The sequence below is a fragment of the Rhodococcus sp. BH5 genome (genome assembly GCF_027583855.1).
GTDB classification, from domain to species: domain Bacteria; phylum Actinomycetota; class Actinomycetes; order Mycobacteriales; family Mycobacteriaceae; genus Rhodococcus_F; species Rhodococcus_F qingshengii.
On record NZ_JAJHVW010000005.1, the window covers coordinates 402,115 to 493,548 of the forward strand.

Annotated in this window: 76 protein-coding genes (1 of these 76 only partly in view); 48 read left to right on the forward strand and 28 right to left on the reverse strand. The window is 62.4% G+C overall.

The genetic code is table 11. From position 1 onward, the window contains the following. The 5 genes from RhoBH5_RS15965 to RhoBH5_RS15985 form a co-directional block, all read right to left on the reverse strand. Window positions 1–111, reverse strand: partial view of a hydroxymethylglutaryl-CoA lyase gene (locus RhoBH5_RS15965; protein ID WP_270008504.1) — the 5' portion only. The gene continues 858 nt to the left of window position 1, outside the view; only the first 111 of its 969 coding nucleotides appear in the window; it begins with the start codon at window positions 109–111; its stop codon lies off the left edge, out of view. Window positions 112–116: 5 nt separating this feature from the next. Next, on the reverse strand, window positions 117–1,400 hold the full coding sequence (locus tag RhoBH5_RS15970) for a hydroxymethylglutaryl-CoA reductase, degradative (RefSeq protein WP_042450131.1): 1,284 nt from the start codon (window positions 1,398–1,400) through the stop codon (window positions 117–119). A 112-nt stretch (window positions 1,401–1,512) separates the two neighbouring features. After that, window positions 1,513–3,483, reverse strand: a complete 1,971-nt coding sequence (locus tag RhoBH5_RS15975) for a helix-turn-helix domain-containing protein (protein WP_270008505.1) — start codon at window positions 3,481–3,483, stop codon at window positions 1,513–1,515. A gap of 10 nt (window positions 3,484–3,493) precedes the next feature. Then, entirely contained in the window at window positions 3,494–4,009 is a 516-nt protein-coding gene (locus tag RhoBH5_RS15980; protein WP_030537101.1) for a tail fiber domain-containing protein, read from the reverse strand. Continuing rightward, on the reverse strand, window positions 3,993–4,121 hold the full coding sequence (locus RhoBH5_RS15985) for a hypothetical protein (RefSeq protein ID WP_003941742.1): 129 nt from the start codon (window positions 4,119–4,121) through the stop codon (window positions 3,993–3,995). The genes RhoBH5_RS15980 and RhoBH5_RS15985 overlap by 17 nt, the downstream gene beginning before the upstream one ends. Before the next feature lie 288 nt (window positions 4,122–4,409). On the opposite strand from RhoBH5_RS15985, the gene RhoBH5_RS15990 reads away from it, so the two are divergent. Continuing rightward, complete coding sequence (locus RhoBH5_RS15990) at window positions 4,410–4,574, forward strand: hypothetical protein (protein WP_180279628.1); 165 nt, start codon at window positions 4,410–4,412, stop codon at window positions 4,572–4,574. Between the two features lie 5 nt (window positions 4,575–4,579). On the opposite strand, the gene RhoBH5_RS15995 is transcribed toward RhoBH5_RS15990, so the two are convergent. The 3 genes from RhoBH5_RS15995 to RhoBH5_RS16005 all read right to left on the reverse strand — a co-directional run bounded on the left by RhoBH5_RS15995 (window position 4,580) and on the right by RhoBH5_RS16005 (window position 6,071). Beyond that, the gene (locus RhoBH5_RS15995; protein ID WP_030537100.1) at window positions 4,580–4,954 is read right to left on the reverse strand and encodes a VOC family protein; all 375 of its coding nucleotides are present in this window, start codon (window positions 4,952–4,954) and stop codon (window positions 4,580–4,582) included. Window positions 4,955–4,983: 29 nt separating this feature from the next. Then, window positions 4,984–5,397: a VOC family protein gene (locus RhoBH5_RS16000; RefSeq protein WP_007733099.1), complete on the reverse strand. Its 414-nt coding sequence runs from the start codon at window positions 5,395–5,397 to the stop codon at window positions 4,984–4,986. Window positions 5,398–5,498: 101 nt separating this feature from the next. Next, window positions 5,499–6,071, reverse strand: coding sequence for a helix-turn-helix domain-containing protein (locus tag RhoBH5_RS16005; protein WP_030537098.1), 573 nt, complete (start codon window positions 6,069–6,071; stop codon window positions 5,499–5,501). Between the two features lie 106 nt (window positions 6,072–6,177). Between RhoBH5_RS16005 and RhoBH5_RS16010 the strand changes: the two genes are divergently transcribed. After that, window positions 6,178–6,849 carry an AzlC family ABC transporter permease gene (locus RhoBH5_RS16010; protein ID WP_270008506.1) on the forward strand — a complete coding sequence of 224 codons (672 nt, stop codon included), beginning with the start codon at window positions 6,178–6,180 and terminating at the stop codon, window positions 6,847–6,849. After that, entirely contained in the window at window positions 6,846–7,166 is a 321-nt protein-coding gene (locus RhoBH5_RS16015; RefSeq protein ID WP_007733089.1) for an AzlD domain-containing protein, read from the forward strand. Before RhoBH5_RS16010 ends, RhoBH5_RS16015 begins: the two co-directional genes overlap by 4 nt. On the opposite strand, the gene RhoBH5_RS16020 is transcribed toward RhoBH5_RS16015, so the two are convergent. Next, window positions 7,152–7,808, reverse strand: a complete 657-nt coding sequence (locus RhoBH5_RS16020) for a TetR/AcrR family transcriptional regulator C-terminal domain-containing protein (RefSeq protein ID WP_007733086.1) — start codon at window positions 7,806–7,808, stop codon at window positions 7,152–7,154. The genes RhoBH5_RS16015 and RhoBH5_RS16020 overlap by 15 nt on opposite strands. A gap of 164 nt (window positions 7,809–7,972) precedes the next feature. Here RhoBH5_RS16020 and bioB point away from each other — a divergent pair, with 164 nt between their 5' ends. The 3 genes from bioB to RhoBH5_RS16035 are packed head-to-tail and all read left to right on the forward strand — an operon-like array spanning window position 7,973 to window position 9,809. After that, window positions 7,973–8,986 carry a biotin synthase BioB gene (gene bioB / locus RhoBH5_RS16025; RefSeq protein ID WP_270008531.1) on the forward strand — a complete coding sequence of 338 codons (1,014 nt, stop codon included), beginning with the start codon at window positions 7,973–7,975 and terminating at the stop codon, window positions 8,984–8,986. Beyond that, a complete protein-coding gene (gene bsaP / locus RhoBH5_RS16030; RefSeq protein ID WP_003941741.1) occupies window positions 8,983–9,207 on the forward strand; it encodes a biotin synthase auxiliary protein BsaP in 225 nt (74 codons plus the stop codon). The genes bioB and bsaP overlap by 4 nt, the downstream gene beginning before the upstream one ends. Before the next feature lie 11 nt (window positions 9,208–9,218). After that, entirely contained in the window at window positions 9,219–9,809 is a 591-nt protein-coding gene (locus RhoBH5_RS16035) for a DUF2567 domain-containing protein (RefSeq protein WP_058226961.1), read from the forward strand. A gap of 11 nt (window positions 9,810–9,820) precedes the next feature. Here the strand turns inward: RhoBH5_RS16035 and RhoBH5_RS16040 are convergent, their stop codons facing one another. Next, the gene (locus RhoBH5_RS16040; RefSeq protein ID WP_270008507.1) at window positions 9,821–10,651 is read right to left on the reverse strand and encodes an SDR family NAD(P)-dependent oxidoreductase; all 831 of its coding nucleotides are present in this window, start codon (window positions 10,649–10,651) and stop codon (window positions 9,821–9,823) included. Between the two features lie 83 nt (window positions 10,652–10,734). On the opposite strand from RhoBH5_RS16040, the gene RhoBH5_RS16045 reads away from it, so the two are divergent. Next, on the forward strand, window positions 10,735–11,337 hold the full coding sequence (locus RhoBH5_RS16045; protein WP_007733070.1) for a TetR/AcrR family transcriptional regulator: 603 nt from the start codon (window positions 10,735–10,737) through the stop codon (window positions 11,335–11,337). A 109-nt stretch (window positions 11,338–11,446) separates the two neighbouring features. Continuing rightward, a complete protein-coding gene (locus RhoBH5_RS16050) occupies window positions 11,447–11,779 on the forward strand; it encodes a hypothetical protein (protein WP_003941794.1) in 333 nt (110 codons plus the stop codon). 14 nt (window positions 11,780–11,793) lie between these two features. On the opposite strand, the gene RhoBH5_RS16055 is transcribed toward RhoBH5_RS16050, so the two are convergent. Beyond that, window positions 11,794–12,522 (reverse strand): NUDIX hydrolase, encoded by a 729-nt coding sequence (locus RhoBH5_RS16055; RefSeq protein WP_007733069.1) that lies wholly within the window; start codon window positions 12,520–12,522, stop codon window positions 11,794–11,796. A gap of 102 nt (window positions 12,523–12,624) precedes the next feature. On the opposite strand from RhoBH5_RS16055, the gene nadA reads away from it, so the two are divergent. Genes nadA through nadC form a run of 3 tightly spaced genes read left to right on the forward strand, consistent with a single transcriptional unit; the run spans window position 12,625 to window position 16,102 of the window. Beyond that, a complete protein-coding gene (gene nadA, locus RhoBH5_RS16060) occupies window positions 12,625–13,662 on the forward strand; it encodes a quinolinate synthase NadA (RefSeq protein WP_003941702.1) in 1,038 nt (345 codons plus the stop codon). Then, window positions 13,659–15,230 carry an L-aspartate oxidase gene (locus tag RhoBH5_RS16065; protein ID WP_270008508.1) on the forward strand — a complete coding sequence of 524 codons (1,572 nt, stop codon included), beginning with the start codon at window positions 13,659–13,661 and terminating at the stop codon, window positions 15,228–15,230. The genes nadA and RhoBH5_RS16065 overlap by 4 nt, the downstream gene beginning before the upstream one ends. After that, window positions 15,230–16,102, forward strand: coding sequence for a carboxylating nicotinate-nucleotide diphosphorylase (gene nadC, locus RhoBH5_RS16070; RefSeq protein WP_003941805.1), 873 nt, complete (start codon window positions 15,230–15,232; stop codon window positions 16,100–16,102). Before RhoBH5_RS16065 ends, nadC begins: the two co-directional genes overlap by 1 nt. Window positions 16,103–16,108: 6 nt before the next feature. Here nadC and RhoBH5_RS16075 read toward each other — a convergent pair whose 3' ends face one another. Next, the gene (locus RhoBH5_RS16075; RefSeq protein WP_070160579.1) at window positions 16,109–17,017 is read right to left on the reverse strand and encodes a LysR substrate-binding domain-containing protein; all 909 of its coding nucleotides are present in this window, start codon (window positions 17,015–17,017) and stop codon (window positions 16,109–16,111) included. Between the two features lie 71 nt (window positions 17,018–17,088). On the opposite strand from RhoBH5_RS16075, the gene RhoBH5_RS16080 reads away from it, so the two are divergent. The 6 genes from RhoBH5_RS16080 (at window position 17,089) to RhoBH5_RS16105 (ending at window position 23,921) form a co-directional block, all read left to right on the forward strand. Then, window positions 17,089–17,982, forward strand: coding sequence for a dihydrodipicolinate synthase family protein (locus tag RhoBH5_RS16080; protein ID WP_193595235.1), 894 nt, complete (start codon window positions 17,089–17,091; stop codon window positions 17,980–17,982). Between the two features lie 48 nt (window positions 17,983–18,030). Further along, complete coding sequence (locus RhoBH5_RS16085; RefSeq protein ID WP_270008509.1) at window positions 18,031–19,344, forward strand: HNH endonuclease signature motif containing protein; 1,314 nt, start codon at window positions 18,031–18,033, stop codon at window positions 19,342–19,344. A gap of 123 nt (window positions 19,345–19,467) precedes the next feature. Further along, the gene (locus tag RhoBH5_RS16090) at window positions 19,468–19,980 is read left to right on the forward strand and encodes a GNAT family N-acetyltransferase (RefSeq protein WP_054801584.1); all 513 of its coding nucleotides are present in this window, start codon (window positions 19,468–19,470) and stop codon (window positions 19,978–19,980) included. A gap of 93 nt (window positions 19,981–20,073) precedes the next feature. Further along, window positions 20,074–22,065 (forward strand): glycosyltransferase family 39 protein, encoded by a 1,992-nt coding sequence (locus tag RhoBH5_RS16095; protein WP_270008510.1) that lies wholly within the window; start codon window positions 20,074–20,076, stop codon window positions 22,063–22,065. A 34-nt stretch (window positions 22,066–22,099) separates the two neighbouring features. Continuing rightward, entirely contained in the window at window positions 22,100–23,356 is a 1,257-nt protein-coding gene (locus tag RhoBH5_RS16100) for a hypothetical protein (protein ID WP_270008511.1), read from the forward strand. 61 nt (window positions 23,357–23,417) lie between these two features. Continuing rightward, window positions 23,418–23,921, forward strand: a complete 504-nt coding sequence (locus RhoBH5_RS16105; RefSeq protein ID WP_003942377.1) for a GbsR/MarR family transcriptional regulator — start codon at window positions 23,418–23,420, stop codon at window positions 23,919–23,921. 36 nt (window positions 23,922–23,957) lie between these two features. Here the strand turns inward: RhoBH5_RS16105 and RhoBH5_RS16110 are convergent, their stop codons facing one another. Next, window positions 23,958–24,989: an iron-siderophore ABC transporter substrate-binding protein gene (locus tag RhoBH5_RS16110; protein WP_270008512.1), complete on the reverse strand. Its 1,032-nt coding sequence runs from the start codon at window positions 24,987–24,989 to the stop codon at window positions 23,958–23,960. 182 nt (window positions 24,990–25,171) lie between these two features. Then, window positions 25,172–27,031: a DUF4012 domain-containing protein gene (locus RhoBH5_RS16115; protein ID WP_054187178.1), complete on the reverse strand. Its 1,860-nt coding sequence runs from the start codon at window positions 27,029–27,031 to the stop codon at window positions 25,172–25,174. A gap of 192 nt (window positions 27,032–27,223) precedes the next feature. Between RhoBH5_RS16115 and RhoBH5_RS16120 the strand changes: the two genes are divergently transcribed. After that, the gene (locus RhoBH5_RS16120) at window positions 27,224–43,405 is read left to right on the forward strand and encodes a non-ribosomal peptide synthetase (RefSeq protein ID WP_270008513.1); all 16,182 of its coding nucleotides are present in this window, start codon (window positions 27,224–27,226) and stop codon (window positions 43,403–43,405) included. 347 nt (window positions 43,406–43,752) lie between these two features. On the opposite strand, the gene RhoBH5_RS16125 is transcribed toward RhoBH5_RS16120, so the two are convergent. Both RhoBH5_RS16125 and RhoBH5_RS16130 read right to left on the reverse strand, forming a co-directional pair. After that, the gene (locus RhoBH5_RS16125) at window positions 43,753–44,322 is read right to left on the reverse strand and encodes a DUF5655 domain-containing protein (RefSeq protein ID WP_054827764.1); all 570 of its coding nucleotides are present in this window, start codon (window positions 44,320–44,322) and stop codon (window positions 43,753–43,755) included. Between the two features lie 77 nt (window positions 44,323–44,399). Further along, entirely contained in the window at window positions 44,400–45,053 is a 654-nt protein-coding gene (locus RhoBH5_RS16130) for a GNAT family N-acetyltransferase (RefSeq protein WP_180279627.1), read from the reverse strand. 124 nt (window positions 45,054–45,177) lie between these two features. Here RhoBH5_RS16130 and RhoBH5_RS16135 point away from each other — a divergent pair, with 124 nt between their 5' ends. The 5 genes from RhoBH5_RS16135 to RhoBH5_RS16155 all read left to right on the forward strand — a co-directional run bounded on the left by RhoBH5_RS16135 (window position 45,178) and on the right by RhoBH5_RS16155 (window position 51,653). Continuing rightward, window positions 45,178–46,569, forward strand: coding sequence for an MFS transporter (locus tag RhoBH5_RS16135; protein WP_178377342.1), 1,392 nt, complete (start codon window positions 45,178–45,180; stop codon window positions 46,567–46,569). 3 nt (window positions 46,570–46,572) lie between these two features. Beyond that, on the forward strand, window positions 46,573–48,129 hold the full coding sequence (locus RhoBH5_RS16140; RefSeq protein ID WP_007732275.1) for a pyridoxal phosphate-dependent decarboxylase family protein: 1,557 nt from the start codon (window positions 46,573–46,575) through the stop codon (window positions 48,127–48,129). 127 nt (window positions 48,130–48,256) lie between these two features. After that, complete coding sequence (locus tag RhoBH5_RS16145; protein ID WP_270008514.1) at window positions 48,257–49,588, forward strand: SAM-dependent methyltransferase; 1,332 nt, start codon at window positions 48,257–48,259, stop codon at window positions 49,586–49,588. A gap of 20 nt (window positions 49,589–49,608) precedes the next feature. Beyond that, complete coding sequence (locus RhoBH5_RS16150; protein WP_063316113.1) at window positions 49,609–50,928, forward strand: lipase family protein; 1,320 nt, start codon at window positions 49,609–49,611, stop codon at window positions 50,926–50,928. A gap of 53 nt (window positions 50,929–50,981) precedes the next feature. Beyond that, complete coding sequence (locus RhoBH5_RS16155) at window positions 50,982–51,653, forward strand: DUF1345 domain-containing protein (RefSeq protein ID WP_030537075.1); 672 nt, start codon at window positions 50,982–50,984, stop codon at window positions 51,651–51,653. A 21-nt stretch (window positions 51,654–51,674) separates the two neighbouring features. Here the strand turns inward: RhoBH5_RS16155 and RhoBH5_RS16160 are convergent, their stop codons facing one another. Then, the gene (locus tag RhoBH5_RS16160) at window positions 51,675–52,304 is read right to left on the reverse strand and encodes a LysE family transporter (RefSeq protein ID WP_037130153.1); all 630 of its coding nucleotides are present in this window, start codon (window positions 52,302–52,304) and stop codon (window positions 51,675–51,677) included. 110 nt (window positions 52,305–52,414) lie between these two features. Between RhoBH5_RS16160 and RhoBH5_RS16165 the strand changes: the two genes are divergently transcribed. Further along, window positions 52,415–53,071: a nitroreductase family protein gene (locus tag RhoBH5_RS16165; RefSeq protein ID WP_003942413.1), complete on the forward strand. Its 657-nt coding sequence runs from the start codon at window positions 52,415–52,417 to the stop codon at window positions 53,069–53,071. Continuing rightward, window positions 53,065–53,670, forward strand: a complete 606-nt coding sequence (locus RhoBH5_RS16170; protein WP_030537073.1) for a dihydrofolate reductase family protein — start codon at window positions 53,065–53,067, stop codon at window positions 53,668–53,670. Before RhoBH5_RS16165 ends, RhoBH5_RS16170 begins: the two co-directional genes overlap by 7 nt. Here the strand turns inward: RhoBH5_RS16170 and RhoBH5_RS16175 are convergent. Then, window positions 53,667–54,470, reverse strand: coding sequence for a sulfite exporter TauE/SafE family protein (locus tag RhoBH5_RS16175; RefSeq protein WP_230358757.1), 804 nt, complete (start codon window positions 54,468–54,470; stop codon window positions 53,667–53,669). The two genes, RhoBH5_RS16170 and RhoBH5_RS16175, sit on opposite strands and share 4 nt — an antisense overlap. A 92-nt stretch (window positions 54,471–54,562) precedes the next feature. On the opposite strand from RhoBH5_RS16175, the gene RhoBH5_RS16180 reads away from it, so the two are divergent. After that, window positions 54,563–55,366 (forward strand): AraC family transcriptional regulator, encoded by an 804-nt coding sequence (locus RhoBH5_RS16180; RefSeq protein ID WP_270008515.1) that lies wholly within the window; start codon window positions 54,563–54,565, stop codon window positions 55,364–55,366. On the opposite strand, the gene RhoBH5_RS16185 is transcribed toward RhoBH5_RS16180, so the two are convergent. The 3 genes from RhoBH5_RS16185 to RhoBH5_RS16195 form a co-directional block, all read right to left on the reverse strand. Further along, on the reverse strand, window positions 55,344–55,793 hold the full coding sequence (locus tag RhoBH5_RS16185; protein WP_003942394.1) for a hypothetical protein: 450 nt from the start codon (window positions 55,791–55,793) through the stop codon (window positions 55,344–55,346). The two genes, RhoBH5_RS16180 and RhoBH5_RS16185, sit on opposite strands and share 23 nt — an antisense overlap. Before the next feature lie 46 nt (window positions 55,794–55,839). Continuing rightward, window positions 55,840–57,093: a glycoside hydrolase family 1 protein gene (locus tag RhoBH5_RS16190; protein WP_082920640.1), complete on the reverse strand. Its 1,254-nt coding sequence runs from the start codon at window positions 57,091–57,093 to the stop codon at window positions 55,840–55,842. Between the two features lie 140 nt (window positions 57,094–57,233). After that, window positions 57,234–60,503, reverse strand: coding sequence for an arabinosyltransferase domain-containing protein (locus tag RhoBH5_RS16195; RefSeq protein WP_442972461.1), 3,270 nt, complete (start codon window positions 60,501–60,503; stop codon window positions 57,234–57,236). Between the two features lie 119 nt (window positions 60,504–60,622). Between RhoBH5_RS16195 and RhoBH5_RS16200 the strand changes: the two genes are divergently transcribed. The 11 genes from RhoBH5_RS16200 (at window position 60,623) to hisF (ending at window position 68,927) form a co-directional block, all read left to right on the forward strand. After that, window positions 60,623–61,105, forward strand: coding sequence for a hypothetical protein (locus RhoBH5_RS16200; protein WP_231917356.1), 483 nt, complete (start codon window positions 60,623–60,625; stop codon window positions 61,103–61,105). A 153-nt stretch (window positions 61,106–61,258) separates the two neighbouring features. Next, entirely contained in the window at window positions 61,259–62,581 is a 1,323-nt protein-coding gene (gene hisD / locus RhoBH5_RS16205) for a histidinol dehydrogenase (protein WP_270008516.1), read from the forward strand. Next, window positions 62,578–63,720: a histidinol-phosphate transaminase gene (locus tag RhoBH5_RS16210; protein WP_042449556.1), complete on the forward strand. Its 1,143-nt coding sequence runs from the start codon at window positions 62,578–62,580 to the stop codon at window positions 63,718–63,720. The genes hisD and RhoBH5_RS16210 overlap by 4 nt, the downstream gene beginning before the upstream one ends. Then, complete coding sequence (gene hisB / locus RhoBH5_RS16215) at window positions 63,717–64,331, forward strand: imidazoleglycerol-phosphate dehydratase HisB (RefSeq protein ID WP_003942383.1); 615 nt, start codon at window positions 63,717–63,719, stop codon at window positions 64,329–64,331. The genes RhoBH5_RS16210 and hisB overlap by 4 nt, the downstream gene beginning before the upstream one ends. After that, the gene (locus RhoBH5_RS16220) at window positions 64,328–64,477 is read left to right on the forward strand and encodes a hypothetical protein (protein ID WP_007732248.1); all 150 of its coding nucleotides are present in this window, start codon (window positions 64,328–64,330) and stop codon (window positions 64,475–64,477) included. Before hisB ends, RhoBH5_RS16220 begins: the two co-directional genes overlap by 4 nt. Window positions 64,478–64,545: 68 nt before the next feature. After that, the gene (locus RhoBH5_RS16225; protein WP_065352539.1) at window positions 64,546–65,667 is read left to right on the forward strand and encodes an MFS transporter; all 1,122 of its coding nucleotides are present in this window, start codon (window positions 64,546–64,548) and stop codon (window positions 65,665–65,667) included. Window positions 65,668–65,676: 9 nt separating this feature from the next. Then, window positions 65,677–66,312, forward strand: a complete 636-nt coding sequence (hisH, locus tag RhoBH5_RS16230; RefSeq protein ID WP_003942389.1) for an imidazole glycerol phosphate synthase subunit HisH — start codon at window positions 65,677–65,679, stop codon at window positions 66,310–66,312. Beyond that, complete coding sequence (locus tag RhoBH5_RS16235) at window positions 66,309–66,560, forward strand: hypothetical protein (RefSeq protein WP_030537065.1); 252 nt, start codon at window positions 66,309–66,311, stop codon at window positions 66,558–66,560. Before hisH ends, RhoBH5_RS16235 begins: the two co-directional genes overlap by 4 nt. Window positions 66,561–66,579: 19 nt before the next feature. Continuing rightward, the gene (gene priA, locus RhoBH5_RS16240) at window positions 66,580–67,314 is read left to right on the forward strand and encodes a bifunctional 1-(5-phosphoribosyl)-5-((5-phosphoribosylamino)methylideneamino)imidazole-4-carboxamide isomerase/phosphoribosylanthranilate isomerase PriA (RefSeq protein WP_003942371.1); all 735 of its coding nucleotides are present in this window, start codon (window positions 66,580–66,582) and stop codon (window positions 67,312–67,314) included. Between the two features lie 9 nt (window positions 67,315–67,323). Then, entirely contained in the window at window positions 67,324–68,157 is an 834-nt protein-coding gene (locus tag RhoBH5_RS16245) for an inositol monophosphatase family protein (RefSeq protein ID WP_003942414.1), read from the forward strand. Further along, window positions 68,154–68,927, forward strand: a complete 774-nt coding sequence (gene hisF / locus RhoBH5_RS16250) for an imidazole glycerol phosphate synthase subunit HisF (RefSeq protein WP_003942380.1) — start codon at window positions 68,154–68,156, stop codon at window positions 68,925–68,927. The genes RhoBH5_RS16245 and hisF overlap by 4 nt, the downstream gene beginning before the upstream one ends. Here the strand turns inward: hisF and RhoBH5_RS16255 are convergent. Next, a complete protein-coding gene (locus RhoBH5_RS16255; protein ID WP_030537064.1) occupies window positions 68,924–69,541 on the reverse strand; it encodes a TetR/AcrR family transcriptional regulator in 618 nt (205 codons plus the stop codon). The two genes, hisF and RhoBH5_RS16255, sit on opposite strands and share 4 nt — an antisense overlap. 104 nt (window positions 69,542–69,645) lie before the next feature. Between RhoBH5_RS16255 and RhoBH5_RS16260 the strand changes: the two genes are divergently transcribed. Continuing rightward, the gene (locus RhoBH5_RS16260) at window positions 69,646–71,127 is read left to right on the forward strand and encodes a flavin-containing monooxygenase (protein ID WP_270008517.1); all 1,482 of its coding nucleotides are present in this window, start codon (window positions 69,646–69,648) and stop codon (window positions 71,125–71,127) included. Window positions 71,128–71,148: 21 nt separating this feature from the next. Here RhoBH5_RS16260 and RhoBH5_RS16265 read toward each other — a convergent pair whose 3' ends face one another. Then, window positions 71,149–71,670, reverse strand: a complete 522-nt coding sequence (locus RhoBH5_RS16265) for a universal stress protein (RefSeq protein WP_270008518.1) — start codon at window positions 71,668–71,670, stop codon at window positions 71,149–71,151. Between the two features lie 100 nt (window positions 71,671–71,770). Here RhoBH5_RS16265 and hisI point away from each other — a divergent pair, with 100 nt between their 5' ends. The 4 genes from hisI to RhoBH5_RS16285 all read left to right on the forward strand — a co-directional run bounded on the left by hisI (window position 71,771) and on the right by RhoBH5_RS16285 (window position 73,531). After that, window positions 71,771–72,118 carry a phosphoribosyl-AMP cyclohydrolase gene (gene hisI, locus RhoBH5_RS16270; protein ID WP_003942390.1) on the forward strand — a complete coding sequence of 116 codons (348 nt, stop codon included), beginning with the start codon at window positions 71,771–71,773 and terminating at the stop codon, window positions 72,116–72,118. Window positions 72,119–72,124: 6 nt separating this feature from the next. Further along, window positions 72,125–72,418: a DUF1905 domain-containing protein gene (locus tag RhoBH5_RS16275; RefSeq protein WP_042449548.1), complete on the forward strand. Its 294-nt coding sequence runs from the start codon at window positions 72,125–72,127 to the stop codon at window positions 72,416–72,418. A gap of 26 nt (window positions 72,419–72,444) precedes the next feature. Then, window positions 72,445–73,071 (forward strand): SRPBCC family protein, encoded by a 627-nt coding sequence (locus RhoBH5_RS16280; protein WP_270008519.1) that lies wholly within the window; start codon window positions 72,445–72,447, stop codon window positions 73,069–73,071. A 73-nt stretch (window positions 73,072–73,144) separates the two neighbouring features. Further along, window positions 73,145–73,531, forward strand: coding sequence for a DUF2784 domain-containing protein (locus RhoBH5_RS16285; RefSeq protein ID WP_003942402.1), 387 nt, complete (start codon window positions 73,145–73,147; stop codon window positions 73,529–73,531). A 60-nt stretch (window positions 73,532–73,591) separates the two neighbouring features. On the opposite strand, the gene RhoBH5_RS16290 is transcribed toward RhoBH5_RS16285, so the two are convergent. Then, window positions 73,592–74,017 carry a nitroreductase/quinone reductase family protein gene (locus tag RhoBH5_RS16290; RefSeq protein ID WP_029255500.1) on the reverse strand — a complete coding sequence of 142 codons (426 nt, stop codon included), beginning with the start codon at window positions 74,015–74,017 and terminating at the stop codon, window positions 73,592–73,594. Between the two features lie 109 nt (window positions 74,018–74,126). Between RhoBH5_RS16290 and RhoBH5_RS16295 the strand changes: the two genes are divergently transcribed. Both RhoBH5_RS16295 and RhoBH5_RS16300 read left to right on the forward strand, forming a co-directional pair. Further along, window positions 74,127–74,549 carry an ArsR/SmtB family transcription factor gene (locus RhoBH5_RS16295; protein WP_003942406.1) on the forward strand — a complete coding sequence of 141 codons (423 nt, stop codon included), beginning with the start codon at window positions 74,127–74,129 and terminating at the stop codon, window positions 74,547–74,549. After that, a complete protein-coding gene (locus RhoBH5_RS16300; protein ID WP_270008520.1) occupies window positions 74,546–75,559 on the forward strand; it encodes a cation diffusion facilitator family transporter in 1,014 nt (337 codons plus the stop codon). Before RhoBH5_RS16295 ends, RhoBH5_RS16300 begins: the two co-directional genes overlap by 4 nt. 34 nt (window positions 75,560–75,593) lie before the next feature. On the opposite strand, the gene RhoBH5_RS16305 is transcribed toward RhoBH5_RS16300, so the two are convergent. After that, window positions 75,594–76,205: a hypothetical protein gene (locus RhoBH5_RS16305; RefSeq protein WP_007732226.1), complete on the reverse strand. Its 612-nt coding sequence runs from the start codon at window positions 76,203–76,205 to the stop codon at window positions 75,594–75,596. A gap of 317 nt (window positions 76,206–76,522) precedes the next feature. On the opposite strand from RhoBH5_RS16305, the gene RhoBH5_RS16310 reads away from it, so the two are divergent. Both RhoBH5_RS16310 and RhoBH5_RS16315 read left to right on the forward strand, forming a co-directional pair. Further along, entirely contained in the window at window positions 76,523–79,627 is a 3,105-nt protein-coding gene (locus tag RhoBH5_RS16310; RefSeq protein ID WP_270008533.1) for a multicopper oxidase family protein, read from the forward strand. A 117-nt stretch (window positions 79,628–79,744) separates the two neighbouring features. Then, the gene (locus RhoBH5_RS16315; RefSeq protein ID WP_270008521.1) at window positions 79,745–80,983 is read left to right on the forward strand and encodes an HNH endonuclease signature motif containing protein; all 1,239 of its coding nucleotides are present in this window, start codon (window positions 79,745–79,747) and stop codon (window positions 80,981–80,983) included. Between the two features lie 85 nt (window positions 80,984–81,068). On the opposite strand, the gene RhoBH5_RS16320 is transcribed toward RhoBH5_RS16315, so the two are convergent. Genes RhoBH5_RS16320 through RhoBH5_RS16330 form a run of 3 tightly spaced genes read right to left on the reverse strand, consistent with a single transcriptional unit; the run spans window position 81,069 to window position 85,551 of the window. Further along, entirely contained in the window at window positions 81,069–82,040 is a 972-nt protein-coding gene (locus tag RhoBH5_RS16320; RefSeq protein ID WP_270008522.1) for an antibiotic biosynthesis monooxygenase, read from the reverse strand. Beyond that, window positions 82,037–84,730 carry a molybdopterin-dependent oxidoreductase gene (locus RhoBH5_RS16325; RefSeq protein WP_270008523.1) on the reverse strand — a complete coding sequence of 898 codons (2,694 nt, stop codon included), beginning with the start codon at window positions 84,728–84,730 and terminating at the stop codon, window positions 82,037–82,039. The genes RhoBH5_RS16320 and RhoBH5_RS16325 overlap by 4 nt, the downstream gene beginning before the upstream one ends. After that, window positions 84,727–85,551, reverse strand: a complete 825-nt coding sequence (locus RhoBH5_RS16330) for an FAD binding domain-containing protein (protein ID WP_047272223.1) — start codon at window positions 85,549–85,551, stop codon at window positions 84,727–84,729. The genes RhoBH5_RS16325 and RhoBH5_RS16330 overlap by 4 nt, the downstream gene beginning before the upstream one ends. 260 nt (window positions 85,552–85,811) lie before the next feature. Between RhoBH5_RS16330 and RhoBH5_RS16335 the strand changes: the two genes are divergently transcribed. Together RhoBH5_RS16335 and RhoBH5_RS16340 are read left to right on the forward strand one after the other, a co-directional pair. Further along, on the forward strand, window positions 85,812–91,184 hold the full coding sequence (locus RhoBH5_RS16335) for a non-ribosomal peptide synthetase (protein ID WP_270008524.1): 5,373 nt from the start codon (window positions 85,812–85,814) through the stop codon (window positions 91,182–91,184). Continuing rightward, window positions 91,129–91,434 (forward strand): AMP-binding protein (locus RhoBH5_RS16340; RefSeq protein ID WP_270008525.1); only part of this gene is annotated, 306 nt, incomplete at its 3' end. The genes RhoBH5_RS16335 and RhoBH5_RS16340, both read left to right, overlap by 56 nt.

Genomic DNA, 91,434 nt, shown 5'->3' on the forward strand with positions numbered 1-91,434 from the left:
TCCGTCGCGTGGCCCGACTTCGTAGATCCGGACCGAGGTCGGCAGCCCCGGTGCCGGCACTCGATGAGGCGCCGGCTTCCACACCGGTGATCCTGCAACTGTTTCGGTCATTGTCGTCAGTTTCCGCCGCGGATCTCGGCGAGGACCTTCTCGGCATGCTCGACGCGAATGCTCTTGTCCGCGATCAGGCGTGCAACCACGGCGTCGATCTCGCTCTTCTGCGCTCCGGCGGTGGCAGCGATGTTGCGGGCGTGCAGCCCCATGTGTCCGCGCTGGACACCCTCACTGGCCAGAACGCGGACCGCAGCCAGGTTCTGCGCCAGGCCGACTGCCAGGATGATGCCGGCGAGTTCCTCGGCGCTCTCGACGCCGAGCATCTTGATTGCGGCCTGCGCTACGGGGTGCACTTTGGTGGCCCCGCCGACGAGGCCGACCGGCATGGGTAGCTCGAGGGTGCCGACGATGTTTCCGTCGGCATTCTTCTCGAAATGCGAGAGCGACGAGTAGATTCCGTCGGCGTTGACTGCATGGGAGTGGCACCCGGCTTCGACTGCGCGCGTGTCATTTCCGGTCGCCAGCACCACGGCGCTGATGCCGTTCATGATGCCCTTGTTGTGCGTCGCGGCGCGGTAGGGATCCAGCTCCGCCAAGCGTGCGGCATGGATCAGGTTGTCCACAACCTCTGCGCCGCCGATCAATTCGGCGTCGAACACGGCGCGAACGCGTGTCAGCCGCAGATCGGCCTTGTTGGTGAGGATGCGCAGGACGACGTGTCCGCCGCCGATCTCGGCGACTCGATCCGCGATTGCCTCGGCCATCGTGTTGACGGCGTTGGCGCCCATGGCATCTCGTACGTCGACGTGAAGGTGAAGGACGACGTAGGTGGCCTTGTCCGAAGAAACGATGCGTACCGAAACGTCCTTCACGCCACCGCCGACGCTGACCAGTTTCGGGTCCTGTTCGTTGGCGAGTGCAATGATTTCTTCACGTGCCTCGAGGAGTCGGATACGGGCGGCTGCCGGATCCACGACGTCGACGAGTTGTATCTGGGCCTGCATGATCGGCGGGGTACTCGAGACGTGAAAGCCGCCGAGTCCGCGTGCGATGCGAGCAGCGTTGCTTGCGGCTGCGACCACCGACGGCTCCTCGGTGGCGAGCGGGATCAGGTAGTCCGTGCCGTTGACTGTGAAGTTGGTGGCCACGCCGACCGGGATGCCGATGACGCCGAGGACGTTCTCGACCATGCGATCGGCCTGGTCGATGGTGAGGCCGTCGGCGGCGTCGTAGACCGCGATGTCTGCTTCGGTCAGGTCGGTCTGGCGGACGATCTCGGCGCGTCGTGCGGCGACGTCGTAGGACCGGAAATCGGCGATGCGGCTGTTGATGGACCGGTTGTTCATAGACACGTGGGGTCGTCCTCCTGAAGTGGTTCTGTGCTCCGCTTCACAGTAGGGAGGTCGATGCCTGCCAGGCCACGTGCTCACGACACATCGATCGGTCGAAATTGTAGTGTCATGCACCATCGGTGCTGTCGGTGATGCCGCTTCCGGCCTCTTCGGTTCCCACGTCCCGAAGTTCGTCGAGCCTCGTCGCCATGGACACCCGGAAAAAGTTCTCGTCTTCGCGCCACGATTGACCGAGGAGCGTACGGATGCGGTCGAGACGCTGAACGACGGTGTTGGGGTGGTAGTTGAGTGCGCGGGCAGCCTTGGTCGGGCTGCCGTCGTTGCGTACCAGGGCACGAAGGGTCGCGGTGAGATCGGTGTCCTTGTCGCGGTCGTACGCGCGTACCGGGCCGATTACTTCGTCGATGAACTGATGAAGTGATTCCGGATTTTCGCCGAACAGAACGGTGTACGGCAGATATGACGCCGTCGTGACCGCGCCGTCGGTCTTGCCCAATGCCGTGAGTAGGCGGGCCGTGCGCAGCGCCGAGGTGAAGCGCGCCGGGAGCTCTTCGGGGCGTTCCGCCGTCGCCGGCGCAATGACTACTGCGTGCGGTCCTACCGAACCGGTGATCTGACGGTGAATGACCGTCGCCGCGGCTGCCGGGTTTCCCGAGCGCGAGACCACCGCGATCAATCCGGCATGCTGCGCCGCCAACCCCGCTACCGGCAGAGACTGCCCGATTGCGCGGAGCGCGGCGGTGCGGAGTTCCGGAGCGACCGACACCACGAGGACGGTGTCCAGTTCGCCGAGGGAGATGCCGAGGTTTCGGGTCCTACGTTCGAGATCGCGCCTGCGCTCGGGCGCAGTGCTCAGCAAGTCGGCGACCAGTTCGTCACGTGCACGCCGGTCCGCTGCTGCCGCCGCCGAGTGTTGCAACACGAGGATGGCAGTGACCTGAGCTGCCCGTTCCACGGTCCGGAGTTCGACGGGGCCGATCGGCGCGTCCGAATGATTCAGCAAGATGGCCCCGAGGAACGATTCTCCGGCGGTTACGGCGCTGACGAGTTGGATCACGGTCTCACTGTCGGCGACGAACGTGCATCGGCCGCTTCGGCGACTCTGGTCGATGGCCTCGGACACGGCGGGAGGTAGTGACATCGGCACCGTCGTGATCTGCTCGCCAGAGGATTTCACGAGTGGGCGTAGCTCACTGTCGACGACGACGGTGCTGCGCTCGAGAGAGCTGCTGAGAGTTCGTGCAACCTGGGCGTATCCGCCGCCGCGGAGAACGGCGTGGATCAGATCCTGGTGGACGACGTTCGATTTGTCCCGCGCGGACACGTGTTCGCGCAGCTCGTCGAGTGCTCGCCCGGTCTCGGCAGCGGATTCCTCGGCGCGGTCGAGTGCCCGCGCGGTTTGCAGGACCACCGAGGCGTGATCAGCCAGCGCCGAGAGCAGGGCGATCTGATCTGCGGTAAATCGTCGTTCCCGACGGTCGGCGGCAAACAGGACTCCGAGGATCTGGCCGTCGGAGAGCATCGGCACGCCGAGAATCGCCACCAGACCCTCGGCGACGATCGCGGCATCGACCACTTCGTCATGGCGCGACTGCGTGTAGTCGCTGTAGTTCTGAACCCATTGGGCTGCTCGAGATTCGGCAATCGCGCTGACCAGTCCCGCGCCGGCAGGAACTTGCAGATGCTGGAGTTCCGGCGAGACCGCGCCGGCCGTCTTTCGAACATTCAGGTCACGAGTGATCACGTCGAACTCGGACAGGTACGTGACGTCGGTGCCCATGATGTCGTGTGCGCGGTTGACCAGCCTCTGCAGCAGTGTGTCCACGTCGCGAACCTGCGCGAGCTCACGTGCACTCGAATAGAGAACCGCCAATTCGTTCTCGCGACGGCGAAGTCGCCGAAATTCCGACCGACTGGCCCGGATGCGGGCCGCGGTCTCCGCGACCTCCGTTGCGCCAAAGCCGAATTCGGCAAGTACCTGTTCGACATGTTCGTCGCCGACTGCATCGGACGTCACGTCGAACAGCGCGGCAATCACGTTGGGCGCTGAGTCGGAGTCTGAATCAGGGGCGGTCACACCGAACAAACTACAGACCGGTGGATCCACCGAATTCGTCGAGCGGTGTGGATATGTGATTGTTGTTTGTTTCCAATGCATTCCGAGTCGTGCTCGTGTCTCCCGTTTCCCGTCTCAGTCTGTTCACGTCCTTCTCGAGCGCGCTGACTTCTGTCTCGAGGGCACTGATTTTGCGGTTCAACGCTTGGATGCTCGCCATGCAGACGCCGTTCGCGTCGACGGCGGAGATCCGGCGGGCGTTGGATCCCAAGCCGAAAATCGCCGCAAAGTCTTGCGCCATCGGACCCAGGTGACGGACCGACTTGTGGTCGAATCCGTAACTCCACGTACTTATTCGGAGTGCCGTCAACCGGTCGAGCACGTCCTGCGCGCTCGTCGGAACATCTACGCCGGTATGCACGCCACGTCGATGCGCGGCCCGTGCGAACACCCACTGCGCGGGGTGTCGCATCGCGGCGTTCACCCGAATACCGACCCGAGTGCCCAAAAATTCAGTGCGCTCGCCCTCGTCAGGCGGTGAGTTCACGTCGTGCGGTTTTGACGGTCTTGTCGCTCAGCAGAATTCCCGCTCCTGCGCCGAGCAGTCCGAGGCCGATTCCGACAGCGGCGCTGCCGAGGCCCAAAGCAATTCCCAACATGATTCCTCCAAAAATTGTGCGGTGAATTGAGGGGCCAGGTGTCCGACGAAAGTGCTGCCGACCTGCTCCGCGCTCATCTTTCACATTGCTCCGCCGTGCGGGCGATGACAACCCGTCTGGACCGAATTTCTCGTGGAAAACACAGGCGTGCAACACTGGGTGAAGAACTGCTGAGTCATCGGCGTCTTGTCGGCGCCGTACGGGCGGCAGTAATTGAGTAGCCATCGACCGATCTCTAACGCAGGTTTATCTGCGCGCGGCAACGATGACCAGGCAAAAGGGTGGCATGTGAACGAATCGAGCAGTGGCTTGTTTTCCGACCTCAGCGCGTCGGAGCCCGTTGTCGACGCAAAAAGCGCCGAGCAACTGGCTGCCGAGCGTGAAACTGCGGCAGCAGAACGCTCCAACACCGACACCGCTGAACAGCGGCAGTCGCGGCTGTTCAGCGGTTAAGCGCGTCAGGACTCCTTGATCACCGACAGAACATTGCCGGCGGGATCGGTGAACCACGCGATGTCGGGGCCGTTGCCACGCATGATGCCTCGCGCATCCTGGGGGAATCCGTCGTATTTGAGAAACTCCACGCCACGTGCGGTCAGTTGGTCGACGGTTGTGTCGATGTCGTCGACGACGAAGTTGAGAATTGTGTAGGTCGCCGCTTCGTGATTCGGCTTCGGATAAACGAGGATCTCGGTTCCGCCGGCAAGATGTAGGCGAATCAGTCCCATGTCTCCGTCGGTTACCTTCAACCCGAGTGTTTCGCCGTAGAACTTCTTTGCAGAGTCGATGTCTGTCACCGAAAATCCGCTGAATGCTTTCGTGTCTGTAAGCATGACTATCTCCGTTCTCAGCGGTTGCCGGACTAGGTGGTTTGGGAATCCGTCATTCCGGATTCCATCTCGGCCCTGGCTTCCTCGCTGAACTCGATGATCTGAACGTAGTTTCCGTCGGGGTCGATCGCAGTGGCGAACAAACTGCCCCCGCGGTCTTCGAGTGGAGCGTGCCAGTTTCCGCCGAGCGTATCGATGCGCTGTGCGATCGACCGGGCGTCGTCGGTTTCGACGTTGAGGAACATGCGACCCGGCTGGGGGTTGGTCTCGCCGACGTCGTCGCGTCTGTCGAGCATCACGTAGAAACCGTTGAAGTCGAGCACGTCGTAGCCGGGTTCGCCGGGAGTCCGGTCGACCTTCGGGGCGAACGCCTCGGCGTACCAGTCGCGCAAGCGTTCGGGGTCGGTGCTCGAGAGCAAAATGCTGCTGATGCTGGATCCGGACATGGGTCCTCCTGCTGTCGGTCGTTACTGTCGTCGGCAATCGAGGCTCTGGCCACGTCACCTCCCAGATACAGACTTCCCGCAGCGGCGAAACTCATCGCGGCTCAGGTGTGTTCCGACACCAAGATCGCTGTCGTCCCTGGTTCGAGCGCCCGAAAGATGTGCTCCTCGTCGCCGGGATAAGCAAGATAATCGCCCGGTCCGAGTTCGATCGGATTTGCAGTGGGCCCGACCTCCGCCCGTCCGGTGCCGATCACGACGTGTTCGGTGGTGCCGCGTGCATGCGGAGTGGAAATACGCGGCTCGCCCGGTTCGGCGACTATCCGATACAGATCGCGTCGTGCGTTCGGTGGGCTCGGCGCCAAGAGCGTCGCGATGTACGACGCGTTTGCCGACGCAATCGCGGGACCTTCTCCGGCTCGAATCAACTGAACGGTCTGTGCCTGAGAGTCGACGAGTTGTGAGAACGGCACGCCCAATGCGTTTCCGAGTGCCCACAGTGTTTCGAGGCTCGGATTTCCGAGTCCGGATTCGAGTTGGGAGAGTGTGGACTTGGCGATATCGGCGCGCCGGGCGACCTCCGAAAGGCTCAAGCCTGCTCGGGCACGTTCGCGTTTGAGTGCGACGGCGACCAGTTTCTGAGGAGTCTCCGCTGTATCCGTTTCATTACTGGGCATCGTTCGATTCTCCGATCGATCGTTCTACTTGACGAACGGTGTCACTTCGTTCAACATAGAATACATGCGTTCTTTATAGCGAACAGTTGATCGAGACACGGTTCGGGTGAGCGTGCTGATCTGTCTCTCCGTGGCCATCGTCGGTGTGTCCTACGGTGTGACGGCGGGATCGGCTGGATTCTCGTTGTGGCAGCTTTTGGCGTTGGCTGTACTCGTTCTGGGAGCGTCTTCGGAGTTCTTGTTCATCGGAATCATCGCGGCCGGAGGCGGCGCCGTCGCTGCAGTTGTAGCCGGCTTGCTGATCAACTCCCGAAACTTCGCCTACGGATTGGCAGCGGGATCTTTTCTCGGCGAGGCTCGCCACACGGATTCAGGCTGGCGCAGGGGCTCGGGCTGGCGCAAGTTGGTCGGCGCGCACCTGGTCAACGACGAAAGCGTCGCGGTTGCCATGGCGCAGGGCTCGGTGAAGCAGAAGCGTGCGGCCTTCTGGTTCTGTGGGATCGGGATCGCGGTGTCGTGGCCGATCGGAGCTCTCCTGGGCGGGCTGCTCGGCAGAGTCGTCCGAGACCCCGGCGCGTTGGGATTGGATGCCGCGTTTCCGGTTGTCATTCTGGCCCTTGTCTTTCCTGCGCTGAAGGAGAAGGTGACGCTGCTTGCCGCCCTGATCGGTGCAGCAGTCGCGGTGGCCACGTCGCCGTTCCTGCCGCCCGGTACCGCGCCGCTCGTTGCGCTGCTGAGTATCGCGGTGACGATACCGTTCCGGGAGAAGGTTCGATGAATACCGCGTCGGTCTGGATCGGTATTGTCGTGTTCGCTTGCGGTTCTTACGCTTTGCGGGCAAGTGGCGTTCTGCTCCGCGCTCGGGTGAAGCTCTCCGGCTTCGCCGAGAAAACCCTCGATCGTGCTGTCGTGGTGCTGCTGCTCGCAGTGGTTGTGACATCGACGGTCTTCACCGGGCATGACGTTGCGGGGCCGGCGCGGATGCTCGGCGTGGTGGCCGGAGGCATCTGCGCCTGGTTCAAGGCGCCGTTGGTGGTCGTGGTGATTGTCGCTGCCGGCACTACTGCAGTACTCCGACTGTCAGGAGTGTCGTAGAGCCGATTCGATGGGCGTTGAATCGGGGATCGAATTCAGGCGAGTGCGAATGCCGTCGATGAACAGGTCCAGGCCGAACTGGAAGCGCACTGTCGGATCGCCGTCGAGGAGGTCCTCGTCGGAGCCGCCGCCGATCACCTCGGGGGAGTCGGGGGAAATGGGTGCTCGGGTAAGTGCCCCCATTTCTTCCATCTGCGCTCGGGACTGCTCGTCCACGGTATGGCCGAGTACGTAATACAGCAGGGCGTACGCCGCGAGTTGGGCGTGCTCGCGTGAGAGACCGGATTCTTGCCCGGCTTGTACGAAATGCTCGCGCACCTTGCTGTTCGTCATCCGCGAGGCGAAGGTGGCGCTGACCAACTCGGCGCCGTCGCGGTGCGCCAGTAGGGCAGACCGAAGTCTGTGTGCCAGTTCGGAATACGCTTCTTGCCACGTGTCTGCGTCGACGGGGGCGTCGAGGTCTTCGAGGATCTTGTCGACGACCGCGCCCAGCAAGGTCTGTTTGTTCGGGAAATGCCAGTAGAGAGCGCCGGGTTGGACACCTAGTGAGGTCGCGAGCCTGCGCATCGTGAGGTCGGCAAGTCCGAACTCGTCGAGTATCGCCATGGCGCCGTCCAGCACGTCGCCGCGTCGCAACTGCACTTGTTGTTCCCCTCGTTTCGTCCCGCTGTGGAGCGCTTTCGATCGAATGTCGATCGGACCCGCCTTTGACAGTATTCCACCACGTCTCTAACGTGAACACCGTTCAACTTGTACGGTGTTCAATTTTGCTGGTTTCGAAGGAGACGTCTGTGACCCCGCCCCCGATTAGCACGGCCCCTGCGACGGTCGACATCCTCGACCAGGCGCGCGAGCAAGTTCTCGATAGAGGAATTGGCCTGACCGAAAGCCAGGTGCTCGACGTACTCCGACTCGACGACGACAGGCTCGAAGACCTGCTGGCTCTCGCCCACGATGTGCGTATGAAGTGGTGTGGACCGGAGGTCGAGGTCGAGGGCATCATCAGCCTGAAGACGGGCGGCTGCCCTGAGGACTGCCATTTCTGCTCGCAGTCCGGACTCTTCCAGTCGCCGGTTCGCGCGGCGTGGTTGGACATCCCGAGCTTGGTGGAAGCTGCCAAGCAGACTGCGAAGTCGGGCGCTACCGAGTTCTGCATCGTGGCCGCCGTCCGCGGACCTGACGCCCGGTTGCTCGCTCAGGTTGCCGCAGGCATCGAGGCGATCCGCAACGAGGTCGACATCCAGATCGCCTGCTCGCTCGGCATGCTCACCCAGGAGCAGGTCGACCAACTGGCCGCCATGGGTGTGCACCGGTACAACCACAACTTGGAAACTTCGAAGTCGCATTTCCCGAACGTCGTGACCACGCACTCGTGGGAAGAGCGGTGGAACACGCTTCGGATGGTTCGCGAAGCAGGCATGGAAGTGTGCTGCGGCGGAATCCTCGGCATGGGCGAATCCCTGGAGCAGCGCGCAGAATTCGCGGCCAACCTGGCTGAACTGGAGCCGGACGAGGTCCCGCTCAACTTCCTCAACCCGCGTCCGGGTACCCCGTTCGGTGATCTGGACGTGTTGCCCGCCAGCGAGGCGCTCAAGTCCGTGGCGGCATTCCGTCTCGCGCTGCCTCGCACGATCCTGCGCTTCGCGGGTGGACGCGAGATCACTCTCGGCGACCTGGGTGCCAAGCAGGGCATCCTCGGCGGAATCAACGCCGTGATCGTCGGCAACTATCTGACGACCCTCGGACGTCCCGCCGAGAAGGATCTGGATTTGTTGGTGGATCTGCAGATGCCGATCAAAGCACTGAACGACACTCTGTGAGCACTCCGGTGACCGAGGAGCGGTACAACCCGTTCACCGGGCGTCGGATCGTCGACGGCGTCGACGATCCGACGCCGACTGCGGCGTCGATGGGGCTCGAGCCTCCTCGCTTCTGCGAGCAGTGCGGGCGCCGCATGATCGTTCAGGTCAGCCCTGACGGATGGTGGGCGAAATGCTCCCGACACGGTGTCGTCGACTCGATCGACGTCGCCCGCAGGTAGCGTCACTCTGTGTGATCTCTCTTCGGCAGACTCGTCTGCGCACCGCGATCGTGATCGCCGCAACCATTGCGGGCGTGAGCGTGCTCGTCGGTGTGCTGTGGGCGTTCTTGGCTCCGGCCGAGCACCTGTTGGTGGTGTCCGAGGGGCGCGGCGTCGCGTTGACGGGTGAGAGCCTCCATCAGTTCGACGCGAGCGCCGTGTTCATCTGGCTGGCACTGATCGTCGGTGTGCTGTCGGCGGTGGCGGCCTGGTTGGCACGCCTGAGTCGAGGTCCTTATGCCCTGGGCGGGTTGATAGTCGGTTCAGTGGCAGGTACCGGACTGATGGCACTCGTGGGTTCGGGCGTGACAAAACTGCGTTTCCCCACGGCCGACAATCCGGCGGTCGGGGAGATCATTGCGCGGGCCCCGAACGTCGGAACTTTGCTCGTGCTTCTGTTTCAGCCGCTCGCGGCCTGCGTCGTGACATTGGTTCTTGCAGTGCTCAATCCGTACGACGACCTCGGGGTGGGGGACCACCCGGAATCCGGGGATCCGGAATCTGGGGATCCGGCCACCGACACCGAACAGGCCGAAGTCGAGAGCCAGCCGAAACTTCCGTAACTGTTGCGTCGCTAGGCCGGCGAGGTCGACGAGCGCTTGGTTTCGGCTTTCATTCGCACGTCACCCAACAGTCGCCCGGAAATCAGCGCGCCCAACCGGCGGGTTGCGAAGCGAGTGCTGATCGAGGACACCCAGTTCGGCAGTCCCGATACGACGGTCGGCGGCGCGTTGCGTCGATCCAGTGCTCGGAAAGCGGTGTCCACCACCTGAGTTGCCGTCTGCATTCGCCCGACCGCTGCGTCTTCGGAGCCGACTACGTCGAAGAACTCGGTGCGCGTCGGACCGGGGCACACCACCAATACAGTCAATCCACTGCCGCGAGCTTCGGCCCAGAGTGCTTCGGTGAAGTTGAGTACAAACGCCTTGGATGCGCCGTAGACGGCCATGCCCGGTGTCGGCTGGAACGACGCTGTGCTGGCGATGTTGACCAGTGCTCCGCGGCCGGTGAGAAGGTCGGGCAGGAATGTGTGTGTCAGCTCGACCAGCGTGGCGATGTTGAGCTGAATCTCGGACGTGACGCGCTCGAGATCTTCGTCCACGAATGCCCCGTGTGTTCCGAATCCGGCGTTGTTGATCAGCGAGTCGACGGTGATGCCACGGTTTGTCAGCTCCTGGTGCAGCGATGCACCGACGCCGGGTGCGGCCAGGTCGGCGGGCAGGACTGTCACGATGATGCCGTGGGCGCCACGGAGTTCGGTGGCGAGTGCCTCGAGGCGGTCGGCCCGCCTGGCGACCAGAACCAGGTTTGCGCCGCGAGCGGCAAAGCGATGAGCGAATTCCACTCCGAGCCCAGCGCTGGCTCCGGTGATGAGGACGGTGGTTCCGGCTACGTCGATGGCCATGGTGGCTCCTTCGGTTCGGGTGATCCCAAATGTAGGCACTGACACCATAGTTGTCAATGACAACATTTTGATATGGTGCCACCATGCCCGCCCACGAACAGCCGTATCATCACGGCAGCCTGCGACAGGAACTCCTGGCGTCGGCCGAAGCAACACTCGAACGAGATGGCGTCGACAAGTTGTCGCTGAGGCAACTCGCGCGTGAGGCGGGCGTGAGCCACGCGGCTCCGGGCAAGCACTTTCGTGATCGCCAGGCTTTGCTCGATGCCTTGGCCGAAAGTGGATTCCATCGGATGACCGGTGCGCTCGAGCGGGCAGTCGCGGATGCTCCACCGACCGCGAGGGCCCGGTTCTCCTCGCTCGCCAATGCCTACGTGGATTTTGCGCTGGAGCATCCGGGCCTGCTCTCTCTGATGTACAGCAACAAGCATGCGCCGGGCGCCGCCGAAACTGTCGTCAACGCGGGGCACGCGACGATGGACCTGACCGTCCGGCTCGTGTCGGAAGCTCAGGCCGCCGGTGACATTGCCGCCGGTGATCCGGAAAGCATTGCGCTGGTTGCCTTTGCGACGTTCCACGGCGTCGCGACGCTTGCTGCGGGCGGAATGTTGGGCGACGTGCCGGTGGGCGAGGTGGTGAACGCGGCCTCGACGGTCTTCTGGGCGGGCCTTTCCAGGGCTGTCTGAGGTGGGGCGCGCAATTCCCCAGAGTTCTCACAGAACCAGCACAAGGGAAGCACAAGATTGCGGACTTACATAGGAGTCAAGAAGTTTGATTCCGAGTGGAGGTTCGGCAATGAGTGTTTCAGAGATCGCCCCCAACAGGGGAGTTGTACTTGTCACGGACATCGGATTCGAGCACGGTGCGCGCACGGCCGCCGAGTTTCTCGACGCTGGTTGGAGCGTGGCAGTCACGGCGCGGACGGTCACCGAATTGGTTCGCGTCATGGCGGGAAAACCTGCCCATCGCTTCTTTGCGATTGTCGCCGATCCGACGGATCGTTGGCAGGCCGATCGGATTCTCGATCGGGTGACGACTCGGTTCGGTGTAATCAACCGGGTCATCGATCCGGCCGGCGCCGTGACCTCGGTGTGGTTGCAACGCGGAAGTCTCGAAGCTGTTGCCTGACAGTGCGATCGGTGTCAGCTTGGCGGCCGTAGTGCGGCGAATTCGTCGGTGACCCGCAAGGTGGAGTCGGTGAAACGGTACAGGGCGGGTGGACGTCCACCCGACTTGCCGGACGGTGCGGTGTTGCCGGTGGGAGTCAGAACGCCTCGACGCCCCAGCACGCGTTGCAAGTTGGTGGCATCGACCTGGTAACCGAGGGCAGCGCAGTAGATTTCGCGCAGTGTCGACATCGCGAACTCTTCCGGGGCCAGCCCGAATGCGATGTTGGTGTACGAGAGTTTCGCGGCGAGTCGATTGCGCGCGTGCCGTACGACGGTTCCGTGGTCGAACGACATCTCCGGCAACTTCGAAACGGGGTGCCAGGCCGTGTCCGGTGGCAGTTGTGGGTCGGCGCTGAGGGGAACGAGTCCGAGGAAGGTCGACGCGATGCGGCGCGGACCCGGCACGCGCTGTGGATCACTGAAGACGGAGAGCTGTTCGAGGTGGGCGACCTTTCGTAGGTCGACCTTCTCGGCGAGGAGTCGTCGAGCGGAGGTCGTCAGGTCCTCGTCGTCGCGCAAAGTGCCCCCGGGCAGGGACCACGTGCCCTTCTGTGGGTTGAGTGCACGCTGCCACAGCAGCACGGCCAACTCTTCACGCCCTTGCGGGCAGTGATCGCCGTCACCTGCGGCGATGCTTGCGGGGAAGGTGCGAACTTGGAACACCGCTGCAAGCACTTCGTGGGTGGTGTTACTATTGGGCACGTTTTCGATCCTAAGTCGAAAACCTCGAATACGGAAATCCGGGCCAGCCCGTCCGGATTTGAACTGGGTGACGAGCCCGGGTTCACGGTGAAGGAGAACGCCATGACGACCACGACGTTATGGGAGGGATCGGCCTCGCAGATTCACGACGGCCCCGGCGGATACAACGGAGTCGAAGCGACCCCCGAGTGGGCCGCTGAGATCAAACGTCTGGCTCGCGAACGCGGCGCGACGATTCTTGCGCACAACTACCAGCTGCCTGCGATTCAGGACGTCGCCGATCATGTCGGTGACTCCCTGGCGCTGTCACGAATCGCTGCCGAGGCGCCCGAGGACACGATTGTCTTCTGCGGTGTGCACTTCATGGCCGAGACCGCGAAGATCCTGTCGCCGTCCAAGACCGTGCTGATCCCGGACGAGCGAGCCGGCTGCTCTCTGGCCGACTCGATCAATGCCGAGCAGCTTCGTGAGTGGAAGGCCGACAACCCGAACGCGCTGGTGGTGTCGTACGTGAACACAACCGCAGAGGTGAAGGGTCTCACCGACATCTGCTGCACCTCGTCCAATGCCGTCGACGTGGTCAACTCGATCGATCCCGACCGCGAGGTTCTGTTCCTGCCGGACCAGTTCCTGGGAGCTCACGTCAAGCGCGTGACGGGCCGTACCAACATGCAGATCTGGGCTGGTGAGTGCCACGTGCACGCCGGCATCAACGGTGACGAGCTGACGGCCAAGTCCAAGTCGCACCCGGACGCCGAGCTGTTCGTGCACCCTGAATGTGGTTGCGCTACTTCGGCTCTGTACCTAGCCGGTGAAGGCGCGGTCCCCGCGGACAAGGTCAAGATTCTCTCCACCGGCGGAATGCTCGACGCGGCCCGCGTCACCAAGAGCAAGCAGGTTCTGGTCGCGACCGAGATCGGGATGCTGCACCAGTTGCGCAAGGCAGCGCCCGACGTCGATTTCCAGGCCGTCAACGACCGCGCGTCGTGCCCGTACATGAAGATGATCACGCCTGCCGCGTTGCTTCGCTGCCTTCTCGAGGGCAAGGACGAGGTCCACGTCGATCTCGAGATGGCCAAGCGTGCACAGAAGTCGGTGCAGCGCATGATCGAGATCGGTAATCCGGGCGGCGGCGAGTGACCAGCCCTGCCGGGCGTTTCGCCTGGGAGGCTCATGCCGACCTGGTCGTCGTGGGAGGCGGTGTCGCGGGCCTCACCGCTGCGCGCACCGCTTCCCTGCGGGGACTGAAAGTACTCACGGTCAGCAAGGGCGGTCCGACGGACACCGCGACTCAGTACGCGCAGGGCGGCATCGCGGTCGTCGACGATCTGAATACGGATTCCGTCGAGTCGCACGTTTCGGATACGTGTGAGGCCGGCGTCGGTTTGTGCGACGACGAAGCCGTCTATTCCATCGTCGAAGCTGGTCACGACGCTGTTGCTGCGCTGGCCGCGTTGGGAGCGGTCTTCGATCGCGGGCGAGACGGCGAGGTGTCGCGCACCCGCGAGGGTGGGCACAGCACGCGTCGGATCATCCATGCCGGCGGCGACGCCACTGGCGCGGAAGTGCAGCGGGCTCTCAATGCTGCCGGGCTCCCCGTTCTGTTCGGTGCAGCGGCAGTCCAGGTGGTGACCAACCGGCGTGGGGTGTGCGGACTCATCGTCTCCTCGCCGGAAGGCCTCGGAGTGATCCATGCGCCCGCGGTGCTGCTCGCTACCGGCGGACTCGGTCAGCTGTATGCCTGCAGCACAAATCCGCCCGGAGCGACTGCCGACGGAATCGCGTTGGCACTCGAAGCCGGTGCGGCGATTGCGGACCTGGAGTTCGTTCAGTTCCATCCGACGGTGCTCTTCACTCCGGGCGGGGTAGGCCGCCGACCCCTGATCAGTGAGGCGGTCCGCGGCGAGGGCGCGATTCTTGTCGACACCAACGGTGATTCGGTCACCGCAGGTGTTCATCCGCTGGGTGATCTCGCCCCGCGTGACGTGGTCTCGAGGGCAATCGCAGCACGCCTACGCGATCTCGGCACTGATCACGTCTATCTCGACGCTCGCAAGCTCGACGGTTTCGATTCGAGATTCCCGACCATCACGGCGTCCTGCCTCGAAGCGGGCATCGATCCACGCACCCAATTAATTCCGGTCGCTCCGGCCGCGCACTATTCGTGCGGCGGAGTCGCCACCGACGTCCATGGACGAACGGGAGTGCCTGGTCTCTACGCAGCAGGCGAAGTGGCTCGCACGGGATTGCACGGCGCGAATCGTCTTGCGTCCAACAGCCTTCTCGAGGGTTTGGTAGTCGGGGAGCGTGCAGGAATCGCAGCTGCCGAGCGTCGCGAGGTTCATGCCGAAGTGGTCAACGTGGTGCGCAAGCCGATGCCGATCCTGCCGCGAGAGACCGTGCAGTCCGTCATGACGGCACACGCGTCGGTGGTTCGCGACGGAGGCGGTCTCCAGATTGCGCGAGCCGCGCTTGCCGACGCCGAACAGACAGTGGCGGTGGCTGCTCCGGACCTCGAAGACGCGGCGCTCACGTTGACCGCGACTGCATTGGTCGACGTGGCCGTGGCGCGAACCGAGAGCCGTGGCTGCCATACCCGCACCGACTATCCTGAAACAGATCCGAATCAGCGTCGCAGCACTCGGATCAAGATGGGTGCCGATGGAGCGCTCGAAATACCCGACATGTTGTTGACAGGAGTTCATTGATGACCGAGCAGAAGATCCTGCCCGCGCCGCTCGACCGTGACGAGCTGCTCACATTGGTCAGGCTCGCTCTGGACGAGGATCTGCGCTATGGACCCGACATCACTTCTACCGCAACGGTTCCCGCCGATGCGGTCGCGAAGGCGTCGGTCGTCTCACGCTCCTCGGGTACTGTCGCCGGCATCGACGTCGGACTGCTTGTTCTCGACGAGGTGATCGGCGCGGGTAACTACGAGGTCGTTGATCGGGTGGCCGACGGAACTCGGGTTGCGCCAGGTCAATCGGTGCTCACCGTTGTCGCGCCCACCCGCGGACTTCTCACGGCAGAGCGCACGATGCTCAACCTCGTCTGCCATCTCTCGGGAATCGCCACGGCGACATCACAGTGGGTCGACGCCATCGCCGGCACTCATGCCAAAGTGCGGGACAGCCGAAAGACGCTGCCCGGACTGCGTTCTCTGCAGAAATATGCAGTCCACGTGGGCGGAGGCGTCAACCACCGTATGGGATTGGGCGACGCGGCGTTGATCAAGGACAACCATGTTGCTGCTGCCGGTTCGGTGGTCGCAGCACTTCGTGCGGTCCGTGAGCTCGCCCCGGACATCGAGTGCGAAGTTGAGGTCGACAACCTCACTCAGCTCGATCAGGTGCTGGCGGAGAACGTGGAACTTGTTCTGCTGGACAACTTCCCGCTGTGGCAGACGCAGATCGCGGTCCAGCGCCGAGACGCTGTTGCTCCAGAAACCAAACTCGAGTCATCCGGTGGTCTCACCATCGACGTTGCCGCAGAGTACGCCCGAACCGGCGTCGACTACCTCGCTGTCGGTGCCTTGACGCACTCGGTGACGGTCCTCGACCTCGGGCTCGACATGTAGGTGTCGCTATTGCTCGGCGTCCAGCAGTTGCGGGACGGCCGAGCGAAGCGCGTTTGTCACGGTTGCGACCGCCGGGTGAGCGTCGGAGCCCGCTCGGTGTGCAATCTTCGTCCTTCGTCGAATGTGCATCGGCGTCAGGCGCACACCTAGCGGCGGATGGATTGCTCCGAGTTCAGGAACCAGCGAAACACCCTGTCCCGCAGCGACGAGGGCGAGAACGGTGGCGAATTCGTCGATGTGGTGTCGCACTTTCGGGGTGAATCCAGCTGCCTGGCATGCGCGAATAGTCATTGCATGACAAGCAGTTCCGGGAATTGCGGTAATCCAGGGACGTTCTACGCAGTCGGTCAGCGATGCGACAGCGTCGTGGGGATCTGACTCGATGTCACTCGATGCGAGGTACACGGCTTCGCTGCAGAGCGGCAATGTCGTCAGGCCCGGTTCGGTGGGGCGAGGGACGAAGTCGTAGTCGTGAATCAACGCCAAGTCCAGAGTCCCAGCTCGTAGGTCGTCGGCGACGTCCGCCGGGTCGATCTCCGAAACCATCGGTTCCAACCCGGGATGCTCGCGAGACAGGGCGATCAATGCCGCCGGGAGGATCGCCCGTGCCGCGGTCGGGAACGTTCCGATGCGCAGCGGCCCCGCCAGTCCACGACGTGCGTCGACCAATTCACCTGACGCCTGCTCCAGGCGTTGCAGGATGGCTTCGGCATGACGTGCGAGGTTCTCACCGGCGGGTGTCAGCCGGACGCGACGGCCTGTTCGTTCCAGCAGCGGCACGCCGGCTTCACGTTCGAGGACGGCCAACTGCTGCGACACCGCGGAGGGACTGAACGACAGCGCCTCGGCAACGGCAACGATGGTTCCGCGCAGTGCTAGTTCGCGCAAGAGCTTCAGTCGGCGAACATCGAGCATCAGCTCAGCTTACGCTCGACGATGGAAATGCGAACTAGACCTACAAGGTTTGTTCGGTGAGGCTGAGTTCTATGACTACGACTCGAGTTGACCTGGCCGGAATCCATGTTCCACTGATCACGCCCTTCGAGAGCGACGGTCGTATTGCAACCGATGCACTCGAACAGCTTGCGCACCAGGTCCTCTCCGAGGGTGCGGTCGGACTCGTTGCGCTGGGGACTACAGCGGAAGCCGCAACACTCACCGAGCAGGAGAGAGTGACCGTTCTGGATATCTGTGCGAATGTGTGCCGTGCGAGAGGCGCGACGTTGATCGTCGGCGCGGGCAGTAACGACACGGCGGCCAGTGCGCAGGCGCTCGGGAGGCTGGCTCGGTGGCCTGAGGTCTCGGCGGCGTTGGTGCCGGTTCCCTCCTTCACGAGGCCGTCGAAAGCCGGTGTGGTGGCGCATTTCGCGCATCTGCAGTCGTCGAGCCCAGTGCCGCTGATCGTCTATCACGTGCCGTACCGAACTGCGTGCGATCTGGACAGCGGCACTTTGCAGGAGGTGGGTACTTTGCCCGGGGTTGTTGGTGTGAAGTATGCCGCGGGCGGTATCGACGCAGCTGCCGTCGAACTCTTCGCGGATCTTCCAGGCGACTTCGCCGTACTGGCGGGGGATGATCTGTTTCTCGCGCCTCTTCTGGCCTTGGGTGCGGCCGGTGGCATCTTGGCGTCCGCTCATGTGTCGACCGCTGAGTTCGTCCGCTTGGTAAAAGCTTGGGACAGTGGCGATGTGGACGGCGCCCGTGACCTCGGGCGGAGTTTGTCGAAGCTGTCCGGAGCTCTGTTTTCCGAACCGAACCCGACTGTGATCAAGGGCGTATTGCATGCGTTGGGACAGATTCCGACTCCCAATGTGCGACTGCCGTTGCTACCTGCGGGTGACGAATCGGTAGCGCGGGCGCTCGAGGTCTACCACTCTTGACTCGAACGGGTGTTCGAGTATGATTTGGGGAGGGGATCGGGGGATTCAATGAGCGTCTTGTTGTCGGATGTGGTGTCTGGTTCTGCGGTGGGGTTGCGCGGACGGTTGTGGCGGTTGTCTGCTGCCGAGTTGCGTGCTGCTGCTGCTGTCGAGGCGAGTGCGGAGATTCTGCGCCTCGAGGCGGTTCGTGTGGAGGTGGTCGACGAACTTTCGTTGCGCCCGGATGATCAGGTGATTGCCAGCCGCGGAGTGGGTGCGTGGTTGGCGGCGAACACGATGCTGCAGGTTCGGGACGGGAAGAAGATCGCCGCGTTGGGTGCTGCTTTGCGGCCGTTTCCGGCGGTGGCGGCTCGGTTCGATGGCGGGGACTGCTCGTTCGATCATGCCGTGTTGATCGTGGCGTTCTGCGAGTCACCACCGAAAGGCATGCCGGAGGAGGCATTACCGAAGTGCATCGATTTGTTGCTCGCTGCTGCGTCGGGGGTGGAAGCGACGACGACGAAAGTGCGGAACGTGATCGCGACCTTGGAGCGGTTGTTCGAATCGGATGAGATCCCGCCCGCCGAAGATGTCGATCTCAACGAGTTGCGGATCGCGTCGACCTTGAACGGTCGAGTGGTGGTGCGTGGTGATTTCGACGCCCTCACCGGTGAGATGCTGCTGTCGGCGTTGTCGAATCTGACGATGCCCACCCCAGCACCGGATGGAACCCCGGATGCCCGGTCGGCGGCGAAACGCACCGCGGACGGGTTCACCGAACTGATCCGCCGTTACCTGGACTGCGCGAAAACCGGTACCGATGGTGGTCAGCGTCCGCATGTGAACGTGCACATCAATGCTCGGGATCTGGCGGAGCATCGGGATTGTGCCGCACAGTCTTCGGATTCGAGTGATGACGACTCTCTGGACCTGGCCGATCTTGATGTCGGGCACATGCCCTGGCTCGGACCACTGTCCGTGTCACAGACCAGACTCCTCGGCTGCGACTGCTTCCTCTCCACCGTCCTGCTCGACGATCACGGCGCACCGCTCGATGCGAAACCCGGAAAACGATTGGTCACCCCCGAACAGCGAGTGGCGTTGATCGCCCGAGACAGAGGCTGCGCGTTCCCGGGGTGTTCATGTGTGCCTGCCTGGACGGATGCGCACCATATCCGGCACTGGGCCAACGGCGGGCCGACGGTGATGAACAACCTGGTCCTGCTGTGCCGTTCACATCATCGGTTGATGCACCGCAAATCCGGGTTCGTCGGGAAATGGGAAATCCGAATAGGCGCCGACAACAAACCGTGGTTCATCCCACCACCCTCGATTGACCCGCAGCAGCAACCGAGGCCGGCCAACACCACATTCAAAACCTGACTGAGTGGTGACACCCGTTCAGGCGCACAACTTCACGCCGATAGGCTTCAACTCGGAGATACACCCGGGTTGGGGCCTGGAGGCCGTGTTGTTGTGAACGGCTGCAGATATGGGGGAGGTCATATGGTTGTCGACGTTGTGCAAGCGGTCGAGACCGATGGGCCGGAGATTCTGGCGCTGCGGCACGCGGCAGAAGACTGGTTGGCAGAACGCGGAATCATCCAGTGGCGCCCGCGTGAAGTGTCTGTCGAGCAGGTCGGGGAGCAGATTTCGAGAGGGGAGTTCTTTGTTGCGCGAGACCGGGAACAGTCGAGGATTGTCGGTGCCCTGCGGTTGATCTGGTCAGACCCCGTGGTCTGGCCGAATTCGAACGATCCTGCCGGCTACGTGCACGGATTGGTTATCGATCGAGAATTCTCGGGCACCTCGTTGGGCGAACGCTTACTCGTCTGGGCCCATCGACGGTCCGCGCAGGAGAACGCGCAGTACCTGCGGCTCGATTGTGTAGAAACCAACGTGCGGTTGCGCCGCTATTACCGAGACGCGGGTTTCGCCGAGGTAGGGCGTCGTGACTTCGGAGACGATGCCGACAACGGGTGGTTCAGCGTCGTGCTGTTCGAGCGCTCCCTGACCTGATCCATTCACAGCAACTTTCCAGGCGGCTCCCAGTGCCGCCAGGGTTGGAGACGCGATCGTTGGCAGGACAGTAACTCGTGAAGGGACTTCCTGATGACCGCCGTTCTGCATCCGGCCCCGCGTCAGCGGCCGACACCAACTGCCCATCGCGCGGAGCCCTCGCCGTCGTGGTTCCGCACGCGCAGTACGGGATTGGCGCTGACGATCCTGTTGGCAGCAACGGCAGTCCTGTATTTGTGGAATCTGACCGCGAGTGGCTACGCCAACACCTTCTACGCTGCAGCGGCGCAGGCCGGCTCCCAGAATTGGAAAGCGTGGTTCTTCGGGTCCCTCGATACCTCGAATTTCATCACGGTCGACAAACCGCCCGCTTCATTGTGGGTCATGGGTGTGTCCGGGCGAATCTTCGGATTTTCGAGTGCCAGCCTTCTAGTTCCGCAGGCATTGATGGGCATCGGATCGGTTGCGCTCGTATACGCGGCCGTCAAACGAGTGGCGTCGCCCGCTGCGGGTTTGGTGGCGGGAGCTGTTTTGGCAGCTACGCCCGCTGCCGCCCTGATGTTCAAGTTCGACAATCCTGATGCACTGTTGGTTCTGCTCATGACTCTCGCCGGCTACTTCGTTATTCGCGCCATGTGCACGGCGATAGGTCGTCGAGCCGCTATGTGGGTGGCGCTCGCAGGAGTAGCGCTGGGGTTTGCCTTTCTCACCAAGATGCTGCAAGGGCTGATGGTGTTGCCTGCATTTGGTGCCGCGTATTTGATCGCCGGACAGGTGCGCTTGCGGACTCGCCTGGTCCACCTGGTGATCGGTGCTGCGTCCGTTGTCATATCGGCTGGGTGGTGGGTGTTGGCAGTGTGGCTGTGGCCCGCTGATTCTCGCCCGTACATCGGCGGATCGACCAACAACAGCGTCATGGACTTGGTACTGGGATACAACGGATTGGGTCGACTTCTCGGGAGCACCGGCGGCGGTGGCGGAATGGCCGGTGGCAGTGCAGGTTCGAGCTTCGGGGGAAGTGCCGGACTCGAACGGCTGTTCGGCAGCGAGATGGGTATCCAGATTTCCTGGCTGATACCTGCGGCAATGATCGCAGTGGTGTTCGGACTGCTCGCTCGGGGACGCGCACCGCGCACAGATCTTGTCCGTGCGTCGTTGATCCTTTGGGGTGGCTGGTTTCTCGTTACCGGCCTGATCTTCAGCTACATGTCCGGCACGATCCACCCCTATTACACAGTTGCGCTGGCGCCCGCCGTCGCGGGGATGATCGGGACCGGTGGATACGCTCTGTGGTTGGTCCGTGCCCGTTGGATCGGACGTTGCGGCTTGGCTGCGACGATGCTGGCCGCAGGAATCTGGAGTTGGGTGTTGTTGCACCGCAATGCCGACTGGCTGCCGATGCTGAAGTGGATTCTGTTGGCGGGCACTGTCGTCGGCGCGATCCTGGTTCTCGTGGGAGCCAAGGATCGATTCCGCAAGCTCGCTGTCGCTGGATTGATTCTTGGATCGTTGGCAGGGATAACCGGTTCTGCGTCTTACGCGATTGCCACTGCCGCAACAGCGCACGGCGGATCCATCCCGACGGCCGGACCAACCGGCGCCGTGTCCGACTCCGGAATGGGCGGGGGAGGAGGTATGGGTGGGGGCCCAGAGCTGCAAAACGGTGACGCTCCGCCGAATTCTTCTGACGCGACTGTAAATCCGGCGTCGAACGGGCAAGAACTGAGTAGCGGCAGCGAAAGTACTTCCGAGTTGACGGCAATGCTGGTCAATGCGGGCACCACGTGGTCGGCCGCGACCAACGGCTCGCAAACCGCAGCAACCTACGAGTTGGCCAGCAATACCGCGGTGATGGCGATCGGCGGTTGGAGTTCCGATCCCGCACCGACATTGGATCAATTCATCCAGTACGTGGCAGACGGAAAAATTCACTACTACATTGCCGGTGGCCAGGGCGGAAGCCAGCGAGAGGGCCAAAGCGGGGACAGCACGTCGAGTGTCATCCAGGAATGGGTCGAAGCGAATTTCACGTCGACAACGGTGGGGAATTCCACGATCTACGACCTCAGCGGGTATGTCGGATAGCGACGTAGTTGTTGTGGTAGGCAATGATCGAGAAATGTCTGGGCGCACCGCACACGAGTCGAACCGTCGCCGCGAGCAATGGACCTGGCGTGACGGGCTGGTGATCGTCTCGATCGTCGCCTTGGGAACTGTTGTCGCGGCGGTGACGAACGAAGACACGGGCACGTCGATTCCCGGCTGCGATTCGGTGGCATCGCCGGGTCCGCCGGTGCGTATCAACTACGGTTTTGCCGGTGAGCCCGGCTATGACGACCCGGACTATCCATGGTTCTCGGGACCGAAGGCCACCGCCATGAGCGACGCACTACTCGAATCGCTGCCTTCCGATGTCGACGTTGCATTTGCGAGTCCATCGAAATCGCTCGAGTTTGCGCCGATCCAGAATTACCGGGGTGCCTCGTTTCCTGACGGGGTCGACCCGATCGAGTTCAGCGGTTCTACGTCGGCGAAGGGAACCTTGACTCGCGTCGGGCGGACTGCGGATATCTCGGTTCAGGTGCGTGCATGGGATCAGCCGGTGCCGCCGTGCTTGGAGGGTCTGGTGGATCGGCGGGAGCATCTCGAAAACGGAACAGTGCTCGACATCGCCGATTTCGAGGACAGAGCCGATTTCGAAGACACAGACGGTTCGGAAGTCGGGGGCGAGCGCGGAGTCGTCGCGTATCTCGGTGATGGATCCCGGGTTGTTGCCAGCGTCGACACGTCGACCGGAACTTCGTCGGATGTTTCCCCGCTCTTGACGATGGACGAACTGATCGCGTTAGCGACCGCGCCGGGGCTTGCGGTGACTGCGCCGGTTCCAGACTCGACGCCGCCGCCGATGGCATCCTGCTACACCGATTCTGTGAATGCCGGTCCACCTGCGTCGCGCATGGATATCGACCGACTGAATCAGTTGCTCGATGCACGTTGGAAGGATCTCGGCGCGGCAGGCGTCACTTTGGAGCGCCCGCTCGGTTCGTTGGTTCCAGATGATTACGGACAGGGAGGAGTGTGCGAGCGGATCGTCGCCTCGACAGCGGACGGCAGCAGCGATGTCGAAATATCAGTTGGTACCGCTGTGCCGGAACCGGGTGACACACTGACGTTGCCAGGCTCCACCACCGTGACTCGCCTGGTCGATCCCGATGGCTCGGGCGATGACACGGTCCGGGTTGTTCACCCCTCCGGCGAAACAGTAGTGGTGACCCAGTTCGTGACATCGGCTGGCTCCACATCGGCGTCGCCTTTGACAATCGAACAGCTCGAGTTCATCGCAACCACTCCAGGGCTGGTGATTTCGGCTCGGTGACGGTGGTGCTGGCACAATAGTGGCGAATTGTTCGTACCCAGAGACGTCGGAGGCTCAACGAATGGGCGATGCCAGCCCTGCTCGCGGTGACGATTTCTCCACCTGGTTCATCGACCAGTTCTCCGTGTACTGGCAGTCCGGCGGTGGGGCCCGCATCGAAGGACGTATTGCGGGCTATCTGTTGATCAGCGAGTCGCCAGGGGTCAGCGCCGAAGAGTTGGCGCAGGCACTCGGAGCAAGTCGCGGATCGGTGTCCACCTACATTCGTCGATTGATCGACCGGGGGTTCGTCAAGCTCACGCGCAAGCCTCGGGATCGGACTCACTACTACGTCATGGATTCCGACGTGTGGGGCGGATTCCTCGAAACCGAGCACGTATATCTCGAGAATCAACGCAAGCTTGCGACCGAGGCCCTGCAGTACGCAAACCCCAACGGTCCCGCGTACATTCGTGTGCTCAACATGCGCGATTACATGGGGTGGATCATCGACAATCGCATGCTGAGCAGTGAGTGGATGCGATTCAAAGCTGAACGCGACGGCAAGAAACCCGCGTCCGAATAGGACGCGGGTTTCTCGATCGCACGATGCTGATCTACATCACTTGTTCAGCTTCGCGATTGCCTCGTCGATCATCGGCACGTAGCGCTCGAGCGACCAGGGCACGGTCAGAGGGTTGATCATCGAGGAACCGGTGACGAAGGGCTGTTCGGTCGGAGCGATGACAGTTCCCCGAGCCACAGCGGGGATTGCCTGGTAAGCGGGCTGCGCTTCGATCTCGGCCCGGTTGGCCGGGTCCGAGTAGAAGGTGAAGAGCAGGTCGGACTTGTCGAGGAGGTTTGCGTTCTCGAGGCCGATGACGGCGGAGTCTGTTCCTTCAGATTCCGTCAAGGTGTAGACGACGGGATCCACCTGCAGGCCAAGTGCGCGGACCATGGCCACACGCTGCTCTTCGGCGAAAAAGACGCCGAGGGTTCCTGGGCCCGTGTTGTAGATGAAGGAGAAGCTGACGTCGGCGTAGTTCGGATGTGCTGCAGTCGATTCCGCGAACTGCGACTTGATCTTGTCGATTTCGGCTGTCGCCTTCTCGGATTCGCCTATGGCTTTGCCGATGACGTTGATCTGGTCTTCCCACGTGATGGTCCAGGGGCTCTCGGCGTAGGCGACGGTCGGCGCGAACGCGTTGAGTGAGTCGAACTGCTGCTGTGTGATGCCGGACCAGGGGGCGAGGATCAGGTCGGGTTCGAGAGCGATGATCGCCTCGATGTTGAGATCGGTTCCGCCGGTGAACTGCTCTGGCAGTTCGCCACCTTGCTTCGTGACCGCTTCGTGGACCCACGGCAGATACCCGGTGTCGTCGCTGCCCCATGCGTACTTTTCGACGCCGACGGGGATCGTGCCGAGCGCGATTACGGTCTCCGCCGACCCCATGCCGAGAGTCACGATTCGCTCGGGCTTTTCGGTGATGACGGCGTTTCCGAGCGCACTTTCGATGGTGACGGTTTCGAAGTCGCTACTGCTCGATTCGGTTGCGGTGTCGTTGTTACTGCATCCGCCGATTACCAGGGCGGCAATGACCAATCCACTCAGCGCCACAGTTCGGCGAAGTGAGCGCACACGGGCGTATCGCATGGGGAACCTTCCGTTGTCGATGCGCCGAGGAGTGAGACTCCGACGGATCGCAGCCGACGGCCGGTTCCAGGCGCGTCAGGAAGCATAGGCTAGCCTTCGCCAAAGTTTCAAATCTGCTGAAAGTTCACGAGTCCGACAAACGGCGACATGCCAGGGGCCTCGTCGACGTTTGCCGGACAAGCTCAGCAGCTAGGAACGTCGACGGTAATCTTCGGGTCGTCGACAAGCGGCTGGACCGGTACGCGAGCTTCGCCCTCGGCTGTGGGCTCGGTCAGATCGAACTTCAGCTCAACCGTCTGGCCTCGCGGAATGACGGCCCTGGTCATGTAGGCCGGGTGACCCTGTTCGGTTCCGTTGACGGCAAACGAAATCTGTCCACCCACGGAGACGGCATCGAGTTTGGCGCCGGCTGTCGCAAGCAGAGTGACTGCAGCCACATTGGTGCCATTGGGCAGTCGTCCGGGGTTGTCGACGATCCCGCTGACATATTCGGTCAGGTCGGCGTCGGGCGCGTTGTTGGTCAGTCGAACGGTGACCGTTGTCTTTCGGGTGTCGCCGGTGCACGTCTGGGCTGTGTAGTCGATTTCTCGTGTGAGGTAGTAGTCGAGCTTGTTGCCGGCTTGGTTGTTGATCACCACACCGGCGTACGGAGCGGCATCATCGGGAATCGTGTGCCCGAGGACGGTGTCGGCAAGAACCGATTGTTCGTCGGGGTGAGAGCTCCACACTGCGATTCTGCCCTCGCTGACACCTCTGCCCAGAGCCTCCAGTAATGCGCTCGGCGACTTGATGTTCCCGGTCATCTTCGCCACGACACGGGCCGCGATTGTCTGCAGATACTGCTTTCGTGCCTTGTTGTCGGAGGGAAAGCGTGCGTACGCGGTCGACTCGGTCAACTCAACGACGTTGTCGGCCGTTACCGACTCTCCGTCCGGCATCTCTACTGGTCCCACCGCCGCGAGGAGGTAACTCAGTGCTATCGGATCGGTCGCTATCGCGCCGTCGACCAGCTCACCCCCGGACTCCTGTGACCACAGGGACTGCCAGATCTGCGCTGCGTACGGAAAGTGCGAGCTGAGGTTGCTGTTGCGAAAATCGGTGGTCGGTCGACTGTTTCCGTACAGCTGGTTGAAGTCAGGACCAAGGTCTATCGGTTGATTGTCCAGTGTTAGTTCGGAGTTGGGGGAGAGTGTGTCCACCCGAGCGGCGCCGTTGTCGACTCGGACGATGCCGTATCCACCCAACAGGCCGCCGGTTCCTCGCGCTTCCGCATTGGTCTGGAAACCGATGAAGTAGTTGCGCGGTCCGTCGGTGCCGAGCATCGCCGGTGCGATGCGCGCCGCGGTGGCGGTGTTCGTCAGGAGGGTAGCCAGTTCGCTTGTCTGCGACTGTAATTCTGCTCTGGCATCGTTAACTCGGCCCAGGTACTTCGATTCGGGAACTTCCTGTGCCTGCGACGACAGCAATTCCGCGGCGATAGCTGTTTCGGCCAGTTTCGGTTCCGCTTCGCGTAACGGTGCGAGTGCCAAGCGCCCACCGGGCTGCACCAATTCCGTTGGTGCGAGTGAAGTTCCGGTAGTCACGGCAGGGCCGAGAACGTCACGCGTAAGCCCCTGAACGACCTCGGTCATCTGGCGCGTCGACTCGAACGGCGACCCGATGACGGGAATTGCGGCGGTGATGTTCCAGGGGAGTGAATGGGTGTTGTCGTATGCGGCCGATGCTTCGCGATCGGCTTCCGCCGCGGCAGACTCTGCGACTCCCGTATCTCCGGCCAGGAGAGCGCTCTTCGCCGACTGTGCGTGGTCGCGAGCCGCCTCCAGGTTGTCTTTCGCCTCGTATGCCGTGTACCCGAGCCATGCCACGAAACCGCCCACTACCAGCGTCGTTGCGGTGATCGCGACTGCCGTTCTACGGCTTCGGAGAAAAGCGGCCGCCCCCTTGGTTTCGCGCTCCGGGCCCCTCGGTGGGATGGTGTTGGAGCCGATCGGTTCAGCCCCGGAATCGTCGTCGGACTTTGGTCCCACCGTGTCGTTGTTCATCCGCTGAAGCTCCTGACGTTTGAGTGCGTGAAAGCTGCGTCGACATGTCTAGCAGTGTTGGCCCAGTGGTGAAAACTTAGACGAGACAGTAGGGTTCGGTTCGGCCGTTCGTGGTGTTCGCTCCCATGGATTCACGTGATCAGCCACCGAACGTTCGTGAAAAACAAGGCTGGTGAAATGTGAGGTGACGGGTTGAGTGCTTTTCCGTTGTCTCGGGCTCAGCTCGCGCTGTGGTTCGCGCAGCAATTGAGTCCGTCAACTCCGTTCGTGGTGGCTCAGTACGTGGAACTACGCGGACCGGTTGACGTCGACGCGCTGATCGAGGCAACGAATACGGCATGTCATGAATTGGAGTCGCCGTTCGTTCGCCTCGTCGCTACCGATGCCGAGCCGGCACAGGTCGTCGATCATTCGATCGTCGACGATCTCGCATACCTCGACTTACGCAGCGACCGCGACCCGGTTCAGCGCGCGAACGAGTGGATGACAGCGGAATACTCACGGCCACTTGACGTGATGTCTGACCGCCTGATCTCGGCGACCTTGCTTCACCTGGCAGATGAGCACTACTACTGGTACTCGCACGCCCATCACCTCGTGCTCGACGGACATGCGGCGATGACACTCACCGCTCGGGTGGCCGAGCGCTATTCGCATCTGGTTCATGGCAAGACGCTGACTCCTTTCGGTGGTTTCGGGGTACGTGCACTGCATGACCTCGACGTCGACTACCGATCCTCGTCGCGGTATCGATCGGACGAGCAGTACTGGACGGAGATGTCCGAAGGCCTGCCCCGCCCGGTTCGCCTCGCCGACGGCGCCGGGCTGACGTCCATGCCGCAGCGCATGATGGTTCGGACACTGAATCCAACTCTTGCAAAACAGCTTTCGGATGTCGCGACCGAGTGGACTACGTCCGAGGTGGCGGTCCTCGTCGGTGCATTCGCGTCCTATCTCGGTCGCATGACTGATTCCGATGACGTAGTCCTCAGCTTGCCGGTGTCCGGCCGCACCACGGCGACGTCGAGACGTTCAGGTGGGATGCTGTCCAACATCGTGCCTGTTCGTGCGCAACTCGAACGGGATCTGTCGCCACGAGAACTGGTGCGTCAGATCTCGGTTCAGATGACCGGTGCACTACGCCACCAGCGATTCCGCTACGAGGACATGGGCTTCCAGGAGGGGCAGGGCGGATCCCGTGAGGCGGCGGGCCCGGCCGTGAACGTCATGATGTTTCACGAAGCGATTCGGCTCGGTGACGTCGTCGGCGAATTTCACGTCCTCACATCCGGACCCACCGAAGACCTGTTCTTCAGCATCTATCCGTCGATCGCGGGGGAGAACGTTCGCCTGTCCTTCGAAGCCAATCCGCACCTCTACAGCGAACGTGACCTGGCGATGCATCATCGTCAGTTCGTTCGGCTACTCGAGGGGTTCCTCGACTCGGCTACCCGTGCGCTCGGTGACCTCCGCATCCTCTCGACGGACGAAGTGAAGGATCTGGTCCCCGCGCTGGGTCCGCGGACGGACGGATTCGCGACGCTCGATTCGGTCATCAGAGGCGGCGCAGGGCAGGGGAGTGCTGTCGCGATCCGCGAGCAAGGTGTGGACGTCACTTACGACCAGCTCGGCGCTCGCGCGGATGCACTCTGCGCCTTGCTCGTGGAGAACGGAGTCGGACGAGGCGACGTCGTCGGGATCCTCACCGAGCGCTCGACCGATTCCGTAGTTGCATTCCACGCGGTAGTGCGGGCTGGTGCTGTCCTTCTTTACGTGGATCCTCAAACACCCTCCGAGCGTGTCGCTTTCATTCTCGACGACGCCGACGTGTCGGTTGTGGTCGGTGGCGAACTCGTGGACGTGCCGGCTTGGGTGTGCGTCGTTGATCCCAGTGGCGACGAGACCGTCGAAGGGCCGGTGGATCGACGCGTGGGGGTGGGTTCATCTATCGCCGATCTGTCTCTCGACGACACCGCCTACGTGGTCTACACCTCTGGTTCTACCGGGCGACCGAAGGGTGTCGCGGTCACGCACCGAGGCATTGTGCCGTTGCTGCGTTCTCACGCACGGCGTCTGAACATCGATAGTTCCTCCCGCGTCGCGCTCCTTGCAAACACATCGTTCGACGTGGCGATCCTCGAGATTCTGCTTGCACACGGCTGCGGCGCGACCGCAGTGATCGTTCCTCCCGGATTGATCGGCGGAGTGGACCTCGAAGACTATTTGCGGCTCGAAGGTGTCACGCACCTGAACTCGACGCCATCGGTTCCGTTGACGATGGATCCTCGGGCTTTGCCGGAACTTAGAGTCCTGAACGTCGGCGGCGAGCGACCGCCGGGAGCGCTAGTGGATGCGTGGTCGAGTCACGTCGACATCGTGAATTCGTACGGGCCCAGTGAAGCAACCGTCGCGGCATTCATGAGCGAGCCGCTCGCGCCTGGTGGTGATACTCCGATCGGGCGCCCGATCGACGGCGTTTCCGCTGTGGTGTTGGATTCGTCGTTGCTGCCCACTCCGGTCGGCGCCGCGGGGGAGCTGTACGTGATGGGACACGGACTGGCGCGAGGGTACCTTTCTCCGACGCTCACCGCGGAGCGTTTTGTCGCTGCGCCCTTTGGTGCCACTGGTGCCGGCGAGCGCATGTACCGCACCGGGGATGTCGTGCGATGGAACGATGCCGGTCAACTCGAGTTCTTGGGTCGCTCTGATCAACAAGTCAAGATCCGTGGAGTACGCGTCGAACTGGGCGAGATCGAGGCTGTGCTCCTGTCGACTCCCGGCGTTGCGCAAGCAGCGGTGGTCGAGCGATCCGGGTCGCTTGCGGCGTATGTGACCGTGGCCGAAGGTGCAGCTCATCCGTTGAGCCAGACGATGGTGCTCGATCATCTGGCTTCCCGACTTCCTCGTTCCATGCTGCCGAGTTCGGTGACTATTTTGGCAGCATTGCCCGTCACGAGCCATGGAAAGACTGACCGTTCAGCGCTCCCCGAACCGGCGTCGTCCGCGCCGGCCGAGCAGCGCGCGGCGGTCAACCGTCCGATCGAGTACGACGAGGAATTGATTGCCTCGGTGATGGCCGAGGTCCTCGGCGTCGGAGTTCTCGGACCGCACTCCGACTTGTTCGCCTGGGGCGGTAGTTCACTCGACGCCGTGTATGTTGCCGCGCGAGTGAGTTCCGCTCTCGGAAGACGGGTTGGTGTCAGGGACGTGTTCGGTGCCCCGACGCCGGCGCGCCTGGCCCGGGTGATCCGTGCGGGGCGGGCGGAGTGGATGGTGGAACCCCAACGCATTTCGGACGACCTCGTCGTGGAAATCGCACCGGCGCAACAACGCCTGTGGTTACTCAACCGTCTGGATCCCCAGTCGTCGGCGTACAACATTGCGTTCGAGGTCGCGTTCAGTGGTGCTCTGGATATCGAGGCGATGAGGGCGGCGGTAGGTGACCTGACCGATCGCCATCTCGTCTTGCGTACTGTTTTCTCGTTCGACCAGAATCACGATGCGTGGCCGATCCAGGTTGCGACCGCGACTCCGGTGACTCTGATCGAGGTTGCGTCCGAGGATTACGAGGCTGCGTCAGCGGATTTGGTTGCGGCGGGTTTCGACCTGGCGACCGATGCGCCTCTTCGCTTGATCCTCGCCTCCGGCAGCGACGCCGACCACCGCATGACCGTGGTTGCCCATCACGTCGCCCTGGATGGCCTTTCGTTCGCGACGATCGTCTCGGACCTCGTCGCGGCGTATGACGCTCGCGCCGACGGACGGTCGCCGATCTGGCCTTCGCCCGCTCTCGAATACCGCGACTATTCCGCTTGGCACAGAACCATTCTCGGTGATCCCGCGGATCCACAGAGCTTGGCAGGACGCCAGCTGGAATTCTGGTCCGACACACTCGCCGGTGTTGATCCGACTCTGGCGCTTCCCGTGGACAGATCCCGCCGGCCGGACCAACCGTCGTCGGCGCGGGACGTGGCGTTCGAGTTGCCCTCACCTATCCATGCGGCGCTGAACGAGATCGCTCGCGCGCACGACTGCACAACCTTCATGGTGTTGCACGCCTGCCTTGCGATCGCACTGAGCAAGATCACCGGTGCGTCCGATGTGGTCATCGGGACCCCGACCTCCGGACGAACGCATCCTTCGTTCGACGGTGTCGTCGGTATGTTCGTCGGGACCGTCGCGCTGCGAACGCTCCTTCGCGGCGGAGACACGTTCGGTGAGTTCTTGACTCAGGTGCGCGAGGTTGATGTGGCGGCCCTGTCCAATGCCGACGTTCCGTTCGACTGGGTGGTCGACCGTGCGGTCGGTGGGGCCGTGGGCGAGAAGAATTCTTTCCTCCGAGTTGTTCTCGCTGTCGATCCGGTAGCGCCCGACTCCGAGATCGCGATGGGAACTCTGACGGCGCACGGCACTCCGCTACCCCCCGTGCACCCTCGCTTCGACCTCGAAGTGACTGTGCGCGAGGATCGTACGATTGACGGAGACGCGAGCGGTATTCGCGGTACATTCCGATATGCCGACGATTTGTTCGATGCAGGCACCGTGCAGAGCTGGGTCGAGCGGCTTCGTCGAGTGTGTGGCTCGATTACCGAGAACTCGTCAATCATGTTGCGTGACATCGATGTTCTCAGTGTTGCGGAACGCGAAGAATTGTCGGCTCGGGTGCCGGCGCCGTCGATTGTCGCGCAGTCGCTGCCTGACCTCTTCGGGGCCGTCGCAGCCCGGCATCCGAATGCAATCGCGGTGTCGAGTGGCGATACTCGTTTCACCTATGAAGAGGTGCGAGTTCGTTCGGAGGGCCTTGCCGCTGTCTTGATCGATCGAGGAATTCGAGTCGGTGATCGCGTGGCGGTCGCCCTGCCTCGATCGGTCGACCTCGTCGTAGCCATCATCGCTGTCGTTCGCGCGGGCGCGACGTACGTACCGATCGACTTGCAGTATCCCGACGCTCGTATCCACTACGTACTTGCCGATGCAGGCCCGAAAGCGATTCTGTCGACGGACGAATCTGCTGGGCGGTTCGTTGGGTACGAGCAACTTGTCATCTTCGTGGACGAGACGACTGACGCTACGGCCGACTGGCCCGTTGCACAGTCGGAGTCCGCCGCCTACGTGATCTACACTTCCGGATCAACTGGAGCTCCCAAAGGCGTAGTGGTGCCTCAGGACAACGTGTTGGCGCTGCTCGCCTCGACCCGAGAGATCTTCGACTTCAACGCCGAAGATGTGTGGACGATGTTTCATTCGTACGCATTCGACTTCTCGGTCTGGGAGATGTGGGGTTCGTTGACCACTGGCGGATCCCTCGTGATCGTGGACGGTGATGTCGCGCGCTCACCCGAAAGATTCGCGGATCTGATTGTGCGGGAACGAGTGACCGTTCTCAATCAGACCCCGGCCGCCTTCTATGCGTTGGCGGAAGTCACGCAGGAAATGCTGCTTCCGCTCCGGACGATTGTTTTCGGCGGTGATCGCCTCGACGCCGGGCGCGTGGAGGCTTGGTTCGATCGGCACCCGGACGTGCGGGGCGTCAACATGTTCGGAATCACCGAAACCACAGTCCATGTCACCAGTTTCGACCTTGTCCCCGGTGACGAGACTGTCTCGCCGATCGGGTCCCCACTACCAGGGTTGCGCAGCTACGTACTGGACGCGTCGTTGAAGCCCGTCCCTCCGGGATCTGTCGGCGAACTGTATGTTGCGGGTCCGCAGGTGGCCGAAGGCTACTTGGGTCGACCCGCGATGACGTCTTCGCGATTCGTGCCTGAACCCGGATTCGATGGATCACGGATGTACCGCAGCGGCGATCTGGTCCGTTGGCGAGCCGGCCGACTCGAATATGTTCGCCGCGCCGACGGTCAGATGGCACTGCGCGGTTACCGCATCGAACCGGGCGAGGTCGAATCCGCGCTGTTGGCTCACACGTCGGTGGAGCAGGCCGCGGTAGTGGTGAGAGAACTCGACAGCGGGCCGACTTTGGTCGGTTACATCACCCCGGGGAGCGGACACGACCTCGACGGCGTCTTGCGGACTGCTCGTTCGTTGCTGCCCGCGCACATGGTTCCGTCGGCTTTGATGGCGCTCGCGTCATTACCGGTCACGATCAACGGCAAAATCGACCGAGCATCGTTGCCGACCCCGGTGTCTCTCACGCAGCCGACTCGGCAGTCGCGAGACTTCTTCGAGCAGACAGTCGCAGCCATTCTGAGCGATTTGATGGAAGTTCCGCATGTCGATCCGGTCCGGAACCTCTTCGATCAAGGCGCCAATTCCTTGATCGCCACTCGTCTTTCGTCGCGTCTGAACTCCGCCCTGGGCTGCAACCTCGACGTCCGCGATGTGTTCGAGCACCCATCCGTCGATCAGCTCGCAGACATCGCTGCTGCGCGGATAGGTGTAGGGCGAACCGGCGCGGAGCACGCGTCTGACGTGTCCTTGGGGCCTCGTTCGGACAACACGGAAGTGCACCTGTCAGCTTCCCAGCATCGAATGTGGATTCTGAATCAGTTGGATAGAGACTCCGCCGGATACAACATCCCGATCGTGCTGCGCTTGGCAGGCGAGCTGGACGTGGTTGCGGCCGAACTGGCAATTCGTGACGTGATCAATCGCCATCGCACCCTGCGGACCGTGTACCCGGTTGTCGGCGGCGGCCCGGTTCAGACGGTGCTCGACGCCGAGGATGCGCTTCCGGCCTTTCAGCTCGAGGCACTCGACGGCGGCGACGCCGAGAATTGTGTAGCAGAACTGGTGGGTTCGGGCTTCGATGTCACCGTTGATCCGCCCGTACGTGCGGCACTTCTCCAGGTTTCACCTGTCGAGCACATCCTGGCTGTCGTCGTCCATCACATTGCCGCCGACGCTCGATCACTCGAATTGTTGGTCCGCGACTTCACTGCGGCGTACATCGCCCGCTCGGCGCAGCACGCTCCGCAGTGGTCGCCGCTCGCGCTCGAATACTCCGATTACAGTGCATGGCAAAGGGAATCGGGGATTCCCGAGACGGTACGCAGCTACTGGATGCAGGCTCTCGAAGGACTTCCCGAGCAGGTGACGCTTCCCCTCGATCGTCCACGTTCGACGTTCGCCCGTGCGTCGAGCTGTCGGGTGGAGATCTCAGGTTCGGTACGAACGGGCCTTCAGACACTCGCACGATCGAACAACGCGACCATGTTCATGGTTGTACACGCCGCTCTCGCGGCGCTGTTGGCGAGGTACAACGGTAGCAATGACGTAGCTGTCGGCACTGTTGTGTCCGGACGCGTCACACCTGAACTCGACGAGCTGGTCGGCATGTTTGCCGGCACGATTGTTCTTCGAACCGAAGTCGATCCGTCGAACTCGTTCGGCCGGTTGGTCGAGCAGGTTCGTCAGCGTGACGTAGCGGCGTTCGCGCACGCAGAGATGCCCTTCGAATCGCTGGTCGATCTGATCGACCCACCGCGATCGCGTTCGCGACATCCGTTGTTCCAGGTGGCGCTCTCGTTCCGAACTGCTGAGACCGCCGCGTGGTCGATACCAGGGCTGGACATCACACAGATTGCTCCTGAAGTCAGGCACGCAAATTTCGATCTGCAGGTCAACGTCACGGACGAGGGGGTCGGGGGCGAACTCGGTCTCGAATTCGTCTACAACGCTGATCTATTCGATGATCTGACGGTATCGAGCTTTGCGGGCCGGTTCGAGCGCTTCCTGAATCAAGTGTCTGTCGACCCGAATGTCGCCGTAGGGCAAATCGACCTGTTGGACAGTGCGGAACGAGCTCTTCTCGTCCCCGTACATGGCGCGGTCGACCGGCCTGATCGATCTCGACTTTCCGGTACGACACTTGCCTCCATGCTGCGCTTCGGCGTCGAATCCGCCCCGGACGCTGTGGCGGTCGAGGGTGAGGGCAATACACTGACTTACCGGGAACTCGATGCCCAGTCGGATGTCGCAGCCGACGAGTTGCGCTCCCGGGGAGTTGGAGTCGACCAGGTCGCTGCTTGGACTGCAGATCGGTCGATTGCGTCGATCGTGCAACTGTGGGCAATCGCGAAGGTCGGTGCAGCTCCGGCATTGACGGACCCGGAACAGCCGCAGGCGCGAGTACGCGATGTCCTCGAAACACTGGGCACCGGAGCGATCGGCGGCCGCAACGCTGGTGGTGAGAAAGTCACCGACTCGGTGCGCGAATATTCCGAGAACCTGGCGGCCTACGTAGTTTTCACGTCAGGAACGACCGGAACCCCCAAGGCTGTGGTCGTGACCAACGGCGGGCTCGGTGTGATCGCCGAAGACCTGCCCGGTCGATTCTCGGCTGGGCCAGGTTCTCGCGTATTCCATCGCGGAGCGCCAGGATTCGACATGACGTTGCTCGAGGTGCTCATCGCGAGTGCGTCCGGGGCCACGCTCGTTCTGGCGAAGAACGAAGAACTGTTCGGCTCGGGACTCGCATCAGCACTGAGGCGCGAGCGAATTACTCATCTGTGCGCCACACCTACTGTCGTCGCCTCGATCGGCGATCCTTCGCTGCCGGACCTTTCCACGGTGATGTTCGGGGGCGAGCGACTCGGCGGCGCGTTGGCGAAGCGCTGGCAAGCCGGACGCCGAGTCATCAACGGATACGGACCTGCCGAGTCGACGATGTATTCGCTTGCTACCGAACCACTGTCGATCGAACAACTGTCGGGTGACACTCACGACGGATCGATCGGGTATCCACTGGCCGGGGTCGACGCCGTCGTGCTCGATGATCGACTCGAACCGGTGCCGCCGGGAGTCGCCGGCGAACTGTATCTCTCAGGTCGAATGCTCGCTCGCGGTTACGCCGGCCAACCGGCCCGAACTGCGGAACGATTCGTGGCAACCGGTTCAGGCGCCCGGAAGTACCGGACGGGCGACCTGGTGATGTGGAAGCCGGAAAGCCCCAAATCCGAGGGAAATACGTATCGCCTGCATTATCTCGGGCGAACCGACGTGCAGGTGAAGGTCAACGGTGTCCGGATCGAACCGGGTGAGATCGAGGCAGTCATTCAGTCTGTCGCGAACGTCGACTTCTGTGTCGTCGGGGTTCGGTCGGCCGAAGGTGGAAGTCCTCTGTTGGTCGCCTACGTGAGAAGTTCAGGTGCCGAAAGAGTTGACACTGGTCAACTTCGCGCTGCCGCCGCAGAAGTCCTTCCGACGTACATGGTTCCGCATGCCATCGTCGACATCGAGGGCGAGCTTCCGATGCGGAACGGCAAGGTCGACTTCGCCCGTCTCCCGTCTCCGACACTGGATGCTTCCCGTGCAGAGGGGCCGGCCACCGCCACCGAACGTGTTGTAGCCGGAGCTTTTGGTTCCGTCCTCGGTGGGAATGAGGACGACCGCGACGCAGACTTCTTCTCGCTCGGGGGCAACTCGCTGTCGGCCGCGGAGGTTACCTCGCTCTTGAGTAGTACTCTGGGGCTGGTTGTTCCGCTCAGGACCGTATTCGAGCATCCAACAGTTGCGGCGTTGGCAGCCCGGCTCGATTCGCTCGAGCAGAACGACTCGGTGACCGATCTTGTCCGACTGGAACCGCGCCGCGACCCCACGCCCGCACCCCTGTCACGAAACCAGCGTGCGATGTGGGTACTGAATCAGCGGAACACGGCGAGCGGCGCGTACAACCTGCCGATCTGCATCGAGATCGACGGTGAACTCGACGCGGCGGCGCTGCGTCAGGCAGCAACGGATCTTGTCGGTCGTCATGATGTCCTCAGAACCCGGTATCCGGGCACTCCACCGGTTCAGGTCGTGGATCCTCCGACCTCCGTGACAATGGAAACGCGGCTGGTCGCCGACATCGAGGTCGAGGTGCTGCTGCGAGAGTTCGGCTCGCGTGGTTTCGATGTAGCGGCAGACCTGCCGGTGCGCTGGATGCTGCTCCAGGTGTCACCGGTCAGGCACGTTCTGGCAGTGAGCTTTCATCACATCGCAGTCGACGGGGTGTCGATGCGAACGGTGGTCGGCGACCTGCTGACCGCGTACGGCAAGCGACGAGCTGGACTGGATTCGCAATGGTCTCCGTTGCCGATCCAGTACGGGGATTTTGCCGCGTGGGAGGCAGCACGTGACGTTTCCCCTGGCGTCGAGCAGTTCTGGCGCCGAACGCTGGACGGTGTGACATCTGTGTCTCCGCTGACGGTGGATCACTCCGATGGCGGGCCGGATACCATAGCGCAGCGAGTGAACTTCGTGATACCAGCCGTCATCACCTCGGCACTGCAGGCGCGAGCCGACCGATTGAAGGTCTCGCTGTTCGCGGTGGTTCATGCGGCGTTGTCGGTGGTGCTTGCCAAGCTGAGTGGAAATCCCGATGTCGTGATCGCGACAGCTGTCGACGGACGGCGGGCGCCTCAGCTCGACGGCGTGGTCGGCATGTTCGTGGATACGGTGCCTCTTCGCCTTCGGATCGACGGGGACGTGCCGATCGATCTTCTGTTGGGTGCAGCTTTCGATGCTGATGTGGCAGCGTTCGAAAACAGCTCTGTTCCTGCCGAGTTGGTTGGTGAGCTGCTCGGTGGACGAACTCCCCAGATTGCGCTGGGTCTGCAGAACTTCGCGATCCCTGCCGTGGAGGTTTCCGGCCTCACGATCGAGGCTCGCGAAATCGAGACCGCGACAACGAAGTTCCCCATGCATGTCTCGCTCGCACCCGCTGACGACGGTTCATTGACCGGAGCGCTCATCTATGCCGCGAGCGCATTCGATCCTTCGAGCGCCGACGCGGTTACCCGACAGCTGTCGAGAGTGCTCACCTCGATTGCCGAGGATGTACCAGTACTCGTTTCGGATCTCGTGGTGGGCGCGGCGCCCAGTTGGACTGCTGCCGAGGTCGATTCGTCCCGCACACTGACCGAGATCTTCGCCGCCACCGCGGCGCGATTCCCGAACAACATTGCTCTCGACGACGGACACCGCACGGTGACGTATGCCGAACTCGACTCTGCCTCGGATGCCCAAGCCTGGGAACTGGTGGCTCGGGGAGCAGGACCGGGTGCCGTGTACGAGATTCCGGCGGTGCGGACTATCGCGTACCTGGTCCGAATGTTGGCGATCTCGAAAACGGGAGCGGCATTCGTGCCGATCGACCCCGACCTGCCACCGGCACGTCTGAAGCAGCTGCGCACAGTCCTCTCCGATCGCAGCCCTGTTCCCGGTCGGCAGTATCCGGATTCAGTCGCGTACGTTGTTCACACGTCCGGGTCGACCGGTGAACCGAAAGGCGTTGCAGTCACCCACCGAGGACTGGGCCTGCTGACCGACGATGCTGTCCGCAAGTACGGCGTGACCTCGGACTCGGTTGTGCTGCACGGTTACAAACCGACGTTCGATGCAGCAATCCTCGAGATGATGTTGGCGATCGGCGCCGGGGCTACCTTGGCGGTCGCTCCTCGGGAGGCTTTCGGCGGAAGGGCACTCGAAGAATTCGTCGCAGAACGCGGCGTCACTCACATGTTGTCCACTCCAGCCGTACTCGACACGATGGCTCCAGAGCGGTTCGATTCGCTCGAGGTGGTGGCAGTCGGTGGCGATGTGCTCTCACCTTCCACCGCGCGTGCGTGGAGTCGCCGCGCGCGAATGCTCAATGCGTACGGACCGACGGAATGCACGGTGGTCACCACTGTCGCCGAGGTGGATCATCGGGTCACCATCGGAGTCCCGCTCGCCGGAATCGGTGCAGAGGTGCTCGATACGCGACTGCGTCCGGTGCCGTGGGCCGGGATCGGTGAGTTGTACGTCAGCGGGCCCGGGCTTGCGATGGGCTATGCCGGAGATCCTGCCGGCACCGCCACGTCGTTCATCGCAGCACCCGGCGGGCACCGCCGTTATCGGACCGGTGATCTGGTTCATCGCCGCACGGATGACAGGCTCGGATTCGTCGGACGCTCCGACCGTCAGATGAGCGTGCGAGGAATCCGCGTCGAGCCCGCCGAAATCGAATCAGCTCTGCGTCGGTGCACGGGCGTCGAGGCTGCGGCGGTTGTCCTCGTCGACGACATCGCCGTTGCGTGCGCGGTCGGCGATGGTGTGGAGGCGGATCAGCTGACAATCGAGTTGGCCGCGATGTTGCCTGCGTATCTGATGCCCGGCCGCGTGGTCGTATTGGAGTCGATCCCGCTCACGACGAACGGAAAACTGGACGCAGATGCGTTGCGGCGCCATGTGTTCGAGAGCCAGGCGCCCGATGCAGCAGTGACGGTTTCGGAGGAACTCGTCACCGCTGTCATGTCGGAACACGTGTCCGGAAGTTTCGGCGCTCTGCACAACCTGTTCGAATCAGGTGGTGATTCGTTGGCTGCGGCAGCGGTGGCAGGTCGACTCGCCTCGATCTTCGCGCGAGATGTGCCTGTTCGCGCCGTCTTCGACAATCCGTCGCCGCGAGCGATGTCTCAGTGGCTGTCGGCGAGCGCGTCCGATGGCAAACGCCGCGAACTGACTCGACGTGATCCCGGCAAGCCGGCCCCGCTGGCGCCCTCGCAACAACGACTCTGGCTGATCAATCAGCTTCAGCCGGAATCGACTGCGTACAACCTGACGTTTGCAGCGGTCCTGGCAGACGACATCGATCGTTCGGTCTTGAGCAGCGCACTCGGCGACGTCGTCGATCACCATGCCGTATTGCGAACTGTCTGTGTTCCGGGTGAATTCGGTCCGCAACAAATTGAAATGGACTCTGTTGCATTCGATCTCACTGCGGTACACGTCGGCGATATCCGTGCGAGCGCTTCGGCATTCGCGACTGTGCCGTTCGATCTCGAACGAGATGTTCCGTTCCGTGTGCGTGTGTTCGCCGAAAAGGCAGGAGTCGACTCTGCAGGACTGACGGTCCTGGTCATCGTTGTTCACCACATCGCGATCGACGGAGCGTCGATGGGCCCGATCCTGACCGATTTCGTGGCAGCCTTCGAGGCCAGGTCGGCAGGTCTTCCCTGGGATCGCTCGTCGGGGGAGATCAGCTACGGCGACTACAGTTTCTGGGCGAGAGAGAGCTTGGGTGACCCCGAGGATTCTCTCAGCATGGCTCACCGGCAACTCGACTATTGGTCGGACGCACTTTGTGGCGTCGAGGATGTGTTGGCTCTACCCGTCGACAACCCCCGGAGTCCCGTGTCTTCACGATCCGAGGAGATGGTGACGGAAGTCCTCGACGGCGCCACCTACGACGCGTTGTCGGCGTTGGCTCGTTCGCATGGCGTCACGGTATTCATGGTCGTCCACAGCGTGATTGCCGTGCTGCTCGCTCGCGAGTGCGTCACGGACGACGTCGTGGTGGGAGCAGCTGTGAGTCTGCGGAACGATCCGGCGCTGCTGAGCGTCGCCGGAATGATGGTGGGTACTGTCGCATTGCGCACGAGGATCAACTCCACCGATCGCTTCGCTGCTGTTCTGGACGAGGTTCGCCGTGTCGATCTGGAAGCAATGGCGAACGCGGACGTCTCGTTCGACGACGTCGTTGCGAAGGTCGATCCGCCGCGCAGGATGAACGAGCATCCGCTGTTCACGGTCATGCTGGCGTACCGGCGAGCGCTGGAGTTGCCGCAGATCGACGGCATTACCGTCTTCGACATCGACAATTCAGGGGCGTCGACCGGTTACGACTTGACGTGGGACCTGGTCGACACCGGTGACAGTCTGACTATTCGATTGCTGTATGCGACGGACAAGTTCCGCGAGTCGACCGCGGAACTGTTCATGCAGCGGGTGAGACGTATCGCCGAATCAGTGACCGCGGAACCCGAGATTGTGATCGGGGAGATCGAACTGCTGTCCGGACTCGAACGCTCGGCGCTGACTGCTGCGAATCCTCGCCACGTCGAACCTCTGACGATTGCCGACATTTTCGAACGCGCTCTGCGTCAGGCGCCCGACGGCGTCGCGCTGGAAGAGAACGGCAGACGCTGGACTTACCGCGACCTGCACGAGGAGTCGTCGCACTGGACACGCGAGTTGGTGGTCCGAGGAATCGGACCCGACGACGTGGTGGCCGTTGCGCTCGGGCGCGGGCATCTGTGGATCGTTGCGTTGTGGGCAGTAGCGCGTGCAGGCGCAGCGTGGCTGTCGCTCGATCCGGCGCTGCCGACAGCGCGCCGGCAGACGATGGTCGAGGAATGCGGTTCGGTTGTCGGTTTGACAGCGGGAGGTGCATCCGAGAGTTTGCCCGAGTGCGTCGAGTGGGTGGCGATGGACGAATCCCGCACTGCTGGTGGCGCTGCCGAGGTATCGGCAACGCCGGCTCACCCCGACAACCTCGCCTACGTCATCTACACGTCGGGTTCCACGGGAAGACCCAAGGGCGTGGAGGTTTCACACCGCGGAATCATGAACGTCTGCACCGCACACGCCGAGATCGCCGAGCTCGAGCGTGGCCCCCGAGTCCTGCAATTGGCGTCGTCGACCTTCGACGCGTCGGTGATCGAGATCCTTCTCGCGGCTGCAGGGTGTGGAACGCTGATTCTGACTCCCGACTTCGTCTACGGGGGAGAAGAACTCACGAATCTGCTGATAGCCGCCGACGTAACACATCTGATCGTGACGCCGACGGTCCTGGCGACAGTCGATCCGGATGCAGTGCAACCGTTGATCGTCGAATCGATGGGGGAGCCGCTCTCTGCGCGCCTTGCGTCGGCGTGGTCACCCCGACATCGCATCGTCAACGGATACGGACCGACCGAATCAACGATCGCGGCATCGATTTCCGCACGGATCACTGACGCGGACGTCACTGTCGGCACTCCAGTCCCTGGTACGACAGCATTTGTTCTCGATCAGAGGCTCCGACCGGTTCCGGATGGCGTTGCGGGAGAACTGTTCCTCGCCGGTGAGAATGTGGCACGGGGGTACGTCGCTTCCCCGGCTCTGACTTCCGAGCGCTTTGTTGCCAATCCTCATGCGGTGGGGACTCGGATGTATCGCACGGGTGACCTCGTGCGTCGTAGGCGTCACGACCGAGCGCTCGAGTACCTGGGTCGCAACGACGCGCAGGTGAAGGTGCGGGGTGTCCGCGTGGAACCGGCGGAGGTCGACGCGGCTCTGTCAAGCCATGGAGCAGTGGCCTTCTCGGTAACCGTTGTCTGTGACGACGGGCACGGATCCGCTGAGCTCCGTTCGTATGTGACGTTGGCGGAAAACGGTTCGGCGACGGAATCGGAGCTTCGCGGGTTCGTCTCCGGCCTGCTGCCGAAGCATCTGCTGCCTTCGTCGGTGACGATAGTGGGCGAGGTACCGTTGCTCGCTTCGGGGAAGATAGACGCAGCGGCACTTCCTGCTCCTTCACCGCAGCCAGGGTCGAGTGTGGATCGACCCATCTCGGATACCGAACGTCACGTGGCACAGGCATTCGAGGGCGTGACCGGCGCGAAATCGGTCGGCCGCTACGACGACTTCTTCGAGCTCGGCGGGACATCGATGGGTGCAGTTCGAGTGGCTACGCGCTTGCGTGAGAGCCTGAACAGGGAATTCCCGGTTCAATGGATTTTCACCGACCGAACTGTGGCGGAGCTTGCCTCTCGGATGGATCTCGTTCATGCCGATGTCTTCGAGGGTGATTCGCTTCGTTCGGATCCGCTGGACACGGTCGTCATGCTCGGAGGCGACCCCGATGACCAACGGCCGCCGTTATTCTGTGTGCATCCGGTCAGCGGAATCGCCTGGTGCTACGCCGGACTCGTCGGTCAGCTGCGGGGTCGACGGGTGTACGGCATCCAGGCAACGGGAGCAGGTGAATTGCCAGGCACGGTGGCGGAGTTGGCGTCGGGGTACGTCGATGCCGTACGGACGGTGCAGCCATCGGGTGAATACCATCTACTGGGTTGGTCTGCCGGCGGAACGATCGCGCTCGAGATGGCGAGCCAACTCGAAGAGGCCGGCGATCTGGTCGGTTCGGTTGTCATGCTCGACGCGCTGTTACCGGAGATGATGCCATCGGTACAAGCGGCTCCGAAACCTTCCGAACTATTCGCGCAGATCGGGCTATCCGAGGTTGAAACTGAAACTGCAGCACTGACTTTCACAGACGTTGCGACAGAGATCCGAAGGCAGACCGGTATGGATTTCCTTTCCGATACGGTACTCGAATCCGTAGTGGGTCGGGTGGAAAAACTGTCGCGAATCGTTCGGGACCACACGCCGAGGCACTATTTCGGGTCAGTGGAACTGTTTGTGGCGCAGCATGATCTGCCTGAACATCGTCACCTGGTCGAAAGGTGGTCCGAACTGGTGGGGCCGTTGCGGGCGTACCTGGTCGACTGCTCCCACTCGGAAATGTCGAGCACTGAGGTGTTGGCGGAGGTCGCCCAAGTTCTCGTCGGCTATCTCGAAGGTGTCGATTCGGATTCGAAGGATCGCAATCATACTGGGGTGCAGTAGATCTAACGGGCCGGGACTTTGGTCCGGAATTGTCACTCCCGTGGTCCCCTTGCTTCAGTTCCGCAAGTTGAATCTGTAGCATTTCCCTTGTGGCAGTAAGCCATTCAGAAACTATCTCCGGAGGATCGTATGTTGGGTTCCCTTTTTTCCATCAGCTCTGAAATCGGTGTTCCGTCCGTCGACGCGCTCTTCGAGGCTGCTCGGACCATCATCGGCGCGCTCTTCGGCCTGAGCTGACACGTCGCAGCGACCTTCCCCCGCGGTGAAGAAAGTCCCTGTTCTCCGACAAGGAGGACAGGGACTTTCGTGCAGCCTGCAGGTGCGTTTGCGTGGCGGTGAGTGGCGACCTACCGGCCGTTCTGTTGATACGCGATCGCTGTCAGCAATCCGACTTCGTCGTTCACGTCTGCGGTGCTGCTGAGCCCGATCTTGTGGGTCGACTGCCCGGGAGCTTTGGCCGGGACAAGAAGTTCGGATTCGGGGGCCTCGACAAAACGTAGTCCGAGGTCGACTCGGGCCTTGGTGGCCGCTGCGATGGCGGCGAATTGGCGAGCGCGAACGAAGGGCGTGTAGGTTCCGCGGCCTTCGACCCGAACATCGGTTCCGAGTTCTTCGATCAGACGTCGGGCTGCATCGAAGATCGGCCGCAGTGCTGCCTTCGGGCCGCTGTACTGCTGGTCGATGTATTGCTCGACGGTCGGCTCCACCCATCCGGACTGTTCGGCAGTCTCGAATGCAATTGCCCACTGCGAATTCTGCGGTACACCGTGCTCTGCTTTCAGCCACTTGCGCACTTCGTTCTGATCGAGCGGGTCGACCCCGGACGTCCGTACGGCCTCAACCCATTCTTCGAGGGTGTGCCCGGTACGGTCGCGCATGGACGAGGTGACTGCGGCCATCATGTCGGAGGGTTCCATGTGTCTGGTCTTCCGGTTGTCACTGGTCTTTCGGTTGTCGCTGCTCTTTCGGTTGTCACTGTGCACGTGGAGCTCGCTCAGTCGATGCCGAGCATCGTCTTGAACGCGCGCACGCCGGTCACTTCGACGGGATACGGCGGTGCGACAAAATCTTCGCGGCTGAGGGTGAAGAGACGACGCACGGTCATGCGACCGTCGGCAGCCAACTCCTCTACTGTGCCGTCTGCGCGGTACCCGACTTTGGTGGACACCGTGATCGAGGCGGGGTTGTCCGTGAATGCCGACGACACGACGCTTCGTGCACCCAAAGAGTCGAATGCGAATGCGCAGATTGCCTGTCGGGCGAGAGTGCCGACACCCCGGCCTTGGAACCCGCGTCCAATCCACGAGCCGGTTTCACCGGTACGACTGGTAGGAAAGTCCGTCGCGGCGAACGCCTGGCAGCCGACGATTTCTCCGTCGACGACAATGGCTGTTTCGAATTTCCAGTCGGTCATGGTCATCGCTCCGCGGACCGACCAGTGGTATTGGATGAATCTTCGCGACACTTCGTCGGGAGTGCCCACCGTCCAGGGGACGAGAAACGGCATCTGTTCGGCAGGGTGAATGCCGGCTCGGACCAGCGCAGTGAGTTCGGGGAAATGATCGTCGCGCACAGGGAGCAAGGTGATGGGCCCACACGTGATCGTGACTCCGTACGGAGGCCAGATCTCTCGCAGTGGGTCAACCATCGTCTTCAGACCTTCGTTTCGTGTGCGAATCGGGTCACAGTCTGGCATGCCAGGCCCGTCCGAGTGAGCGACTTCTGGTCATCGGGATTCTTTTGCCCTCGCGGTACGAAGTCGTGACATTAGTGTGTGGACGGTGACTACAGACAAACCGGTACGTCTTCGTGAAGGTAGATCGCCCGACAGGCTTTCGCGTGGTGTGGTGGCCGGATACGCAGCGGGAAGTGTCGGTACGGGTGGATTCGGTGTTCTGCCAGGTCTGGTATTGGCGTACTACCTGACCGACACGCTCGGCGTTGCCGCGGCGCTCGCGTCGCTTGTGGTCATTGTCCCGAAAATCGCCGACGTCCTGATCGATCCGCTGATCGGGTCGATCAGCGACCGAAGCTCTCATCGAACCGGTACGCGAGTGCCACTCATGCTCGCAGGCGCTCTGGGACTGCCGTTGCTCTTCATTCTCACGTTCTCGGCCCCGGTGTCGGCCGGCCCAGGAGTCGGGGCGATGTGGGTGCTCGTCTTCTTCCTGCTCGCGGCGAGTGCCTACAGCCTCTTTCAGGTTCCATATATCGCGTTGCCGACCGAGTTGACCGGCGATTACCACGAGCGCACTCGGTTGGTATCGGTTCGAATTGCGGTGTTGGCCCTGACAATTCTGGTCATCGGCGCCGGCGGACCCGAGCTCCGCGATGCTGCCGGAGGCGGAGCACGCGGTTATCTGGTCATGGCGATCGGGGTGTCGGCGCTGATGTGCGGGGCAATGATCTGGGCAGTTCGCGGAGCCGCGCGCCACACGGTGACTCACGCGGACGCGCCGGTCGGCTCGTTGCTCTCGCAGTACCGGGACGGGTTCGACGCGATACAACGTACCCGCGCGTTCCGATTGCTGGTCAGCGTCTTCGTGCTCCAAGCTCTTGCCACCGCCGTGATGTTGGCGGGTGCGCAATATCTGGCGACCTATGTGATGGGCAACGAAGGTGCGCTCACCGGTCTGTTCGTTGCACTCGTCGGACCAGCTCTCGTCGTCATGCCGCTGTGGTACCGGTTCTCGCATCGGTACGGAAAGCTTCGCGGTTACGTGGTGTCTTCGGTTCTGTTCGTCGTCGCCACGGCGTTGTTGACGCTTGCGGCTGTCGACGCGGGTTCGTGGATCTACGGTGCCGTCGCGCTTGCCGGCGTCGGCTACGCCGGCATGCAGGTGTTCCCGCTGGCGATGCTTCCGGACGTCATCGAGGACGACGCGCGAATCGGTGGGCGCCAACGCGGTGGTTCGCTCAGTGGTATCTGGACCGCCGCGGAAACCGCAGGCCTTGCCCTGGGACCCGCGGTGTTCTTGGGTGTACTCGCGGTGACCGGCTTCGTTTCGAAAACTGCGGGCGAGACTGTCGTGCAACCGGAATCGGCGCTGACCGGAATTGCCCTCGGCTTCTCGGTCGTGCCGGCGATCCTGGTTGCGATCAGCCTGGTCGTATTGCGGAATTACCGCACCGAACAAGAATCCACTCACGAGAACGAAAGGTGAACGATGAGTTCCACTCGGGCCGAGGAACTTCAGGGCAAGATCGTCGAGAGCGCAAACCTCGAGAAGAGGGCGGCCGACATCTTGAGTCGGTTGCGTTCGCTTCGCGAGCAGGACGCTCCGACGCACGGAGGCCGGGTTCTGTCGTACGTGTACGACAGCGGCCTCGCAGCGCTCGACGAGTTGGCAGCGGACGCAGCTCGATTGGTTCAGCCGGTCAACGGTCTCGACCCGACGGTGTTCCCGTCCACCGCGGTGATGGAGCGTGAGTTGGTTGCGTTCGCACGCGAGTTCCTCCATGGAGCTTCAGACCCAGCCTCAGATACAGACGCCGGAGGCGTAGTCGTCGGCAATGTCACCAGCGGCGGAACGGAGAGTTGTGTGTTGGCCGTCAAGGCAGCTCGCGACTTCCGTGGGCTCCCGCCGGGTGAGGGTTCGCTGGTTCTTCCGACCACCGCGCATGCCGCTTTCCACAAGGCAGCTCACCTGCTCGGACTGGAACTGATCCTGGTACCAGTAGATCCCACGTCGGGGCGCGTCGGCGCACAAGATATTGCGACGGCAGTTCGGAAAGACACGGTCTTGATCGTCGTCTCCGCGCCCAGCTACCCGTTCGCGGCGCTCGACCCGATCGCCGATGTCGCGGAAGTTGCTCGTGCACATTCGATTCCACTGCATGTCGACGCCTGCATCGGTGGGCTTGCGTTGCCGTGGTGGGGTGATCTGCCACCCTGGGATTTCCGGGTGCCCGGGGTCACCAGCATGTCCGTCGACTTCCACAAGTACGGATACTCGCCCAAAGGCGTTTCGGTCCTGCTGCACCGAGGGCGAGATCTGCATCGCAAGCAGTATTTCGGACTCACGGACTGGCCGGGGTACCCGGTGGTCAATCCCACGCTTCTCGGTTCCAAATCCGTTGCTGCTCTTGCCGGTGCTTGGGCGATTTCGCAAGTCCTCGGGCAATCCGGGTACGCCGAATTGGTGTCCCGGGCGCAGCGGGCCACTCGTGCACTGATCGGCACGGTCGAGGCAATCGAGGGTCTTCGCGTCGTGGGCTCGCCGGTGGGACCACTGTTCGCGGTCGCTACCGACGATTCCGTGCCGCTCGAACGGCGAGTGGATCCGCATCGCTGGGTGAGCGCTGTCGGTGCTCGCGGCTTCGTCCTTCAAGGGCAGCCGGCGTCGACGCAACCTGACGGGACGACGTTGCCTCGAACAACCCACCTCACCGTCACCCCGGTGACGGAATCTGTGCTCGGCGAGTTGACCAGCGCACTCGTCCTCGGTGCCGACGACGTTCGCGGCTCGGCGGCAGCCGAGGCGCCGCCGGCCCTGGCAGAGTTGGCCGGAGCATTCGAACGTGGCGATGTCACCGTCGCCGATGTTCTTGCGTTGCCCAGTGACGCCGTCGCGGCAGCGTTGACGTCGGCGGGGCTGGATCCTCGGGGCTCTTCCGATTCTCCCTTGGACATGGCGGCCGTCCTCGCGGCAGTGGAATCGCTGCCACGTGAGGTCACGAAGAGACTGCTGGTGGAATTCCTCGCCGGAATGGTGGAGCCCTGAACTCGGCGATGAATACCGAAACCGCGATGAACACTGTCCAAAACTCGGACAAATGGCGCGAAAGATTCGCGAATCGGGCGTAAGTTTTCTGTCATCGGCTAACCATCTTTTGTCGGAGGGTCGATCAGTGACTGGTGCCGCGGCCAAGATTTTGACGGTGTTCGAGGAAGTGATCGGGGTTCCGCTTCCGGTTCGCGTGCGATGTTGGGACGGTTCGGAGGCAGGGCCACCGGACGCCGCTGCGCAGGTTCACTTCCGGAATCGGCGTGCCCTACGGCGGGTCCTCTACTCTCCCAACGAATTAGGGCTGGCGAGGGCGTACGTTTCCGGCGATCTGGACGTAGGCGGCGATATCTTCGCGCTCCTCGACGTCCCGGAACTGGTCACGCGGCTCGGTGAGAATCGTTTGTCGACGTTGCCGCTGCGCTCGATTGTTCGCGCCGCCGGTACTTTCGCCGGCTTGGGAGCGGTGGGTCCACCACCGTCACCCCCGGCGATCGAGATGCGTAGTAAGCGAGGCAAGCGGCACAGTAGATCACGCGATTCGGCGACTGTCTCCCATCACTACGACGTCGGGAATCGCTTCTACGAACTGTTCCTCGGGCCGAGCATGGTTTATTCGTGCGGATACTGGCCGGAAGGTGTCGAATCCCTCGAAGCTGCTCAGTACGCGAAGCTGGACTTGATTTGCCGCAAGCTCGATCTGAAGCCGGGAATGCGACTGCTCGACGTCGGCTGCGGTTGGGGATCGATGGCATTACACGCCGCCCAGAACTACGGCGTCGACGTCGTCGGAGTCTCGCTGAGCAACGAGCAGGTCGAATACGCCAAGGGGCGAGTTGCCGACGCGGGTTTGACCGATCGCATCGAGATTCGGGTGCAGGACTACCGCGACGTCGACGACGGCCCTTACGACGCGATTTCGAGCATCGGCATGTCCGAGCACGTGGGCCTGGTCAATTTGCCGGTGTACACGGCAAAACTCTACGACCTGCTCGTGCCGCGGGGTCGTCTGCTCAATCATGCCATCGCCGCGGTGAAGTCGTTGTCGGACAACGTCGATGACGGTCCCAGCTTCATCGACAGGTACATCTTCCCGGACGGTGAGATCCTTCCGTTGAGTAAAACCATTGATGCGCTGGAACTTTCGGGTTTCGAGACGCGTGACAGCGAAGCGTTGCGCGAGCATTACGCACTGACACTGCGCGCATGGGTGCAGAACCTCCGCGAGAACTGGGACGCATCGGTCTTACAGGTCGGTGCTCCCCGGGTGCGTACCTGGTTGCTGTATCTCGCTGCCAGTGCCCTGGGTTTCGAGGAGCCGCACAGGCTTACGATTCATCAGGTTCTGGCCGTGAAACCAGGGGATCGGGGGGCCAGCGGCATGGCCCGCTCGCGTGACAGTTGGTATCGATCGATTGAAGTCCCGCAGATCGAAACCGGTCCGCGCGTCGACTGAGGCCTATACGTTGGATTTCCATGAGCACCCGGAAGGTTGTCCTCGCGGCACTGAAGGTTTCGGCCGTTGCGGTATCGGCGCTGTTGCCGACCTCGCTGCTGTTCACACCGATGTCGAACGCCGAACCTGTGAACGATTTCTACGATGCGATTCCGGGCGACGTCGGTGATCCGGGTTCGGTGATTCGGACGGAACCGCTGGCTCTGGCCGGTGCCGTCGGCGGAGTGCCTGGTGTGGGGACCCGGATCCTGTATTCGAGTACCGACGCCCACGGATCCAAGGTTGCTGTGTCGGGCTCGTACCTGGAGCCGGCTGCCCCGTGGTCAGGAGCGGGCCCCCGCCCGACGGTGGTGATCGGTCCGGGTACGCAGGGCCAAGGTGATCAGTGCGCGCCGTCGAGGATGTTTCCCACTGCCGGTCAGCTCCGCCTGGCGGAACCCGGGAATCCGTCGAACTACGGTGCCGGTGTGGACAGTGTCGGTGTCAACTACGAGTCAGCTTTTGCTTTCGCTTTCCTCGCCCAGGGCGTTCGTGTATTCGTCACCGACTACATCGGACTCGGAACACCCGGCGTCCATACCTACGTCAATCGCGCCGAGGAAGCCCATGCGATGTTGGACGGTGCACGCGCTGCCCGAGCCCTCGCGCAGGCAGGAGAGGACGATCCGATAGCGCTGTGGGGCCATTCGCAGGGCGGCGGCGCCACTGCCGCTGCAACCGAACTGGCACCCGAATACGCGCCTGAGTTGAATCTGGTCGGGAGTTACGCGAGCGCGCCCCCGGCAGACCTGGCAAGCGTTCTGCGTCATATCGACGGTACCGGCCTGATGGCCGCGATCGGTTACACGATCAACGGCGTCCTCGACCGCTATCCCGCCGCCCGAGAGCCGATCGAATCTCGACTCAACGACTACGGCCGGTCCGTGCTCGCCGACGTCGCCGGGCAATGCCTCATCGATTCCCGAACCAAGTACGGGAAGCAGTCGACGGCGTCGTGGACCACAGACGGACGACCACTCGCCGACGTGGTGGAATCGGTACCGGAGATCCAACAGGTGATCGAGGAACAACGCATCGGGTGGCGAACCCCGGCCTCGCCGATTCTGGTCAACGGAGCGCTCAACGACGATTTCATCCCGTACGAGCAAACCCGGCGCCTGGTTCAGGACTGGTGCGCGCGCGGGGCCGAGGCGACGTTGTTCACCGACACTTTGCCTGCGGTGAATCCGGGGAGCGGCAACAACCACCTCGCGCCGGCCGTAGCGGATTTCGGCGTCGGATTGCAGTACGTGCTGGACAGATTCAACGGCAAGCCGATAGTCGGTGCGTGCAACGCCTGAGTCGCCGTGTCACGTAACCACCGTCTCACTTCTAACAGTGGTTGACTGAGCCCGTGAACGATCGACCGCACGACCTTCCGATCAACCCGGTTCCACGGAGCGCCCTGGGTGCCGGGCCGGCGCTGAGAGTGTCGACGGGTCTGCTGCTCGGTGTGGCCGCCGGTGTCGTCACGGCGTTGGTCGGCTATCCCCGATTCGCGTTTCTGATCGGCTGGGATGTGGCGGCGATGGTGTTCACGGTGTGGACGTGGATTCTGGTCTGGCCCTTCGACGCGACGCTCACCGCAAGCCACGCAACGCGCGAAGAGCCGGCCCGAAACGTCGCGCACCTGCTGATTCTCGGTGCCGCCGTCGCGAGCCTGGTCGGTATCGCGTTCTTGCTCCTGGCGGCACCCGACGGACATCACTACCAAGTAGTGGCGGCATCGGTTGCAGTCGGCAGCGTCGTGATCTCGTGGCTGGCGGTCCACACGCTCTTCGCCCTCGGATATGCACGGCTGTACTACTCCGGCCCCGACGGCGGAATCGATTTCAATCAGGAAGAACCGCCGAGGTACAGCGATTTCGCCTACGTGGCGTACACGGTCGGGATGAGCTTCGCGATTTCCGACACCAACTTGAAGTCGTCGGACATGCGCGCGATGGCACTCGGCCACGCATTGCTGTCGTACCTGTTCGGTTCGGTGATCGTGGCGTCCGTCGTCAACTTGATTGCGGGCCTGTGATCTCTCGAGCCGTGTGACCGATCAAGCCGCTGCACGCCCGATGCTCGAGAGGAAGCCGGCGGCTCCGAAGAACAGACCGGCGAACACTCGATTGGTGGTTCGCTGCTGTTTGGGGGAGCGCATCAAGGTGAGCACCCGGGCGGCCAGGCCGGTGTATCCGGTCATCACGATCACGTCGACTGCGCACATCGTGGCGGCGATGATCAGATACTGCGGCAGCAGCGGCGCCGACGGGTCCAGGAACTGCGGGAGCACTGCGAGCATGAAAACGACGGCCTTCGGATTGCTCGCGTTCACGAGAAATCCGCGAAGCATCATCATCGGACCGGAGCTGCTCGCGGCTGCCTCGTCGGTCTCCACCTCGGTGGGCGCCGATCGCCACTGCCTGATCCCCAGGTAGACGAGGTATGCGACACCGAACCACTTGATCAAGGAAAAGGCCACGGTCGAACTGGCGAGAATTGCACCGACCCCCGCCGCGACAATTCCGATCTGCAGCAACAATCCCAACTGCAGCCCGAAGATGTTCCAGTATCCGCGTCGCAAGCCGTAGGCAAGTCCCGACGACATCGACGCAATGGCGCCGGCCCCCGGCGACAGGCTGATCACCCAACTTGCTCCGAAGAACGCCAACCAGACGTGCCAACTCATGTCGAAAGTCCTTTGATCGGGAAATACTCCCGACAACGAGCACGCACGGGATCAGAAAAGTGTAGACGGACAGTCCTGCTCACTGCTCGCGACAGTGCAATGATCGGGAGATGACGTCGTATCCCGTACTGGACCTGACACCCGACGAATTGCTGACCACAACGCGGACCGTTCGAAAGCGTCTGGATCTGACCCGTCCCGTGCCGTTGGACCTGGTGAAGGAATGCCTCCAGATCGCCCTGCAAGCGCCCTCCGGTTCGAATCGCCAGGGCTGGCAGTGGATGGTGGTGACCGATCCGGCACTGCGTGCAGCAGTCGGGCAGATCTACAAGGAAGTCACCGACGAGTACCTTGCCTCTCACGGTTCGGCGGCAAAACTCTTCGCCGATGATCCCGATCGCGCGCCGATTCAACAACGCGTGGGCACCAGCGTCGCGTGGCTCGGTGAGCACATGGGTGAGGTGCCGGTCCTTCTCATTCCGTGTATCAAGGCGGGCAAGACGCTGCCGGAGGGGAACCAAGCCGGCCTGTGGGGTTCGCTACTCCCGGCTGCGTGGAGTTACGCGCTGGCCGCGCGGGCACGTGGGCTCGGTACGGCGTGGACGACATTGCATTTGCAGCGTGAAGCGGAAGTTGCCGAGCTGCTGGGCATTCCGGCCGGATTCCATCAGGCTGCGCTCATCCCGACGGCGTACTTCACCGGCGAGACGTTCAAACCCGCCGCCCGTGAACCGGTCGACAACGTGCTGCACGTGGACCGATGGTGAGCCTGATCTACTCGGCGATCTGCTCGATCGACGGGTATGTGGCCGATGAGCAGGGGAACTTCGACTGGGCGGTTCCCGACGCGCAGGTCCACGCGTTCGTCAACGAGCTAGAGAGGGGAGTCGGCACGTACCTGCTCGGGCGCCGGATGTACGAGACGATGATTCCCTGGGAAACAATGGCGTCCGAGGATCTCGAGCGTTCTTCGGTGGCAGGAGGACCTTCGGCTCCGGGCGAGTTTGCCGGTATCGAGGCGGCGACCGCCGAGTTCGCTCAGATCTGGCGTGGAATCGACAAGATCGTGTACTCCACGACGCTGAACGAGGTGTCGACCGCACGTACCAGGATTGTCCCGAGCTTCGATGAAGACTTCATCCGTTTGCTCGAGAGTGAAGCGGTACAAGATATCTCGATCGGTGGACCGACGGTTGCGGTTAGTGCTTTCGCGGCGGGTTTGGTCGATGAAGTCAGACTGTTCCTGTGTCCGGTCAATATCGGTGGCGGATTGCGAGCTCTCCCGGAAAGCCGGCTTGATCTGCAACTGCTCGAGGAGAAAACCTTCGACGGCGGCGTCATCTATCTGCGATACGCCGTTCGCTAAGCAATCACCATCACTGCCGTGACGACGCCGAGTAGAGCGATGTAGGCGGCGGCATGGACTCGGTCCGGTATGGCACCGACGATTCGTCGGCTCAGCGCGATCGCCGGTAGGGAACCGGCGAGTAGTGCACAGACGGCCAGAAGGTCGACAGCGCCGACTCTGCCCGCCGACAGATCCGAGGCTGAACTGTGCCCTGATGAGACCGCATACACCGCAGTCGCGACGACGGCGACAGGCAAGCTCAACGGGTTGGCGCTCGCGGCGGCGTCGGCCATCGGAACTCCGCGGCGTCGCATCATCGGAACCGTCATGACGCTCCCGCCGACTCCGAGGAAACTTGCGACGGCACCGATGCCTATCCCGACAGCGCGGACGCCGTGACGGTCAAGATGTTCGCGAGGTTCAGATGGTGTCAGAAACCCTTGTCGCAGAAGACTGTCCAGGATTGTCACCAGCAGGTAGAGCACAAACAGAATCCGGACGACGCCGTCGTCTACGTGGCCCGCCGCAACCGCTCCGAGCCCGGCTCCGAGTGCGACGGGACCGATCAGAGGTCTGATGTACTCCGTCCGAAGCCGTCCTGACTTCCTGAATGCGACTGTGGCACCGAGTGAATTGACCACCATCACGGCCGCCGAGGATGCTACGGCGACATGCATCGGATCGATGACGTCCGGCCGAAGTGTGGATGCAGCGTAAACGACTGGGACAGTGACGAACCCGCCACCGAATCCGAAAAGAACGGTGGTGACTCCGGTCAAGGCGCCGAAAGCGAGCAGGATGAGGGAGTAGTGAAGCACTTGATGAACGTTAGCGATTTCTCCGTTGGCGCACATTCGAAGGTTCGCCACGTTCCATTGTGAATCGGACACAGACTCGGTAGGTTCCTCCGGTGCGCAACATCTCGATCAACGACGTCGATCACTCACCCCGCGGTGTTCTCGCAATCGGAACCGACTACCCACCCGGTCACGTGCTGGCCGCCCACGAACATCGACGAGCCCAGTTTCTCTTCGCTGTGAACGGTGCGATGAACGTCGAAACCGATGACGGTGAGTGGACGGTTCTGCCGTCCAATGCGGTCATGATTCCCGCCGGTGTCGCTCATGCCGTGACAATGGACGGCGTCAGCACGCGAAGCCTCTACATCGAACCGTCCGCAGCGCCGTGGTTCCCGGTCAGGTGCCGAGTCGTCGCAGTATCGTCGCTCCTGCGTGAGTTACTTGTCGCTGCAGTCGACATGGATGTCGAGCTGAATGTGGAGGACGACTTCCCCGCACACGGACGCAGCGCCGCGGTATTTCAGCTGATCCTGCACGAACTTCGCGATCTTGCGCCCCTACCTGTGGAACTCCCGCTGCCTCGGCACCCGGGATTGCGGGCGTTGTGCGCGCAGTATCTCGCAGCCCCGTCGATCCATGACTCGCCCACGCGGTGGGCTGACCGACTCCACGTCAGTGAACGGACACTGCACCGCTTGCTGATCTCGGAAACGGGGATGAGCGCGTCGTCGTGGATGCAGCGTGCCTGCATTCTTCACGCGCTTCCGAAACTTTCTGCCGGGGCCAGTGTGACGGCCGTTGCGTCTGAACTCGGATACTCGACGCCGGCTGCCTTCGCAGCGATGTGCACCCGAGTCTCGGGTGCACCGCCCAGTAGCTATCGGGCGCGCGTCACGACACAGACACAGGGATGATGTCGGCGACGACGTCGTGGATGAGACCGTCACGGACTTCGAAGGTTTCACGAATCTCCACGGTCATGAGGCGAGTGCCGCCGATTCCCGCGTCCAGCAGGTAGGTGGTCGAGACGATGTCCCCGGCCTCCGACATCTCGAGGTCTCGGACGCCCTGGATAACGCGGTATTGGATGCCGTTTTCGAGGTCGGCGGACATCTGTGGTCCGGAGAACCCCGTCTTGAGTCCGGCTTCGACGCGAGTCGCATCCGGGGCGAAATGAACATCGGAGACGTCATGGGAGACGAGGGCGTCGATGTAGGCGCGTGCTTGCGCCTCGCGGGGTGAATCGGCCGGGTTGGGGGCTGCTGTCGCAGCGCCTCCGGCAACCAGGATCAGGGCAGCCGTGGCAGCGGCAGTTCCGGCGATATTTCGCAGTGTTCGCATGGGACATCCTAACGACGAGGAGTGGAGGAATTTCGGAAAACGGCCGTCATCGAGTAGCCGTACAGCTGCGGGGAGGATCGACGAGCGAGCAGAAAGCCGGGGCCATGACGGGCACGTAGTCGGCCCCGACGCCGTTCTCGTGAATGATCCGGCGGTAGGCGTCGACGCCGTCGGTCGGGATTCGCGCCGCAGTGGGATCGCCGAGAACATCGACCGTGTAGAGGCCGAATCGAGGTCGGTACGAACCCCATTCGTAGTTGTCGGTGATGGACCAGTAGTTGTAGCCGATCACGTCGGCACCGTCTTCTCGGGCGCGTTCCATCCAATAGATGTGATCGCGTAAGTGATTCGCGCGTGTGTATCCGTCGGCGCGCGGCGCTCCGTTGTCGGTGGGCATGCCGTTCTCGACGATGTAGAGGGGGAGTTCCGGATACTTGCCCGAGTACCGCATCAATGCGTCGTACAGGCCTTCGGGCTGCGGCGTGACGTTGTAGAACTCGTCGAGTGCGGCGTACGCGGCAGTCGGATTGTTCAGGGCCACACCGTAGTAGTAGTCGATGCCGAGAAAGTCGAGCTTGTCGCGCACTCGATCCGTGAATACCGAATCGATCGCCTCGGACACGCCGGGAATGAAGGAGAAATTACTGCTTACGCGGGCACCGGGATCGAGAACATGGATGCGGTCGTAGATCGCCCGGTGGACTCGGACCAATGAGTCGAACATCGACGGCGCCTGGGTGAGTGCGATTCCGCCGTAGGTCAATTCGCGCTGAACGTACACAGTCGGCTCGTTGATCGTGATCCAGAGCGCCCCGATTCCGGAGTACCGCTCGACTACCTTCTCTGCGTTGACCAGCCAATCGGCTTCCGTCTTCGGATTTGTCCAGCCGCCTTGATCGACAACCCATCCCGGATACACCCAGTGGTCGAGTGTGATCATCGGAGTCATGCCCCGCGCGCGGATGTGAGCTACCACGTCGTCGTAGTAGGCGAATTCGGTCTCGTTCCAGCTCCCGGCGGCGGGCTGAACTCGCGCCCACTCGACGCCGAATCGGAAAACCTTCGATCCCAGATCGGCCGCCCGGTCGATGTCCTCGGCGTAGCGATGACGGAAGTCGACCGAGTCACCGATCTTGTCGTGGGTTCGTCCGGAATCGGAGTATCGAGACCAGTTGCTGTCCGGCGACGAACCTTCCGATTGGAACCCGGAGGTGGCAACGCCCCAGAGGAAGTCATCCGGTACCTCAGCCGAGGCGTGAGCGGGAAGGGCCAGCACCCCGAACAGGCACGTCAGTGCCATCAGCGCAGGCGCGATAGACCGTGACAGGGCTCCCATGCCTGGGAGACTAAGTCATACAAGTGTCCAGTCGCAGGCGTTTCGTCCGATCCGCCCGCGGCTGGACCGTGTCACTCAGTGACCCAGCCGCTCAGAAATTCCGCTCAGAAAACCATGGTCATCGATCCCGGGTTCCACGTCCCGGAGCGCTGAACGGTCGTTTCGTCGACCTGGGCAGGTACTGCACTCGGATCGATCGGTGTGTACTTCTCGATCGAACCCCAGTCGCGAGCCCAGTCGTTGTCGAGATACGACGGAATGGTCTGCGCGGTCAGGAGCAGATCGATCCACCCCAACGGTCCACCACCGTAGTGGTCCTGCCAGGCACTGGTCACGAGCGCACCGGAATGGTCGGGAAGGATCCGATACTCGGGGACCTCGGCGATACCGACCCGATGATCGAAGGGGCGTTGGCATGGGAATGCCAGTCCGACAGCCCAATCCAGCATGACGGGCGCCTGTGAACCGACGACGTCGTTGAGCTTCTGGGTCTTCGGAACCCGCGGCGGGGTGACGGCCACCCATTGGTCGGGCTTGCTGTCGTAGTCGCTGACGACCAGTCGAATGCTGTTGGCTTCGACGGGAATCTGGTCCAACGGCACACGCAGGTTCCGCCATGACGGCGCCGGGCCGATGTCGAGGGGCGCGATCTTTCCGAGTGTTTCGACAGCGTCTGTTTCGGCATCGTCGACGCCACGCGCTGTGCCGTACTCGACCTCGACGTTCTGGCCGTAGGTGACGATTCCGTCCTTGTCGACGGACCGAACACGACCAGCCGCGGCAATCGAGATGATGTCGCCACGCGTGGCGTTCTCGCCCACGTCGGGGAGTTGGTACCAGTCACTGGTCAGAGTGCCGGGGGAGGGCTGACCGTAACTACCCATGACGGGTGTTGTCGCCGGGTCGAGACCGAACGGCAACGCGACCGAACTGCCGTTGACTCCGGTCTGTCCGGCGCCACCGCCGGTTCCGGCCGAGTTGCCGGCGGTGTCCTCGGAGGTGTCGACGGTGTTCGCGCCGCCGGTAGCCGTGGCTTCCTTGTCTGCTCGAAGGTCGGAGGCGACGCCGTTCGGATCGAATCCCGTAGCCCCACCGGCGGACAGTCCTGTGGCGACGCTGCCCGAGAGGGGCGTCAGCATCGAGGCGTTCGGATCGGTCTCGAGCAGAACGTCGTTGGCGAGTCCGCAGTGTTGGCCGAGAACGGCGTCGACGTTTGCACGGCCCACCGAATAGGCCGGGTACTGGGTGATCGCGCCCTTGGCCATGGACAGCACCTCGAAGAGGACCATGGCACCTGCGGCAACCGTCAGTGGCGAGATGGCAAGCAGTCGAGCGTGCTTCGCGGACGGTTCCTTCCCCGCGGTGTACGGCTCACGGAAGAAGTACCACGCGGCGACGCCGAGCATCAGCACCGTCAGCCCGAGGAGGACGGTGCTCGCGCCGAGTCCGCTGATGGACACAGGCTTGTCCCACCACGGAACGCTGTAGCTGGACACGTAGTAGTAGCTGTTGCTGCCGGTGAATGCCACCGCGAGGAGGAACAGGACGGCCGCCGCGAAGAGGGCCCGATTGCGCGGCGAGCGCAGGAGTTTTGTTCCTACGGCGACGGCCGTCATCATCGCCAGAACGGCGGTGAGTCCGGCAAAGATTCCGAAGTGGTGCGTCCACTTGGTCGGCGAGAACATCAGCAGTGGCAGTGCGCCGATCGTCAGCCCGACGACGCGGCGTGACGGGCCGGCGGCCAAACCGGGAATCCGGCCCCCCTTGCGCAGCATCATCGCGGTGCAGACGCCAAGGCACAGAACCATGACGAACACACCGAATCTGCGAGTCAGGGAACCGTCGACGGAGATGTTGAAGAGGTACTGATAGCGGAGGTACTCGTCGAACCAGGGCTGATTCGGTGAGATCGAGTGAACGCGTTGCATCTCGATGACGGCGGCCAGACTTTGATCGCCGAACGCGGGGATGAGAATCGAGAGTCCGGCAGCTAGCAGGGGCCCGACAGCCGCGACGTAACCGGTGGTGCGCGCACGTTCGATGATGATGCGCATGATCGGGCGTATTCCGGCGATGAGTGCGGCAAAGCAGATGAGGCCGGAAGGGCCGGCAGTCAAGGTGAATCCGGCGATCAGGATCGCGACTGCGACCGGCAGAAGTCGTCTCGTCGCGACGGCGCGTTCGATCGAGCACCAGGTCAGCAGCACGCCGAGGGCAACGATCGGTTCGGGGCGCAGTCCGTTGTTGAACGGAAGCCAGAAAGCGAGGAAGACAAGCGCGCCGGTCCAGAGGGCGAGTCGATTTCCGCGAATGGCGGCGCCCAGCCGAGGCGCAACCTCCCGGCTGATGACGAGCCAGGTGATGATGCCTGCCAACAGAGCAGGCAGACGGACCCAGGGGCTTGCGGTGCTGACGTGGGCCAGGAGTCCGAGGATGTTGTAATACGGCGTTCCGAACGGGGTTTCGGGGACCGCGAACCACCGGAAGTAGTTGGACATGTAGCCCGATTGCTCGGAGGCTCTTGCCATCGTGAACTGGTAGCCGTCGTCGGTGGTGGTAGCGCCGATGAAGTGCCACAGCACCAGAGTTCCGACGACGACCCCGTCGAGGACGGTGAACTTCCACCATCGGGCGGGCAGAAATTTGCGTGTGCCCCGGCCGTCGCGGTTGTCGAGGCGGTGCAGCGCGAAGAGGGACACGAGAGCCGTGAGTGCCCCGAGAATCATGGCGAGAGTCTTGATCACCGACGGGCTCGAAGTGAAGCGAGAGTCCGCCTCGATCGAGACGTTCAAACCGGCTGCCGCCGAATCGAGGTCGCTGAAGACGCCGACTACCTGTGGTCGGCTGTCGCCCTCGATGACGCGCGGTTCGGAACCGGTGGCGCTGAAGGTGGTTCGGGTCGGCTCGGCGGCGAGCGTGAGCGCGCATCCAGTCTGCAGATCAGCAACGGGTGTCGAGAGCAACACTTGATCACGCAGGACAACGTCGACCCGAGCGGGAGCGTCGGCGGATTCGGGGGAGACGGTGGCAACAAATCCGTAGCGGCGCGCATCGGGGGCACCCGGAGGTGCAGTCGAGACGAGTGTTCCGCCGGTGGCGGCCAACTCGCTGATCGACGCGCACGGAATCGATGCCTCCATGCGCAACGGTGTGTACGAGACCAATGGCGCCTCGACGCTTGTCGTCGACCCGGCCTGCGGCCAGTTGACGACGGCGGTGTCCTGCTCGATCGGCAGGAACGGCACTGATCCGCACAAAACTATGCCGAGGATCGATGCGACAATCGCAACGATCCGTGCTCGGTTCGGTCCGCTGGATCGCTGAGGGGTCGGCAAGGCCGGAGGTGCGGTCGTGGCCACGTCACTGTCTGTCACGACTTTGGACCCTAGCTGTGCGTGACGTGTTTGTTATAAAAGCGCGAGTAATGGGATGGTCGTGTTCCCGGTGTCATTCCTCGGGGTGGGGTTGTCGGCGATCGAGGCGGGGGGGTGCTGTGCGCGAATTTCACGAGTCCATTCCCCTGAGCCCACTACTGCGGCGGTCGGCGGTCGCATTGTGCGTCGTCCTCGGAATTGTCCTGGTAATTGTCTGCGGGTTCGCGGCAATCGTGGATCGCGACTCGGCGGGCTACGTCGGCGCCGTGTTGTCCGCGGTCCTGTCCTTCGGGTTGGCCGCGTACATGTGGAAGGTGCGCGTGATCATCACCACAGACGTCGAACGAGTGTCGATCGCGCTGTCTCCGGGGCTGCGTCAGGTATTTCGGTGGGACGAAGTTGTGTCTGCCACTGCAGTACATATCGGGATGGGCTCCGGAATCGGTTATCGAATGACCGGCCCAGGTATGCGGGTAATTCTCGCATCTCCCGGCGACGGGGTCCGCTTTCGTCTGCATGACGGCCGTGAAATCTCGGTGGCAACACCTCGAAGGGACGAGCTGATCGAACTCGCCCGGCGGCGGGCGCCGGACCTGCAGTGAGCGTTGCAGGTGGACCGGTGAAAAACGGGGTGCGCCTATCCTGGATAATTGACATCAGTTCTGTGTTTCAGGCGCGCTGTTCAGGGCCTGTGATGCCGGACCGGTTTGCTGCCGCTTGCACAGGCACCCCGTTTGCGTACGAGAGGAACTCTCATGCTTGCCCGCACCGACCTGCGTGGTCGTACCCCATCCACGGCCGAACTTCGCGCCGCGCTTCCCCGAGGTGGAGTGGATGTGGACGCGGTACTGCATCAGGTTCGCCCGATGGTCGAAGCCGTCCGTGATCGCGGGGCAGAAGCCGCCCTCGAATTCGGCGAGAAGTTCGACGGCGTTCGTCCGGCTTCGGTTCGTGTACCAGCAGCCGAGCTCGAGCGCGCACTTCGTGAACTCGACCCCGCAGTCAAGGAAGCCCTCGAGGTTGCGATCGAGCGCACCCGCAAGGTGCACGCCGATCAGCGTCGCAAGGACACCGTCACCGAGGTCGTTCCGGGTGGCACGGTCACCGAGCGTTGGGTTCCGGTCGAGCGCGTCGGGCTGTACGTGCCCGGCGGCAATGCCGTGTACCCGTCCAGCGTTGTCATGAACGTCGTGCCGGCTCAGACGGCCGGCGTCGGATCACTTGTTGTCGCCTCGCCGCCCCAAGCCGACTTCGGCGGATTGCCGCACCCGACCATCCTTGCCGCAGCAGCCATGCTCGGCGTCGACGAGGTGTGGGCCGTCGGCGGCGGACAGGGCGTCGCCCTCCTTACCTACGGCGGAACCGACACCGATGGAACCGAGCTTGTCCCGGTCGACCTCATCACCGGTCCCGGCAACATCTACGTCACTGCCGCCAAGCGTCTGTGCCGCGGACTGGTCGGCATCGACGCAGAAGCCGGCCCCACCGAGATCGCGATCCTCGCCGACCACACCGCTGACCCGGTCCACGTTGCTGCCGACCTCATCAGCCAGGCCGAGCACGACGTGATGGCCGCCAGCGTACTTGTCACGACCAGCGTCGAATTGGCCGACGCGGTCGACAAGGCTCTGGCTGCGCAGCTCGAGTTCACCAAGCATCGCGAGCGCGTCACCACGGCACTGACCGGCAGCCAGTCGGGCACGGTGCTCGTTTCTGATGTTTCCGCTGGTCTGCGCGTCGTCAATGCGTATGCGGCAGAGCACCTCGAGATCCAGACCGAGGATGCAACCGGGGTGGCAGCTCAGGTCACCAGCGCTGGTGCCGTGTTCGTCGGCCCGTGGGCGCCGGTCAGTCTCGGCGACTACTGCGCCGGCTCCAACCACGTTCTGCCGACGGCCGGGTGTGCACGCCACTCCTCCGGTCTGAGTGTGCAGACGTTCCTTCGTGGAATCCACGTGATCGACTACTCCGAGTCTGCACTGAAAGACGTTGCCGGACATGTCATCACGCTGGCCAATGCGGAGGATCTGCCGGCTCACGGCGAGGCTGTGCGTCTGCGATTCGAGGCTCTGCGATGAGTAGTGCTCCTGGAGAGTCGATTTCGGTCGACGCCCTTCCGATTCGCGAGAACCTGCGTGGAAAGTCGGCGTACGGCGCACCGCAGTTGACGGTTCCGGTTCAGCTCAACACGAACGAGAACCCGCATCCGCCGACCCAGGCGCTCATCGACGATGTGGCCGAATCCGTGCGCGAAGCCGCGAAGGAACTGCACCGCTACCCCGACCGTGACGCTGTGGCGTTGCGGACGGATCTGGCTGCGTACCTGGCGAAGCAGACAGGTGTACCGGTCACCGTCGACAATCTGTGGGCGGCAAACGGATCGAACGAGATTCTGCAGCAACTTCTTCAGGCGTTCGCAGGTCCGGGACGTAGCGCGATGGGTTTTGTGCCCTCGTACTCGATGCACCCGATCATCGCCGACGGTACCGATACCGAGTGGGTCGAGGTCTTCCGTCGGGACGACTTCGCACTCGACGTGGATGCTGCCGTCACCGTGATCGCGGAACGTCGACCCGACGTCGTGTTCGTGACCAGTCCCAACAACCCGACCGGACACAGCGTCGGCATTGCAGAACTGCGACGCATCCTCGACGTGGCGCCGGGCATCGTGATCGTGGACGAGGCGTACGCGGAATTCTCCGCTGCCCCGAGCGCGATGACGCTGATCGACGAGTTCCCGGCCAAGCTGGTTGTGACCCGCACCATGAGCAAGGCTTTCGCGTTTGCCGGTGGCCGACTCGGCTACCTCGCCGCCGCTCCCGCGTTCATCGACGCACTGTTATTGGTGCGCTTGCCTTATCACCTCTCGGTGGTCACGCAGGCGGCGGCACGTGCCGCCCTGCGTCACGCCGACGAGACCCTCGGCAGTGTGCACGCCTTGTCCGCCGAGCGCGATCGCGTGTCGAAGGCGCTGGCGGACACCGGTTTCCGAGTGATTCCCAGTGACGCGAACTTCATCTTGTTCGGACAGTTCACCGACAGTGCACAGGCGTGGAAGGAATACCTCGACCGCGGGGTTCTCATCCGCGACATCGGCATCCCCGGATACCTGCGGGCCACCGTGGGACTCGAAGCCGAGAACGACGCGTTCATCAAGGCCAGTGACGAAATCGCAGGCACCCAGCTGGTCGACACGAATTCAGGAGAGACGGCATGAGCGATCGCATCGCGCGGATCGAACGAACAACTCGGGAATCAAGCATCGTCGTCGAACTGAATCTGGACGGGACCGGCATCGTCGACGTCTCCACCGGCGTTCCGTTCTTCGACCACATGCTCAACGCCCTGGGTACGCACGCCAGCTTCGATCTCGACGTCAAGGCGAAGGGTGACGTCGAGATCGACGCTCACCACACCGTCGAGGACACCGCGATCGTTTTCGGCCAGGCGCTCGGCCAGGCTCTCGGCGACAAGAAGGGCATCCGTCGTTTCGGCGACGCTTTCATCCCGATGGACGAAACGCTGGCGCACGCGTCGGTCGACGTCTCCGGTCGCCCGTACTGCGTGCACACCGGTGAGCCCGACTACATGGTGCATTCCGTCATCGGCGGGTACCCGGGCGTTCCGTATCACGCGGTGATCAACCGCCACGTGTTCGAGTCGATCGCATTGAATGCACGTATCGCACTGCACGTTCGGGTTCTGTACGGCCGCGATCAGCATCACATCACCGAAGCCGAGTACAAGGCCGTTGCGCGCGCTCTGCGTGAGGCGGTCGAGCCGGATCCGCGCGTGAGTGGCGTGCCGTCGACGAAGGGCACACTGTGAGCGTCCTCTTCACCTATCTGCTGTTCATCGGCGCGGGTATTGCCGTGGGCGGCGCCTACTCGATGTTCAAGGTCAACAAGCTTGCGTCGGGAATCCTTCTGGCGTTGGCGGTTCTGGCGGCGGTAGCGGGCGCACTGCGTCTGTGACGCGAAAAGTGACTGTGTCTGAGACGCAAGATCCTGCTCCATCGCCGGGGTTGCTTCGCACTCCGGGCATGATCGGTGTCCTGATCATGGCGGCAGCAGCTTTCGGTGGCTGGTCGTTGCTGTTGCCGGTGGTGCCGTTGCTGGTTGCGCAGTCCGGCGGATCGGATGCGCTTGCCGGATCGGTGACCGGTGTCTTCATGGCGGCCACGGTCTTGACGCAACTGCTCGTGCCTCGGTTGTTGCGGACGCAGGGCTACCGGCGCGTGCTGGCGGTCGGGTGTCTGCTCCTCGGTCCACCGTCGTTGGTGCTGTTGATCTCGGCCGACGCCGGTCCTGTCCTGGCGGTTTCCGCGGTGCGTGGTATCGGTTTCGGCATGCTGACGGTGGCCGGCAGTGCACTGGTGGCGGAGTTGGCGCCCAAACGAATTCTGGGCCGTGCCACCGGTGCCCAGGGAATCGCGATCGCAGCGTCACAAATGGCGGGGCTTCCGCTGGGGCTTGCAATCATGGAACGGTGGTCGGCGACACCGGTGTTCGTCCTCGGTGCGCTGATCCCGGCGCTCGCGCTGGTGGCCATTGCCGGGTTGCCGAAGATTTTCGCCCAGCCGACCGGGGAATCCGTTCGACTGAGTGTGTTCGCCGTCTTGGTTCCGGTGCTCGCTCTGGCGTGTGTGTCCGCCTCGTTCGGCGGATTGTCGTCTCTACTGCCGATCGCAATCTCGGAGCGTGCGGCCGTTGCTGGAGTGGTGTTGGCGACCGCCAGTGGGTCGATGTTGGTCGGCCGGTACTCGGCGGGACTGATCGCCGATCGTCTCGGCAGTGGTCGGACACTCGCGCCGGCATTGGCGTCGTCGACCATCGGATTGGTGCTGTTCGCGATCAACGTCGACGGCGGGTCGACGCCGGTCTTGTTCTGCGCGGCGGTCCTTTTCGGGCTGGGGTTCGGGGCGGTGCAGAACGAATCCTTGGTCATGGCGTTTCAGGCTGCCGGCCCGAGGCAACTCGGATCCGCCAGCGCGATCTGGAACATCGGCTACGACGCCGGCACCGGAATCGGTGCACTGGCGTTGGGATTCGTGGCCACGACTGCCGGCTACGCATGGGTGTTCGCGGTCTCCGCGGTAGTTGTCGCGCTCCTCCCGGCACTGGCCGCGGGCGGCAAAGTGATCGCCAGCAGGGTTGCCCGATAGAGTTGGGGCATGAGCGCTTCCACGATTGCTGTACTCGATTACGGCTCCGGCAACCTGCATTCGGCTACTCGCGCACTGGCGCGCACCGGGGCGCAGGTGGAGGTGACCAACGACATGAAGGTTGCACTGGCGGCCGACGGTCTCGTGGTGCCCGGCGTCGGCGCGTTCGCGGCCTGCATGGAAGGTCTGCGTGCAGTGCAGGGTGACCGAATCATCGGCAGACGCCTGGCCGGTGGCCGACCGGTGCTGGGCATCTGCGTCGGCATGCAGATTCTGTTCGACCGGGGAGTCGAATTCGGTGTCGAGGCGGAGGGCTGTGGCGAATGGCCCGGCACCGTCGAGAGGCTGCAAGCAGAGGTTTTGCCGCACATGGGCTGGAACACCGTGGAGGCGCCGGAGTCCAGCACCCTGTTCAAGGGCATAGACGCCGATACCCGCTTCTACTTCGTCCACTCCTACGGTGTGCAGAGTTGGGAGCTCGCGCCGTCCGAGCACATTGCACCCCCGAAGCTGACATGGGCCGATCACGGCGGAAAGTTTCTCGCTGCCGTCGAGAACGGTGCGTTGTCGGCAACGCAGTTCCACCCCGAGAAATCCGGTGACGCAGGCGCCGAGTTGCTGAGCAACTGGGTGCAGAGTTTGTGACCGGGGGATCCGGACCGAACGGCGGTGACGATTTCTCCCTCGCCCGTCTGGCGTTGTTCTCGCTCGGCGCCGCTGTGGCTGCGCTGGCGGTCGCAACTGTCGTCATCGTTGTTCTCAAACCATCGCCGGGCGTCGGCCTCGTGATCGGTCTCGTGGGGGTCGCCGCTGCGATTGCGGCAATGGGCGTCGTATCCAAGCGGATGACCCGAAAAGCGTTCGGTGACCCGGAAGACGGTTCGAGGTCCTGACCTACTAGGGTTACCGCACGTGAGCCTGGTCCTTTTGCCTGCTGTAGATGTCGTCAACGGTGAAGCTGTTCGCCTCGTGCAAGGAGAGGCGGGAAGTGAGACCGGTTACGGGTCGCCCCGCGACGCTGCTCTTGCGTGGCAGAACGACGGTGCCGAATGGGTGCATCTTGTCGACCTCGACGCTGCTTTCGGGCGTGGGTCCAACAGTGAACTGTTGGCCGGCGTCATCGGCGACCTGACGGTCAAGGTGGAACTGTCCGGTGGAATCCGCGACGACGCTTCCCTGGAAGCCGCACTGGCCACCGGCTGTGCTCGCGTGAATCTCGGTACTGCCGCTATCGAGGATCCCGAGTGGTGTGCGCGTGCATTGGCCAAGTACGGCGACAAGATCGCTGTCGGCCTCGATGTTCGTCTCGTCGACGGTCAGTACCGCACACGTGGTCGCGGCTGGGTCACCGACGGCGGCGATCTGTGGGAGACCCTCGCGCGTCTGGACCGTGACGGCTGCACTCGTTACGTCGTCACCGACGTCTCCAAGGACGGCACACTCACCGGTCCCAATCTCGAACTTCTCAGCCAGGTCTGCGCGGTCACCGACGCGCACGTCGTCGCCTCCGGTGGTGTGTCGACCATCGAGGATCTACTCGCCATTTCCAGCCTGGTTGATCAGGGTGTCGAGGGCGCGATCGTGGGCAAGGCATTGTATGCCGGTCGCTTCACTCTCCCCGAAGCACTGGCAGCAGTTTCCGGATAGATTTTCCAGATGACTCCGACGCGTGACCTCGACGAACTTCTCGCGATTGCGGGTCGGCTTCTCGACGGCGTCCACGATCAGTTCGTCTCCGGTGTCGGCGCCCCGAGTGCGGTCCGCAAGGGCTGGGGTGATTTTGCCACCGAGGTCGATCTTGCGCTCGAGAAGCGGTTGACCGCGGAGTTGTTCGAGCAGACCGGCATCGAGGTGCACGGCGAGGAATTCGGTGGTCCCGACGTCGGTTCCGGGCTCGTCTGGGTTCTCGACCCCGTTGACGGTACTTTCAACTACTCGGCCGGATTGCCCACTGCCGGAACGCTGTTGGCGCTTCTCGACGACGGTGTCCCGGTGCTCGGATTGACTTGGCTTCCATTGATCGGTCACACGTACGCGACTCGCGCCGGCGGTCCGTTGTTGGTCAATGGAATCGCCGTACCGCCGCTGGAGCCAACCGATCTGGCGTCGTCGATCGTCGGCTTGGGTGCGCTCAACGTCAATAGTCGAGGGCGGATCCCCGGCAGTTTCCGTCTCGACCTCCTCGCCGAGATCAGCAAGGTGTCCTCGCGGATCCGGATACACGGTTCCACCGGAGTCGATCTGGCCTTCACCGCGGCCGGCATCCTGGGCGGTGCGATCGTCTACGGCCGCAACGCGTGGGACAACGCGGCCGGGGTCGCGCTCGTTCGCGGTGCGGGCGGGGTGGTCACCGACCTGGCCGGCCGCCCGTGGACCGTAGAATCGGAGTCGGTGCTCGCTGCCGCTCCGGGCATCCACGGTGAGATTCTCGATATCCTCAACGCGCTCGGTGATCCGCGCGCTTCGTCCTCAGGAGGACCACAGTCATGACCCTCGCAGTTCGTGTGATTCCGTGCCTCGACGTCGACGCCGGGCGAGTGGTCAAGGGTGTCAATTTCGAGAATCTTCGCGACGCCGGAGATCCGGTGGAACTCGCGGCAGCGTACGACGCTCAGGGCGCCGACGAACTGACCTTCCTGGACGTGACCGCCTCCACGTCGGATCGCGGCACGATGCTCGACGTCGTAAGTCGCACTGCCGAGCAGGTTTTCATTCCTCTGACCGTCGGCGGTGGAGTGCGCACGGTCGCGGATGTCGATCGTCTGCTGCGTGCCGGTGCCGACAAGGTCAGCGTCAACACCGCGGCGATTGCGCGCCCGGAACTGCTGAAGGAACTGAGTGAGCGTTTCGGCTCGCAGTGCATCGTCCTCTCGGTCGATGCCCGCACCGTTCCCCAGGGGCAGCCGGACACACCGTCGGGGTGGGAGGTCACGACGCACGGGGGCAAGCGCGGCACCGGGATCGACGCTGTCGAGTGGGCCGAGCGTGGTGCAGAGTTGGGAGTGGGGGAGATCCTGCTCAACTCGATGGATGCCGACGGCACCAAAGCGGGCTTCGACCTTCTGATGATCCGCGCTGTCCGGGCGGCAGTCCACGTACCGGTGATCGCCAGTGGCGGTGCCGGCCTGGTCGAGCACTTTGCCCCTGCAGTCGAAGCGGGCGCAGACGCAGTTCTCGCAGCAAGTGTCTTCCACTTCGGCGATCTGAGCATCCCGGAGGTCAAGGATGCGATGCGTGCCGAGGGAATCGTCGTTCGCTAGGCGTTCTCGGCGCGGATTCCGTCGAACATGAGGCGGCTGATGGCTTGGTTCAACGCCGTGCAGTCGACGGACGAACCGGCTCGCAATCCTTGAATCGCACTTGCCAGCATCATGCCGTTGACGGCGTGGGCAGTGTTGTCGACATCGAGGTCGGCGCGTAGATAGCCGCATTCGACTCCGTGGTGCAGGTACGCCGCGGTCAACGATGCCGACTGGTCGAGTAGATCGAGCATCCGGCCCGTCAGATCGGCGTCGACGCCCGTCGTCTCGAACAGCAGAACCCGCGGGATGCGGGGGTCGTCGAAGAAGATGCGGGGGAGCGCCTCGGCGATCCGTCCCACTTGGGCGCGGTACTCGTCCAGTGTGCTGGCGGCGTCGGGAGCATTCTCGGTGGCCAGTGCGCTGATGATCTTTGCGACGAGGTCGTCGATGACGTGATCGATGATGTCGCGCTTGTTCTCGAAGTACCGGTAGAAGGTCCCGTGGCCGATTCCGAGAGTTGTTGCGATGTCGGCAATTCCGGTTGCGTGATAGCCGCGCTGGGCGAAGCACTCGAATGATGCGTCGATGATCTCGCGGCGCAATTCCGCCTTTTTTCGTTCCGCTCTGGTCATGGCCTTCGTCACATCAGGAATGATACCGTTCTCAATAACGGAATGACGTGTCAGTTTCTGATGTGCAGTTTTTCTGATGTGCAGTTCACGAGAGGTATTCTCCGATGGCAGTGCAGTACGACGCAGTAGTAGTGGGGGCGGGCTTCGGCGGAATGGGTGCGGCCATTCAACTCAAGCGGCTGGGCCTGAACAACCTGGCGATCCTCGAGCGCGAGGACGATCTGGGTGGAACCTGGCACGTCAACCGCTATCCCGGTCTGGCTGTCGACATCGCATCGGTCACCTACTCGTATTCGTTCGAGCCCAATCCGAACTGGTCCAGGCTTTTCGCACCGGGCGCGGAACTGAAGAAGTACGCCGATCACGTCGCGGACAAGTACGATCTGCGGAAGCACATGACGTTCGGTGCCGTGGTCAACGGAGCCCGCTGGGACGAGGATTCCTCGCACTGGGTCGTATCCGTCGAAGGCGCGCCGGACATCACTGCCAAGTACCTCCTGACTGCGACGGGTTTCCTCTCGCAACCGCATCGGCCCGACATCTCCGGTATCGGCGACTTCGCCGGCAAGATCATCCACACCACGGCCTGGGACGATTCCTACGACCTGTCCGGCACCAAGACCGCAATCATCGGAACCGGCGCCACCGCTGTGCAGTTGATCCCCGAGGTGGCGCGTCAGGCCGCAGAGTTGACCGTCTACCAGCGCACGCCGATCTGGGTGGTTCCCAAGATCGACGTCCCCATTCCGAATGCAGTGCAGAAGCTGTTCTCGCGTATTCCGCTCACCCAGCGAATCGCGCGCGCTGTCAGTTCGTCGATCCTAGAAATGATCATGGTCAGCGCGGTCCTGCACTACAAGCAGGTCAAACTGTTGAACAAGGGCGCTGCAGCCGCATCACGAGCGTTTCTGCGGTCGCAGGTCCGTGACGCGCATCTCCGCGAGCAACTCACACCGGACTACGACTTCGGGTGCAAGCGACCCACATTCTCGAACAGCTATTTCCGTACCTTCACCAAAGACAACGTGCACCTCGAAACCACGTCGATCGACCACATTGCTGCAGACGGAATCGTCACGGCCGACGGCCGCAAGACCGAGATCGACACCCTGGTGCTGGCAACGGGATTCAACCTCTGGGATGTGAACTTTCCGGCCATCGAGGTTATCGGCCGTGAGGGCCGAAACCTCGGTAAGTGGTGGCGCGACAACCGTTTCCAGGCCTATGAGGGGGTCGCGGTTCCCTACTTCCCCAATTTCCTCACGCTCGCCAGTCCGTACTCGTACAGCGGGTTGTCCTACTTCACGACGATCGAATCCCAGATGCAGCACATGGATCGACTGTTCGGCGAGGTGAAACGGCGCGGCGCGGAAACATTCGAGGTCACCGAAACTGCCAACGCCGAGTTTCTCGACCGGATGACCGAGAACCTGGCGGACTCCGTCTTCTACGGCGGTAGTTGCCAGACTGCACGAAGCTATTACTTCAATCAGCACGGCGAGGCTGCGATTCTGCGGCCCACGTCTACACGGAATGCGTTCGTCGAAGCGAAACGCTTTCCGCTCGAGGACTATTCGATCATCTAGGCGGGCTTGTCCCGCGTTCGGCTATCTTGCCGAGCTGACTCCGGTCGGAACCGATATCACGGGATAACGGTTCTGCCGGTTCAGTCGGGAAGTGACCGAGATGTGCATCAGTCGGCTCACCGCGGAGGCAGCGCCTTTTCGCGGAGATCCGATCACGATGGTAAATGCGTCGTATTTGTCCGCGGTTGCGAGAATGACACCGGCCGGGTCTCCATAGGTGCAGTCGTACGTCCAGGTGTCGGCGTGCGAGGCAAGTGCCGAGGTTGTCTGCTCGCGTTGCGACACCATCTCGTCGTGCAGACGCGTTTCGAATTCTGGTGAGTCGGTTTCGACAGGTAGGTCCTCGGACGTGATGCAGTGAACGACCTGGAGGGCTGAATCCTCCTTGGCGGCAAGCGTCAGTGCGTAGCTGAGTACATTCTTGCTGGTAGCACCTGGGCCGATGCCGAGAACGACGTGGCGGGTTCGGACGCGATCGGTACTCGGGTTCGCGAGATGGCAGATGTACTCCGGGTGCGGACCGTCATGACGTTGATGGTTCATGTCGGATCTTCTTCCACGGTGACAGCGAAGGAACTTCCATTCTAGGGCGGCCGTGCAGGGGAATTCCACGGAAGTCACAGGTGGAAGGTATAAACGTCCTATGAGCCTTGATCCCGCAATCGCGGCGAAGCTGAAGCGAAACGACGCCGGACTGTTCAGCGCGGTTGCGCAGGAGAAGTCGACCGGTGATGTGCTGATGGTCGCGTGGATGGACGACGAAGCGCTCGCGCGAACACTGGAAACCCGTAAGGGGACGTACTATTCGCGCTCGCGGCAGCAGTACTGGGTCAAGGGAGAGACCTCCGGGCACACCCAGTACGTGCACGAGGTGCGCCTCGACTGTGACGGCGATTCCGTCTTGCTGATCGTCGATCAGGAGGGCGCCGCGTGCCACACCGGCACTCACACGTGTTTCGACACCGACGTCCTGCTCGCTGCTGAGCAGTGACGCGAGATGGCCACTGACAAGACTCCACAACCGCTCGATTACTCGTTCACCGCTCCCATCGAGAAAGACGGTGCGTTCGCAACGTTCTTGACCGTGCCCGGCTCGGCGGAACTTCTGGGAACCAGACGCGCTGTGAAGGTGCTCGGAACCCTCGATGGTGAGCATCCCTTCGAGGCGACGCTGATGCCCTCCGGCGACGGACCGCACTGGCTTCCGCTGCGCGTGGCGCTGTGCAAGGCGATCGGCAAGAGCGCCGCTGGAGAAGAGGTAGCGGTACATCTACAGCAGCGCCTGAGCTGAAAGTTTCGCTCGAACCGAGGAGTCTCATGGTCGACAAAGCAGTTGATTCGTTGCAGTTGGTGGCGCGAGAACTGGGCCCGTTCGGCGGAGACGAGGGGAAAACGCGCATGCTGCGCATGTCGCGGACTCTCGCGGCACCAATAGGCACGGTCTGGGCGGCGATCACCGAGTTCGACCGCATTCGCCAATGGTTCATGCCGGTCGCGGGAGAAGCCATGATCGGCGGCCACTATCAGCTCGAGGGCAACGCCGGCGGCGAGATTTTGGCGTGCGAAGCTCCTCGAACTCTTCGCATCACCTGGGAATATGGCGGCGATGTGAGCTATGTGACTGTAAATCTCGCCGAAAAGGGCAGTGGTGCAACGCTGTTCGATTTCAAACATGCCGCGGACGTGGAGCCGGATCGGTGGGCCGAGTACGGTCCAGGTGCCGTCGGCGTCGGGTGGGACATGGGACTGCTCGGGCTGGCTCGACACGTGGAACTGGGGATCGCGACGCCACTCGAGACATCCGAGTGGTCGGCGAGCGACGAGGCCAAGGCATTCATCGCGGGAAGCAGTGAACTGTGGGCCGAAGCTGCGATCGCATCGGGCGACGACCCGGATGCGGCTGCAGCCGCCGCTGCTCGCACGACCGCTGCATACACCGGGTAGATCACCTCTACGAGGACTAACATCGGATTAGTCTGGTTGTTGCGGGACTTCCGCGCCACGAGCGGAGACGACGATGGTGTATCGGCTCATCGAAGTAGTAACGGTGTTCGTTCACTTCGGGTTTGTCCTCTATGTGGTGCTGGGTGGGTTCGTGGCGTGGAAGTGGCGTCGTACCATCGGTTTCCACCTACTTGCAGTCGTCTGGGGAGCCGGTTCGATAGCGGTCGGATATGACTGCCCGCTGACCAATCTCGAGAACTGGGCCCGCCGGATGGCCGGGATCGCGGAGTTGCCGTCCACCGGATTCATCTCGCACTACATCACCGGCGTGTTCTATCCGGCGAGTATCGAAGGCCTTGTACAGGCGCTCGCGGCGACAGTGGTTGTCGGATCCTGGGTCGGATACGTGCTGCTCGGACGGCATGCGAAGGGTGAGGTCAAAGCCTCTTCAGCGACCTGATTCCGTACAAACGATCCCAGCCGTTTCCGAATGGAAACGACTGGGAGGTGCTACCAGGATTTACGCGCGAGTCAGGGCTACCACCGGGATTGTGCGGATCCCAGCGGTCTTCTCCGCGTATTCGGCAAATCCCGGGTATCGACTGGCCTGCTCGTCGTAGATGCGGTCACGCTTCTCGCCGGTTACTTCGCTGACGGAGACCGGGTATGTTTCGGTGCCGATCTCGACCTCTGCCTGGTCGGTGGCAACGAGGTTGTAGTACCAGTCGGGATTGGTCGGGGCACCGGCCTTGGATGCAAAAACGTAGATGGTCTTCGGATCCTGCTCGTCTGCCAGATACATCATGGGACTCACGAAATCGCGTCCGGATTTGCGTCCTGTGTGGTGGACCAACACCATGGGCGCACCTTCGAAGGGGCCACCTACCTTGCCCTCGTTCTCCCGAAATTCCGCAATGATTCCTGCGTTCCAATCGTCGGTACTCATTGTTGTCTCCCGGTCTGCGAGTGGCGAAGGGCTCTGCCGCCAAGCTTTGCACAACTGGTGAATCGACGAGAGGTCATCTTCGGCGTCCAGCATGATCTACTATCTACGTATGAACGCAGATAGTGGTGTTTGTCGCCGCAAGCTTCCCGATGATCAAGTCGACCTCGTCGTCGAGGTGTTCCGCATGCTGGCCGACGCAACCCGTGTGCAGGTCTTGTGGGCATTGGTCGACCGCGAGTGCTCGGTGAACGAACTGGCGGAACGCGTCGGCAAGCCGGCGCCCTCGGTGTCGCAGCACCTGGCGAAATTGCGCATGGCAAGGTTGGTACGAACCCGCCGCGATGGTACGACGGTGTTCTATCGCCTGGAGAACGACCATGTGCGCCAACTGGTTACGGACGCGGTCTTCAATGCGGAGCATGCCGGACCCGGATTGCCGGGGCATCACCGTAGTGAAGGTGAGCTTCGGGAGATACACCCGGAGCGCTCGGCGAACGTCGATCGGACCGATCAAGAAGAAGGTGCGTCGTGACGCACGAACCCAAGACGTCCCACGGCCACGGCCACCCCCATGGCCACGGGCCGAAGGGATTTCGATCGGCAGTCCGCGAAGTGTTCTCGCCGCACAGTCACGACGCTGCCGACAGTGTCGACGACGCATTGGAATCGAGCGCAATCGGCATCCGGGCGGTCAAGATCAGTCTTGTCGCGCTCGGAGTCACCGCAGTTGCTCAGGTTGCGATCGTGGCGATCTCGGGTTCGGTGGCGCTGCTGGCGGACACCATTCACAACTTCTCCGACGCGCTCACTGCAGTCCCACTCTGGATTGCCTTCGCGCTCGGTCGGCGCGCTGCGACCAGGCGCTATACCTATGGTTTCGGGCGTGCGGAGGATTTGGCCGGACTATTCGTGCTCGCCATGATCGCACTGTCGGCAGTGATCGCCGGTGTCGAGGCGGTGAGGCGATTGATCAACCCGGTCGAGATCGAGCACCTCGGTTGGGTAGCGGCGGCAGGTTTGATCGGTTTCATCGGAAACGAATTGGTGGCGTTGTATCGGATCAGGATCGGCAGGCAAATCGGTTCAGCGGCCCTGGTGGCCGATGGATTGCATGCTCGGACCGACGGATTCACTTCGCTCGCAGTCCTTCTGGGGGCGGGGGGAGTTGCGCTGGGTTTCCCGTTGGCAGACCCGATCATCGGCCTTGTCATCACCGTTGCCATCGTGGCGGTGCTCAGGACTGCAGCGCGAGACGTCTTCCGGAGGTTGATGGACGGCGTCGAACCTGAGTTGGTGGACGACGCAGAGCATGCATTGATGCACGAACCTGGAGTCCTCGGCGTTCGTGATCTGAAGATGCGGTGGATCGGACACCGACTGCATGCCGATGCAGAACTCGACATCGATCCCCGGGCAACACTTGCCGAAGCTCATGCGATTGCACACAGCGCCGAGCATTCGCTCACTCACGCGGTGCCCAAACTCGCTACTGCCTTGGTGCATGCGTACCCGGCGCATGACGCGGCCAACTCCGAAGTCTGATACCGGCCGCCTTCCCGGTGATCTGTGCTTGATGTCAAGCGCAGGCGGCTTCCCAGGCGAAACCGTCTGGGTCTGTGAAGGTTTCAGACGTGCCGGCAACGGTCAGACGGTGTGATCCGGTGCCTTCCGGAGCAACCCCGGCATCCTTTGCCAAAGCGCGGCGACCATACAGTGCGAGTGTCACATTGTTTGCTGCACTGGTGAATTCGACGTACTTGCGACCGAAGCTCTTGGACACCTCGAGTCCGCGGTCGAGGTAGAACTGCTTGCTGGCCTTGACGTCTTCGGCGCCGAGCAGCAGCACGAGGCTGTCGATCGTGCGGGTGGCCGGCCCGTCGTTCTTCTTCGACGACGTGGCGATCTTCCAGATCGAACCGTCTGGAGCCTGGACGACTCCGCCGTATCCCCAGAGGGATTTCTTCACAGGCTTCAAGGCGGTGGCACCGGCTGCGAGTGCTGCGCCGACGAAGGCGTCGACGATGTTCGGTTGGGAGACGACGAGCGAAAGGGTGTACCCACGAAACCCTGTTGTCGGTTCGTTCGATTCGCGTAGCTGGATTCGATCTCCGACGCCGAGAGCGTTGTAGAAGGCTTCGGCTGCCGCGAGGTCGGGAACGTCGAGTATCACGGATTTCGCGGTGGTCATCTGGGCGCTCCCTGCTGATGTGTGGATTGGCGACGTGTGGTCGGAAGTGGACTTCTGTGGTGTGTTCATGTGTTTCAACGTAATTGCGGGTCCCGTGGCTGTGCTTCTCGATTTCTGATCGGTTTGCTGAGACTGCTTGCAAGGTGCAGCACTCACGCAGGCCTTAGGTGGGCGATTTGTCGTGAATATCCTGTTCAGCCGATGTTTTCTCGATAGGCTGGTGAGCGCTGATCGGACGTACCTCACGCCACCATGGAACGGGGAAACCAGTGATCGCACTGCGAGGAAAGTCGTTAGCCGCAGCAGTAGTGGTGTCCATGACGATGGCGTTGGCCGCGTGTACCTCCGGTGAATCGGCGCCCGAGGTGGGCGGCAATTACGGCTCTGGCGGAACCGCCGTCGACTATCGGGAGCCGGTGAAACTGAGTAGCCGAGATGGTGTTCTCGAGGTGCGCTTGTCCGCTCATCAGGGAGTGATTCCGCTCGATACCGCTTCGGCGCCCGTTTCGAATTTTCTGCTCTTCGGGTACGAGGTCATCCGCGGTACGGCGTCGGACGGATCGACCTCGGCGAGTGACGTCTATCCGGCGCCGACTCTCCGCGTCAATCCCGGAGAGCGATTGATCATTCATTACGACAACGATTTGCAGGATCTCACGATCCAGGACTTCTACGATCCGGCATTCACACCGGCGGGCGGGGACGTGCCGATCTATCCGCCGGCGCTGACGTCGGCTCCGCTGAATCTGCACACGCACGGAGTGCACGTGAGTCCGGACGGCAATGCGGACAACGTGTTGCTCAACATTCCAGCCGGCCAGGGAAACGTGTACGACTACGCGATTCCGGGGACGATGCCGAACGGTCTGTACTGGTATCACAGTCACCGGCACACCCTCACCGCCCAGCAGACGTACATGGGCCTGGCCGGGCTACTGGAAATCGGCCGGCCGGACGGCAATCTGCCTGTCGTGAAGGCAAACGACGTTCCGATTCGCGATATGGCACTGCAGTACAACTTCGTATTCGACCGAAAAGGAAAGGGCCGACAGCTCAACGACGCGAACTGGCCCCAATTCGTCAGTACGTTGACGCCACCCGCCGGTACGGAACTAGCCGACGGGACGTACCGTCCGAGCCTTGCTCCGGTGAATTTCTCGGACACCACCGAGGGCGCGCAGTATTTCACCAACTGGTATACCGGACCGTTGTCCCCGGCCAATCATCGTGGACAGAATCAATTCGTTCCAGGCAATCTGCAGAGCTTCGTGGGTGAATCGACGACTGTACCGGCCGATCCTTTACTGCCGGACAACCAACGCGATGTGCAGTACACCGTGAACGGTCAGTTCCAGCCGTCGCTGAAACTGAAGCCGGGGCAGACCGAGATCTGGGTGCTTGCCAACATCAGCGACTTTGCCTACATGCCGGTCACGTTGACGGAAACCGCAACCGGCGCCCATCCGAAGTTCGCCATCGTAGGGCAGGACGGGAACCCGTTCGACGAGGTCAGGCCACCCGTGGACGGGGACGGAACCAGGCTGGTGATTCCGCCGGCCTCGCGATACGCAATCGCAGTGACGATGCCGGAGTCCGGCGATCTGGTGCTGGAGATGCCACCGCTCGAAGGTGCGAAGCCGGTGAGCAATCCAGGCATTCTCTACACCAACAACGGTACCGACAATCCGCCCGCCGAACTCGGAACCGTCACCGTCGACCCGTCGGTGATCAGTTACGCGGACGGATTCTTCACGTTCCCGACTCAGCAGTTGATCCGTGCGACGCCAGACGAGGGTGAAGGAAAGACGACTCCCTTCGAGTTCGGACAGAAGCTCGATACCTACACCTCGTTCGTGGATACCGCAGCGATGACGCCCGACGTGACCCGCAATCTCACAGTGTCCGGTGGGTTCGGAAACGAGAAGGCCAGCAACAGCGATCCGAAGGCCTTCACCTACGAATTCGCCGACAACACGTTCCCCAACATTCCGCTGATTCAACCGCGACTGAATTCCGTTGAGGAATGGAAGATCACGAACCTCAACAACGACGAACACCCGATGCATATTCACGTCAACGACTTCCAGGTAACGGAAGTTGTGGATCCCGTCGCAGGTACCACGACGGGCGTTCAGCCCTGGGGAATCGACAACGTGAACGTGCCGGCGCCGGTGACGGACGAGAACGAGAATGCGCTGGAACCAGCATCGGTGACGTTGCGGACGAAGTTCACCGAGTACACCGGAACCTTTGTGATTCACTGCCACCGACTCAATCACGAGGACAACGGTTTGATGGCGACTGTCAACGTGATTCCCGAGGTATCGACATATGCCGTCGCGATACCTGGTTCGGCCGGCGTGCCCGCCAAGGTGCAGATATTCGATGCCAACGGCGACAAACTGATCACTGCTGTGACGCCCTTCCCGTCGTTCGAAGGCACCCCGAGTGTTGCGATGGCGGACGTGAACGGAGACATGGTGCTTGATCTGGTCGCTGGAACAGGTGCAGGCTCGGCTCCGGAAGTGGTGGCGTACAACGCAGTCGGCGGCGTGCCGTTCACCGACGAGTTGGCAAGATTCGCCCCCTTCGATGTGGGTTTTCGTGGCGGAGTGAACATCGGCGGCGTCGATATCGACGGAAACGCACTGGCGGACAACATCATCGTTGCCTCGGGCCCGGGGATGGAGTCGCAGGTCAAGATTTACTCCACCGACCTTCCGGCGGACAAGAAGTCCGCACCCGCAGAATTCGGTTCGTTCTCGCCGTACCCGGGATCGAGTAGCGGAGTCACGTTCGCAACCGGAATGGTTGACAGTCACTCCGGTCGAGCGAGCATCGTGACCGCACCGGGTGCGGGCGAGGAGCCGTTGATCAAGACGTTCCGCTACGACCTGTACGAACCGACGGCGGTTGCGCAGGGCGACTCCGATGAACACGCAGGTCATACGGCTGGTCCGTCAACGACATCACAGTTCTTGGCATTCGATCAGGGCTACCGCGACGGGGTGTCTCTGTCGACGGGTTGGGTGGCCGGCGCCGAGGGCGGCGCAAAGTCGATAGTGGCAGGCATGCTCGGAGGAGAAGGATCAATCCGCGTCTTCTCGAGTGGATCCAGGCTCGACGGTGCACCCGAGATGTACCTCGAGAGTCCAGATCACCATTCGACGGACGTGGCATTTCGGGAGGTTGCAGCTTTCGACCCGTTCACCGCTCCAGGGTCGGGTGTGGGAGTGGCCACGACGAGCACGACTACCGGCGCGGATCTCCTCGTCAGCGGCAGCAACGGAACGGGTGCCGAAGTTCGGAAATTCACTCTCGGTCGTGCCGATCCGTCTGCGACCACATTGACACCGACGCTTGTGGGAACGCTGCCGCCCTATCCCGTCGGCGGGGGAGTTCTGCCGCTCGGCGGCCGATGATCCGGTTTTGAGAGTTACTGAAAGTAGTTTCATATCAACGTGTCTCGAGCCTTCCTGTTCTCGAAGTTGTCCGTTTTGTCTCTGGTTATCGAAAGTTTGTTCGATTAAACTTTCGGTATGGACAGTCGGGATGCGTGGCAGCTGGATGGCGAGGGCCTCAAGGGGGAGGTTCTGGATCTGGTGCGTGTCCGGCACGAGTTGCAGTCGCGGTTGGTGTTGCTGATCGTGGAGATGTTTTCCCGTGAGGTTCTCGGCGGGAAGGGTTTTCGGGCGATCGCGCAGTGGTTGCATGGTTCGACGAATTTGGAGATCGGTGAGTGCAGTCTGCTGGTCGGGTTGGCGCGGTTGTTGATGCTCGAACCTGTTGTCGCGGATGCGTTTCATCGCGGTGACGTGGATGCGTTGAAGGCGCGGCAGGTGGCGTCGTTTTGTCAGCATCCGCCGAAGAACATGACCCTGGCGGATGTGGACAAGGCTCGCGGGATTTTGTTGTCGTTGGCGTCGAAGAACATTGCGGATTGCGATGCGGTGCGGGCGGCGATTCGGCGGATCGAGAAGCAGTACGGCAAGCGCGAGGACGGCGTCCCGGTCGGCGAGGATTCCGAACGTAACGAGTTCTACGCCTCGAAAGGCTTGTACGGGCGGGTCACTGTGAAGGGTGATCTGGATGCGATCAACGGGGCCCGGTTGATCACGTTGTTGTCGAGTCTGTCGGCTCCGACGCCGGAGAAGGACGGCGTGAAGGACACGCGTACTCCGGCATTACGGCGTGCGGACGGGTTTTGCGAGTTGTTGCGCCGGTACGAGCGGGCGGGGTTGGGCCCGATCGAAGGCGGAGTGAAACCGCACATCACGGTCACCGCGTCCGCGAAAGACATGACCGACCTTAAAGTTCTGAAAGACCTGTTGCCGTCCACCGAGGAGCTGGGATTTGCGTGGACGGATTGGGTGGGCCCGATCAGCATCGACACCGCCCGGATGTTGGCGTGCGACTGCACCGTCACCCGGATCCTCCCGGATGAGAATGGTGTTCCGCTCGACTGCGGTAAGGAAGCGAGAACGGCGACGGTTCCGCAGCGGCGGGCGTTGGCGGTGCGTGATGGTGGGTGTGCGTTTCCGGGGTGCGGGACACCGTCGGGGTGGTGCGATGCTCATCATATTGTTGACTGGAACGATGGTGGCCCAACAGATCTCGACAATCTGATCTTGTTGTGCGGTCATCACCACCGGACGATGCACCACACCGAATGGCGTGTCGAGATCGGCCCGGATCGGAAAACGGTGTTCTATCCACCCATGTCGATCGACCCGTATCAACAGCCGATCGGCGGGAACAGCCCACCAACGGCCGCCTGAACGGCCAAAACTGAAAATGCCAGCGTATGCACCGGGGAAGAATCATGCCCCGTTACATGCGCTGGCATTTCGTATTCCGGAGAGTTCAGGGCAGCGACCAGAACTGAGTAGTCACGAGGTAGAAGACGACAACCCAGAACAACGTCACAGCGGCGACGATTGCCACCCCTTGTGCGTTGGTTTTTGCGACAGGAATCCCCGGAGGTGGACGCAGCCAACGGTGCAGGAGCCGATTCACGTAGTACGGCATCGTGAAGAAACTCATGATGAAGCTCGACAACAGGTTGCCGATCAACAATCCGAGCCAGAGTGGCAGCTTCAGCGGTGACAGCGCCAAAGTAAGCAAGACGACAGTCGGGTAGAGACCGACCCAGACCGCGATCGAGGTTTTTGTCTCCGAAGGTGGAGGGGCCTCGTTTCCGATCTCGTCGAAGGCAAACCAACTGCCGAACGAATTGTCCACGGTTCGCAGTTCGAAGTCGTGAAACTTGCGGCCCTCGGCGAGGAGTTGTTGTCGCTCAGGGGAAGTCAGCCACGTATCGAGGTGGGCAGCATTGTCGAAGCGATACAGCAGGGTCCATTCATCCTGCACACCGTCGACGGGGCGAAACAGTTCGGTGCCGCGGAATCCGTCGAAAGCACTCTCCACCTCCCGAAGGCGATCCTGCCAGGCAAGGAACTCGTCGATGCTGTCGTCACCGACTCGGTGCGTCACTACGACGGTCAGCAGTGGGTCCGGAGGCCTGATCCCACCGCTCACTACCTGCTGCGTGGCCGGGCCGTCGAAGTACTGACGCCCGCTGTCGAGGTAGTTCTGCCTCGTCGCGCTGTTGATCCACGCTTGAACATGAGCGATGGAGTCGAAGCGGTACACGATCACCCAATCGGGTTGGGTGGGCGTCGGAGCCGCGATTTCTGCCCCGAGGAAGCCCGCGTAATCTGCGGCGGCTCGGTTGAGATCTTTCTGCCAGACCTCGAATTCTTTCTCCAGTCCGGCACGCACCCGCTGGCCGATGATGACCGTCGCGGCGCTGTCCGCCGACGTGTTCGCGGTCATCGGTTCAGGCCTGAGTAGATGCGTTCCGGGGTGAGCGGTAGTGACCGGAATCGTGACCCGGTTGCATCCTGCAGTGCGTTCGCCAATGCAGGGGCAACCGGATTGATGCAGCACTCCGCCATGCCCTTGGAGCGGAGTGGGCCGACGGAGTCTGATGACTCGACGAGGATCACCTCCGTGCGTGGGATATCTGCATATGTCGGGATCCGGTAGTTACGTAGATTCGGGTTCATCATCGCGCCGTTTGCGTCTACGTGGAAGTTCTCGGTGAGTGCGAAGCCGATGCCCTGGGCGACGCCACCTTCGATCTGTCCCCGCACCTGCGCCGGATTGATGATCACCCCAGCGTCGGTGGCTTGGACGCTGTAGAGAATGCGGATCTCGCCGGTGATGCGATGGACGGCAATCCGGAAGCCATGAGTGTTGGACACCACGCTGCGCGGAGATCCGTATGCCTTCCGCGCCTCGGTGAATCGGATCCCGCGCGGGCGTGCGGCCTCGAGTATCTCTTGCAGTGTTAGTCGAGTACTACCGCAGACGATCTTGTCGTCGTCCATCGAGCACTGGTCAATCGACACGCCGGTGTGGTGCGCGGCGAAGGCAAGTAGGCGATCGCGGAGCGCATTCGACGCGCGAAGTACCGCGTTCCCAGCGACAAACAGGCCGGCGCTGGCGAAAGCGCCTGTGTCGAAACCGGTTCGGTCGGTGTCCGACTGAATGATTCGTACACGTGACGGTGTTGTGCCCAGCTGATTCGCGGCGATCTGCACGTGGGCGGTAGAAGTACCCTCACCGAATTCGACTGTGCCGATAGCAAGTTCGTATACACAGTCTTCGCCGAGGGTGAGCCAAGCCTCGGAAATGTGCTCGGTGGGTGGCGCGGTCTCATGTAGTGAACTGGCGGTACCGGTGCCGATCAGCCAATCGTCTCCGAGCGAGGGAACCGGTTGGCGCTTCAACGCGGCGTCGATCAGATCGATGCATTGCCCCAGTCCGTCTTCGGTGAAGATCACGTCGTCTGGGCCGTCTTCGAGTGCGATCAGCGAATCGCCCGGTCGGACGATATTGCGTCGACGCAGTTCGAGCGGATCCATGTTCAGCGCGATGGCCAATTCGGTCATGGCCGATTCCACGGCAAAGGCCGGTTGCGTCATCCCGTACCCACGTAGAGCGCCGCTCGGAACATTGTTGGTGTACACGGAATACGCATCGAACTTCTTGTTGGCGCAGCGGTAGAGCGAGACCGCCGCGCCGCCGGCAAAGAGTGTCTCTCCACCGTGGTTTCCGTACGCACCGGTGTTCGAGATGTTTCGGTACTGAAAGGCTGTGAGGGTTCCGTCCGACTTGGCACCGAGCTTGATCGTGAGCTTCATCGGATGACGCGGCGACGCGGTGGTGAACTCTTCTTCTCGGGTGAACTCGAGGCAGACGGGACGACCGGTGTCGAGGGTGGCGAGCGCCACCAGATCCTCGCTGATCACTTCCTGTTTTCCTCCGAACCCGCCGCCCACGCGTTTGCAGAACACGCGTAGCTGATCCGGGCGGAGGTCGAAGAGATGGGCGAGTTTGACCTTGGCGATGGAGGGGGACTGCGAACTTGTGCGAACGTGGAGGCGTCCGTCTTCCATCCAGGAGATCGAACCGTGCGTCTCGAGGTGCGCATGCTGAACCCGCGGCGAGAAGTAGGTGCCTTCGTGGATGACGTCGGCCTCGGCGAACCCGGCCTCGACGTCGCCCACATGACCGTGAAGTTCGAGCAGGATGTTGTGCTCGGGATCCCGAACAAAGGGATCGTCGGATCCGTGCAGGGCTGGGGCGCCGTCGGCCATGGCCTCTTCCGGATCGAACACCGAAGGCAGGATCTCGTAATCGACCTTCACCTTCCGACGGCCTTCTTCCGCAGCGACGACGGAGTCGGCGAGGACGGCCACTACACGCTGACCCACGAACCGCACGACGTTGTCGAGAATGTAGGTGTCGTCCGGATCGACAAGGTGGTCGGTATGTATTGCCGTGGTGAAGAGCTTGCGCGGCACGTCTTTCCAGGTGTAGACGCGATGGACACCGGGGACGGCGAGCGCCTCGGTGGTGTCGATGGTGGTGATGCGTGCATGTGCGTGCGGCGAGTGCAGCACTTTCAGGTGCAGCATGCCGTCGATGGCGGTGTCCATAGTGTATTCGGCTCGGCCGGTCACCACGTCGGTGGCCGCCGGCGCCCCGACGCTGGTTCCGACGGCCTGTCCCGGGAGGGCAACTTCGATAGCACCGACACCGTTGACCGCGTCTTCGATGGATCGGTAACCGGTGCAGCGGCACAGGTTTCCCTTGAGCGCTCGCGGCAAGTCTTCTTTCTGCGCGTCGGTGAGCGCCGCCGAGGTCATGATCATCCCGGCGGTGCAGAACCCACACTGAAAGCCGGGTGCATCCCGGAACTGCTGCTGAATCGGATGGAGATCTTCGGGCGTGCCGAGTCCCTCGATCGTGGTTACCGCGCGACCGTCGGCGCGAAAGGCGGGCGTGATGCAGCTGTGTATCGGTGTTCCGTCGAGCCACACTGTGCACGCCCCGCAGTCCCCGCCGTCGCACCCCTTCTTCACCCCGTGGTGTCCGAGGTGCCGAAGAAACGTCCGGAGACACTGTCCCGGGAACGGCTCCTCGTGGAACTGCCGGTCGTTCACCGTGTAGCTCATGACTGGCTCCCCGTGAGTTCGTTTCGGAGATCGTCGGCGTAGTGGCGGGCGAGGTGGAGGCGGTGGTCTGGGGTTCCGTTGGGATCGTCGAACCAAATGTCGGCCGAAATGGAGTCGACGGCTCGTCGCAGAGAGTGCTCGTCCGGCATGGTGTCGAACGTCAGCCGGATCGGATGGGTGGTGCCGGCGGTGATGGTGAGGTGAAAGTCGTCGGCGCCAGGAGTCTGCGTCGCGATCATGAAGATCGTCGAACGGCCGAGGTGCGTGAGACTGAAGCGGCGGTGGGCGTGCCGTTTGGTGAGTGCGTGCACCGGGAACTCGATGCTCCGAAGGACTTCGCCCGGCTCCAGGACATTCTGGTGGTCACCGGTCACGAAGTCGCACGCGTCGACGGTCCTCACTGTTCCGTCGGTAGCCCATAGTGTGAACGAAGCCTCGAGTGCAACTGCCAGGGTGATCATCGGTCCGGCCGGAAGCGACATACAGATGTTGCCGCCTACGGTGGCCGAATTCCACACCTTGAAAGACGAGAGGAAGTACTCGCAGCTGACGCGAATAAGTGGACTCGCACGCCAATTATCCGGCGGGACAAACGCATACAGTTCGGCAACGGTGCACGTAGCTCCGACACCGAAATGAGTCGGGCCGACCTCCAGTGGTGTCCAACCGAGCGCGGTGAGGTCGACCAGTCGACGCGTGTCGGGTTGTTCTGCTGAGAACAGCCACGTTCCTCCCGCGAGCCAGGCGTCGCCGGGACGCCACACGTCCCCTGGGCGATCCGGTGGTCGGCGTATCACGTCGGTAATGGTGGTGATGTCCATGCGCCTGCTCCCCTCGGGGGATGTGTCTTCTCGGAGTGGGACATTACCGAGGTGACGAGACGCATTCACACTTTTAGTACATATCGGGCACGCGAAACATGAGCGATACGTACGTGACATCGACTGGTGGGGCGGTGCATGCGCTTGCCGATTCTGGGTACGACTGCTTGAGAGGCGCGATCAGCCTCTTGCTTTCGCGCTGTTGATTCGGACGCGGCTACGCACTCGGCGGCCGCGGAGATCATGCGGGGCGGGGCGCTGTGAAACCCTTCGAGGTAAGTCGGACCGACCCTTCTGATGAGACGCTCTTTCCGCTCTCGGCCGCCCAACGGGCAACCTGGTTCGCTCAGCAATTCGATCCCGAAGTCCCGATTCTGATAGCGCACTACGTGGAGCTGCGCGGCGAACTCGACGTCGAACTGCTGGATCGCGAAACGCGAGCGGTGGCATACGAGTTTCAATCTCCTTTGCTCAAAGTTATCGAGATCGACGGTCAACCGATGCAGTACGTGGATGAGAAGGCCGAAATCTCGGTCGGTTTGGTCGACCTCCGTGGGTCCCCCGATCCGATCGAGGATGCCCTCGGGTGGATGCGCCGAGATTGCCGGACACAGCTCGACCTGGCAGTCGACGGAATCGTCGCGACCGCTGTGCTGCGCGTGGGTGACGCGCACTATCTGTGGTACAGCCGCATCCATCATGTTGCGCTCGACGGTTTCGGTGCCATGACCATGATGAACCGCATTGCGCATCGGTACTCGGCCTCGGCGGCGAGAAAGGACTCGCAGCCGAGTCGTGCCGCGACGCTGCGCACGCTGTACGACATCGACGAGCGGTACAGAATGTCGGATCGATTCGCCGCCGACCGGGAGTACTGGGCTGAGCGCAATACCACCCTCGCCGGATCCAGCCTGGCGGAGGCTTCTGGGCCCGCGCAAACCGAGAGCCGACTCGAAAGCACACTGATGTCGGACCGAAGTTGTGCACTTCTCTACGAATCCGAGAACCACGCTGCCCCGGTCATCGCTGCGCTCGCGTTGTACCTCGCGCGGATGACGGCGAAAGAGACTGTCCAGATTCATGTTCCGATGTCCGGACGGACTACGGCGGTGCTGCGGGACTCGGGCGGCATGATGGTGAACGTCACGCCACTGCTCATCCGTGTCGCAGCGGTCGACACCGTCGGTGAACTCTTCGCCCAGGTCCAGCATGAGCTCATGGGTGCATTGCGACACCAGCGCTGCAGCCTCGACGACATCCGTCGGGACGCCGGCGTGACGAGCGGTCTGGAAGGCGAAGACTCATATGCCGGGCCCATGGTCAACGTCATGCTGTTTCGCCAGGAGGTGCAGTTGGGCGAGGTGGTTGGGGAGTATCACATCGTCACCTCCGGGCCGGTGGACGACCTTCTGGTCAACGTGTATCCGAGCGGCGACAGGCTGCGTGTCGACTTCCGGGCAAACCCGATCCGATACGAGGAGGCGGGTTTACGCGAGCACCACCGGAACTTTGTCGGCTTGCTGGAAGAGTTGATCGCGTCTGATTCCGGTGCCGAACTCGCAGACATTCACGGCCCGACGGCCCGAGAGGGCGAGCGACGACAACGCGAAGTCCGGCACATCGAGTATTGGAGACATGAGCTCGCCGGGGCGCCCGAACTTTTGCAACTTCCCTTCGATCGACCCAGGCCTGCAACGCAATCGCTGGACAGTGCACAGGTTGAGGTCCTGATCGCCGCCGACACCCACGCGCGGATCACGGCGATGGCGAGTGATCTCGGGACGGACACTCGTGCGGTCTTACATGCGAGCTTTGCTCTCCTGGTGAGCCGGTTGTCCGGTGCTTCGGATGTTGTGATCGGTACGCCCGCGGGATCCGACGCGAACATCGTCGCCATCCGGAGTCGCATCGATCTGGAGACGCCGTTCACGGCGCTCCTGTACAGCGTCGTCGAGGTCCACAGTAATGCGCGGGCGCACAGCGAGATACGGCTCGAGCAGTTGGTTCAGCCATTGCACGTGGAGGATGTACCCGCCTATGCGCCGGTTGTACAGGTGACGTTCGAGTCCGTCGCCAGCGCTGACGAGCACCCTCCCGACCTCGGCCGCTTCGATCTCGGAGTGTCTGCAGTCGAACTGTTCGACGAGGTGGGTACGCCGTCCGGAATCACGGTGACGCTCGCGTTTGCCACCGACCTGTTCGACGCCGAGACGGTACGTGGCCTCGGTTTGCGGTTCGCGCGCGTCCTGGAATCCGTCACCACAGATCCGACAATGATGGTCGGCGACATCGACATCTTGTCCGACGTCGAGCGATCCGCGATGCAGCCTGTACGCAGTGACCCGCGCGCTTCGCATCGCACCCTGGCCGATTTGTTCGACGGTGCGGCGCGCACACACCCCGACGGCGTGGCCCTGTCGTATCTCGATGCCGAGTTGACGTATCGAGAACTCGACGAGCGTTCGTCGAAGTTGGCCCGAGAATTGATCGACCGCGGCATCGGTCCGGAAAACAGTGTGGCGCTGGGTTTGACGCGTTCGATCGAATCGGTTGTCGCGATGTTGGCCGTGAGCAAAGCCGGCGCGGCATTCGTGCCGGTGGATCCGACCTATCCGGATGAACGTGTTCGCTTCATGCTGACCGATTCCGGCGCCGTACTGGGGCTCACGGTCGTCGCGGAACTTCATCGCTTGCCGGATTCGATTTCCTGGATAGCAATCGACGACGCTGAGTTCCGTGGCCGACTTGCACGGTTGTCCGTGCGCTCCATCTCCGATGTCGATCGGGTGCGCCCGATCCGGCCCGACAATCCCGCATACGTGATCTACACGTCCGGGTCCACCGGACTCCCCAAGGGGGTGACGGTCTCGCATCGTGGACTGGAAGCGCTTGCTGCCGAACAGCGTTCGCGGTTCGGTGCGACCCAGGATGCGCGAACGTTGCACTTCTCGACCCCGAGTTTCGACGCCTCGGTTTTCGAGTATCTTCTGGCTTTCGGTGCCGGAGCGACCATGGTGATTGCGCCGAGCACGATCTACGGCGGTGACGAGTTGTCTCGCTTCCTCGAATCCCAGCGTGTCACGCACGGTTTTGTCACTACTGCGGCGCTCGGAACAGCTTCGCCCGAAGGCCTTTCGGGCTTCGGCGACGTGGTGGTCGGTGGTGAGGCCTGCCCGCCGGATCTTGTGCAGCGGTGGGCTCCTGGTCGCCGGCTGTGCAATGCGTACGGGCCGACCGAGACCACCGTCATGTCGAACATCGGCGAGCCGATGGTGTCGTCGGAGAACATCACAGTGGGCGGTCCGCTCCGCGGTTTCGAGGAGATCGTGCTCGATCAGCGGCTGCACCCCGTCCCCGACGGTGTTGTGGGCGAGCTGTACATCTCGGGAGACGCGCTCGCACGCGGCTACCACCGAAAGTATGCGTTGACGGCAGAACGATTCGTGGCAGACCCCTTCGGCCTCCCCGGGCAGCGGATGTATCGAACGGGGGATTTGGTGCGGTGGCGCCGTGGCCGTGGACTCGAGTACGTCGGTCGTAGTGACTTCCAGGTGAAAGTTCGCGGATTTCGTATCGAACTCGGGGAAATCGACAGCGTCGTGCGGTCGTGTCCGCAGGTCGAGACTGCAGTCACCGTGGCGCGTGCGGCTCCCTCCGGGACAGCGATGATCACCACGTACGTCGTGCCTGCCGGCGGAAGTGCGCTCTCGACGGCCGAGCTGACGCGGTACGTCGCGAGCCGTGTTCCGTCGTACATGGTTCCTGCGGCATTTGTTCTACTCGACGAGTTGCCGGTAACTCCGGCGGGAAAGGTCGATCGCGCTGCCTTACCTGCACCTCGGCTCGATGCTCGGTCGGACGACTTTCGACCGCCCGAGGGCGCTGAGGAACTAGTGCTCGCCGAGATTTTTGCCGATGTTCTAGGCGTCGAGACGGTGGGTGCGGGTGACGACTTCTTCGATCTGGGCGGGAACTCACTGATTGCCACGAAGCTGATCGCTCGCGTAAATGCCGCTGAAGAAATCGATTTCGGGGTGCGGACTTTGTTCGAAGCACCGACTATCGAATCATTGGCCCGTCACGTGCGGGATGCGACGTCATCCCGCGTTGATCGCACGCGTTCGAAGCGTCCAATCCTGCAGGCACATTCGTACAGGGACAAGATTCCGGTGTCTGTGGCACAACGACGCCTGTGGTTCGTCAATCAGTTCGACACGTCGTCCCCGGCCTACAACATTCCGATGGTGGTCCGACTGTCAGGTGCCTTGGATGTCGCTGCGATGCAGCGCGCGGTGGGAGATGTTGTCGATCGGCATGAATCGCTCCGTACCGTCTACCCGGCGTCGGTCGACGGCCCACATCAGGTAGTAGTGCCTTCGGAACGCGTGACGTCGAAGATCGCGTGGGAAGTATCCGTGGACGAGGAAGCCTTGGACAGGCGCATCGCCGATCTCGCTCGCGAGGGGTTCGACGTGAGCGCGAACGTGCCCCTGCGCGGCTCCCTTTTTCGGGTCACGCCGGACGATCATGTCCTTGCGCTGGTGGTTCACCATATTTCGGCGGACGGAGCATCCCTCGAGCCGCTGGCCCGCGACCTGACCCGCGCCTACGCGGCGCGGGCTGCGAAACGGGCACCGGACTGGTCGCCTTTGCCTGTGCAGTACGCCGACTACAGCCAATGGCAGATCGAACTGCTCGGCAGTGACGACGATCCGGACACGCTCGAGGCGAAGCAGTTGGACTACTGGACGTCCACCCTGGCCGGTCTACCTGACGTGATCGACCTTCCGCTGGATCGACCGAGACCGGCGGAACGATCCATGCGCGGTGAATCGGTCCGATTCTCGGTGCCCGCAGACGTGCACAGTGAACTCCTCGAACTCGCTCGGAATCACAACACGACACCGTTCATGGTGATGCACGCAGTGCTGACGGTTCTGTTGGCACGGCTGAGCGCCTCGCCGGACATAGCGATCGGGACTCCGGTAGGAGGGCGCGCCGAGCAAGTCCTCGACGATCTGGTCGGGATGTTCGTCAACACAGTCGTCCTGCGAATCACCGTTGACACCGCCGCGACTTTCGAGGAGATCCTTTCACGAACTCGCGAAGTCGATCTGGCAGCGTTCGGACAAGCCGAGGTGCCGTTCGAGCGAGTCGTCGATGCAGTTGCGCCGGAGCGTTCGTCATCTCGCTCACCGCTCTTCCAGGTTCTGTTGGAATTCCAGAACACCGCAGATCCCCACCTCGAACTACCCGGACTGGGTGTCGATGTTGTTCCAGTCGACGTCGGTGTCGCCAAATTCGACTTGCAACTGTCGCTCTCCGAGCAGCGTGGCAAAGACGGCGTCCCCATGGGTTTCGATGCCGCCTTCACCTATGCCTCCGATATCTTCGAGCGCACCACAGTCGCCGAGTTCGGCGAGCGTTTCGTCCGCCTCCTCCGGTCGGTCGTGTCGGATCCAACAGTGCCAGTAGGGGATACGGAAATTTTGGGCGCGCCCGAGCGTGGGTTGGTGGTGGGTGGTTGGGATGGTGTGGGGGTTGTGGTGGGGGGTTTGACGTTGGTGGATGTGTTGGATGGGCGGTTTGCTGGTGTGGGTGGTGGGGGGTGGGGTGGTGTTGTCGTGGGGTGAGTTCGATGTTCGGGTGAATCGTTTTGCGCGGTTTTTGATTTCGTTGGGGGTGGGTCCGGAGTCGCGGGTGTGTGTGGCGTTGTCGCGGTCGGTGGAGTTGTTGGTGGCGGTGTTTGCGGTGGTGCGGGCTGGTGGGGTGTTTGTTCCGGTGGATGTGGGTGCGCCGGTGGAGCGGGTGGGGTTTGTGGTGGGTGTGGTGGAGCCGGTGGTGGTGTTGTCGCGGGTTGGTGATGGTGGGTGTTTGCCGGTG

Excerpts from the sequence above, each read along its gene's own strand:
- RhoBH5_RS16080 (WP_193595235.1), top strand. The coding sequence starts at position 17,089 with ATGACTACGACTCGAGTTGACCTGGCCGGAATCCATGTTCCACTGATC.
- RhoBH5_RS16140 (WP_007732275.1), top strand. The coding sequence starts at position 46,573 with ATGAGTTCCACTCGGGCCGAGGAACTTCAGGGCAAGATCGTCGAGAGC.
- RhoBH5_RS16290 (WP_029255500.1), bottom strand. The coding sequence starts at position 74,017 with ATGAGTACCGACGATTGGAACGCAGGAATCATTGCGGAATTTCGGGAG.
- RhoBH5_RS16210 (WP_042449556.1), top strand. The coding sequence starts at position 62,578 with ATGAGTAGTGCTCCTGGAGAGTCGATTTCGGTCGACGCCCTTCCGATT.
- RhoBH5_RS16105 (WP_003942377.1), top strand. The coding sequence starts at position 23,418 with ATGGGCGATGCCAGCCCTGCTCGCGGTGACGATTTCTCCACCTGGTTC.
- hisI (WP_003942390.1), top strand. The coding sequence starts at position 71,771 with ATGAGCCTTGATCCCGCAATCGCGGCGAAGCTGAAGCGAAACGACGCC.
- RhoBH5_RS16310 (WP_270008533.1), top strand. The coding sequence starts at position 76,523 with ATGACGATGGCGTTGGCCGCGTGTACCTCCGGTGAATCGGCGCCCGAG.
- RhoBH5_RS16280 (WP_270008519.1), top strand. The coding sequence starts at position 72,445 with ATGGTCGACAAAGCAGTTGATTCGTTGCAGTTGGTGGCGCGAGAACTG.
- hisF (WP_003942380.1), top strand. The coding sequence starts at position 68,154 with ATGACCCTCGCAGTTCGTGTGATTCCGTGCCTCGACGTCGACGCCGGG.
- RhoBH5_RS16050 (WP_003941794.1), top strand. The coding sequence starts at position 11,447 with ATGAGTGTTTCAGAGATCGCCCCCAACAGGGGAGTTGTACTTGTCACG.
- RhoBH5_RS16100 (WP_270008511.1), top strand. The coding sequence starts at position 22,100 with ATGTCTGGGCGCACCGCACACGAGTCGAACCGTCGCCGCGAGCAATGG.
- RhoBH5_RS16275 (WP_042449548.1), top strand. The coding sequence starts at position 72,125 with ATGGCCACTGACAAGACTCCACAACCGCTCGATTACTCGTTCACCGCT.
- RhoBH5_RS16265 (WP_270008518.1), bottom strand. The coding sequence starts at position 71,670 with ATGAACCATCAACGTCATGACGGTCCGCACCCGGAGTACATCTGCCAT.
- RhoBH5_RS16085 (WP_270008509.1), top strand. The coding sequence starts at position 18,031 with ATGAGCGTCTTGTTGTCGGATGTGGTGTCTGGTTCTGCGGTGGGGTTG.
- RhoBH5_RS16090 (WP_054801584.1), top strand. The coding sequence starts at position 19,468 with ATGGTTGTCGACGTTGTGCAAGCGGTCGAGACCGATGGGCCGGAGATT.
- RhoBH5_RS15970 (WP_042450131.1), bottom strand. The coding sequence starts at position 1,400 with ATGAACAACCGGTCCATCAACAGCCGCATCGCCGATTTCCGGTCCTAC.
- RhoBH5_RS16330 (WP_047272223.1), bottom strand. The coding sequence starts at position 85,551 with ATGGACATCACCACCATTACCGACGTGATACGCCGACCACCGGATCGC.
- RhoBH5_RS16165 (WP_003942413.1), top strand. The coding sequence starts at position 52,415 with ATGACGTCGTATCCCGTACTGGACCTGACACCCGACGAATTGCTGACC.
- RhoBH5_RS16015 (WP_007733089.1), top strand. The coding sequence starts at position 6,846 with ATGAATACCGCGTCGGTCTGGATCGGTATTGTCGTGTTCGCTTGCGGT.
- RhoBH5_RS16125 (WP_054827764.1), bottom strand. The coding sequence starts at position 44,322 with ATGGAACCCTCCGACATGATGGCCGCAGTCACCTCGTCCATGCGCGAC.
- RhoBH5_RS16185 (WP_003942394.1), bottom strand. The coding sequence starts at position 55,793 with ATGCGAACACTGCGAAATATCGCCGGAACTGCCGCTGCCACGGCTGCC.
- RhoBH5_RS16170 (WP_030537073.1), top strand. The coding sequence starts at position 53,065 with ATGGTGAGCCTGATCTACTCGGCGATCTGCTCGATCGACGGGTATGTG.
- RhoBH5_RS16255 (WP_030537064.1), bottom strand. The coding sequence starts at position 69,541 with ATGACCAGAGCGGAACGAAAAAAGGCGGAATTGCGCCGCGAGATCATC.
- nadA (WP_003941702.1), top strand. The coding sequence starts at position 12,625 with ATGACGACCACGACGTTATGGGAGGGATCGGCCTCGCAGATTCACGAC.
- hisB (WP_003942383.1), top strand. The coding sequence starts at position 63,717 with ATGAGCGATCGCATCGCGCGGATCGAACGAACAACTCGGGAATCAAGC.
- RhoBH5_RS16150 (WP_063316113.1), top strand. The coding sequence starts at position 49,609 with ATGAGCACCCGGAAGGTTGTCCTCGCGGCACTGAAGGTTTCGGCCGTT.
- RhoBH5_RS16320 (WP_270008522.1), bottom strand. The coding sequence starts at position 82,040 with ATGACCGCGAACACGTCGGCGGACAGCGCCGCGACGGTCATCATCGGC.
- RhoBH5_RS16305 (WP_007732226.1), bottom strand. The coding sequence starts at position 76,205 with ATGACCACCGCGAAATCCGTGATACTCGACGTTCCCGACCTCGCGGCA.
- RhoBH5_RS16160 (WP_037130153.1), bottom strand. The coding sequence starts at position 52,304 with ATGAGTTGGCACGTCTGGTTGGCGTTCTTCGGAGCAAGTTGGGTGATC.
- nadC (WP_003941805.1), top strand. The coding sequence starts at position 15,230 with ATGACCGAGCAGAAGATCCTGCCCGCGCCGCTCGACCGTGACGAGCTG.
- hisD (WP_270008516.1), top strand. The coding sequence starts at position 61,259 with ATGCTTGCCCGCACCGACCTGCGTGGTCGTACCCCATCCACGGCCGAA.
- RhoBH5_RS16190 (WP_082920640.1), bottom strand. The coding sequence starts at position 57,093 with ATGGCACTGACGTGCCTGTTCGGGGTGCTGGCCCTTCCCGCTCACGCC.
- RhoBH5_RS16315 (WP_270008521.1), top strand. The coding sequence starts at position 79,745 with ATGGACAGTCGGGATGCGTGGCAGCTGGATGGCGAGGGCCTCAAGGGG.
- RhoBH5_RS16075 (WP_070160579.1), bottom strand. The coding sequence starts at position 17,017 with ATGCTCGATGTTCGCCGACTGAAGCTCTTGCGCGAACTAGCACTGCGC.
- hisH (WP_003942389.1), top strand. The coding sequence starts at position 65,677 with ATGAGCGCTTCCACGATTGCTGTACTCGATTACGGCTCCGGCAACCTG.
- RhoBH5_RS16000 (WP_007733099.1), bottom strand. The coding sequence starts at position 5,397 with ATGTCCGGATCCAGCATCAGCAGCATTTTGCTCTCGAGCACCGACCCC.
- RhoBH5_RS16325 (WP_270008523.1), bottom strand. The coding sequence starts at position 84,730 with ATGAGCTACACGGTGAACGACCGGCAGTTCCACGAGGAGCCGTTCCCG.
- RhoBH5_RS16245 (WP_003942414.1), top strand. The coding sequence starts at position 67,324 with ATGACTCCGACGCGTGACCTCGACGAACTTCTCGCGATTGCGGGTCGG.
- RhoBH5_RS16095 (WP_270008510.1), top strand. The coding sequence starts at position 20,074 with ATGACCGCCGTTCTGCATCCGGCCCCGCGTCAGCGGCCGACACCAACT.
- RhoBH5_RS16005 (WP_030537098.1), bottom strand. The coding sequence starts at position 6,071 with ATGCCCAGTAATGAAACGGATACAGCGGAGACTCCTCAGAAACTGGTC.
- RhoBH5_RS15995 (WP_030537100.1), bottom strand. The coding sequence starts at position 4,954 with ATGCTTACAGACACGAAAGCATTCAGCGGATTTTCGGTGACAGACATC.
- RhoBH5_RS16110 (WP_270008512.1), bottom strand. The coding sequence starts at position 24,989 with ATGCGATACGCCCGTGTGCGCTCACTTCGCCGAACTGTGGCGCTGAGT.
- RhoBH5_RS16040 (WP_270008507.1), bottom strand. The coding sequence starts at position 10,651 with ATGGCCATCGACGTAGCCGGAACCACCGTCCTCATCACCGGAGCCAGC.
- RhoBH5_RS16285 (WP_003942402.1), top strand. The coding sequence starts at position 73,145 with ATGGTGTATCGGCTCATCGAAGTAGTAACGGTGTTCGTTCACTTCGGG.
- RhoBH5_RS16260 (WP_270008517.1), top strand. The coding sequence starts at position 69,646 with ATGGCAGTGCAGTACGACGCAGTAGTAGTGGGGGCGGGCTTCGGCGGA.
- RhoBH5_RS15985 (WP_003941742.1), bottom strand. The coding sequence starts at position 4,121 with ATGTTGGGAATTGCTTTGGGCCTCGGCAGCGCCGCTGTCGGAATCGGC.
- RhoBH5_RS16295 (WP_003942406.1), top strand. The coding sequence starts at position 74,127 with ATGAACGCAGATAGTGGTGTTTGTCGCCGCAAGCTTCCCGATGATCAA.
- RhoBH5_RS16045 (WP_007733070.1), top strand. The coding sequence starts at position 10,735 with ATGCCCGCCCACGAACAGCCGTATCATCACGGCAGCCTGCGACAGGAA.
- RhoBH5_RS16115 (WP_054187178.1), bottom strand. The coding sequence starts at position 27,031 with ATGAACAACGACACGGTGGGACCAAAGTCCGACGACGATTCCGGGGCT.
- RhoBH5_RS16130 (WP_180279627.1), bottom strand. The coding sequence starts at position 45,053 with ATGGTTGACCCACTGCGAGAGATCTGGCCTCCGTACGGAGTCACGATC.
- RhoBH5_RS16225 (WP_065352539.1), top strand. The coding sequence starts at position 64,546 with ATGATCGGTGTCCTGATCATGGCGGCAGCAGCTTTCGGTGGCTGGTCG.